This is a genomic window from Herbidospora solisilvae, assembly GCF_009901565.1.
Classification (GTDB): domain Bacteria; phylum Actinomycetota; class Actinomycetes; order Streptosporangiales; family Streptosporangiaceae; genus Herbidospora; species Herbidospora solisilvae.
Map to the genome: position 1 here is coordinate 167,106 of NZ_WXEW01000005.1, position 110,682 is coordinate 277,787.

Annotated in this window: 113 protein-coding genes, 2 tRNA genes and 2 pseudogenes (2 of these 117 running past the window's edge); 62 read left to right on the plus strand and 55 right to left on the minus strand. The window is 71.1% G+C overall.

Features of this window, described 5'->3' with window-relative positions; translation table 11 throughout:
- Window positions 1-650 carry the 5' portion of a hypothetical protein gene (locus GT755_RS17600; RefSeq protein ID WP_161480791.1) on the minus strand. Its footprint begins 694 nt before the window's first position, so the window shows 650 of its 1,344 coding nt (coding positions 1-650); its start codon is at window positions 648-650; its stop codon lies off the left edge, out of view.
- Window positions 651-859: 209 nt separating this feature from the next.
- Between GT755_RS17600 and GT755_RS17605 the strand changes: the two genes are divergently transcribed.
- From GT755_RS17605 to GT755_RS17625, 5 genes are all read left to right on the plus strand, one after another.
- Window positions 860-1,732 carry an ABC transporter substrate-binding protein gene (locus GT755_RS17605; protein ID WP_161480792.1) on the plus strand — a complete coding sequence of 291 codons (873 nt, stop codon included), beginning with the start codon at window positions 860-862 and terminating at the stop codon, window positions 1,730-1,732.
- Window positions 1,729-2,577, plus strand: coding sequence for an amino acid ABC transporter permease (locus GT755_RS17610; RefSeq protein WP_161480793.1), 849 nt, complete (start codon window positions 1,729-1,731; stop codon window positions 2,575-2,577). The genes GT755_RS17605 and GT755_RS17610 overlap by 4 nt, the downstream gene beginning before the upstream one ends.
- Window positions 2,574-3,299, plus strand: a complete 726-nt coding sequence (locus GT755_RS17615) for an amino acid ABC transporter ATP-binding protein (protein WP_161480794.1) — start codon at window positions 2,574-2,576, stop codon at window positions 3,297-3,299. The genes GT755_RS17610 and GT755_RS17615 overlap by 4 nt, the downstream gene beginning before the upstream one ends.
- A gap of 70 nt (window positions 3,300-3,369) precedes the next feature.
- A complete protein-coding gene (locus tag GT755_RS17620; RefSeq protein ID WP_161480795.1) occupies window positions 3,370-3,897 on the plus strand; it encodes a cysteine hydrolase family protein in 528 nt (175 codons plus the stop codon).
- Window positions 3,894-4,778: a GlxA family transcriptional regulator gene (locus GT755_RS17625; protein WP_161480796.1), complete on the plus strand. Its 885-nt coding sequence runs from the start codon at window positions 3,894-3,896 to the stop codon at window positions 4,776-4,778. Before GT755_RS17620 ends, GT755_RS17625 begins: the two co-directional genes overlap by 4 nt.
- On the opposite strand, the gene GT755_RS17630 is transcribed toward GT755_RS17625, so the two are convergent.
- On the minus strand, window positions 4,753-5,397 hold the full coding sequence (locus GT755_RS17630; protein ID WP_030452753.1) for a response regulator: 645 nt from the start codon (window positions 5,395-5,397) through the stop codon (window positions 4,753-4,755). The genes GT755_RS17625 and GT755_RS17630 overlap by 26 nt on opposite strands.
- Window positions 5,394-6,323, minus strand: a complete 930-nt coding sequence (locus GT755_RS17635) for a sensor histidine kinase (RefSeq protein ID WP_161480797.1) — start codon at window positions 6,321-6,323, stop codon at window positions 5,394-5,396. The genes GT755_RS17630 and GT755_RS17635 overlap by 4 nt, the downstream gene beginning before the upstream one ends.
- Window positions 6,324-6,506: 183 nt before the next feature.
- On the opposite strand from GT755_RS17635, the gene GT755_RS17640 reads away from it, so the two are divergent.
- Together GT755_RS17640 and GT755_RS17645 are read left to right on the plus strand one after the other, a co-directional pair.
- Entirely contained in the window at window positions 6,507-6,950 is a 444-nt protein-coding gene (locus tag GT755_RS17640; protein ID WP_161480798.1) for a CBS domain-containing protein, read from the plus strand.
- 125 nt (window positions 6,951-7,075) lie between these two features.
- Entirely contained in the window at window positions 7,076-8,359 is a 1,284-nt protein-coding gene (locus GT755_RS17645) for an ArsB/NhaD family transporter (protein WP_161480799.1), read from the plus strand.
- Here the strand turns inward: GT755_RS17645 and GT755_RS17650 are convergent.
- From GT755_RS17650 to GT755_RS17660, 3 genes are all read right to left on the minus strand, one after another.
- Window positions 8,350-9,510 carry an esterase-like activity of phytase family protein gene (locus GT755_RS17650; protein WP_328794394.1) on the minus strand — a complete coding sequence of 387 codons (1,161 nt, stop codon included), beginning with the start codon at window positions 9,508-9,510 and terminating at the stop codon, window positions 8,350-8,352. The two genes, GT755_RS17645 and GT755_RS17650, sit on opposite strands and share 10 nt — an antisense overlap.
- Before the next feature lie 144 nt (window positions 9,511-9,654).
- Complete coding sequence (locus GT755_RS17655) at window positions 9,655-10,314, minus strand: potassium channel family protein (RefSeq protein ID WP_202610178.1); 660 nt, start codon at window positions 10,312-10,314, stop codon at window positions 9,655-9,657.
- Window positions 10,307-11,608 (minus strand): TrkH family potassium uptake protein, encoded by a 1,302-nt coding sequence (locus tag GT755_RS17660; RefSeq protein WP_328794395.1) that lies wholly within the window; start codon window positions 11,606-11,608, stop codon window positions 10,307-10,309. Before GT755_RS17660 ends, GT755_RS17655 begins: the two co-directional genes overlap by 8 nt.
- A 137-nt stretch (window positions 11,609-11,745) precedes the next feature.
- On the opposite strand from GT755_RS17660, the gene GT755_RS17665 reads away from it, so the two are divergent.
- Window positions 11,746-12,204 carry a MarR family winged helix-turn-helix transcriptional regulator gene (locus tag GT755_RS17665; protein WP_161480801.1) on the plus strand — a complete coding sequence of 153 codons (459 nt, stop codon included), beginning with the start codon at window positions 11,746-11,748 and terminating at the stop codon, window positions 12,202-12,204.
- Window position 12,205: 1 nt separating this feature from the next.
- Here GT755_RS17665 and GT755_RS17670 read toward each other — a convergent pair whose 3' ends face one another.
- Complete coding sequence (locus tag GT755_RS17670) at window positions 12,206-12,430, minus strand: hypothetical protein (RefSeq protein WP_030452761.1); 225 nt, start codon at window positions 12,428-12,430, stop codon at window positions 12,206-12,208.
- Between the two features lie 169 nt (window positions 12,431-12,599).
- Here GT755_RS17670 and GT755_RS17675 point away from each other — a divergent pair, with 169 nt between their 5' ends.
- The 11 genes from GT755_RS17675 (at window position 12,600) to GT755_RS17725 (ending at window position 18,066) form a co-directional block, all read left to right on the plus strand.
- The gene (locus tag GT755_RS17675; protein ID WP_161480802.1) at window positions 12,600-13,550 is read left to right on the plus strand and encodes an AraC-like ligand-binding domain-containing protein; all 951 of its coding nucleotides are present in this window, start codon (window positions 12,600-12,602) and stop codon (window positions 13,548-13,550) included.
- Window positions 13,551-13,569: 19 nt separating this feature from the next.
- On the plus strand, window positions 13,570-14,487 hold the full coding sequence (locus tag GT755_RS41155; protein WP_161480803.1) for a BtrH N-terminal domain-containing protein: 918 nt from the start codon (window positions 13,570-13,572) through the stop codon (window positions 14,485-14,487).
- A gap of 100 nt (window positions 14,488-14,587) precedes the next feature.
- Window positions 14,588-14,776, plus strand: a complete 189-nt coding sequence (locus GT755_RS17685; RefSeq protein WP_161480804.1) for a hypothetical protein — start codon at window positions 14,588-14,590, stop codon at window positions 14,774-14,776.
- 3 nt (window positions 14,777-14,779) lie between these two features.
- Window positions 14,780-15,205, plus strand: coding sequence for a gas vesicle protein GvpJ (gene gvpJ, locus GT755_RS41730; RefSeq protein ID WP_161480805.1), 426 nt, complete (start codon window positions 14,780-14,782; stop codon window positions 15,203-15,205).
- 1 nt (window position 15,206) lies between these two features.
- Window positions 15,207-15,965 carry a GvpL/GvpF family gas vesicle protein gene (locus GT755_RS17695; RefSeq protein ID WP_235966837.1) on the plus strand — a complete coding sequence of 253 codons (759 nt, stop codon included), beginning with the start codon at window positions 15,207-15,209 and terminating at the stop codon, window positions 15,963-15,965.
- The gene (locus GT755_RS17700) at window positions 15,965-16,198 is read left to right on the plus strand and encodes a gas vesicle protein GvpG (RefSeq protein ID WP_161480807.1); all 234 of its coding nucleotides are present in this window, start codon (window positions 15,965-15,967) and stop codon (window positions 16,196-16,198) included. Before GT755_RS17695 ends, GT755_RS17700 begins: the two co-directional genes overlap by 1 nt.
- 3 nt (window positions 16,199-16,201) lie before the next feature.
- Window positions 16,202-16,459 (plus strand): gas vesicle protein GvpO, encoded by a 258-nt coding sequence (gvpO, locus tag GT755_RS17705; protein ID WP_030452768.1) that lies wholly within the window; start codon window positions 16,202-16,204, stop codon window positions 16,457-16,459.
- Window positions 16,460-16,463: 4 nt separating this feature from the next.
- Window positions 16,464-16,811, plus strand: coding sequence for a gas vesicle protein (locus GT755_RS17710; protein ID WP_161480808.1), 348 nt, complete (start codon window positions 16,464-16,466; stop codon window positions 16,809-16,811).
- Window positions 16,804-17,571, plus strand: coding sequence for a GvpL/GvpF family gas vesicle protein (locus GT755_RS17715; RefSeq protein WP_161480809.1), 768 nt, complete (start codon window positions 16,804-16,806; stop codon window positions 17,569-17,571). Before GT755_RS17710 ends, GT755_RS17715 begins: the two co-directional genes overlap by 8 nt.
- Window positions 17,561-17,773, plus strand: a complete 213-nt coding sequence (locus tag GT755_RS17720; protein ID WP_137247953.1) for a gas vesicle protein — start codon at window positions 17,561-17,563, stop codon at window positions 17,771-17,773. The genes GT755_RS17715 and GT755_RS17720 overlap by 11 nt, the downstream gene beginning before the upstream one ends.
- Window positions 17,770-18,066, plus strand: a complete 297-nt coding sequence (locus GT755_RS17725; RefSeq protein WP_137247954.1) for a gas vesicle protein K — start codon at window positions 17,770-17,772, stop codon at window positions 18,064-18,066. The genes GT755_RS17720 and GT755_RS17725 overlap by 4 nt, the downstream gene beginning before the upstream one ends.
- A 155-nt stretch (window positions 18,067-18,221) precedes the next feature.
- Here the strand turns inward: GT755_RS17725 and GT755_RS17730 are convergent, their stop codons facing one another.
- Window positions 18,222-18,665 (minus strand): DUF2267 domain-containing protein, encoded by a 444-nt coding sequence (locus tag GT755_RS17730; RefSeq protein WP_161480810.1) that lies wholly within the window; start codon window positions 18,663-18,665, stop codon window positions 18,222-18,224.
- A 99-nt stretch (window positions 18,666-18,764) separates the two neighbouring features.
- Window positions 18,765-20,033 (minus strand): phosphoribosyltransferase, encoded by a 1,269-nt coding sequence (locus GT755_RS17735; protein ID WP_235966838.1) that lies wholly within the window; start codon window positions 20,031-20,033, stop codon window positions 18,765-18,767.
- Between the two features lie 340 nt (window positions 20,034-20,373).
- Between GT755_RS17735 and GT755_RS17740 the strand changes: the two genes are divergently transcribed.
- Window positions 20,374-20,784 (plus strand): EVE domain-containing protein, encoded by a 411-nt coding sequence (locus GT755_RS17740; RefSeq protein ID WP_161480811.1) that lies wholly within the window; start codon window positions 20,374-20,376, stop codon window positions 20,782-20,784.
- Window positions 20,785-21,050: 266 nt separating this feature from the next.
- Here the strand turns inward: GT755_RS17740 and GT755_RS17745 are convergent.
- A tRNA-Leu gene (locus GT755_RS17745) sits at window positions 21,051-21,136 on the minus strand.
- A 131-nt stretch (window positions 21,137-21,267) separates the two neighbouring features.
- On the opposite strand from GT755_RS17745, the gene GT755_RS17750 reads away from it, so the two are divergent.
- From GT755_RS17750 to GT755_RS17760, 3 genes are all read left to right on the plus strand, one after another.
- Window positions 21,268-22,566: a M20/M25/M40 family metallo-hydrolase gene (locus tag GT755_RS17750; RefSeq protein WP_161480812.1), complete on the plus strand. Its 1,299-nt coding sequence runs from the start codon at window positions 21,268-21,270 to the stop codon at window positions 22,564-22,566.
- Window positions 22,567-22,756: 190 nt separating this feature from the next.
- Window positions 22,757-23,200, plus strand: coding sequence for a hypothetical protein (locus GT755_RS17755; RefSeq protein WP_161480813.1), 444 nt, complete (start codon window positions 22,757-22,759; stop codon window positions 23,198-23,200).
- Window positions 23,201-23,388: 188 nt separating this feature from the next.
- Complete coding sequence (locus tag GT755_RS17760; RefSeq protein ID WP_161480814.1) at window positions 23,389-25,308, plus strand: chaplin family protein; 1,920 nt, start codon at window positions 23,389-23,391, stop codon at window positions 25,306-25,308.
- Between the two features lie 138 nt (window positions 25,309-25,446).
- On the opposite strand, the gene GT755_RS39665 is transcribed toward GT755_RS17760, so the two are convergent.
- On the minus strand, window positions 25,447-25,632 hold the full coding sequence (locus GT755_RS39665) for a DUF5703 family protein (RefSeq protein WP_081898449.1): 186 nt from the start codon (window positions 25,630-25,632) through the stop codon (window positions 25,447-25,449).
- A gap of 192 nt (window positions 25,633-25,824) precedes the next feature.
- Between GT755_RS39665 and topA the strand changes: the two genes are divergently transcribed.
- From topA to GT755_RS17805, 9 genes are all read left to right on the plus strand, one after another.
- Window positions 25,825-28,569: a type I DNA topoisomerase gene (topA, locus tag GT755_RS17765; protein ID WP_161480815.1), complete on the plus strand. Its 2,745-nt coding sequence runs from the start codon at window positions 25,825-25,827 to the stop codon at window positions 28,567-28,569.
- Between the two features lie 144 nt (window positions 28,570-28,713).
- The gene (locus tag GT755_RS17770; protein WP_161480816.1) at window positions 28,714-29,940 is read left to right on the plus strand and encodes a metallophosphoesterase; all 1,227 of its coding nucleotides are present in this window, start codon (window positions 28,714-28,716) and stop codon (window positions 29,938-29,940) included.
- 160 nt (window positions 29,941-30,100) lie between these two features.
- Window positions 30,101-32,131: a dTMP kinase gene (gene tmk, locus GT755_RS17775; protein WP_161480817.1), complete on the plus strand. Its 2,031-nt coding sequence runs from the start codon at window positions 30,101-30,103 to the stop codon at window positions 32,129-32,131.
- Between the two features lie 9 nt (window positions 32,132-32,140).
- Window positions 32,141-33,322 (plus strand): DNA polymerase III subunit delta', encoded by a 1,182-nt coding sequence (locus GT755_RS17780; protein WP_161480818.1) that lies wholly within the window; start codon window positions 32,141-32,143, stop codon window positions 33,320-33,322.
- 38 nt (window positions 33,323-33,360) lie between these two features.
- Window positions 33,361-33,888 (plus strand): SigE family RNA polymerase sigma factor, encoded by a 528-nt coding sequence (locus GT755_RS17785; protein ID WP_161480819.1) that lies wholly within the window; start codon window positions 33,361-33,363, stop codon window positions 33,886-33,888.
- Entirely contained in the window at window positions 33,885-35,477 is a 1,593-nt protein-coding gene (locus tag GT755_RS17790) for a hypothetical protein (RefSeq protein ID WP_161480820.1), read from the plus strand. Before GT755_RS17785 ends, GT755_RS17790 begins: the two co-directional genes overlap by 4 nt.
- Window positions 35,478-35,543: 66 nt before the next feature.
- Entirely contained in the window at window positions 35,544-36,359 is an 816-nt protein-coding gene (locus tag GT755_RS17795; RefSeq protein WP_235966901.1) for a PSP1 domain-containing protein, read from the plus strand.
- Window positions 36,356-37,795 (plus strand): alpha/beta hydrolase, encoded by a 1,440-nt coding sequence (locus tag GT755_RS17800; protein ID WP_328794396.1) that lies wholly within the window; start codon window positions 36,356-36,358, stop codon window positions 37,793-37,795. Before GT755_RS17795 ends, GT755_RS17800 begins: the two co-directional genes overlap by 4 nt.
- A 57-nt stretch (window positions 37,796-37,852) precedes the next feature.
- Window positions 37,853-37,926 (plus strand) — tRNA-Thr (locus tag GT755_RS17805).
- 345 nt (window positions 37,927-38,271) lie between these two features.
- On the opposite strand, the gene GT755_RS17810 is transcribed toward GT755_RS17805, so the two are convergent.
- Together GT755_RS17810 and GT755_RS17815 are read right to left on the minus strand one after the other, a co-directional pair.
- Complete coding sequence (locus GT755_RS17810; RefSeq protein ID WP_161480821.1) at window positions 38,272-42,861, minus strand: ThuA domain-containing protein; 4,590 nt, start codon at window positions 42,859-42,861, stop codon at window positions 38,272-38,274.
- A gap of 350 nt (window positions 42,862-43,211) precedes the next feature.
- Window positions 43,212-43,565 carry an STAS domain-containing protein gene (locus GT755_RS17815; RefSeq protein ID WP_161480822.1) on the minus strand — a complete coding sequence of 118 codons (354 nt, stop codon included), beginning with the start codon at window positions 43,563-43,565 and terminating at the stop codon, window positions 43,212-43,214.
- 81 nt (window positions 43,566-43,646) lie between these two features.
- On the opposite strand from GT755_RS17815, the gene GT755_RS17820 reads away from it, so the two are divergent.
- Window positions 43,647-46,916: a SpoIIE family protein phosphatase gene (locus GT755_RS17820; RefSeq protein WP_161480823.1), complete on the plus strand. Its 3,270-nt coding sequence runs from the start codon at window positions 43,647-43,649 to the stop codon at window positions 46,914-46,916.
- 11 nt (window positions 46,917-46,927) lie between these two features.
- Here the strand turns inward: GT755_RS17820 and GT755_RS17825 are convergent, their stop codons facing one another.
- The 3 genes from GT755_RS17825 to GT755_RS41165 form a co-directional block, all read right to left on the minus strand.
- Window positions 46,928-47,323, minus strand: a complete 396-nt coding sequence (locus GT755_RS17825) for an ATP-binding protein (RefSeq protein WP_161480824.1) — start codon at window positions 47,321-47,323, stop codon at window positions 46,928-46,930.
- 214 nt (window positions 47,324-47,537) lie between these two features.
- Window positions 47,538-48,254, minus strand: coding sequence for a MerR family transcriptional regulator (locus tag GT755_RS41160; RefSeq protein ID WP_161480825.1), 717 nt, complete (start codon window positions 48,252-48,254; stop codon window positions 47,538-47,540).
- Window positions 48,255-48,298: 44 nt separating this feature from the next.
- The gene (locus tag GT755_RS41165) at window positions 48,299-48,640 is read right to left on the minus strand and encodes a hypothetical protein (protein ID WP_202610179.1); all 342 of its coding nucleotides are present in this window, start codon (window positions 48,638-48,640) and stop codon (window positions 48,299-48,301) included.
- A gap of 6 nt (window positions 48,641-48,646) precedes the next feature.
- Between GT755_RS41165 and GT755_RS41170 the strand changes: the two genes are divergently transcribed.
- The 4 genes and pseudogenes from GT755_RS41170 to nhaA all read left to right on the plus strand — a co-directional run bounded on the left by GT755_RS41170 (window position 48,647) and on the right by nhaA (window position 51,636).
- Window positions 48,647-49,009: a cupin domain-containing protein gene (locus GT755_RS41170; RefSeq protein WP_202610180.1), complete on the plus strand. Its 363-nt coding sequence runs from the start codon at window positions 48,647-48,649 to the stop codon at window positions 49,007-49,009.
- A gap of 10 nt (window positions 49,010-49,019) precedes the next feature.
- Window positions 49,020-49,139 (plus strand): annotated as a pseudogene (locus tag GT755_RS41580) (cupin domain-containing protein); the annotation flags it as partial.
- Window positions 49,127-49,810: pseudogene (locus GT755_RS17850) on the plus strand (cupin domain-containing protein); the annotation flags it as partial. The pseudogenes GT755_RS41580 and GT755_RS17850, both read left to right, overlap by 13 nt.
- A gap of 23 nt (window positions 49,811-49,833) precedes the next feature.
- The gene (nhaA, locus tag GT755_RS17855) at window positions 49,834-51,636 is read left to right on the plus strand and encodes a Na+/H+ antiporter NhaA (protein ID WP_161480827.1); all 1,803 of its coding nucleotides are present in this window, start codon (window positions 49,834-49,836) and stop codon (window positions 51,634-51,636) included.
- 3 nt (window positions 51,637-51,639) lie between these two features.
- Here nhaA and GT755_RS17860 read toward each other — a convergent pair whose 3' ends face one another.
- Window positions 51,640-51,843: a DUF1918 domain-containing protein gene (locus GT755_RS17860; protein ID WP_161480828.1), complete on the minus strand. Its 204-nt coding sequence runs from the start codon at window positions 51,841-51,843 to the stop codon at window positions 51,640-51,642.
- Between the two features lie 175 nt (window positions 51,844-52,018).
- Between GT755_RS17860 and GT755_RS17865 the strand changes: the two genes are divergently transcribed.
- Window positions 52,019-52,867, plus strand: coding sequence for a universal stress protein (locus GT755_RS17865; RefSeq protein ID WP_161480829.1), 849 nt, complete (start codon window positions 52,019-52,021; stop codon window positions 52,865-52,867).
- Between the two features lie 6 nt (window positions 52,868-52,873).
- On the opposite strand, the gene GT755_RS17870 is transcribed toward GT755_RS17865, so the two are convergent.
- Window positions 52,874-54,349 (minus strand): endonuclease/exonuclease/phosphatase family protein, encoded by a 1,476-nt coding sequence (locus tag GT755_RS17870; RefSeq protein ID WP_161480830.1) that lies wholly within the window; start codon window positions 54,347-54,349, stop codon window positions 52,874-52,876.
- 151 nt (window positions 54,350-54,500) lie between these two features.
- On the opposite strand from GT755_RS17870, the gene GT755_RS17875 reads away from it, so the two are divergent.
- From GT755_RS17875 to GT755_RS39670, 5 genes are all read left to right on the plus strand, one after another.
- Window positions 54,501-54,827 carry a PadR family transcriptional regulator gene (locus GT755_RS17875; protein WP_161480831.1) on the plus strand — a complete coding sequence of 109 codons (327 nt, stop codon included), beginning with the start codon at window positions 54,501-54,503 and terminating at the stop codon, window positions 54,825-54,827.
- On the plus strand, window positions 54,824-55,180 hold the full coding sequence (locus GT755_RS17880; RefSeq protein WP_161480832.1) for a DUF1048 domain-containing protein: 357 nt from the start codon (window positions 54,824-54,826) through the stop codon (window positions 55,178-55,180). The genes GT755_RS17875 and GT755_RS17880 overlap by 4 nt, the downstream gene beginning before the upstream one ends.
- 1 nt (window position 55,181) lies before the next feature.
- Window positions 55,182-55,493, plus strand: coding sequence for a DUF1048 domain-containing protein (locus tag GT755_RS17885; protein WP_161480833.1), 312 nt, complete (start codon window positions 55,182-55,184; stop codon window positions 55,491-55,493).
- Window positions 55,490-56,308, plus strand: coding sequence for a molybdenum cofactor guanylyltransferase (gene mobA / locus GT755_RS17890; RefSeq protein ID WP_202610181.1), 819 nt, complete (start codon window positions 55,490-55,492; stop codon window positions 56,306-56,308). The genes GT755_RS17885 and mobA overlap by 4 nt, the downstream gene beginning before the upstream one ends.
- Window positions 56,309-56,716: 408 nt before the next feature.
- Window positions 56,717-57,493: a nickel/cobalt transporter gene (locus GT755_RS39670; protein WP_161480834.1), complete on the plus strand. Its 777-nt coding sequence runs from the start codon at window positions 56,717-56,719 to the stop codon at window positions 57,491-57,493.
- Window positions 57,494-57,495: 2 nt separating this feature from the next.
- Here the strand turns inward: GT755_RS39670 and GT755_RS39675 are convergent, their stop codons facing one another.
- Window positions 57,496-58,395 (minus strand): tyrosine-type recombinase/integrase, encoded by a 900-nt coding sequence (locus GT755_RS39675; protein ID WP_161480835.1) that lies wholly within the window; start codon window positions 58,393-58,395, stop codon window positions 57,496-57,498.
- A 175-nt stretch (window positions 58,396-58,570) separates the two neighbouring features.
- On the opposite strand from GT755_RS39675, the gene GT755_RS17905 reads away from it, so the two are divergent.
- Window positions 58,571-58,876 (plus strand): STAS domain-containing protein, encoded by a 306-nt coding sequence (locus GT755_RS17905; protein WP_161480836.1) that lies wholly within the window; start codon window positions 58,571-58,573, stop codon window positions 58,874-58,876.
- Window positions 58,877-58,915: 39 nt separating this feature from the next.
- Here GT755_RS17905 and GT755_RS17910 read toward each other — a convergent pair whose 3' ends face one another.
- The 3 genes from GT755_RS17910 to GT755_RS17920 all read right to left on the minus strand — a co-directional run bounded on the left by GT755_RS17910 (window position 58,916) and on the right by GT755_RS17920 (window position 65,308).
- Window positions 58,916-59,710: an alpha/beta hydrolase gene (locus GT755_RS17910; protein ID WP_161480837.1), complete on the minus strand. Its 795-nt coding sequence runs from the start codon at window positions 59,708-59,710 to the stop codon at window positions 58,916-58,918.
- A gap of 31 nt (window positions 59,711-59,741) precedes the next feature.
- Window positions 59,742-62,522, minus strand: coding sequence for a helix-turn-helix transcriptional regulator (locus tag GT755_RS17915; protein ID WP_161480838.1), 2,781 nt, complete (start codon window positions 62,520-62,522; stop codon window positions 59,742-59,744).
- A gap of 74 nt (window positions 62,523-62,596) precedes the next feature.
- Complete coding sequence (locus GT755_RS17920) at window positions 62,597-65,308, minus strand: ATP-binding protein (RefSeq protein ID WP_202610182.1); 2,712 nt, start codon at window positions 65,306-65,308, stop codon at window positions 62,597-62,599.
- A gap of 94 nt (window positions 65,309-65,402) precedes the next feature.
- Here GT755_RS17920 and GT755_RS17925 point away from each other — a divergent pair, with 94 nt between their 5' ends.
- Window positions 65,403-66,320, plus strand: a complete 918-nt coding sequence (locus tag GT755_RS17925; RefSeq protein ID WP_161480840.1) for an alpha/beta hydrolase — start codon at window positions 65,403-65,405, stop codon at window positions 66,318-66,320.
- Window positions 66,321-66,322: 2 nt separating this feature from the next.
- Window positions 66,323-67,636 carry an MFS transporter gene (locus GT755_RS17930; protein ID WP_161480841.1) on the plus strand — a complete coding sequence of 438 codons (1,314 nt, stop codon included), beginning with the start codon at window positions 66,323-66,325 and terminating at the stop codon, window positions 67,634-67,636.
- Here GT755_RS17930 and GT755_RS17935 read toward each other — a convergent pair.
- The 3 genes from GT755_RS17935 to GT755_RS17945 form a co-directional block, all read right to left on the minus strand.
- Window positions 67,627-68,142, minus strand: a complete 516-nt coding sequence (locus tag GT755_RS17935) for an RICIN domain-containing protein (RefSeq protein ID WP_161480842.1) — start codon at window positions 68,140-68,142, stop codon at window positions 67,627-67,629. The genes GT755_RS17930 and GT755_RS17935 overlap by 10 nt on opposite strands.
- An 88-nt stretch (window positions 68,143-68,230) precedes the next feature.
- A complete protein-coding gene (locus GT755_RS17940) occupies window positions 68,231-69,127 on the minus strand; it encodes a TIGR03564 family F420-dependent LLM class oxidoreductase (protein WP_161480843.1) in 897 nt (298 codons plus the stop codon).
- A gap of 65 nt (window positions 69,128-69,192) precedes the next feature.
- The gene (locus GT755_RS17945) at window positions 69,193-69,750 is read right to left on the minus strand and encodes a TetR/AcrR family transcriptional regulator (RefSeq protein ID WP_328794397.1); all 558 of its coding nucleotides are present in this window, start codon (window positions 69,748-69,750) and stop codon (window positions 69,193-69,195) included.
- Between the two features lie 81 nt (window positions 69,751-69,831).
- Between GT755_RS17945 and GT755_RS17950 the strand changes: the two genes are divergently transcribed.
- Window positions 69,832-70,761: an SDR family NAD(P)-dependent oxidoreductase gene (locus GT755_RS17950; RefSeq protein WP_161480844.1), complete on the plus strand. Its 930-nt coding sequence runs from the start codon at window positions 69,832-69,834 to the stop codon at window positions 70,759-70,761.
- On the opposite strand, the gene GT755_RS17955 is transcribed toward GT755_RS17950, so the two are convergent.
- The gene (locus tag GT755_RS17955) at window positions 70,726-71,721 is read right to left on the minus strand and encodes a helix-turn-helix transcriptional regulator (RefSeq protein WP_161480845.1); all 996 of its coding nucleotides are present in this window, start codon (window positions 71,719-71,721) and stop codon (window positions 70,726-70,728) included. The two genes, GT755_RS17950 and GT755_RS17955, sit on opposite strands and share 36 nt — an antisense overlap.
- Window positions 71,722-71,810: 89 nt before the next feature.
- Here GT755_RS17955 and GT755_RS17960 point away from each other — a divergent pair, with 89 nt between their 5' ends.
- Window positions 71,811-72,392: a TIGR03086 family metal-binding protein gene (locus GT755_RS17960; RefSeq protein WP_161480846.1), complete on the plus strand. Its 582-nt coding sequence runs from the start codon at window positions 71,811-71,813 to the stop codon at window positions 72,390-72,392.
- 4 nt (window positions 72,393-72,396) lie between these two features.
- On the opposite strand, the gene GT755_RS17965 is transcribed toward GT755_RS17960, so the two are convergent.
- Window positions 72,397-73,002: a flavodoxin family protein gene (locus tag GT755_RS17965; RefSeq protein ID WP_161480847.1), complete on the minus strand. Its 606-nt coding sequence runs from the start codon at window positions 73,000-73,002 to the stop codon at window positions 72,397-72,399.
- Window positions 73,003-73,088: 86 nt separating this feature from the next.
- Between GT755_RS17965 and GT755_RS17970 the strand changes: the two genes are divergently transcribed.
- Both GT755_RS17970 and GT755_RS17975 read left to right on the plus strand, forming a co-directional pair.
- A complete protein-coding gene (locus GT755_RS17970; protein WP_161480848.1) occupies window positions 73,089-73,478 on the plus strand; it encodes a hypothetical protein in 390 nt (129 codons plus the stop codon).
- Window positions 73,475-74,407, plus strand: coding sequence for a YihY/virulence factor BrkB family protein (locus tag GT755_RS17975; protein WP_161480849.1), 933 nt, complete (start codon window positions 73,475-73,477; stop codon window positions 74,405-74,407). Before GT755_RS17970 ends, GT755_RS17975 begins: the two co-directional genes overlap by 4 nt.
- Here GT755_RS17975 and GT755_RS17980 read toward each other — a convergent pair.
- The 12 genes from GT755_RS17980 to GT755_RS18035 are packed head-to-tail and all read right to left on the minus strand — an operon-like array spanning window position 74,404 to window position 85,596.
- Complete coding sequence (locus GT755_RS17980) at window positions 74,404-75,030, minus strand: GAF and ANTAR domain-containing protein (protein ID WP_161480850.1); 627 nt, start codon at window positions 75,028-75,030, stop codon at window positions 74,404-74,406. The genes GT755_RS17975 and GT755_RS17980 overlap by 4 nt on opposite strands.
- A gap of 10 nt (window positions 75,031-75,040) precedes the next feature.
- Entirely contained in the window at window positions 75,041-75,580 is a 540-nt protein-coding gene (locus GT755_RS17985) for an isochorismatase family cysteine hydrolase (protein WP_161480851.1), read from the minus strand.
- Window positions 75,577-76,776 carry a glycosyltransferase gene (locus GT755_RS17990; RefSeq protein ID WP_161480852.1) on the minus strand — a complete coding sequence of 400 codons (1,200 nt, stop codon included), beginning with the start codon at window positions 76,774-76,776 and terminating at the stop codon, window positions 75,577-75,579. The genes GT755_RS17985 and GT755_RS17990 overlap by 4 nt, the downstream gene beginning before the upstream one ends.
- Window positions 76,773-77,678: a glycosyltransferase gene (locus GT755_RS17995; protein WP_161480853.1), complete on the minus strand. Its 906-nt coding sequence runs from the start codon at window positions 77,676-77,678 to the stop codon at window positions 76,773-76,775. Before GT755_RS17995 ends, GT755_RS17990 begins: the two co-directional genes overlap by 4 nt.
- Window positions 77,675-78,658: a glycosyltransferase family 9 protein gene (locus GT755_RS18000; protein WP_161480854.1), complete on the minus strand. Its 984-nt coding sequence runs from the start codon at window positions 78,656-78,658 to the stop codon at window positions 77,675-77,677. The genes GT755_RS17995 and GT755_RS18000 overlap by 4 nt, the downstream gene beginning before the upstream one ends.
- Entirely contained in the window at window positions 78,655-79,599 is a 945-nt protein-coding gene (locus tag GT755_RS18005) for a UDP-glucuronic acid decarboxylase family protein (protein WP_161480855.1), read from the minus strand. Before GT755_RS18005 ends, GT755_RS18000 begins: the two co-directional genes overlap by 4 nt.
- Window positions 79,596-80,462: a glycosyltransferase family 9 protein gene (locus GT755_RS18010; protein ID WP_161480856.1), complete on the minus strand. Its 867-nt coding sequence runs from the start codon at window positions 80,460-80,462 to the stop codon at window positions 79,596-79,598. Before GT755_RS18010 ends, GT755_RS18005 begins: the two co-directional genes overlap by 4 nt.
- A complete protein-coding gene (locus GT755_RS18015) occupies window positions 80,453-81,130 on the minus strand; it encodes an SDR family oxidoreductase (RefSeq protein ID WP_161480857.1) in 678 nt (225 codons plus the stop codon). The genes GT755_RS18010 and GT755_RS18015 overlap by 10 nt, the downstream gene beginning before the upstream one ends.
- Complete coding sequence (locus GT755_RS18020; protein WP_161480858.1) at window positions 81,112-82,470, minus strand: PfkB family carbohydrate kinase; 1,359 nt, start codon at window positions 82,468-82,470, stop codon at window positions 81,112-81,114. Before GT755_RS18020 ends, GT755_RS18015 begins: the two co-directional genes overlap by 19 nt.
- On the minus strand, window positions 82,467-83,018 hold the full coding sequence (locus GT755_RS39680) for a D-sedoheptulose-7-phosphate isomerase (protein ID WP_161480859.1): 552 nt from the start codon (window positions 83,016-83,018) through the stop codon (window positions 82,467-82,469). Before GT755_RS39680 ends, GT755_RS18020 begins: the two co-directional genes overlap by 4 nt.
- Window positions 83,003-83,971, minus strand: coding sequence for a glycosyltransferase family 2 protein (locus GT755_RS18030; RefSeq protein ID WP_161480860.1), 969 nt, complete (start codon window positions 83,969-83,971; stop codon window positions 83,003-83,005). Before GT755_RS18030 ends, GT755_RS39680 begins: the two co-directional genes overlap by 16 nt.
- The gene (locus GT755_RS18035) at window positions 83,968-85,596 is read right to left on the minus strand and encodes a carbamoyltransferase family protein (RefSeq protein WP_161480861.1); all 1,629 of its coding nucleotides are present in this window, start codon (window positions 85,594-85,596) and stop codon (window positions 83,968-83,970) included. The genes GT755_RS18030 and GT755_RS18035 overlap by 4 nt, the downstream gene beginning before the upstream one ends.
- A 133-nt stretch (window positions 85,597-85,729) precedes the next feature.
- Between GT755_RS18035 and GT755_RS18040 the strand changes: the two genes are divergently transcribed.
- The 3 genes from GT755_RS18040 to GT755_RS18050 are packed head-to-tail and all read left to right on the plus strand — an operon-like array spanning window position 85,730 to window position 87,278.
- Complete coding sequence (locus GT755_RS18040) at window positions 85,730-86,248, plus strand: D-glycero-alpha-D-manno-heptose-1,7-bisphosphate 7-phosphatase (RefSeq protein ID WP_161480862.1); 519 nt, start codon at window positions 85,730-85,732, stop codon at window positions 86,246-86,248.
- A gap of 34 nt (window positions 86,249-86,282) precedes the next feature.
- Window positions 86,283-86,699 (plus strand): CBS domain-containing protein, encoded by a 417-nt coding sequence (locus GT755_RS18045; RefSeq protein ID WP_161480863.1) that lies wholly within the window; start codon window positions 86,283-86,285, stop codon window positions 86,697-86,699.
- Between the two features lie 24 nt (window positions 86,700-86,723).
- Entirely contained in the window at window positions 86,724-87,278 is a 555-nt protein-coding gene (locus tag GT755_RS18050; RefSeq protein ID WP_161481188.1) for a hemerythrin domain-containing protein, read from the plus strand.
- 1 nt (window position 87,279) lies between these two features.
- Here GT755_RS18050 and GT755_RS18055 read toward each other — a convergent pair whose 3' ends face one another.
- A complete protein-coding gene (locus GT755_RS18055; RefSeq protein ID WP_161480864.1) occupies window positions 87,280-87,912 on the minus strand; it encodes a class I SAM-dependent methyltransferase in 633 nt (210 codons plus the stop codon).
- 76 nt (window positions 87,913-87,988) lie between these two features.
- Between GT755_RS18055 and GT755_RS18060 the strand changes: the two genes are divergently transcribed.
- On the plus strand, window positions 87,989-88,681 hold the full coding sequence (locus GT755_RS18060; RefSeq protein ID WP_161480865.1) for a CAP domain-containing protein: 693 nt from the start codon (window positions 87,989-87,991) through the stop codon (window positions 88,679-88,681).
- On the opposite strand, the gene GT755_RS18065 is transcribed toward GT755_RS18060, so the two are convergent.
- Window positions 88,678-89,415, minus strand: coding sequence for a VOC family protein (locus GT755_RS18065; protein WP_161480866.1), 738 nt, complete (start codon window positions 89,413-89,415; stop codon window positions 88,678-88,680). The genes GT755_RS18060 and GT755_RS18065 overlap by 4 nt on opposite strands.
- A gap of 197 nt (window positions 89,416-89,612) precedes the next feature.
- Between GT755_RS18065 and GT755_RS18070 the strand changes: the two genes are divergently transcribed.
- Window positions 89,613-90,386, plus strand: coding sequence for a type I restriction enzyme HsdR N-terminal domain-containing protein (locus GT755_RS18070; RefSeq protein ID WP_328794398.1), 774 nt, complete (start codon window positions 89,613-89,615; stop codon window positions 90,384-90,386).
- A 15-nt stretch (window positions 90,387-90,401) separates the two neighbouring features.
- Here GT755_RS18070 and GT755_RS18075 read toward each other — a convergent pair whose 3' ends face one another.
- Window positions 90,402-91,313, minus strand: coding sequence for an NmrA family NAD(P)-binding protein (locus tag GT755_RS18075; RefSeq protein ID WP_202610184.1), 912 nt, complete (start codon window positions 91,311-91,313; stop codon window positions 90,402-90,404).
- A 119-nt stretch (window positions 91,314-91,432) separates the two neighbouring features.
- Here GT755_RS18075 and GT755_RS18080 point away from each other — a divergent pair, with 119 nt between their 5' ends.
- Window positions 91,433-92,056, plus strand: a complete 624-nt coding sequence (locus GT755_RS18080; protein ID WP_202610185.1) for a 2'-5' RNA ligase family protein — start codon at window positions 91,433-91,435, stop codon at window positions 92,054-92,056.
- A 70-nt stretch (window positions 92,057-92,126) separates the two neighbouring features.
- Entirely contained in the window at window positions 92,127-92,342 is a 216-nt protein-coding gene (locus GT755_RS18085; RefSeq protein ID WP_161480867.1) for a DUF3040 domain-containing protein, read from the plus strand.
- Here GT755_RS18085 and GT755_RS18090 read toward each other — a convergent pair.
- From GT755_RS18090 to GT755_RS18130, 9 genes are all read right to left on the minus strand, one after another.
- Entirely contained in the window at window positions 92,339-93,034 is a 696-nt protein-coding gene (locus tag GT755_RS18090; protein ID WP_161480868.1) for a siderophore-interacting protein, read from the minus strand. The genes GT755_RS18085 and GT755_RS18090 overlap by 4 nt on opposite strands.
- Before the next feature lie 17 nt (window positions 93,035-93,051).
- Entirely contained in the window at window positions 93,052-94,119 is a 1,068-nt protein-coding gene (locus tag GT755_RS18095) for a VWA domain-containing protein (RefSeq protein ID WP_161480869.1), read from the minus strand.
- On the minus strand, window positions 94,119-95,081 hold the full coding sequence (locus GT755_RS18100) for a VWA domain-containing protein (protein WP_161480870.1): 963 nt from the start codon (window positions 95,079-95,081) through the stop codon (window positions 94,119-94,121). Before GT755_RS18100 ends, GT755_RS18095 begins: the two co-directional genes overlap by 1 nt.
- The gene (locus GT755_RS18105) at window positions 95,078-95,938 is read right to left on the minus strand and encodes a DUF58 domain-containing protein (RefSeq protein ID WP_161480871.1); all 861 of its coding nucleotides are present in this window, start codon (window positions 95,936-95,938) and stop codon (window positions 95,078-95,080) included. Before GT755_RS18105 ends, GT755_RS18100 begins: the two co-directional genes overlap by 4 nt.
- Before the next feature lie 3 nt (window positions 95,939-95,941).
- Entirely contained in the window at window positions 95,942-96,934 is a 993-nt protein-coding gene (locus tag GT755_RS18110) for an AAA family ATPase (protein WP_161480872.1), read from the minus strand.
- A gap of 16 nt (window positions 96,935-96,950) precedes the next feature.
- Complete coding sequence (locus GT755_RS18115; protein ID WP_161480873.1) at window positions 96,951-97,697, minus strand: S1C family serine protease; 747 nt, start codon at window positions 97,695-97,697, stop codon at window positions 96,951-96,953.
- A 66-nt stretch (window positions 97,698-97,763) separates the two neighbouring features.
- Window positions 97,764-98,069: a winged helix-turn-helix domain-containing protein gene (locus tag GT755_RS18120; protein WP_161480874.1), complete on the minus strand. Its 306-nt coding sequence runs from the start codon at window positions 98,067-98,069 to the stop codon at window positions 97,764-97,766.
- A complete protein-coding gene (locus tag GT755_RS18125; RefSeq protein WP_161480875.1) occupies window positions 98,066-98,479 on the minus strand; it encodes a hypothetical protein in 414 nt (137 codons plus the stop codon). Before GT755_RS18125 ends, GT755_RS18120 begins: the two co-directional genes overlap by 4 nt.
- Before the next feature lie 46 nt (window positions 98,480-98,525).
- On the minus strand, window positions 98,526-99,125 hold the full coding sequence (locus tag GT755_RS18130) for an HNH endonuclease family protein (protein ID WP_161480876.1): 600 nt from the start codon (window positions 99,123-99,125) through the stop codon (window positions 98,526-98,528).
- 124 nt (window positions 99,126-99,249) lie between these two features.
- On the opposite strand from GT755_RS18130, the gene GT755_RS18135 reads away from it, so the two are divergent.
- Together GT755_RS18135 and GT755_RS18140 are read left to right on the plus strand one after the other, a co-directional pair.
- Window positions 99,250-99,942, plus strand: a complete 693-nt coding sequence (locus GT755_RS18135) for a DsbA family protein (protein ID WP_202610186.1) — start codon at window positions 99,250-99,252, stop codon at window positions 99,940-99,942.
- Window positions 99,923-100,453, plus strand: coding sequence for a vitamin K epoxide reductase family protein (locus GT755_RS18140; protein ID WP_161480877.1), 531 nt, complete (start codon window positions 99,923-99,925; stop codon window positions 100,451-100,453). Before GT755_RS18135 ends, GT755_RS18140 begins: the two co-directional genes overlap by 20 nt.
- Here the strand turns inward: GT755_RS18140 and GT755_RS18145 are convergent.
- The 3 genes from GT755_RS18145 to GT755_RS18155 are packed head-to-tail and all read right to left on the minus strand — an operon-like array spanning window position 100,425 to window position 102,361.
- Window positions 100,425-101,375: a M56 family metallopeptidase gene (locus GT755_RS18145; RefSeq protein ID WP_161480878.1), complete on the minus strand. Its 951-nt coding sequence runs from the start codon at window positions 101,373-101,375 to the stop codon at window positions 100,425-100,427. The genes GT755_RS18140 and GT755_RS18145 overlap by 29 nt on opposite strands.
- Window positions 101,372-101,725, minus strand: a complete 354-nt coding sequence (locus GT755_RS18150) for a BlaI/MecI/CopY family transcriptional regulator (protein ID WP_161480879.1) — start codon at window positions 101,723-101,725, stop codon at window positions 101,372-101,374. The genes GT755_RS18145 and GT755_RS18150 overlap by 4 nt, the downstream gene beginning before the upstream one ends.
- Before the next feature lie 27 nt (window positions 101,726-101,752).
- Window positions 101,753-102,361: a dihydrofolate reductase family protein gene (locus tag GT755_RS18155; protein ID WP_161480880.1), complete on the minus strand. Its 609-nt coding sequence runs from the start codon at window positions 102,359-102,361 to the stop codon at window positions 101,753-101,755.
- Window positions 102,362-102,516: 155 nt separating this feature from the next.
- On the opposite strand from GT755_RS18155, the gene asnB reads away from it, so the two are divergent.
- On the plus strand, window positions 102,517-104,355 hold the full coding sequence (gene asnB / locus GT755_RS18160; protein ID WP_161480881.1) for an asparagine synthase (glutamine-hydrolyzing): 1,839 nt from the start codon (window positions 102,517-102,519) through the stop codon (window positions 104,353-104,355).
- On the opposite strand, the gene GT755_RS18165 is transcribed toward asnB, so the two are convergent.
- Entirely contained in the window at window positions 104,339-104,863 is a 525-nt protein-coding gene (locus GT755_RS18165) for a hypothetical protein (RefSeq protein WP_161480882.1), read from the minus strand. The genes asnB and GT755_RS18165 overlap by 17 nt on opposite strands.
- A gap of 253 nt (window positions 104,864-105,116) precedes the next feature.
- Here GT755_RS18165 and GT755_RS18170 point away from each other — a divergent pair, with 253 nt between their 5' ends.
- Entirely contained in the window at window positions 105,117-105,977 is an 861-nt protein-coding gene (locus GT755_RS18170; RefSeq protein ID WP_161480883.1) for a COG1361 family protein, read from the plus strand.
- Window positions 105,970-110,682, plus strand: the 5' portion of a protein-coding gene (locus GT755_RS18175; protein WP_161480884.1) for a DUF7927 domain-containing protein. The gene runs 4,164 nt beyond the window's last position; 4,713 of the gene's 8,877 nt are visible here — the first part of the coding sequence; the start codon lies at window positions 105,970-105,972; its stop codon lies beyond the right edge, outside the window. The genes GT755_RS18170 and GT755_RS18175 overlap by 8 nt, the downstream gene beginning before the upstream one ends.

The window sequence follows — 110,682 nt, forward strand, 5'->3', positions numbered from 1 at the left end:
TCGACGCGCAGGTGGCCGCGCATGACCCGGAAACAGGCCGCGCCGTGGCAGTCCCGGGGCGTCCGTTCGGCCCACCCGTTCTGGATCCACTTGTCCCAGGCGATCCCGTCGCGGGTCCGGTAGGAGATCAGGTCGTCGCCCATGCCGTATCCGCCCTTGGTGTGGACGACGATCTCGTCCCCGGCCGCCTCGACGGCGTAGGCGCTGTACGGCCAGTCATACTCCGCGGCGCTCGTCGCGGCCACCGCCAGTACTGCGGGCGGGACGACGAGGAACACCACCGCCTTGTGCACGGAGACCGGATGCCGGTACGCCCACCAGGCCGCCCAGAGCGCCGGCAGCGCCAGCAGGTCGGTCGGGTCGGCGAGCACCTTGGACGGCCCCCATACCGCCGTCCACGCCTCGGAGGCCAGCCACGCGCCGGTCGCGGTCGTCTTGACCAGCGTGAACCCGACGCCGGTGACGGCGATGGAGACCTTCGCGCGCCCGACCACCAGATCGAGCAGCGCGGGGAAGAGGACCAGCCCGGCGACGTCGCTCAGCTTCCCGGTCACGAGCCCGGGCCAGGCGGCTTTCAGCACATGGTCGTTGACGACGAGAACGACCATGGCCAGCACGGTCAGGGGCTGGCCGATCCAGGTATGCCGCACCACTTAAGGGAACGCGCCAAACCCGGTGAAACCGATACCCGTGATCGTTTTGGGACCGGATCGTACGTACGCCGATGCCCGGCCCAGGTGCCCGAAAGGCTTTCGCCGACACTCTGTGACCACATCGGAACGGTCCCGGGTATTTGCCGAGGTGGGGCATTTCCGACATCATCTGGGGGTTAGTCACGTACGACCCCGGAGGCTCCCTCATGCACCGTTCCTCGCTACTCCTGGCGGCCGGTGTGCTCATCCTCGCGACCGCCTGCGCCCCCGAAGAGACGGCCACGCCCCCGGCGGCGGCCCCCAGCGGGACGGCTTCGGCCGCCGACGCGTGCGCGAAGGAGAGCCTCAAGCTCATCACGCCCGGCAAGCTGACCATCGGCACCGACAAGCCCGCGTACGAGCCCTGGTTCAAGGACGACGACCCCGCCAACGGGCAGGGCTTCGAGGGCGCGGTCGCCGCGGCCGTCGCCAAAGGGCTCGGGTTCACGCCGCAGGAGGTCGCCTGGGAGACCGTGCCGTTCGACTCCTCGTTCGCGCCCGGGCCGAAGAAGTTCGACTTCGACATCAACCAGATCTCCATCACGCCCGAGCGGGCCAAGGCGGTCGACTTCTCCGAGGGCTACTACACGGTCAAGCAGGCCGTCGTGACGCTCGGCGACTCGAAGTTCGCCGCCGCGGCGAACCTCGCGGCGCTGAAGGACGCCAAGATCGGCGTACAGGTCGGGACGACCGCGCTGAGCGCGGTGCGCGAGGTCATCCAGCCCGGCGTCGACCCGAGCGTCTTCAACCAGCAGATCGACGCCGTCAATGCGCTGAAGAACGAGCAGATCGACGCCATCGTGGTCGACCTGCCGACCGCGTTCTACGTCACCGCTGCCCAGGTCGAGGGGTCGAAGATCGTCGGGCAGTTCGCCTCGTCGAGCGGCGCCCCCGAGGAGTTCGGGCTGCTCTTCGAGAAGGGCAACACCCTCGTGAGCTGCGTCAACAAGGCGCTGGCCGAGCTCAAGTCGTCGGGTGAACTGGCCAAGATCGAGCAGCAGTGGCTGACCGCGGCCGCGGGCGCGCCCGAACTGTCGTGACGACCACCTGGGTCAAGAGCGACCGCCAGAAGGAGCGCGAGAAACTCCTGAGGGCCCAGGGACGGCGATCGTTGTCGGCGGCGACGATCTCGACGATCGCCGTGGTGGGCTTGGTCGTCGTCGGGCTGTACGCCTCGCCGGGCTGGCCCCGGGTCAGGGAGACGTTCTTCAGCTGGGACGCCATGGTCACGGCGCTGCCCGACATCCTCCAGGGCTTCCTGCTGAACGTGACGATCTTCCTGATCGCCGAGCCGGTCGTCTTGCTGCTCGGGCTCGGGGTGGCGCTGCTGCGCGGGCTGCGGTCGCCGGTGTTCTTCCCGCTCCGGGTGCTGGCCGCCCTCTACACCGACGTCTTCCGCGGCATCCCGGTCGTGTTGATGATCTTCCTGGTCGGGTTCGGCGTCCCAGCGCTCCGGCTCCAAGGGGTGCCGAACGATCCGGTGGTGCTCGGGACGATCGGGCTGATCCTGTCGTACACCTCCTACGTCGCCGAGGTGTTCCGATCGGGGATCGACTCCATCCACCCCAGTCAGCGGTCAGCCGCGCGGTCGCTCGGGCTGTCGCACGGGCAGACGATGCGGTACGTCGTCGTCCCGCAGGCCGTCCGCCGGGTGATTCCACCGCTGCTGAACGACTTCGCGTCGCTCCAGAAGGACACCGCCCTCGTCGCGTTGCTCGGCCCGCTGGAGGCGCTGCGGCAGGCGCAGATCCACGCGGGCGAGATGTTCAACTACACCCCCTACGTCGCCGCCGCGCTGCTGTTCGTGGCGCTCACGGTGCCGATGGCCCGCTTCACCGACCACCTGGCCGCCCGCGCGGCACGTCAGCGCGGAGGCGCGGCATGACCCTCCTCACGATCGACGGGGTCTGGAAGCGGTACGGGGACCACGACGTCCTCAAGGGCGTCGACCTGACCGTCGACTCCCACGAGGTCGTCTGCCTCATCGGCGCCTCCGGCTCCGGCAAGTCGACCCTGCTGCGCTGCGTGAACCTGCTGGAGACCGTCGACGACGGCGCGATCACCCTCGACGGTGTAGAGCTCACCGACGTCCGGGCCGACCCCGACGACGTGCGGAAGCGGATCGGGATCGTCTTCCAGGCCTACAACCTCTTCCCGCACATGACCGTGCTCGACAACATCACCCTCGCGCCCCGGAAGGTGCACGGCGTCGGCCGCGCCCAGGCCGAGGAGCAGGCGCGCGAGCTGCTGACCCGGTTCGGGCTGGAGTCGAAGGCCCGCGACTACCCCGACCGGCTGTCGGGCGGCCAGCAGCAGCGGGTGGCGATCATCCGGGCCATCGCGACGCAGCCCCGGCTGCTGCTGCTCGACGAGGTGACCTCGGCGCTCGACCCGACGCTGGTCAACGAGGTGCTCGGGGTGATCAGGGAGCTCAAGGCGTCGGGCATGACCATGATCCTGGCCACCCACGAGATGGGCTTCGCCCGCGACATCGCCGACACGGTCTGCTTCCTGGCCGACGGGGTGCTGCTGGAGCGGGGTCATCCCGACCAGATCTTCGGCGCGCCGAAGCACCCGCGCACCCGCGAGTTCCTGTCGCGCACGTGACCGGATCGGTCCGGGGCGGGACCCGATCCGGCCTGTTCTCCCGGTGTCCGGGCAGGTCAGACTGGTGGGCATGAGCCGAGCGCTGATCGTCATCGATGTCCAGGAATCCTTTCGCGCCCGCCCCGAGTGGGACCTGATCGGCAACCCCAAGATCGCCGAGCCGGTCAACCGGCTGGTCCGGGCGGCCCGCTCTAAGGGCGACCTCGTCGTCTGGGTGCTGCACGAGGAGGAGGGCAGCGGCGGGGTGTTCGACCCCGCGTCGGGGCACGTCACACTGCTGTCCGAGCTCGACCAGCCGGTGGCGGGGGAGCCGATCCTGCGCAAGTCGGCCCACAACGCGTTCACCACGACCAACCTCCAGCAGCGGCTCGTCGAGGCCGGGGTGCGGGAGCTGGTGGTGTGCGGGATCCGTACCGAGCAGTGTGTGGAGACCACCGCCCGCCTCGCCAGCGACCTGGGCTATCAGGTCGTCTTCGTGAGCGACGCGACCACCACCGAGGGCGTCGGCGGCTTCTCCCCTGACGAGATCGTCGCCCGCACCGAGGCGGTGCTCCGCGACCGCTTCGCCCGCATCGCGACGGTGTCCGAGCTGGTATGACCCTGGTCGTCTTCGCCCTGGTCGACGGCGTGCACCTGCTCGACCTGGCCGGTCCGGCCCAGGTGTTCGACACGGCCGGCTACCGCCTGGCCTACGTCGCCGACCACCCGCAGGTCATGACCGCCCAGGGCCTGCCCCTCGTGGCCGGGCAGGAGTGGCCCGCTCTGGGCGTGGACGATCTGGTCGTGGTGCCCGGCTGGCGTGGCGAGACCCGTCTCTCCGACCGCCTGCTCGCGGGTCTCAGGCGACACCACGAGTCGGGCGGCGTGGTGGCGAGCGTCTGCGCCGGGGCCCGCGCGCTCGGCGCGGCCGGCCTGCTCGACGGCCGCCGCTGCACCACCCACCACGACCTCCAGGACGACCTGGCCCGCCGCCACCCGAGGGCCACCGTCGTCCGCGACGTGCTGTTCACCGTGGACGACCGCGTCATCACCTCGGCCGGCATCGCCAGCGGCGTCGACCTGGCCCTCCACGTGGTCGCGACCCGCCACGGCCCGGCCAGGGCCGCCCAGGTGGCCCGCGAGATGGTCGTCTACGCCCGCCGCAACGGCACGGAACCGCAGGCCAGCGCCATGCTCCGGCACCGCAACCACCTCGACGACACCGTCCACGAGGTCCAGGACCTGATCGACACCCGCTTCACCGAACCCCTGCCGCTGTCCCGCCTGGCCGCCCACGCGGGCGTCAGCGAACGCACGCTGACCCGGCTGTTCACCCGCGCCACCGGCCTCACCCCCTTGCGTTACCAGCAGGCGCTCCGGATGGAACACGCCGAACATTTGATCGGCCACGGCACGACGGTCGAGGCGGCGGCGAGAGAGTCCGGCTTCGACGACGCCCGCATGCTCCGCCGCCTCAGGGCTCGATCAAGCCGGCCCTGATCGCGTAGCGGGTCAGGTCGAGCCGGTCGCTCATGCCCAGCTTGGCCAGGATGTTGGCGCGGTGGCGGTCGACCGTCTTCGGGCTGATGACCAGGGTCTCGGCGATGGCCTTCGCGCTGTTGCCCTCGGCGATCAGCTTGACGATCTCCTCCTCGCGCGGGGTGAGTATCTGGTCGGGCAGCGCCTCGCCCCGCCGGTGGCGGTGGAGGTAGTCGCGGATCAGCGCGGTGACCGCGCCCGGGTAGAGGAACGGCTCGCCGCGTACGGCGGCCCGGCAGGCCTCGATGAGGTCGCGGTCGGCGACCGACTTCAGCACGTAACCCGAGGCGCCGGCCTTGAGCGACTCGAAGAAGTACTGCTCGTTGTCGTACATCGACAGGATCAGGATGCGGATGCCCGGCCACCGCCGGGAGATCTCCCTGGCGGCCTGGAGGCCGGTCATCCGGGGCATCGCGATGTCGAGGACGGCCAGGTCGACGTCCTCGTCCCGGCAGGCGTCGACCGCCTCCGCCCCGTCGGCGGCCTCGGCGACGACCTCCAGGTCGGGTTCGGCGTCGAGGATCAGGCGCACCCCCCGGCGCACCAGCGCGTGGTCGTCGGCCAGCAGGATCCGCGTCATCCGATCACCCCGGGTATCGTCAGCGTGACCTCGGTGCCCTGCTCCGACGTCACGGTCAGGCGGGCGCCGATCAGCAGCGCCCGTTCCTGCATACCCCGCATCCCGGCCCCGTCGGCACGCGCGCCGCCGACTCCGTCGTCTGCGATCTTCAGGACCAGGTCGCGGCCGTCGGGACGGAGCGTGAGCCGGACCGACGAGGCCTTGGAGTGGCGTACCACGTTCGTGAGGCTCTCCTGGGCGATGCGGTAGATGACCAGTTCGACCTCGGGACTGAGCGGCGGCAGCGCCTCGATCCGGCGGGTGACGTCGACGGCGGGGGCCACGTCGGCCGTCAGGGCGGTCAGCGCGCTGTGCAGGCCGAGGTCCTCCAGCACCCCCGGGCGCAGCCGCCGGGCGACCTGCCTGACCTCGTCGAGGCTGCCCCGGACGGTGTCTCTGACCAGTTGCAGTTCCTCCGACAACTCGGCGGGGGCGCGGTCGGCGACCCGCTTCAGGCCGAGCAGCGCCACGGTCAGGCTCTGGCCGATCTCGTCGTGCAGCTCGCGGGCGATGCGCTGGCGTTCGTTCTCCTGGGCGGCCAGGGCGTGCGCGCTGGCCGACGACCGTTCGGTCTCCAGCCGTCCGAGCATCGTGTTGAAGGAGTCGATCAGGTAGGTCAGATCGCCGTTCCCCCGGTCGACCGCCCGGTCGTGGGTGTGCAGATCGACGCGGTGCATGAGGGCCGTGAGGGTGGTGAGCGGGGCCAGGCTGCGCCGCAGGAGCAGCGCGTTGGTGACCAGGATGATGGCCAGCCCCGCTCCCAGCACCAGGATCTCGCGGAGCAGGACCGGCGAGGACACCGTCGCGGGCGAGAACGCCAGCGCGAGCGTGCCGATCGTGAACACCGCGCCGTTGATCACGCACAGTCGCCAGAACAAGGGCCCCATGACTCCAGGTTGGCAAGGCTTGTCTGTTCTGTCCATGCAGGCTGCGCCGCCCCGAAGATGGGTGTCAGACCCCATAGTCGGACAAAAGGTTAGAGGGAAGACTGAAGGCGTTCCCAACTCCGGAGGTGACAGGCCGTGACCGAAATCTACGCGCCCTACCGTCCGGCGCGAGTGGATGGTGACATGCAAGCGCGCGACATCGCCGCGACCCTGCCGACCGTGACCTCGACCGACCCGGTCGTGCGCGCGGTTCGGATCATGGTCCTCAACCGGCTCCCCGGCCTCATCGTGGTCGACGGCCAGAGCCGGCCCTGGACGGTGCTGCCGGGTACGCAGGTACTGCGGCTGGCGATACCGCTGAGCATCCACGAGGACCCCGCCCTGGCGCGGACGCTGGATGAGACCCAGGCCGATGTGTTCTGGCAGGAGATCGGCAACCTGACCGTGGGCGACTGCCTGCCCAAACCCGTGGCCCGACCCGTGACCGTCCCGATGGGGGCGACGCTGCTGGAGATCGCCGCGCTGATGGCGCGGGCCCGCAGCCCGCTGGTGGCGGTGGTCCGCGACGACGGCACACTCCATGGCGCGATCACGCTCGAACGTCTGCTGATCAGCCTGTCCATCTGAGGCCTGACGTTTTCCGACTTGGGCGCCGGCGGCCGCGACTGTGCGGGCGGTCCCCGCCGGCGCCCAACCCCTCACCTGCCCGGAGGTCGTTTTCGCATGCCCACCGTTCCGCTGGCCAGGCCGGGATGAGCGCGATCCTCGCCGTCGCCGTCTTCGTGATCGCGTTCTACTTCATCGCCACGGAGAAGGCGAACAAGGTCAAGGTCGTTCTCATCGCCGCCGGGGTCATGACCGTCCTCGGATTCGCGCCCGGAGCGGAAGTGTTCTTCTCCGAGCACTCCGGCGTCGACTGGAACGTCATCTTCCTGCTGCTCGGCATGATGATCATCGTCGGGGTGGTCAAGCAGACCGGGTTGTTCGACTATCTGGCCATCTGGGCGGCGAAACGGTCACTCGGGCGGCCGTACCGGCTGATGGTCATGTTGATGGCCATCACGGCCGTCGCCTCGCCGTTCCTCGACAACGTCACCACGATCATGCTGGTCGCTCCGGTGACGGTGATGGTCTGCAACCGGCTGCGCATTCCGGCCCAGCCCTACCTGATCGCCGAGATCCTCGCCTCGAACATCGGCGGCGCCGCCACCCTGATCGGCGACCCGCCCAACATCATCATCGGCAGCCGCGCGGGCCTGACCTTCAACGACTTCCTGATCCACATGGCCCCGGCCGTCGTCGTGATCTTCGTGGCGTTCGTGCTGCTCACGTATCCGCTGTTCCGCAAGTCCTTCGAATACCACCCTGAGCACGTCGCGGCCGTCATGGCCCTCCAGGAGAGGCGCGCCATCACCGACACGCGGCTCCTGATCAAGTCGCTGGCGGTGCTGGGCGGCGTGGTGGTCGCGTTCGGGCTGCACTCGGTCGTCCACGTCCAGCCGTCGATCGTCGCCTTGGTGGGCGCCGGCGTCATGCTGCTGGTCACCAAGGTCGATCTGTCCGACGTGCTCAAAGAGGTCGAATGGCCCACGCTGGTCTTCTTCATGGGCCTGTTCGTGATGGTCGCCGGTCTCACCCACACCGGGGCGATCCGGGCGATCGGCGAGTGGACCGTGGACCTGTTCGGCCAGAACCACTTCGCCGCCGCCACGTCACTGCTGTTCGGCTCGGCCGTGCTGGGGGCGTTCTTCGACAACATCCCGTACGTCGCCACGATGGCCCCCGTGGTCGAGGGCATGGCCGCCGCCGCCCCCGACCCGCAGACCTCGCAGGCCCTGTGGTGGTCGTTCGCCTTCGGCGCCGACTTCGGGGGCAACGGCACGGCCGTCGCGGCCAGCGCCAACGTGGTCGCCATCGGCATCGCCGCCCGGACGGGCAACCCGATCTCCTTCTGGCAGTTCACCCGCTACGGGATCGTGGTGACCCTGCTCAGCACGACCATGGCGTGGGCGTACATCTGGCTTCGCTACTTCTGACGGTCCCTGCCGTGCGCCACGGGGCAGCCCTTGGCGGCGTACAGGAGGAACTGGGTCGACTCCTCGGCGGAGAAGTTGTCGTCGGAACCGATCACCAGGGTGCACTCACCGGTCTTCAGACGCGGCCCCCAGGCCAGGCTCTCCAGGTTCTGCGTGGGCTCGGGCCGGTTGATGTCGAGGACCAGCGTCTTGCGGACCGGCCGGTAGAGCATGCGGGTCATCAGGCTGTCGCGGTGCAGGATGTTGGTCGCGCCGCGCAGGTCGATCTCGTAGAGCCGCACCCGGTAGTTGACGCCCTCGATCCACGACCGCTCCAGCGCCAGGTAGCGGTGGTCGTCGATGGCCAGCAGCTCCGACACCCCGCTGTCGGTGGCGCCCGTCGCCGGGATCGGGGCGGCGGGCAGCTTCTCGATCGGGTAGGCGTACTGGGCGCGGACCCGTCCCTCGCGGTTCCACACGGTGATGCGGGCGGGGGCGCCGCCGTCGACGGCCGGCGGGGTGCCGTCCTCGAAGCGCGGCCCCTCGACGATCGCGGTGATCCGGCGCTTGGTCAGCGTCAGGCCCTCGATGCCGAAGTTGCGGCGCGGCCCCCGGTTCTCGTCGGTCAGCAGCAGGTTGTCGGGCAGCTGGAGGCCTCGCACGTGCTCGCCCTGCCGGTTGACCCAGCGGATGAACTGCTGCGACAGCGGGATGGCGGTGTTCTGCGGGTCGGGCCGGTCACCCTCGCTCGACCAGACGAGCTTGCGGGTCAGCGGGTCCCAGCGGATGCTCTCCGGGTCGGCCGAGTCGGGCTGCGCGTAGGCGGGGTAGGGCGAGCCGTCGGGCCGCTTCAGGGTGTAGACGCTCTTGAGCGAGACCCCGCGGAACTCACCGGTCCGCTTGTTGATGTCGAGTTTCCCGGTGTAGAACCGGGCCGGCTGGTAGCGCCAGCGGTCGTCGGAGATGAAATACCAGGTCCCGGTGGCCGGGTCGCGGTCGATCCCGGAGATCCCGCCGAACGTGGTGCCCTCGACCTGGGTCAGGTGCGGCAACCGCTGCTCACCGAGGAACCGGGTGATCCGGAAGTCCGGCCGGTCGGCCGCCAGGGCGGGCGGGGCCAGGCCGATCAGGGCCATGGCCATCAGGGCGATCCGGGCAAGATGGTGTCGCACGATTCTCCTCGTCCCCCGAACAATTCGATCGGGGTCATGAGATCGCGTACGACGGCACAAGTCACGCGTGGAGATCCGGGCGTGCTTCCGCAATTCTCCGCAATTCGCGCCTAGCGGGACGGTTCCTTGACCTTCCCCTGATACTCACGGGAGTTCGGCGAACCGCTCCACGTCGTCGGTGCGCCCGGAGATCAGGATCACGTCGCCGTAGGAGAGCTCGGTGTCGGCGGTGGCGTACGTGAAATTCTCGTTCGGACTCTTCACGGCCACCACCGTGACCCCGTATTTGCGCCGCAGGTTCGACTCCCCGAGGGGGCGTCCCACGTATTCGCGCGGCGGGCGCGTCTTGCAGAGCGCGAAGTCGTCGTCGACCTGCATGTAGTCGAGCATGCGCCCGCTCACCAGCCGCGCCACCCGCTCGCCCATGTCGTTGTCGGGGAACACCACGTGGTGGACGCCGATGCGGCGCAGGATCTGGCCGTGCTGCTTGGTGATGGCCTTGGCCCAGATGTCCTCGATCTCCATCTCGACCAGCAGGGCGGCGGTCAGGATGCTGGCCTCCAGGCCGGTGCCGATCGCGACCACGGCCCGGTAGAAGTCGGGCACCCCGAGCTGCCGCAGCGCCTCCAGGTCGGTCGCGTCGGCGGTCGCCACGTGGGTGATGCTCCCGGCCAGGTGCTGCACGGTCTTGGGGTTGTTGTCGATGGCCAGCACCTCGGTGCCCCGGCGGGTGAGTTCGAGAGCCAGCGAGCTCCCGAACCGCCCCAGGCCGATCACCACGACGGCGTCGCTCTTGTCAGCCAACGATCACACGCTCCTCGGGAAGTTCGTAACGGCGGGTGCGTTCCTTCAGCGCCAGCGCCGAGCCAAGGGTGAGGGGTCCGATGCGCCCGATGAACATCAGGATCAGCAGCAGCACCTGCCCCGCCTGCGGCAGATCAGCCGTGATGCCGGTCGACAGGCCCACCACGCCGGTGGCCGACACGACCTCGAAGAGCACCTCGCCCAGCGGGTGGGGGCTGATCACCAGCAGCACGTACGTCGACACGGCCACCAGCGCCGCGCTCATCGCCGTGATGACGATCGCCTGCCGCTGCACCGACGACGACAACCGCCGGTGCCCGACGTTGACGTGGTTCTCGCCGCGCATCTCGGCCCACACGACCAGGATGATGAGCCCGAAGGTGGTCACCTTGATCCCGCCGGCCGTGCCCGCGCTGCCGCCGCCGATGAACATCAGCAGCTCGGTGGCCAGCCAGCTCGACGGCTCCATCGAGGCGATGTCGATGCTGTTGAACCCGCCCGACCGCGGCATCACGGCGGTGAAGAACGCCGCCAGCAGCTTCCCGGGATCGTCGAGCGCGCCCAGCGTCTTCGGGTTGTGCCATTCGGCCGACAGGAAGACGAGCGTCCCGCCGGCCAGCAGGATGGTCGTGACGAACAGGGTGATCCGGGTCAGCACAGACCAGCGGCCGGGGTGCCGCCAGATCCGCACCAGCTCGAAGATGACGGGGAAGCCCAGGCCGCCGACGATGACCGCGACGGCGATGGTCAGGCAGATCCACGGATCGGTGGCGAACCTGATCAGGCCGTCGGGCCACAGGGCGAAACCGGCGTTGTTGAACGCCGAGATCGCATGGAAGAAGCCCAGGTAGGCGCCGCGCAGCACGGGCTCGTCGTAGGTGACGACGAACCGGACGGTCAGGATCGTGCCGGCGACCGTCTCGCAGAGCAGGCTGAACAACACGACGTTGCGGACCACCCGCCGCACGTCGCTCATGTTCATCGCGCGCGTCTCCACCTGCGCGATCATCTGGGTGCGCAGCTTCAGCCGCCGCGCGATCAGGACGGTGAACAGGGTGGCCAGAGTCATGATCCCGAGGCCGCCCATCTTGATGAGCGCGGCGATCACGATCTCGCCGAACACCGACCAGTGGGCCGCGGTGTCGACCATGACCAGGCCGGTCACGCAGGCCGCCGAGGTGGCGGTGAACAGGGCCGGCATCAGCCCGGGTGAGGTGCCCGACGTCGTGGCGACGGGCAGCGACAGCAGCAGGGTGCCGACCAGGATGGCGAGGCCGAACCCGCCGACGACCACCCGAGCGGGATGGTGAAAGATCGACGGTCGGCGGACGCGCCGCGCCGTTAACAACCCAGCCATTGGAGAAACGCCTCCGGGAGCACGGCGTGATCGGCCCCCACGCTAACAGCAACCGCCGGGTTAGGGTGGATCGCATGGCTCCCCGGCACGCATCCACCTTCGGCTGGTCCATGAGCGTGGTCCTGCGACGCTGGCAGCAGTTCGCCGACGAGACCTTCAAAGACCTCCCCCACGGTGCCCGCGGGTTCAACCTGTTGTCGGTGGTGGTGCACGAGGAGGTCCGCACCCAGGGCGCGCTCGCGACCAGGCTGGCCGTCGATCGGACCGTCCTGACCTATGTGATCGACGACCTGGAGAAGGCCGGGCTGATCGAGCGTCAGCCCGACCCGCGCGACCGGCGGGCCCGCCGGATCGTCGCGACCGAGCAGGGCCGCAAGGTCCAGGCCGAGGGCGAGGAGCGGATGGCCGACGCAGAGGAGCAGGTGCTCGGCGGCCTCACGGAAGACCAGCGGGAGGTCTTCCGCGAGTGCGCCGACCGCGCCGCGGAGGCGATCTACAACGCCTCTCCCGGCGCCGATCTGTGCGGGCCGTAGGTCAGGCGTACAGGAACCAGAACCACTGGTTGCCGCCCATGGTCTGGTAGACGCAGCGGTAGCTGGTCCACCAGCCCCACTGGATGCCCAGGTTGCCGCCGTTGTAGCAGTCGGCCTGGAGGTAGTAGGCGTACCGGATGCTGTCGGCCTGCGCGGGCGCGGCGGTGACGGAGACGGTGAGGAACACGCCGCTCACGAGAGCGGCCGAGGCGAGCAGTTTGCGCATGGTGGTCCTCCTGGGGAGTGGGGGCCGGCACCCGGAATATCGCACCGGCTCCGGCCGTCTCCCAGGTGTGCGCCCCGGTGACGGGCGGCGACCTCGCAGGATCGTGTCCCGCACGTGAAACCTTCAGCGGATCTTGTAGGTCTGACATATCGTCCAAACCGGAGGAATGATGCAGACCACTCTCATTCGGCTGGACCACTTACCGGCCGGCGAGCGGTTCGACTTCTGGTGGGAGGCCGTCGCCCAGTCCGTGGTGTCGGTGGACGCCGCCAGCGCCCAGGCCGCCGACTTCTGGGCCGAGATGACCGCCGTCGACCTCGGCCTGGTCCAGATCTCCCGGGTGCGCTCGGCGGAGTTCGAGGCCCGCCGGACCACCCGGCGCATCCGCCAGTCGGACCCGGAGTTCTACCAGCTCAACTACACCGTGAGCGGCAGGTCGGGCCTGGAGCAGCAGGGCCGCCAGTGCTCGCTGAGCACCGGCGACTTCACCCTGTACGACACCTCGCGGCCCTTCCACGCCTGGTCGGTGGCCACCCCGAGCCAGCCGCCCCACGGCATCGTGGTCCAGTTCCCGCACCGCGCCATCCCGCTGCCGACAACCACGGTCGAACGCCTGCTCTGCCGGCCGATCCCCGGCCGCACCGGCGTCAACGGCCGGCTCGCCGGCCTGCTCATGCGGCTCGCCGGCCCCCGGCCCGCCCCAGCCCCGCTGACCACGACCATCCTGGAACTGATCACCGTCCTGCTGGCCGACCACGCCGGCGTCGCCAAGCCCGGGGACATCCCGCTGATCCGGGTCCAGGCCTTCGTCGAGGACCACCTGCCCGACTCCGGCCTGTCTCCCGCCTCGATCGCCCACGCCCACCACATGTCGCTGCGCAACCTCCAGCGCCTCTTCGAGCGCCAGGGCCTCACCGCGGCGAACTGGATCCGCGACCGCCGCCTGGCCCGCGCCCGCCGCGACCTGGCCGACCCGCGCTGCGACAACCTGGCGGTCCGGTCGATCGGGGCCCGCTGGGGATTCCAGAACGACGCCCACTTCAACCGGACGTTCCGGGCGGCCTACGGGGTGTCGCCGGGGGCCTACCGGACGGGCCTGCGCTCGACTCTCACACGGTGAGAGGGTCCAGGCTGGTCCCGTGCGCCACTGCGAGACCACGACCCTGGGGGTGCTGCTCCGGCACGAAGGGCTCGATCTGTCCGAACCGATGATGTTCGGGCTCGGTTCGGGATTGTCCTTCGTCTATTGGGACAGCAAGGCGATGCCGGTCCCCTTCCTGGGCGGCCGGGTCAGGCCGTTCGACCTCACCAGGAACCTGACCACCCGGCTGGGCCTCACCCTGCGGGTCGAGGAGACCACCTCGCCCGCCAAGGCGTGGCGGAACGTGGCGACCTCCCTCGACGCCGGGCGCCCGGTCGGGCTGCAGCTCGACTGCTACCACCTGGAGTACTTCCGGTCGAAGATCCACTTCGGTGGCCACGTCGTCGCCGCCCACGGCTACGACGAGCACGACGTCCACCTGATCGACACCGACCAGCAGGGCGGGCGGGTCCGCACCAGCCGCGCCGGCCTGGCCCTGGCGCGGGCCGAACGCGGCCCGATGACCGCCAGGAACCGCTCGTTCACCATCGAGATGCCGGAGACCGCGGCGCCCTGGCGGGACCGGATCGTCCCGGCGATCAGAGACTGCGCCGAGGCCTTCCTCGCCGCGCCCATCACGAACCTCGGCCACCGCGGCATCGGAAAGGCCGCGAAGCTGGTGCCGAAATGGCGGCTGCCGGCCGAAGACCGGCGGCAGGTGGCCCTCCTCATGGAGCGGGCCGGAACCGGCGGCGCGCTGTTCCGCAACCTCTACCGCGACTTCCTCGGCGAGTGCCTGGAGACGGTCGACCGTCCGGAGATCCGCACCGCCCACGAGCTGTACGCCGAGGCCGCGGCCCGGTGGACCGAAGTGGCCGCGCTGATCGAGCAGGGGCGTCTCGACGGTGCGGGCGCCGTTCTCGGCGACCTCGCCCGCATGGAGGAGACCGCCATGCGGGCGCTGCGGCGGATGTAGCACCGGTCACGAACCCCTCAAGCTTGTTCCTCCTGTGGCGATATGTGGTTGTTTGTCCGGGTTGCTGGGGATGGGGGACCTGTTCGGGAAGGGATGAGCGATGGGCACGCCGAAGGAGCCGTTCGCGCGGCTGATCCGGGAACTGGCCGGCCTTCTCCTGGCCCTCGTCGAACGCGCCCCCGCCGGGGAGTCGCCGATCGTCGTCCGGGAACGGCCGAACGCGAACGTCGCCCGGCCGGTACGCCGCCTCACCCGCCCCGAGGGAGAAACGACCACCAGGGAGAGGTAACTCATGACGGTGCAGCCTGTGGGAAGCCGACCGGGAGGCGGCGTTCAGAAGGGCTCCTCCGGCAGCGGCCTGGCCGACGTCATCGACACGATCCTGGACAAGGGGCTCGTCATCGACGCCTATGTCAGCGTCTCGCTGATCGGCATCGAGATCCTGAGCATCGACGCCCGGATCGTCGTGGCGAGCGTGGACACCTACCTGCGTTTCGCCGAGGCGACGAACCGGCTCGACCTCACGAAGTCCCGGAAGCCGGGGCTGCCCGAGGTCGTCCAGACCGTCACGAGCGGCGGAGGCGGCCAGCAGGCCCCCCAGCCCGAGCAGCTCGAACAGCTCGAACAGACCAAGGAACGCAGCCCGCTGGAGGCCGCCGGCGACAAGCTGAGCGACTTCTCCGATGCGGTTCCCCGCCAGAGCAGGCAGGAGGGCTGACATGGACCAGTCGGCGACCTACATCTACGGCGTCGTCCCGCAGGACATCGAGGTCGACGCCGAGGCCACCGGGGTGGGCGACCCGCCCGCGCCCATCACGTCGATCCGGCACGGCAAGATCGCCGCTCTGGTGAGCGACGTCAGTCCCGGCCGTCCGCTGGGCACGCCCAAGGACCTGTACGCCCACGAGCAGCTCCTCAACGCCACCGCCGCCGAGGTGCCCGTGCTGCCGATCCGCTTCGGCGCCGTGCTGGCCAGCCGCGAGGCCGTCGTCGAGGAGTTCCTGGCCCCGTACCACGACGAGTTCGCCGCCGCCCTCACCGAACTGGAGGGCCGCTCCCAGTTCGTGATCAAGGGACGCTTCGTCGAGGAGACGGTGCTCGGCGAGATCCTGGCCGAGAACCCCGAGGCGGCCCAGCTCCGCGAGGAGATCAGCACGCTGCCCGAGGACGCCGCCCGCGACCACCGCATCCGCCTCGGCGAGATCATCAACCAGTCGATCGAGGCCAAACGCGACGCCGACACGGCCGCCATGTGGGACCAGGTCGAACCCGTCACCGTCATGCAGACCGTCCGCCCGCCGTCGCACGAGCTCGACGCCGTGCACATGGCCGTACTGGTCGAAAACACTCGGCAGGACGACCTGGACCGCGCCGTCGAGGACCTCGCACGCAAGTGGGCCGACCAGGTCACGCTGAGCCTGTTCGGCCCAATGGCGCCGTACGACTTCATCGTCTCGCAAGAGCAGGACGGCGAGTGATGGGCCTGTTCACCTCGATCCTGGAACTGCCGCTGGCCCCGGTCAAAGGCGTGATCAGGCTGGGCGAACTGCTCCGCGACGAGGCCGAGCGCAAGATGCGCGACCCGACGGTGGCCAGGCGCGAACTGGAGCAGATCGAGGCGGCCCAGGCCGCGGGCGAGCTCACCGAGGAGGAGGCGTCCGAGGCGATGAACGCGGTCCTGCAGCGCATGATGCCGCCGGAGGGAGAGTGACCGATGGGCACCCTGACGGCCGTGACCGCAGGGGAGGCCGGAGTCAAGCTGATCTCCGGCCTCACCTCGAAGGAGGCGGAGGGCGTCACCCTCGTCGAACCGGCGGAGTCAGGCTGGCTGGTCGTCGTCGAGGTCGTCGAGGACCGCCGCATCCCCTCCTCCGGCGACATCCTGGCGCTGTACGAGGCCGACCTCGACAAGGAGGGCAACCTGCTGTCGTACCGCAGAAAGGCCAGGTACCGCCGAGGCACGGGAGGTTGATGAGATGACCGACGGCTCCCGCTACGCGCCGTCCGTACGCCCCGGCTCCCAGCCCGCCGCGCGCCGGGAACCCGCCAACCTCGGCGACATCCTCGAACGCGTCCTCGACCGGGGCGTGGTCATCGCGGGCGACATCCGCGTGAACCTGCTCGACATCGAACTGCTCACGATCAAACTCCGCCTGGTGATCGCCTCGGTCGACACGGCCAAGGAGATGGGCATCGACTGGTGGGAACACGACCCGTGGCTGACCGGCGACAGCAAGGCCCTCCAGGACGAGAACCGCCGCCTCCGCGCGCGCCTGGACGCCCTGGAGAACCGGTCACTCGAATCGGGAGACCACCATGACTGACACCGGCACCTACCTGTACGCCGTGACCGAGGAGACCCCTTCTCCCGGCCTGGAAGGCCTGCACGGCGTCGCCGACACCGAGGTGCGGACCATCCCGTGCGAAGGCCTGGTCGCCTATGTGAGCACCGTCCCGCTCGACCAGTTCGGCGCCGAACCGCTGAGACGGTCGATGGAAGACCTCGACTGGCTCAGCGAGACGGCCGGAGCCCACCACCACGTGGTGGAGGAGGTCGCGGACCGAGCACCCGTGGCGCCCGTTCGCCTGGTGACCGTGTATCGCGGCGACGAACAGGTGAAAGACCTGCTTCGGGCGCGCCATGACGATTTCGTGGACGTCCTCTCCAGCGTCGCCGGGCGGCGGGAGTGGGGCGTGAAGGCGTATGTCGACCTCAGCGCCCCCGGACCTGCCCAGACGGCGCCTTCGCTCGGCGGCCCGGGGACGGCCTACCTGAAGCGGCGCCAGGCCGGCCTGCGCAGCCGCGAGGAGGCGTGGCGACAGGCCGCCTCGGAGGCGGAGCGGCTCCACGAGACGTTGTCGTCGATCGCGGTCGCCAGCCATCGGCATCGTGCCCAGGACCCCGAGCTGTCCGGGCGCAAGGAGGCGATGCTGCTCAACGGGGCCTACCTCGTCGAGAGGTCCCGCGACGACGAGTTCCTGAAGACGGTCGACGACCTGCGCGACCGCGGCGTGGAGATCGAGCTGACCGGGCCCTGGGCGCCCTACTCCTTCACCGACCTGGAGGTGCGCGGTGACGGTTGACGGCCCCCGCGGCGCCGCCCTGGCCGAACAGGGGCGGCTTCCCGCCGAGCGGGTGGCCCTTGTCGACCTGCTGGACCGGTTGCTGGCGGGGGGCGTGGTGGTCAGCGGGGACCTGGTGTTGTCCATCGCGGACATCGACCTGGTGCGGATCTCGCTGCGGGTTCTGATCATGTCGGTGCGCGAGAACCTGGGGGAGGCATGAGCGAGCCTGTGCGGACTGCGCGGATGCGGATTCAGGCCGATTCCGAGGCCATGGAGCGGGATCTGTCTCGGTTGGTGCTGACGTTGGTGGAGCTGGTGCGGCAGCTGGTGGAGCGTCAGGCCATTCGGCGGATGGAGCAGACGGATCTGACGGATGAGCAGATCGAGGTGCTGGGGTTGACGTTGATGCGGCTGGAGGAGGCCATGACGGAGGTGTGTGAACGGTTCGGGCTTTCACCCTCTGAGCTCAACTTGGATCTCGGGCCGCTGGGGACGTTGCTGCCGCAGGAATAAGGCGGCCGGCCGAGCACGCACACTCGGGTCGCTCCTCGGCCCAGGAGCTCTGTCCGTCCTCGGTCAGCAATCGCTCGCCATCTCCGCGGGGCCCCGCAGGCATCCCCGCTCACGGAGGCCGTCGTCGGCGGGGCCACAACACCGCGGCCAGCGGGTCAGCCGTTCCCGCTCTTCTCCGCAGGCCACAACACGGTGCGCACGTCGTGGGGCAACCGGGCGAGCAGATGCATGACCGGCGCTTCGGAGAGCTCCCCGCAGAGGAATTCCGTGACCGCGGGAGCGAGCTTCGGGACGTCGTGGAGGGCGATGCGGCCGGAACGGGCGAAGAATTCGATGAACTCCTCTCGGCTGCGGCGGATCGGCACCCGGTTGGGGTCCCAGCCGTTGTAGTACACCCCGCGCAGCAGATCGGGCAGTTGCGCGGCGAAATTGGCCCCGTTCTGGACGGTCAGCCCGTCCCTGACGGCGTGCAGCCAGGCCCTCAGCACTCGCTGGGAGAAGTCACGATCTTCGGTGCCGATCGCCTCGGAGAGGTGCGCCAGCCACCGATTGGTGGTCTGGACGGTGTGCTCGATGCTCTGTACTCGTGTGTGCGACATTGTCTCCCCCGGGATGTCGTGTCGCCCTCACCGGCTCGGATGATCTCAGGCGCGAAACGGCCAGGTGGTTTCCCCTGTTCATCCCCTCACCTTCGCTTCTTACCCAGCCGGAAGACGGTCGGTGAACCAGTCACGCGCCAGGCCGGCGACGATTTCCAGCGCCCCGGGCTCCACGAACAGGTGAGTGGCGTCAGGGACGATCTCCAGGCGGTTCTCGCAGCGCAACCGCTGCCGCGCCCACCGGTTGAGATCGAGCACCGATTCGTCCCTGCCGCCCACGATCAGCAACGTCGCCGCCCGCACCGCCGGCAGACACGGCCCCGCCAGATCGGGCCGTCCGCCCCGGGACACGACGGCGGCCACCTGGTTGCCCGGCTCCGCCGCCGCCCGCAACGCGGCCGCCGCCCCGGTGCTGGCCCCGAAGTAGCCGATCGGCAACCCCGCCACCCGAGGCTCGTCAGCCAGCCAGGTCGTCACCCGCCCGAGCCGCCCGGCCAGCACTTCGATGTCGAACACGTTGAGGCGATCATGCTCCTCGTCGACCGTGAGCAGGTCGAAAAGGAAGGTGGCCAAGCCCGCCTGATTGAGCACCGAGGCCACGTACCGGTTGCGCGGACTGTGCCGGCTGCTGCCGCTCCCGTGCACGAACGCCACCACACCCACGGCGTTCTCCGGGACGACGAGCCGCCCCGGCAGGCGGAGGGGGCCGACGTCCACCATCACGTCCAGCTGATCGGAAGCCCGCCGCAGCAGCTCGACCACCTGCTGGTCGGTGGTCTGCGTGAAATCCGAGTAGCAGACGCCGATGCCCCAAAGAGCCGAGGGCGTCTCCAGGCAGATCACCTCATCGGCGTCCTGACGCAGCCTCGCGAGCACGTCCGGAGTGCCGACCGGAACCGCCAGGACCACACGCGCGGCGCCGTGCGCCCGAGCCACCTGGCAGGCGGCCCGAGCCGTGCCTCCCGTGGCGACCCCGTCGTCCACGATGACGACCGTCCGGCCCGCCAGATCGAGCGGCCCCCGATCGGGCCGGAAGCGGCGCGCCCGAGCCTGCACCTCCTGCCGCTCACGCTCCTCCACGATCGCCATGTCCTTCTCCGTCACACCGGTCACTCGTACGACCGCCGGGTTGACCACGCGTACGCCGCCCTCACCGATCGCGCCGAACCCGAGCTCGGGTTGGACCGGCACCCCCAGCTTGCGGACCACGATCACATCCAGCGGCGCACCCAAACCCCGCGCCACCTCGAACGCCACGGGCACACCACCCCGAGGCAACCCGAGGACGACCGGCTTCTCCTCGACAAGCCCGGCCAGACGTTCCGCCAGCCGAACACCGGCATCATGACGATCGACGAACATCGCCATAACCGCCTCCTCAGCATTTCCCCGTGCGCCCCGCGTCGGTGACGAAGGCCCCCTCCTCCCACCATTAGGCCTCGGAGAGCACAGTGAGCAGGGTTCAAGGGCCCAGTTCGCGAGCGGCAGACGAACGCGTGCGATTTTCGATGTCCGTACGAACGGCGACCCGGCTACCGGCGACCTCGACGCTTGCCGGTAGCACCGGGGTGGTCAAGAAGTCATGCGCCCATGGGGACCCGAAAGGACTTTGGCTGGTCGAGGGTGCCGCCTTGGGCACTTTCTTGATCGGCGAGTGAACGTGGGCGAGGCTTCGGTAAGCGTTGAGGGCCCGTGTCCAAGGAGGACCATGCGTTACTGGCTGCTGACCTGGAATCCCAAGACCTTCGACCTGGCCGCCGCTCGTCGAGATGGCCAGCCGATCGGAGACTGGCGAGTGGGAAGGTTCCGTGACGAACTCCAGGCAGGTGATCGCTTCCTCTTCTGGCGCTCGGGCAGCGGTGGCATCGCGGCACTCGGACGGATCGGTGGCGCGCCGGTGTTCAAGCCGGTGCCATCCCCGGACTACTGGACCGAGGTACCTGAGCAGGCCTGGTTCGTGCCGATCGAGGTTGAGCAGTGGCTGGATGTCGACATCACCTTCGGGCAGCTTCGAGCCGACAAGCGGTTCGATGGAATGGGTTTCATCAGGATGCCTGGGGCGGCCAACCCTCACCCGGTCACCGAGGCGCAGTGGGAAGCCTTCATGTCTCGCCTCTGAGCGCCGAATTGGCCGGACCTGCTGGGCAGATGCAAAAGCCTGCCCAGGGGATCCCTGGACAGCTTTTCGTGCCCATCTGCGAGAGCGTGCCGGAATGCCTGACGCCGCACCCCTGTCCCGGGCGGACGTCCGCGCTCTCGCGGCGGCCACCTATCACCGTGCCCGGAGGCCAAGGCCAAGATCTACGCCTACCTCGGCCTGCTCGGGGCAACAAAAAGTCCTGGTCGGCTCTTCGGCTGACCAGGACTCCATGGGATTACGGTTTGTGTCCGAGGGGGGACTTGAACCCCCATGCCCATCACTGGGCACTAGCACCTCAAGCTAGCGCGTCTGCCTATTCCGCCACCCGGACCGGTGACCCACACACGGAACGTCTTCCCCGCGTCGGCTGTTAAAGGTTAGCACTCCCCGCCGCGTGGTTCATCCCGAGATCCAACCGGCAGGATGGGAAGCGCAAGCCGAACCACGCTCTGGAGGAACGCCATGACCGCCGTCACCGGCGAGAACGACGTCGTCACCCTGTGCCAGGAACTCATCCGCATCGACTCCACGAACGCGGGCGACAACCGCGGGCCGGGGGAACGTGAGGCGGCGGAGTACGTAGCGGCAAAGCTGGACGAAGTCGGGATCGAGGCCACGATCCTGGAAAGCGATCACAAGCGGGCGAATGTCATCGCCCGGATCGAGGGCACCAACCCCGGCCGTGAGGGTCTGATTCTCCACGGTCACCTCGACGTCGTCCCGTTCCGTGCCGAGGACTGGCGGCATCATCCTCTGTCGGGGGAGATCGCCGACGGGTGCGTCTGGGGGCGGGGGGCGGTGGACATGAAGGACATGGACGCCATGATCCTCGCGACCGTCCGCAAGCGGCTGCGGGAGGGGCGACGGCCAGAGCGGGACGTCCTCCTCATCTTCACCGCCGACGAGGAGGCCGGCGGCAGCTACGGCGCGCAGTGGCTCGTCGACAAGCATCCGCACCTCTTCGAGGGGGCCACCGAGGCCATCGGCGAGGTGGGCGGGTTCAGTGTCACGCTGGCCGATGACAAGCGGCTCTACCTCATCGAGGCCGCGGAGAAGGGCATCGCCTGGATGAAGCTGACCGCCACGGGGCGGGCCGGCCACGGGTCGATGCTCAACCACGAGAACGCCATCACCGAGCTCTCCGAGGCGCTCGCCCGGCTGGGGCGGTACGAGTGGCCGATCCGGATCACCCCTACGGTCAGCTCCTTCTTCAAGGAGGCCTTCGACATCGAGATCGAGGCCGAGAGCGCCGAGGCGGCCGTGGCCAAGCTCGGGCCGCTCGCCCGGATGATCGGCGCCACGCTGCGCAACACGACCAACCCGACGATGCTCGAGTCGGGATACAAGGCCAACGTCATCCCCCAGACCGCGACCGCCCGGGTCGACGGCCGCTTCCTGCCCGGCCAGGAGGAGGAGTTCTTCCAGACCGTGGACGAGCTCCTCGGGCCCAACGTCACGCGCGAGTTCGACTACCACGACATCGCGGTCGAGACCTCGTTCGACGGGCGGCTGGTCAAGGCCATGGCCGACGCGCTCGAACACGAGGACCCGGGGGCGAAGGCCGTGCCCTACATGCTCTCCGGCGGCACCGACCTCAAGGCGTTCAGCCGGCTGGGAATTCGCGGATTCGGGTTCGCTCCGCTCAAGCTGCCCGCTGACCTGGACTTCTCTGGGATGTTCCATGGCGTGGACGAGAGGGTGCCGGTCGATTCGCTCCAGTTTGGGGTGCGGGTGCTTGATCGGTTCCTTGACTTCTCCTGAGGAACGGCTTGCGATCACTTGGCGTGGCTGTAAAGTTACTCCGCGTTGAGGGGTTGATCCGCACTGGGCGGCTCGACGGCACCTGGGAGGTCGCGTGTTCCGCATGCCGAGTGTTCAGCGAGGGGCGTTCGCGTCCGTCGCTGACCGGCGTGAGGGCGCGGCCGTCCCGGCCGGGAGCCGGGAAGCTCGGATGGCGCGGTTCGCGGCCGGTTCCCGGCTGAGTCGCCTTATGGTCGTCGGCGGTCTGATCGTCGTCGGCTGGGTGCTCGGAGTGGTCTTCGGGTTCGCCGGTGAGGCACACGCCTCCACCGGCACCGTCCCCTCACCTGTCGTCGCCGGGTCGGTGCAGGTCACCGACGGGTTCCCCACGGCGGGCGACGCGCAGGCCATGGCCGGGCGCAACGTCGACGGGCTCACCAGCTCGTCCACGCCGGTCGCGCCTCCTCCTGCCTCCGCCGAACACTCTCAGGGCAACGGGCTCGTTCCCCCGAACGGCGGCGGTTCCATCCTTTTCGGGGATGTCGCTCGGTCCTTCTCCGGCCCGCGGCCCGCGGCCCTGCCTGTTCCCATGGCGGCCGTGCTTCCCCCGGTCGTCCGCACAGCGGCGGACGACCCTTCTTTCTCCCCTGACTGATCCCGCGATCCGGCGATCGGTCTCGCCTGAGCCCTGACTCTTCCCCGTCAGGCAGGCATCTCCTTCTCCGCGCGGAAGTCGCGGAATTCCCCAATCCTCGTGACGCTCCATGGCTCCGCTGTGCCTTCGGCCAGGAGTTCTTCTGTCACGAGTTGTCAGGTACCCCCAGAACAAATGGAGTTTTCATCATGCGAACGTGGGCGAAGGGCTCTGCCCCCGCGGCTCTCCTCGCGGCCGGCGTCATGGCCCTCGGCACGGGGACCGCTGTCGCCGACACCGACGGACAGAGCTCGATCGGTGGCGGCAACCAGGTCAACCTGCCGGTGTCCCTCCCGATCGACCTGAGCGGCAACGCCGTCGGGGTCGCGGGCGGCTCGACCGCCACGTCGAAGGGCGGCGCGTCCGTCGACAACAGCAACACCTCCGGCAAGGGCATCCAGGGCAACACCTCCGGCAAGAGCAGCGTCCTGGGCGGAAACCAGGTGAACGCGCCGGTCAGCGCGCCGATCAACGCCTGTGGCAACGCGATCGCGCTGTTCGGCAACTCCGACGCCGGGTGCAAGGGCGGCTCGGAGGTCAAGACGTCGGGCCACGGCGGCGCCGGCAAGAACACCACCAACGGCGACCACAGCCTGCTCGGCGGCAACCAGGTCACTGCGCCGATCAGCGCCCCGATCAACGCGTGCGGCAACGCGGTGGCCATCTTCGGCGACGCCGTCGCGGGCTGCAAGGGCGGTTCGACCGTCAAGAACACCGGCGCCGGGCCCGGCGGCAACTCCACGTCCGGCCGCTCGGCCGCGCTCGGCGGCAACCAGGTCATCGCGCCGGTCAGCGCGCCGATCAACGTCTGCGGTGTCACCGTCGCGGTCTTCGGCGACGCGTTCTCGGGCTGCAAGGGCGGCTCGACCTCGACCAACGGCGACCCCGGGCCGAAATACCAGCACGGTCCGGGCAAGCCCGGCTCGACCGGCAACGACACCGACGGCCGGTTCGGCGCCGGCAGCGGCAACCAGGTGATCGCCCCGGTCAACCTGCCCGTCAACGTCTGCGGCAACGCCATCGGGGGCGCGCTGGCCGGATGCAAGGGCGGTTCCGAGGCGGTCAACACCACGCCCGGCACCGGCGCGGGCGGCAACACCACCGACGGCCGGTCCGGGGTCGTGGCGGGCAACCAGATCGTGGCGCCGATCACCGCGCCGATCAACATCTGCGGCAACGCGGTCGCCCTGTTCGGCGAGGCCTTCGCCGGGTGCAAGGGCGGCGCCACGGCCAAGAACGGCGGCAAGGGCGCCGGGGGCAACACCACCTCGGGCCGGTCGGGCGTCGTCGCGGGCAACCAGGTCATCGCGCCGATCACCGCGCCGATCAACGCGTGCGGCAACGCCGTCGCGGCGGCGGGCGGGGCCGAGGCCCACTGCACCGGTGAGGTCTCCGCCGAAGGCGGGCCCGGCGGCGGTGGCAACAGGACCAACGGCAAGTCCGGCGTGCTCGCCGGGAACCAGATCATCGCGCCGATCACGGCGCCCATCAACGCGTGCGGCAACGCGGTCGCCGGGCTGGGCGACGCCGCCGCCGGGTGCCTCGGCGGCAGCCGGGTCGGCCGTTCGGTCCACCACACCAGCGGCGACGGCTACGACAACCTGACCCAGAGCTGGGGCAAGGTCGACGCGGCCGAGACCTCCGGCCCGCTGCCCGCCCTGCCGGCGATGAGCTCGGCCCGTCAGCTCACCAAGATGAGCGCCGCCGGTCTGCCGCTGGTCGGCGACCTGCCCGGCATGCTCGGCCTCCCGGCGCTGCCGGGTCTCCCCGGCGCTCCGGCCGTCCCGGCCGCGGCCGGTGGCAAGAAGGCTCCCGCCAAGAACGCGCAGGCCAGCCCGCTGGCCCCGGTCACCGGCGCGGCCCAGGGCCTGCCGGTCGCGGGTTCGCTCGGTTCGGCCGCCTCGGCCCTGCCCGTCAGCGGGCTCGGCCTGATGAGCGCCGCCCAGCCCGACTCGATCACCGGCATGAACGCGGGTTCGCTGGCCGCTCTGCTGCTGGGCGCCATGTTCGCCGCCTCGGCCACCCTGTTCGCCGGCGCCCGCCGCCTGCGCTTCGGTCGCCGCAAGTAACGCCGCAAGTAAGAACGTGCCGCCGCCGTCAGGCGGTGAGTCAACAAGGTGTCTCCCCCGGCCGGGCGGTTCCCGCTGGGGGAGGCGGGAAAGCTTTGCCCGTCTCGGGGGCGCGGCCCGGGGCGGGCAAAGCCATGTTTAAAGGGTGCTGACCGCGCGTATGATCTTCCGTCGCAGCCAGACCCTGCGGCTGCCGTCGGAATAGAGGCGCAGACGGTGGAGTTCCCAATGGCCGTATTCGGCATGTTCCGTCAGGAGTTGACGAGCCGCTTCACGCGAGGTTCCGCGTGGAAGGAAGAGCTCCATGTAGGAGTAGTCGAGCACAGCGATTAGTCTCCCGTTGGGGACGGTGGAGTCCGATGGGCTCTATTCTGCGTCCTCGTGGGATAACGGGTCCAGGTGGTTACAGACCGGGGCCCACCCGGGTAGCCCGAGGGGGAGGGCCGCTCGTGACGGGTTACCGTGAAAGGCCCACACCGACGGGGAAAAGCAGCGAACAGCGAGGTAGGTAGCAGCGTGCCAGCGAACAACGGCAACGCCGGCGGAACCCGCCTGGTGATCGTCGAGTCGCCCGCCAAGGCGAAGACGATCGCCGGGTACCTCGGGCGCGGTTACGTCGTCGAGTCCAGCATCGGCCACATCCGCGATCTTCCGGGGAAGGGCGACACGATCCCCGAGGAGTACGCGAGCCAGGCCTGGGCCAAGCTCGGCGTGAACGTCGACGACGACTTCGAGCCGCTCTACATCGTGAACAGCGACAAGAAGTCGCAGGTCTCGAAGCTGAAGCAGCTCCTCAAAGAGGCCGACGAGCTCTACCTCGCCACTGACGAAGACCGCGAGGGCGAGGCCATCGCGTGGCACCTGCGTGAGGTGCTGAAGCCGAAGGTGCCCGTCCACCGGATGGTGTTCCACGAGATCACCCCGCAGGCGATCCGCGACGCCGTGGCCAATCCGCGCGACCTCAACCTTCGCCTGGTCGACGCTCAGGAGACCCGGCGCATCCTCGACCGTCTCTACGGCTTCGAGGTCAGCCCGGTCCTGTGGAAGAAGGTCAAGCAGGGGCTCTCCGCGGGCCGCGTGCAGTCGGTCGCGACGCGGCTGGTGGTCGAGCGGGAGCGTGACCGCATCGCGTTCACCAGCGCCTCCTACTGGGACCTCTCCGCCGTTTTCGACACCGGGCTCGACAGTGACGATCCCAGCCGGTTCGGCGCCACTTTGCTGTCGGTCGCGGGCAAGCGGGTCGCCCAGGGCCGCGACTTCGGCTCCGACGGCCTGCTGACCAGGCAAGACGTGCTCCATCTCGACCAGGCCGCCGCCACCGCGCTGGCCGGTCGGCTGAACGGGGCCTCTTATTCGGTACGTTCGGTCGAGCGCAAGCCGTACACGAGAAAGCCCTATGCGCCGTTCCGGACGACCACCCTCCAGCAGGAGGCGAGCCGGAAGCTGGGGTTCTCGGCGAAGTTCACCATGCAGGTGGCCCAGAAGCTCTACGAGAACGGGTTCATCACCTACATGCGTACCGACAGCATCACGCTGTCGGAGACCGCCGTCGCGGCCGCGCGGGCGCAGGCGATCAAGCTCTACGGCTCGGCCTACGTCCCCGACAAGCCGAGGGTGTACGCCAGCAAGGTCAAGAACGCGCAGGAGGCCCACGAGGCGATCCGCCCGTCGGGTGAGGAGTTCCGCACCCCCGGCGAGACCGGGCTCTCCGGCGACATGTTCCGCCTCTACGAGCTCATCTGGCAGCGCACCGTCGCCTCCCAGATGAAAGACGCCGAGGGCGAGTCGGTCTCGGTCCGCGTCCTGGCCGACCGCGAGCAGGCCGAGTTCAGCGCGACCGGCCGCACCATCACGTTCTACGGATTCCTGAAGGCCTACGTCGAAGGCGCCGACGACCCGTCGACCGACCGCGACGACTCCGAGAAGCGGCTGCCGAACCTCACCGAGGGCCAGGCGGTCAACGTCCTGGAGCTCGCGCCGGCCGGCCACGCGACCAAGCCGCCCGCCCGCTACACCGAGGCGTCGCTGGTCAAGGAGCTGGAAGACCGCGAGATCGGCCGGCCGTCGACCTACGCGTCGATCATCGGGACGATCCTGGAACGCGGCTACGTGTTCAAGAAGGGCACCGCGCTGGTGCCGTCGTTCCTGGCCTTCGCCGTGGTCAACCTGCTGGAGCAACACTTCGGCAACCTGGTCGACTACGACTTCACGGCCGAGATGGAGAAGGTCCTCGACGACATCGCCAACGACCGCGCCGAGCGGGTGCCGGAACTGCGGCGCTTCTACTTCGGCGACGGCGGCGACGGTGACGAAGGTCTGAAAGACCTGGTCAGCGACCTGGGCAACATCGACGCCAAGGAGATCAGCTCGTTCCCGATCAAGGGAACCGACATCGTGATCCGGGTGGGCCGCTACGGCACCTACCTCGACCGCGAGGGCGCGAAGGTCAACGTGCCCAGCGACGTCACGCCCGACGAGCTGACCGCCGAGAAGGCCGAAGAACTGTTCGCCCAGCCCTCCAGCGCGCGCGAGCTGGGCACCGACCCGGTGACCGGCCACGCGATCTGGGTACGCAACGGGCCCTACGGCCACTACGTGACCGAGGTGCTCCCCGAGGACGCGCCGGCCGCCGACGCCCCGAAGAAGCGGGTGAAGAAGGCCGACCAGCCGAAGCCGCGCATCAGCTCGCTGTTCAAGTCGATGGATCCCGAGACGATCACCCTCGACGACGCGCTGCGGCTGCTGACGATCCCCCGCGTGATCGGGGAGATCGACGGCGAGGAGGTCGTCGCCCACAACGGCAAGTTCGGTCCCTACATCAAGAAGGGCACCGACTCCCGGTCGCTGACGGCCGAGGAGGAGCTGCTCACGATGACGATCGAGCAGGCCAAGGAGGTGTTCGCGCAGCCGAAGCAGCGGGGCCGCAGGGCCGCCGCCGCGCCGCTGCGCGAACTGGGCGAAGACCCGGCGTCGAAGAAGCCGGTCGTGGTGAAGGAAGGCCGTTTCGGGCCCTATGTGACCGACGGCGAGACCAACGCGTCGCTGCGCAAGGGCGACACGGTCGAGGACATCACGATCGAGCGGGCGGCCGAGCTGCTCGCCGACCGGCGTGAGAAGGCCCCGGTGAAGAAGGCGCCCGCCAAGAAGGCTCCGGCGAAGAAGGCGACCACGGCGAAGGCCACCGCCACGAAGGCCAAGACGGCGGCGGCGAAGTCGACCACCTCGAAGCCGACGGCCCGGGCGAACACCAAGGCGAAATAGCCGTTTCACAACGTGTCAGCCTGCGCGGTTCGCCGCGCAGGCGGCGGTTGTCCACAGGCGACAGGTTGTCCACAGGCGGCTCTCCCGGCTGCGCCGCGCGGGTTCTTTGCTCGTAGCATGAGCGCGGTCCGATAGGGGGTACGCGTGGGTTTTCTCGTCGTCGTGTTCGGCGTGGTCTTCGCCGTCCACTACTACCTCTACCGGCGGCTGATCCGGTCGACGACGCTGCCGGGGCGGGCCAGAAGGGCCCTGACCGGCGGGTTGATCGTGCTGCTCGGGCTGCTGCTGGTGGCCTTGGTGGGCAGCCGCGTGTCGTCGTCGTGGGTCGTCCACGTGCTGGCCTGGCCCGGGTTCATCTGGGTCGCGGTCATGTTCTACCTGACGCTGATCTGCCTCGTGCTGGAGATCCCCCGGCTGATCCTCAACCGCCGTTTCAAGGGCGACCCGGTCAAGGAGGCGCCGCCGCCCAAGGTCATCCCGGCCACGGTGGGGTCGACGTTCGGGCCGAAGAAGATCGAGATCGAGGTCGAAGACGTCGTCGAACCGCCCGAGCGGCCCGACCGGCGGCTGTTCATCAACCGCGCGGCCGCCGTCGCGGCCGGGGTCGGGGCCGGCACGATCGTCGGCTTCGGCCTGAAGTCGGGGCTGGGCGCCCCAGTCATCGAGAAGGTGCGGATCTCGCTGCCCGACTTCGCCGGCGGCATGCGGGTCGCCCTGGTCAGCGACATCCACCTCGGGCCGCTGACGGGCATCGGCCACACCGAGCGCATCGTCGAGCTGATCAACACGCTGAAGGCCGACTTCGTCGCCATCGTCGGCGACCTGGTCGACGGGCCGGTCAGCGAACTCGGCCCGCTGGCCGCCCCGCTCCAGCACATCCGGCCGCAGACCTACTTCGTGACCGGCAACCACGAGTACTACCTGGCCGACGGGCCCGAGCCGTGGATCGACCTCCTCGGCGGATACGGCATCAAGACCCTCGTCAACGAGCGGGTGACGATCCAGGGCGAACACGGCAACCTCACGCTGGCCGGGGTCAACGACGTCACGGGCGACACCGTGCGCCACGGCCCCGATCTGGAGCTCGCGCTCCACGGGCGGCCCGAGGGGGTGCCGACGATCCTGCTGGCCCACCAGCCCGTCATCGGCCTGGAGGCGGCGAAGGCCGGGGTCGACCTCCAACTGTCCGGCCACACCCACGGCGGGCAGATGGTGCCGTTCGACCGCATCGTGCCGCTCCAGCAGCCGGTCGTCAGGGGCCTGGGCAAGATCGGCGACATGCCCATCTACGTCACCCGGGGGGCCGGGTTCTGGGGGCCGCCGGTCCGTGTCGGGGCACCGCCGGAGATCACCCTGATCGAGCTGACGTGAAGCCCCGGCGCTTGGTTGGCGCTCCCGCCGAAGTGGTGGCCAAAGCGCATGACTACTGCGGCACCACGCGGTTCGTAATACCCTCAGGCGATGAGCAGCCGGGGCAAACCGGCCTGCTCCAGCCCCCCACCCGCAGCGAGCACCTGGATACGCTGACACCATGAGCACCCCCGGCCGGGCCCGCAAGCCCTCCCACGTGCTGGCCATCGCTCCGTTCCGCCGCCTGTGGACCGCGATGTCCGTCGGCGGGCTGGGTGACTGGCTGGCCCTGATCACGCTGACCGCCCTGGCCGGGACGCTCACGCAAGGAGACGGCTACCCGACGCAGAGCCTGGTGATCGGCGGGGTCTTCCTTGCCAAGCTGCTCCCGGCCGTCCTGCTGGGGCCGCTGGCCGGGTTGCTGGTCTCCAAGGTCGACTGGCGGCTGGCGATGGCCGCGGCCGACGCGGTGCGGTTCGTGGTGGTCCTGCTGGCGCTGCTGATCGGCGGCCACCAGTGGCTCATCCTGGCGATGTTCCTGATCGAGTGCGCGTCCCTGGTGTGGGGCGCGGGGCGCGACGCCGCGGTCTCCGGGCTGGTGCCGGCCGACCGGCGGGCCGACGCCGATCGGGTCGGCCTGCTCGCCTGGTATGCCATGGCGCCCGTCGCCGCCTTCCTGTTCGCCCTGGTGGCAGGCCTGGTCAACGTGATCACCGCGATCGTGCCCGGCTTCGGACTGGGCGCCGGGAAGATCATGATCGTGGTGGCCGGGATCTGCTACCTCGCCACCGCCGCGCTGGTGTTCACCCTCGATCTGCGCAACGCGGGCGGGGCCCCCAGGCCGTCGGTGCTGACCCAGCTCGCCGACGGATGGCGGCTCGCGACGGCGAACAGGGCCGTCAAGCGGCTCTACGTCGGCATGATCGGCGTGTTCGCCGCGGTCTCCATCGTGGTGGCCGTCGGGCGGGCCTACGTCGGGGTGCTCGGCGGCGGCGACGCCGGATACGCCACGGTGTTCTGCGCCGTCTTCGTGGGGGCGGCCGTGGGGTCCTTCTTCGGGCTGCGGTGGCTGACGGAGTTGTCGCGCAGGCGGTTCTTCGGGCTCTCGATCATCATGGCCGGGGTGACGGTCGCCGCCGTCGGGCTGATCCACAACCTGGTGCTCGTGGCCGTGCTGACCTTCGTCTCCGGGGTGTTCGCCGGCATCGCCTGGATCATCGGCTTCACCATGATCGAGGCCGAGTCCGAGGGGCGGCGGCCGGTCGACTTCCTCCACGCCGCCGCCCGGGTCGTGTTCCTGGGCGTGGTCGCCGTGGCGGCGCTCGTGGGCGGGTTCTTCGGCGAACACGAACTGGTGCTCAACGGGCTGGTCTACACGTTCGACGGGGCCAACCTGGTGCTGCTCGTCGGGGCCGTGGCGGCCGTGGTGATCGGCGTCCTGTCGCTGCGGCGGCTCGACGACCGGCCCGAGGTGCCGCTGCGGGTCGACCTGCTGGCCGCGCTGCGCGGCGAGCGGTTCGCGCCCGAGCCCCAGGAAGAGGCGCCGGGCACGTTCATCGCCTTCGAGGGCGGCGAGGGGTCGGGCAAGACCACTCAGTCGCGGCTGCTGGCCATCTGGCTGCGCGACCAGGGGTTCGACGTCGTCCAGACCCGGGAGCCGGGGTCGACCAAGGTCGGCATGCGGCTGCGGGCCATCCTGCTCGACTCCACCCACCAGGGCCTGTCGGCCCACGCCGAGACGCTTCTCTACGCCGCCGACCGGGCCGAACACGTCGAGAAGGTGATCAGGCCGGCGCTGGAGCGCGGGTCGATGGTGGTCTGCGACCGCTACGTCGACTCGTCACTGGCCTACCAGGGGGCCGGGCGGGTCCTCGGGACCGACGAGGTCGCCCAGGTCAACCAGTGGGCCACCGGCGGGCTGGTGCCCCATCTGACCGTGCTGGTCGACGTGCCCCCGTCGGTGGGGCTGCGGCGGCACGCCCACCCCGCCGACCGGATCGAGTCGGAGCCGCTCGACTTCCACGAGCGGGTGCGCTCGGAGTTCCGCGCCCTGGCCGCCCGCGAACCCGAGCGCTACTTCGTCGTCGACGGCACGCTCAGCCAGTCTGAGGTGTCCCGGTTGATCCAGGATCGGGTCCGCGAGGTGCTGCCCGACCCCGTGCCCCGGGAGACCGAGGCCAACACCGGAACGATGCCCGCGATCAGGGACTAGCCTTTCCGGGTGGACGTGTTCGATGACCTCGTCGGCCAGGAGCAGGCCGCGACGGTCCTGCGCCGGGCCGCCGCCGCTGCCGCCGAGGTGCTCGCCGGGGGCCGCGGCGCGGGCATGACCCACGCATGGCTCTTCACCGGCCCGCCCGGCTCCGGGCGCTTCGACGCCGCCAAGGCCTTCGCCGCCGCCCTGCTCTGCCCCGACCGGGGGTGCGGCCACTGCGACGCGTGCCACCAGGTGATGATCGGCTCCCACCCCGACCTGGAGTCCGTCCGGCCCCAGGGGCTCTCCTACGGCGTCAAGCAGACCCGCGAGCTGATCCTCCGGGCCGCCGGGCGGTCGACGATGGGCCGCTGGCGGGTGGTGCTGTTCGACGACGCCGACCGGGCGACCGAGCAGGCGGCCAACGCCCTCCTGAAGGCCATCGAGGAGCCGCCGCCGCGCACGGTCTGGCTGCTCTGCGCGCCGGCCCCCGACGACATGATCATCACCATCCGGTCGCGCTGCCGAGTGGTGACCCTGGTGACACCGTCGAGCCAGGCGGTGGCCCACGCCCTCGTGACCAGAGACAATGTGGCTCCCGGAGTGGCCGAGTCGGTGGCGCGGGCGGCTCAGGGCGACCTGGCCAGGGCCCGGCGGCTGGCGCTCGACGAGTCGGCGAGGGGGCGGCGCGAGGCCGTACTGTCGATCCCCAAGAGCCTGACCAACGTCGGCGAGTGCATCGCCGCTGCCGAGAAGCTCGTGAAGACCGCCGACGAAGACGCCGCGGCGGCCACGGCCGAGCTCAACGAGACCGAGATCGCCGAACTGCGGGCGATCTACGGCGAGGGCTCGACCGGGAAGGGCCTGAACAAGGGGCTGGTCAGGGGCGGCGCGGGGGCGCTGAAGGAGCTGGAGACGGCGCAGAAGTCCCGGGCGACCCGGATCAAGCGCGAGTCGCTCGACACGGCGCTGCTCGACCTGATGGCGTTCTACCGCGACGTGCTGGCCGTGCAGTTCGGGGCGCCGGTCGAGCTGGCCAACGGCGACCGGCGGGCCGAACTCGAAGCCGCGGCTCGGGCCTCGCGGCCCGAGGAGACGCTGAAGCGCACCCAGGCGATCATGCAGTGCCGCGAACGACTCGCGGCCAACGTCAACCCGCAGATCGCGGTCGAGGCGCTCACCCTGGCTCTGTGGAAACCGGTCGGCTGAGACGAGCAACCTCGGAAGGTTCTGTACGTCTCTGAAGCATGCAGGCCGAAACGGTGGACATCGCCCTCTCCTCCGGTGACCGAGATGAGGCGATCAGCCGCCTCTACGAGGAGCATGCGCTCGGGCTGACCAAGCTGGCCCTGATCATGGTCGGTGACCGGGAGAGCGCCGAGGACGCCGTCCAGGACGCCTTTCTGGGGCTGCACCGGCGGTGGCGGCTGCTTCGTGATCCGGCCGCGGCCGTGCCCTATCTGCGTAGTTCGGTGCTGAACAACGCGCGCAGCGTGCTGCGGCGAAGACGGTTGCCGTCGTGGTTCGCGGGGGCCTACGACCCACCCGTCTGGTCGGCGGAGTCGGCGGCCTTACTCGGGGCCGAACGCCGGGAGGTCCTGGAGGCCCTGCATCGGCTGCCGCAGCGGCAGCGGGAGGCGCTGGTGCTGCGGTATTACGCCGAACTGTCGGAGGAGGAGACCGCCCAGGCGATGGGGGTCAGCAGGGGGACCGTGAAGTCCACGACCTCCCGGGCGCTCGACGCGCTGGGTCGCATTCTTGGAGAGAACGCATGAACGACGTCATTTCCCGCCTGAAGGACGCGACGACCGCCGCCGGTGACACGATCTCCGAAGTTCCTCCGCTACGTCTGGAGCAGGCTCGTAAGGGCTTTCTGGTGCCCGTGGCGGCGGCGCTGGCGGTCGGGCTGGCGATCGCCGGGAGCGTGGTGATGACGCGGGGCGGGCTGAACCAGACGGCGGCGGGCACGGCGGCCCCTCGGTTCATCGTGGAGGCCAGGGAGCAGTCGGAGGTGATCGTCCGAGGGGTGACGGACGGAGCCGAGCTGGACCGGGTCGGCGCGATGACGGGGTGGCTCTACCGGAGCGTCCAGGCCGCGCCGGACAATCGCACCTTCTACGCCTTGCTGAACGGGCCCGCGTTCTGCTCCAGCAGGATCGTGCGATTCACCGTGGACGACGCCGGGCGGGCCGGTGAGCTGGCCGACGTGCCGGTACGCCCCGCGGCCCGCAGCAGGATCAGCGCGTTCGCGGTGAGCGGTGACGGGACGAAGGTGGTCTTCGGGACGGTGCCCTGTGTGCGCCGCGACGACGAGGGCCGCGGCTTCCTCGTGGTCGCCGACGCCCAGTCGGGGGAGGGGCGGCGGTTCCAGGTCAAGGCGGGGTCGGGGTTCACGTCGATCTCCACGAGCGACGACGGCTCACAGATCGCGTACACGACGATGCCGGCGGGCCGGACGATGACGGTCTCGGAACCGGCGGTGGTGGTGGGCTCACCATCGGCGCCGCCCCGGGTCGCGCCGTCGGGAGCGCCGACACCGGCTTCGAGCGTCGCGCCTCCGCCGACACCGGTCTCGGGCGCCGCGCCTGCGCCGACACCGGCTCCGAGCGCCGCATCTGCGCTGTCACCGGCTCCGAGCGTCGCGCCTCCGCCGACTCCGACGCCGGTTCCGGCTCCGAGCGGCGTGCCTACGGCGTTCATATCCGTGCCGCCGAGCGGGGTGGCCGCGCCTTCGGGTGGGGCGCCGGAGGATGTGGTGATCGTGCCGATGCCCACGCCCATGGCGTCTGGCAACGTGGTGATCGTGGTCCCCTCTCCCGGGCCGTCGCCGAGTGGCGGGATCGTCGTCTATTCCGCGCCCACGGCCGTGCCGCCCACCCTGGGCACGCTGGAAGGGGTCAGTTCGTGCCGTTTCTTCGCGCTTCGAGAAGACGTGCAGATCCCGGTCAACCAGTTGCGCGTGGTCGACTGCGCCGATTCGCCCGAGGTCTACGTGCTCGACGCCGACGAACCCGGGGATCCGCCCCGGCGCGTGGTGTTGTCAGGTGAGCTCGACGGGACGAGGGTCCATTTCTACGGGGTGCGCATGTCGCCCGACGGCACGCGGCTGATCGCCGGGGTGAGCACCGGGATGACCCGGCTGGACGACCCCCAGGCCGCGATCATGACGTTCGACCCGGCCGGTGAGGAACCGGCCGAGGTCCTCTACCGGGGCCGGGCCTGGTTGCGGGTCCTCGACCTGGCCGCCGGCGGGAGTCGTGTGCTCGTCCAGAGCGAACAGGAGATCGGGGAGGTCTCCGGGGACACGTACCGGAAGGTGATGGACATTCCCGGCCGTGTCATGGACGGAGTGGTTGCCTGGTAAAGAGGGCGCGTAGGGTGGCGGGAAGGCGCAACCACACGAGGAGGCCGGGCTCCCTTGGGCATGATGATGGCCGTGAGCTTCACCCGATACGGGCGGTTGTACTACCTCGACCCGGGTGGCCACTCTCCGAAGGTGGGCGATCGGGTGCTCGTGCCGACCGACGCCGGTTTCGAGGTCGCCGAGACGATTTGGGCCCCCCAATGGGTCTCGGAAGACGTCGACGGCCTGCCCGTCTGCGGCGGCCTCGCCGGTGAGGAGCACCTGACCCGCGACGAGGCCAACAAGCGCCGCCGCGCCGAGGCCCGGAGCGTGTCCAAGCGCCTGATCAAGCGCCACGACCTGCCGATGAAGGTGGTCGGCGTCGACTACATCGACGCCGACAACGTCTACACGGTCTACTTCTCGGCCCCCCACCGGGTCGACTTCCGCGCGCTGGTCCGCGACCTGGCCCGCAACCTGCGCGCCCGCGTCGAGCTCCGCCAGATCGGCCCCCGCGACGAGGCCCGGCTGCAGGGCGGCATCGGCCCGTGCGGGCGCGATCTGTGCTGCGCCACCTTCCTGAAGGACTTCGAACCCGTTTCGGTACGCATGGCGAAAGACCAGGACCTCCCGGTCAACCCGTTGCGGATCGCGGGGGCGTGCGGCCGCCTGATGTGCTGCCTGAAGTTCGAGCACCCGCTCTACCAGGAGTTTCGTGCCGGGGCGCCCCGGGTGGGCCTGACCGTCGACACGCCCGAGGGCGCCGGGGTCGTCGTGGGCCACAACGTGCCGTCCGACTCGGTGATCGTGCGGCTCAACGACGGCGGCCGGCGGTGCGCGTGCTCCAAGGCGAGTGTGTGCGGCCCGCGGAAGGCGTACGAAGAAACCTACGAATCGTCGTGAGGCGGCTGCTGCTGGCGCTGGCGCTGCTGGCGGCCGGGTGTTCGGCGCCGGAGGCGTCGTCGTCGCCGCCCGATCAGGCGCTGTCGTGGACGCCCTGCCATGAGGGCCTTCAGTGCGCGACTCTGGCCGTACCGCTCGACTATGACCGCCCCGACGGCGAGAAGATCGAGATCGCCGTCGCGAAGCTCCCGGCCACCGGCGACCGCATCGGGTCGTTGCTGATCAACCCGGGCGGCCCGGGAGGGTCGGGCATCGAATACGTACGTGACTCGCCCGTCTCCGACAAGCTCCGCCAGCGGTTCGACCTGGTCGGCTTCGACCCCCGGGGCGTGGGCGAGTCCACGCCGCTGCGCTGCCTGTCGGAGCCCGAGGTGGAGTCCTACCTGTCGCTCGACATGACCCCCGACACCCCTGAGGAGGAGGCGGCCATGGTCGCCGGGGCGAAGAAGTTCGCCGCCGGCTGCCAGAAGAACGCCGGCTCACTCCTGGCCCACGTGGGCACCGCCGACGCGGCCCGCGACATGGACGTGCTGCGCGAGGCCCTGGGCGACGAGAAGCTGACTTACCTGGGCAAGTCCTACGGAACCTACCTCGGCGCGGTCTACGCGCAACTGTTCCCCGACCGGGTGCGCGCGCTGGTGCTCGACGGGGCGATCGACCCCCGGATTTCGGCGCTCGAACTCAACGAGGTGCAGGCCAAGGGGTTCGAGGTGGCGATGCGGGCCTTCGTGGCAGACTGCTTCACCACCGACGACTGCCCCTTCTCCTCCCGCACGGTCGAGGGCGCTCTCGACGAGATCTCCCGGTTGTTGCAGCGCGCTGACCTGCTGCCTTTGCGGAACCAGACCGACTCCCGGGTGATCAACGACACGTGGGCGGCCTTCGGGGTGATCACGCCGCTTTACGATCGCGGGTCGTGGGAGATCCTGCGGGGGGCGCTCCGGGAGGCCTTCGCCGGAGACGGCACCCAGTTGTTGCGGATGGCCGACGTGCTGCTGGGGCGGCGGATCGACGGATCGTGGACGAACCAGACGGAGGCCAACAAGGCGGTCAACTGCGTCGATCACGCTTATCCGGCTGAGGTGGCCGATTACGAGTCGGCGGCCAAGGAGGCGGCCGAGGTGGCGCCGCGGTTCGGGCAGTTCGTGATGTGGGACAGTCTCGCCTGCGCGTACTGGCCTTCGCGGTCGGCGGAGGCCGACCTGAAGATCAACGCGGCTGGGGCGGCGCCCATTCTCGTCGTGGGGACCACGCGGGATCCGGCCACTCCGTATGAATGGGCCGAGGCGCTGGCTTCCGAGCTGGAATCGGGGGTTCTGCTGTCTTATGACGGGGACGGGCATACGGCCTATCAGACCGGGTCGACGTGCGTGGACGGGGCTGTGGACGGGTACCTGACCGATCTTGTGGTGCCCGAGGAGGGCACTCGGTGTTGATCGTGGGCGCGGAGTGGGGGGCGGAGGCTGTACAGTAGGACTGCTGCTTGTCAGCATGCCGCCTTAGCTCAGTCGGCCAGAGCGACGCACTCGTAATGCGTAGGTCTGGGGTTCGATTCCCCAAGGCGGCTCTCTCGGAACGGCCCGTGGTTGACGCCCCTTCGGGGCGGCTTTCACGGGCCGTTCCTCGTTTCTACGGGGGGCGACCCCCGAACCCCCGATACGAGAGGGCTGCGCCCCCTCGCGCTCCCCCTGGCCGCTTCGCGTCCTCGCATCGCTGGCGCTCTGGGTCGCTGCGCTCCTGGCGAAGGGCTTCGCCCCTCGCGCTCCCTGACATGGCCTCGCTTCGCTCGGGCTGCGCTCGCTTCGCTCGATTTCGATCTTGGGCAGGTCTCGTCGGTTCCACGTGGAGGTAGCCCCGATGGATGTGATGTCCGGAGGGGACGGGCATCGTCCCCTCCGGAGGTCCGCATCGTTTACGAGGCGTAGACCTCGAACTCCGAGACCTGGCCCGCGGGCCAGCCGGTGTTCGCGGTGATGGTCAGGCGCAGGTAGCGCCTGCTGGTGGCCGGGAAGGTGATGGTGGCCGTGTTCCCGGTGGCCGGGTTGAAGGTGTACGCCGCCGAGCCGATGACGTTGGTGAAGGTGGTTCCGTCTGTGCTGCCGAGGACGGTGAGCGTCTGGGTGCGGGTGGCCCAAGCGGTGGCCGGGGGCAGCTTGAGGACGATGCGGCCGACGCTGACCGAGGAGCCGAGGTCGACGGTGATCGACTGCGGGAAGGCGTTGTTGACCGACTCCCAGTAGGTGCCGGCGTTCCCGTCCACGGCGTTGCCGGACGCGTAGGTCTGCACGTGGCTGGTTTCGGTGGTCGGCCGGCCCTGCGCCAGGTTGCTGACCGGAACCGCGGCGCCGGTGCCGCTGAGGGCGACGGTCAGCGGGCCGTTCGGGTCGTTGCTGGCGACGCTCAGGGTGCCCGTGCGGGTGCCCGTCGTGGTCGGGGTGAAGGTGACGTTGACCGTGCAGGACGCGCCGGCGGCCAGCGAGGAACCGCAGGTCTTGGTCTGCGCGAAGTCACCGCTGGTGGCGACCGTGCCGAGCGTCGCCGTCCCGGTGCCGGTGTTGGTGACCGTGACGGCCTGCGCGGGGCTGGTGCTGCCGACGGTCCTTGAGGCGAACGACAGGCTGGCGGGAGAGGCCGTCAGGTTCACGGTCGGCGGCTGGTCGCCGCCGCCCGGGAAGATCTGGAACTCCGCGACCTGCGCCGCGGGCCAGCCGGTGTTGGCGGTGAAGTTCAGCCGGACGTACCGCGTGCTGGCGGTGGTCAGCGGGATCGTGACGGAGTTGCCCGTCGCGGGGTTGAAGGCGTAGGGGGCCGATGGCTTGAGCGTGGTCCACGTCGTGCCGTCGGTGCTGCCCTGGACCGACAGGGTCTGGGTCCTGGTCGCCCATGCCGCGGGCGGGGGCAGCTTCAGCGTGATCGAGCCGATGCTCTGCGTGGAGCGCAGGTCGGCCTGGAGCCACTGCGGGAAGGCGTTGTTCGCCGACTCCCAGTAGGTGGCGGTGTTGTCGTCGTTGGCGTTGGTCTGCGGGTAGCCGCCCGAGGAACTGCCGGCGGTCATCGCGGCGCCGAGGGCGAGGTTGGTGGTCGAGGTGACGGCGCTGCCGGACAGTGCCACCGACAGGGGGCCGTTCTCGTCGTTGCTCGCCACCCTGAGCGTGCCCGTGCGGGTGCCCGTCGCGGTCGGGGTGAAGGTGACGTTGACCGTGCAGGACGCGCCGGCGGCCAGGGTGGCGCCGCAGGTGTTGGTCTGCGCGTAGTCACCGGTGACGGTGACTACGCTCAGGGTCGCGGCGGCGCTGCCGGTGTTGGTGACGGTGACCGCCTGCGGCGGGCTGGTCGTGCCGGTGGTGCGGGTCCCGAAGGACAGGCCGGTGGGGTTGGCGCTCAGGGTGACGCCGTTGACGCTCCTGCTGACGAAGTCGGTCCAGTTGACGTTGATCAGCGCGCCGGTGTCGGTGCTGCCCGCCGACCTGCGGACGACGAAGTACAGCGGCCCGCTGGTCGTGGGCGGGTTGGTGAGCGTGACCGGGAAGTTCTGGTAGGTCTGCCAGCCGCCGGTGCCGGTCACCGTGGCCCTGCCGACCAGCGGACCGTTCACGGCGCCCGACCGGATCTCGATCGTGCCTCCGGCCGAGCCCGAGGCCGCGCGGAAGGTCAGGCGCTCGATCGCCGACAGGTTGACCGGGTCGTGGCTCCAGTAGTCGCCGTCCTCGATGGCGGTGAGGTTGTGGAAGCCGCCCTGCGTGTCGGAGGTCGTCTCCACCCGCGCACCGGGGTCGCCGGCGCCGGTGCCGTCGGGGGCGCGCCCCGTCGCCGTGTAGAACTCGGCCTGCTTGTGCTTGGGCTGCAGCAGCACCTGCGCCCTGGTGGTCAGCGGACCGGAGGATCCGGTGCCGCCCTGGTCGGTGTAACTGGCCTCCAGCACATAAAAGACGTTGTCGCCGTCGCTGTGCCCAGAGGACAGGGTGGTCTGGACGGTGCCCGAGCAGCCGGTGTACTGGTCGAGCGGGTGGCCGTGCGAGTCGTGCCCCAGGAAGGCCTGGAGCTTGACGTTCGCGCAGTTGACCGTGCCGTCTTCGGGGTCGGTGACCGTGACGGTGAAGTTCACCCGGTCGCCGAAGTTGAAGAAGCCGCCGTTGGGCGGCAGATTGAACCTCACCGTGGGCGCGGTGTTGCCGGCCACGATCGGCACGTTGGCGGTGGCGGTCGTGCCGCCCTGGTCCTTCACGGTCAGCACGGCGGTGAAGTTCCCCGCCGTGGTGTAGGTGTGCGTGGGGTTCGCCTGAGTGGAGTCGACGCTGCCGTTGCCGTCGAAGTCCCAGGCGTAGGTGAGCGGCGTCCCGTCGGGGTCGGCGGATCCGGCGCTGGAGAACTGCACGGTCAGCGGCACGGGCCCGGCGGTCTTGTCGGCCTTGGCCTGGGCGGTCGGCGCCCGGTCGCCCTTCGTGTAGTCGATCCGGTAGATGCCGGAGTCGGTGTTGTTGCCGCCGAAGCCCGAGCCCCACTCGATGACGTACAGCGCACCGTCGGGGCCGAACTTCATGTCCATCGGCTTCTTGAAGCTCATCGTGCCCAGCAGGGGGTTGATGTCGACCAGTTGCGACCCGTCGGCGCTGAGCTGGAAGGAGTACAGGCGGTTCTGGTTCCACTCGCCGAAGACGGCCTTGCCGTCCCAGTAGGCGGGCCACTTGCGGGCCGACACCAGCGCCGGGTCGTAGCGGTAGGCGGGCCCGGCATGGGGTGCGCCGCCGCCGCCGAGTTCGGGGAACGCGGGGTCGGCGGAGTAGTGGTAGTAGACCGTGGCGGCCTTGGCCGCGGGCAGGTCGGTGATGCCGGTGTTGTTGGGCGAGTCGTTCTTCGGCGCCGCGCAGTTGAACGGCTGCTTGGAGGTGTTCGTCGCGAAGTCGAAGTCGACGTAGGCCTTGTTGTTGCCGACGCAGTAGGGCCAGCCGTAGAACCCCGGACCGTTGAGGATGTCCCACTCGACCGTGTTCTCCGGGCCACGGGTGGCGCTGGGCTGGCCGGCGTCCGGGCCGTAATTGGCGACCAGCAGCTTGTGCGTCTTGGGGTCGATGCCGATCCGGAAGGGGTTGCGCAGACCCATCGCGTAGATCTCCGGGCGGGTCTTCGGCGTGCCCGGCGGGAACATGTTGCCTGCGGGGATGGTGTAGGTGCCGTCCGGCTCGGGGTGGATGCGCAGCACCTTGCCGCGCAGGTCGTTGGAGTTGGCCGAGGTGCCCTGGGCGTCCCAGCTCGACCGCCCGGCGCGCTCGTCGATGGGGGTGTAGCCGTCGGAGGCGAAGGGGTTGGTGTTGTCGCCGTTGGCGAGCCACAGGTCGCCGGTGGCCTTGTCGAACACCATGCCGCCCCCGTGGTGGCAGCACTCCGCCCGCTGGACCGGCACCTCCAGCACGACCTTCTCGCTGGCGAAGTCGAGCGTCAGGTCTGGCCTGACGGTGAAGCGCGACAGCCGGTCCACGGCGGTGGACTGGGGCGAGTAGTACAGGTACATCCAGCGGTTGGTGGCGAACGCCGGGTCGAGGACCATTCCCAGCAGGCCGCTCTCGTTGGCGTTGAAGACGTTCAGGTGACCGGAGGTGACCACACCGCCGCCCGGCTTGACCGCTTTGACGTCACCGCTCAGGTCGATGTAGAAGACGGTGCCGTCCGCGGCGACGTCCAGCATCATCGGGTTGGAGGTGTTGTCGTCAATGGTGACCTTGGCGAACGACGAGCCCAGGCTCGCCGAGCAGTCGGCCGGCGCCACGCCCGCGGCGGTCTGCAGGCCGCCCAGCAGCATCTTCAGGAAGTTGGGCTCGGCGAAGGACTCGTCGGTGTGGCCCAGCGCGGTGTACCAGGAGCGGCCGCCGTCGTAGTTCTGGCACCAGGTGGTGGGGTGGTCGGCGCCCATCGTGCCGCCGCTGTAGCTGGTCTCGTCCAGGGAGGTCAGGACGTGGACCGCGGCACGCGGGTTGGTGCGGAAGTCGTACCACTCGTCGGTGCGGGTCCAGCGGGCGGGCAGCCCGGCCGTGGAGGGGTGCGCGGGGTCCTCGACCTTGACGACGGCCTGCTGCGGCGCGGGGTGCTGCTTGAAGTAGGCGCCGACCAGATTGCCGTACCAGGACCAGTCGTACTCGGTGTCCGAGGCCGCGTGCACGCCGGCGTACCCGCCGCCGCCCTTGATGTACTGCTCGAAGGCGGTCTGCTGGGTGGCGTTCAGCACGTCACCCGTAGTGGAAAGAAAGACCACGACCTGGTATTTGGCCAGGTTGGCCGCGGTGAAGGCGGCGGAGTCCTCGGTGACGTCGACCGTGAAGCCCTGTTCCTGGCCGAGTTGCCTGATGGCGGCGATGCCCGCCGGGATGGAGGTGTGCCGGAAGCCGGCGGTCTTGGAGAAGACCAGCGCGGCGAACGGCGGTCCGGCGGCGGCCTGCGCCGGACTCACCTGGGAGGGGATGAGGAGGGTGGAGACGAGCAGCAGCAGGGCGGTGAGAATTCTTCTCATGCCGCACCTCGCGCGCTGCGCAGGTGAACGTCCATGTGCATGTGCATGTCGACCTGACCTCACAGCTCAGTCAGGCAAGGCGCGCGCCGCCACGCTGATTGCCCTGGGGGTGATTCGAGGGTCGGAGTGTGCCGACTCCGTCGTGCTGTCGAACGGTTGTAGGACGTGCCAGGAGCAGCACATTTACGCGGCGGACGCTAGCCAATGCGGTTTTAACACGTTCATGCCAGGCGTGTATAGACACGAGATGACCCGAGGCCGCGCTTGAGCGTTTCTCGAAAAACCCCGAAGTTACCGGTCGCGCCATTCGCGACAGCGGCCGAGGAAAGGACTTGTCCCGAAGGCCTGGGTCAACGTTCCCGAATGGCGGCGAGTGCCGTGGTCAGGTCGGGATGGACGGGGAGCCAGTCGGCCATGCCCGTCAGCCAGAGCACACGGGTGCGGCGGGGGTCCCCGCCGTAAACGGAGAGCATGCCGCCGTTCTCACGGGCGGCGCGATGCTGGTCGCTGATCGTGCCGAGACCGCCGGAGTCGAGGAACGTCACCCCCGACAGGTCAAGAATGAGTCGTGTGCCGGGGGCGGCCAACGCCTCGCTCAGCGCGGCGGCGAGAATCGATCTCGTCACTGCGTCGATCTCACCTTCGGGCGCCAGAACGCCGATCCCGCCCTCCCGCCGGGACGAAATGTGCAAGCGGGTCTTCATTGAACGCGCCTCTCCGAGGGGTCGCCGATGGCACTGTCCCCCCGAGCCCACTGTAGGACAGACTGCAACGAGGAGGTGCTAGTGGCAGAGCAGGCGGCGGCGCGCGCCATGAACGCCGTCCTCATGAGCGGTGGCGTGACCGGGGCCATGATCGCGGCGCAGGACTGGTCCGGCACCGCGCTCGGCCCCGTCGACACCTGGCCCGCCGGCCTGCGCGGCGTGTTGGAAGTGAGCCTGGGCAGCGAGATTCCCGTGTTCGTCTTCTGGGGGCCCGACCTCACCCACCTCTATAACGACGCGTTCATACCGATTCTTGGTGAGAAGCATCCGTCGGCGCTCGGCGCGCCCGCGGAGGAGACGTGGCGTGAGGTGTGGGACGTCCTGGGGCCCACGCTCAATGGAGTCGTGACGAGCGGGCGAGCCGCTCGCGTCGAAGACCTGTTGGTGATCACCAGCCGCCACGGATCTCCCGAGGAGACCTACTTCACCTTTACCTGCGGACCTGCCAGAGACGCCTCCGGCGCGGTTGCCGGCGTTTTCGGCGTCGTCAGGGAAACCACCGCCGAGGTGCTCGGCGACCGCCGTAGGGCGATCTTGCACCGGCTCGCCGAGCGCACCATGACCGCGGTCTCGGCGGCCGACGCGGCCGAGACCGCCGCCGAGGTGTTCAGCGGCCACCCGATCGACATTCCGTTCGCACTGATCTACCTGCTCGCGCCTGATCGCAGCATCGCGACCCTGGCCGGTGCCGCCGGGCTACGTCCCGGGGGCCGGTTGAGCCCACTCACCGTCGACCTCGCCGCGTCCGAGACGGCCTGGCCGCTCGCTGCCGCGCTCAACGGCGCGGTGGTGGCTCCTTGCCCGCCGAGCCCGGAGCTGCCGCCTGCCCGTGCGGGCTTCGACCCCGTCGGGCACGCCCTTGTCCTGCCTCTCGGCTCGTCCGGGATCCTTGTGGCCGGGCTCCACAGCGGACGCCCGCTCGACGACGACCACCGCACCTTCCTCGACATGGTCGGTGGTCTGGTCGCCGCTGCCCTCGGCAACGCCGCCGCGTTCGACCACGAGCGCCGGCGCGCGGAGGCCGGCTCGCGGTTCCTGGGGGACGTCAGTCACGAGCTGCGCACCCCGCTCACCCTCATGCTGAGCCCGCTGGCAGATGTTCTCGCCGATTCGACCGGGCCCCATCCGCGTGACCGCGACGGTGTCGAGCTGGCGTACCGGAACGCACTGCGACAGCTCAACCTGGTGAACGAACTGCTCGACTTCTCGCGCGCCGACGCCGGAGCCGTCGAGCCGAGGCCGCAGGCGGTCGATCTGGCCCGGCTCACCTCCCAGCTGGCGGACCTGTTCCGTCCGGCGATCAGCCACAGCGGTCTCACCTTCGACGTCGACTGCCCGCCACTCCCTCAGCCGGTGTCGGTCGACCGCGGCATGTGGGAGAAGATCGTCCTCAACCTGCTGTCGAACGCGTTCACGTTCACCTTCGAAGGCGGCGTGCGGGTTTCGCTCGGCCTCGACCATGAGGGATCGGTACGGCTCCAAGTCGCCGACACCGGGACCGGGATCCCACCCGAGGAAGTGGGCCGTCTGTTCGAGCGCTTCCACCAGGTGCCCGGAGGAAGGTCCCGCAGCGCTGAGGGCAGCGGAATCGGGTTGTCGCTGGTCCGGGAACTCGTCGAGCTGCTCAAGGGGAGCATCGACGTGACCAGTGAGCCGGGCGTGGGCAGCGTGTTCACGGTGACGATTCCCTTCGAGCCCGTCAAGGGGGCCGTGGAGCCGTATACGGCCACGCCGGAAACGGCGGCCTTCATCGAAGAGGCGACGAGCTGGACGGCGGGACAGCCGCCCGTCGAGCCTGGTCCGGTCGAGGTGCTCGTCGTCGACGACAGCGCCGACATGCGCGCCTATCTGACCCGGGTCCTGGCGCCCCACTGGCGCATCCACGCCGTCGCCGACGGCCGACGTGCGCTCGACTTCCTGGAGGCCGCGCAGTCGCCACCCGAGCTGGTCCTGACCGACGTGATGATGCCCGACCTCGACGGGTTCGCACTCCTCAAGGCCATCCGCGCCGCCGATCGCCTTCGCGGCATCCCCGTGATCATGGTGTCGGCACGCGCCGGTCAGGAAGCCGTGATCGAGGGGCTGGACGCCGACGCCGACGACTACCTGGTCAAACCGTTCACCAGCGCCGAACTGATCGCCCGCGTGCGCACCAACCTGACGACCGCGCGCAGCCGCCGCCATGCGGCAGACCGGATCAGGGCCCTCTCAGCGGTCGCCCAGAAGCTCAGCGGCAGTCTCCAACCCCGTCACGTCGCCGAGATCCTCGCCGAACACCTGGTTCCCGACTACTCCGACGGCTGCTCGGTGTGGTTGCCCACCGAGGACGATCCGGAGGCGCTTCGCCTCGCCCATCTCGCCACGGGGCCGAGGCTGTCTCCGGAGTCGCGCCACGCCCTGTCGGAACCCGGGGAGGCGACCGCCGGTACGCTCGACCTCCCGTTCGAATACGCGGACGCGACCGGACAGCGGACCGCGATGTTGCGGCTCGCCTCCTCCTCGTTGGGGTTCGACGAGCGGGTCTGGCTACGTGAACTGCTCGACGTGGCCGGGTCGGCGCTGACCAACGCCGCGAGCTACCGTCATGAGCACGGCATCGCCCTGCAACTCCAGCAGTCCCTGCTGCCCATGGCCCTGCCGGTGTCCAAACGGTACAAACTGGCTTCCCGCTACCGCGCCGGCGCCGCAGGACATCAGGTCGGCGGCGACTGGTACGACGCCTTCCACCTGCCCGACGGACGGCTCGGCCTGACGATCGGCGACGTGATCGGCAACGGCATCCAGGCCGCCGCCCTGATGGGCCGGGTACGCAGCGCCATGCGGGCCTACGTCCTGGAGGGCATGCCGCCCGCGAGGGCGATGGAGAAGGTCAACATCTTTCTCGAGAGCGTCGGACGGAACCAGTTCACCACCGCGTTCTCCGCCGTGTACGACCTGGAGACCCGCTGGCTCGAGTTCGCCAACGCCGGCCACCTTCCCCCCGTCCTCGTCGCCGGCGGAGAGGCCGAACTCCTCGACGTACGTCCCAACCTGTGCCTCGGTCTGCAGACGACGTTCACCTACACCGGCCAGCGGGTGCGGCTGGCGCCCGGGTCGACGCTCCTGCTCTACACCGACGGCCTCGTCGAGCGCCGTGACGAGTTCCTCGACGACCGGCTCGCGCGACTCCGCGACGCCTTCGCGGGCTTCTCCGGAAGCCACGACGAGATCTGCGATCACGCCCTCAGGGCGATGTCGGTCCCCACCCAGCACGCCGACGACGACATCGCGCTGCTGACCCTGTCCGTCTGAGGTCGCGGCCGTCAGGCCATCCCCATCCGGGTGCGCATGCGCACGGTCGACCGTCCGACGCGTCGGGATATGACCACTTCGTCGCAGATCTGGTGGATGAGCCACAGGCCGCGCCCGCCACCCTTCGACGGCGGCGGTGGCGGCCCGGCTCGCAGGTGCGCCGCCGTCAGCTCGCCCTTCTCGTCGCTGACCTCGATGACCAGGTCGGTGCCGTCACACCACATCGTCAGCTCGCCGCGGCCCCCACCGTGTTCGATGACGTTGACCACTGCTTCGTGGACGGCGAGTGCGAGATCTTCGAGCCGTTCACCGGAAAGGCCCGCCAGCCGCGCGCCGCGCTTCACGTGTTCTCGCAGTGTGCTGTAGTCGTCGCTGATGGCCCACCGCTCGAAATTCGCTCGTGGCATCGGCTCCGACCTCCCCGCGGCAGTGCCGCTCTGTGCTTCTATCCTCATTCGGCGCGTTGATACGCGCGGACGGGTCAAAGCACTGCCCGGCCGAACCTTCGGGACATGGACGCGATCCCCAGGTGAGTGACCACCTTGTCACCGCGTGATGGGTGCTGTCGAGACCGTAGCGTGACAGACCTGTTCGTACACGGTCACCGCGCCTGTGGCGTCGTCACCGCAAGGCTGACGCGATCGCGAAGGCGCGTTTGACGTACTCCCACACCTCCTCGTCGACCAGCCCTTTCGTGGCCTGCGCAGCTCCTTGGGCGTCGAGCTTGGCGTACATCGACGACAGCACCGAGAGATCACCGCCCGCTATGTCGCGGGCCACCGCGCTCCACCGTCCGGCGAGTTCCTGGACGCGGGGGTCGGCCGGATCGACCTCCTCGGCCACGCATGCGCGCAGCTCTTCGACCACGTCGGCCAGGGCGGACCGCCAGGTGGCGAGCTTGTCGGAATCGTGCCGCCGGCGTAGGCGGGCGAGTTGCTCGGGACTGAACCCGCTGGACTGGGTCATGGTCTTCATCACCTCGATCAGTTGTCCCGCCGATGGCAGGGGAGCCAGGCGCAGCAGGCCGGCCAGGAGCCGGCGCAGCCGCTGTGCGTCGGCGATGCGGGTTTCCACGCGGGCGAGCTGTTCTCGCACCATGGGGGCGAGGTCGGGCTCCTCGTCGAGCGCGCGGGCGATCTCCGGAAGGGGGATGCCGAGTTCACGCATCGCGACGATGCGATAGAGGCGGCGCACGTCCTCCTCGCCGTAGCGGCGATGGCCGGAGGCGGAACGCTCGATGGGCGGCAGCAGCCCGATGTCCTCGAAGTGCCGCAGCGCCCGTGCCGTCAGGCCGGTGACGGCGGTGAGTTCGCCGATCCTCCAGTGCCGTATCTCCACGGTGGCGACGTTAGAACTTCACGTCGCGTCAGGTGCAAGCCTTGTCAGGCGGTGGCGTAGTCGGACAGGGCGGGCTCCAGCAGGTCGAAGGCCCGGGTGGCTTCGGCGGCGACGGTCTGGGCGATCTCGTCGTTGGAGCGACCGGCGATGGTGAGCGTCTGGATGCGGTTGAACAACACGCGGTGGACGGTGCCGAGCAGGCCGGCGGCGGTCTGGACGGTGATGTCGTCGGGCCGGCCGCCGGTGGTCTCGGCCAGGGCCCGTGCCAGGTGGTGTTCCCGCTGGTCGTGCAGGCCGCGCAGGCAGGCGCTCAGGGTCGGGCTGTCGGCGATCATGCGGGCGAACTGCGGGCCGGAGAACCCGGCTACCGGGTCCTCGGCGGCCACGACGTCGTGCTCGCCCGTGGCATCGAGGTGCTGCCGCCCGAGCAGCGGGACCAGCGGGCCGGCGGCGTGATCCTGGCCTTCACCCTCGACGGCGGCCTGCGGGAACAGGAACAGCGGCTGCGCGACGCCGTCGTCGAGCCGCCGTGGGGAATGCGGTTGAGCGGTTCGATCCAGCTCGGGGTGCACGCGGTCGTGCGGGGCCGGGGATGGCTCTGGACGGACACTCCCGGCAGCGCGGTGGAGCTCTCGCCCGGGACCGTGGTGCTGGTGCGCGGCGGGCCCGACCACTACGTCGGAGACCAGCCGGGCGCCCACTGCGTGGGACCGGAGGAGTTCGGGGCCCGGCATCCGCTGACGGAGGCCGGGTGAGAGCCCCCGGGCCACGGTCTTCCTGTGCGGCGCCTACCGGTTCTCCGGCGAGGTCGGCAGCGCGCTGCTCGACGCACTGCCCCAGGTCATGACCTTGACCCCGGCGCTCGACGACCCCTCCGGGACGTGATCACCCTGCTGTCCCGCGAGCTCGGCAGGACCCAGCCCGCCCAGCAGATCGTGCTCGACCGGCTGCTCGACCTGCTTCTCGTGCTCGCCATCCGCGGTGACTTCGAGCAGAACACGACCGCGCCGCGTTGGTACCGGGCGTCGGCCGATCCTCGGCTGGGCGCCGTGTTGCGGGCCATGCACGAGAACGCGGCACACCCGTGGACGGTGCCGGAACCGGCCGCGATCAGCGGGTTGTCGCGAGCCGCCTTCGCGCGGGCCTTCCAGGAGAAACCCGATCAGGCGCCGATGCGCTACCTGACCGAGTGGCGCATGACCCTCGCCCGCGACCACCTGCGTGACGGCGACCTGAGCCTGCGCGCGTCGCCGAGGCCGTCGGCTACGCCTCACCGTTCGCCTTCACCGCCGCCTTCCGCCGCCACCACGCCAGCCCGCCGGAGTCTGGCGGAAGGCGGAGCAGACGGCCGCCGCGGTTCACCGGCCGGCCCGGCTCCACTCGGCGAGCCCGCGCAGCCCCTCCTCCGATGGCAAGCCCGTGGCCGCCGGCTGGCCTTCTTCCGCGACCCGTGGGGGGAACATGATCGGACTCTCGGAGGCCCTGCCCGGTGCGGGCGCCTGACGTCCGATCGTTTGCCTGGACATTACGGGTCCGTGCCCAGGTCTGCGTGGTAATGCGCCCTATCATCGAGGTTTCTATGTTGCGGGCGTTCTTCAGGACCGAGGCGGGCAGCACGAGTGTGCTGCTCGGGGCTACCCTTGCGGCGCTGCTGTGGGCCAACTCCCCGTGGGGCGACACCTACGAGGCGTTCTGGCACCTTCAGGCCGGGTTGTCCTTCGGCGACGCCGTCTTCTCGCTCGATCTGCGTCACTGGGTCAACGACGGGCTCATGACGCTGTTCTTCTTCCTCATCGGTCTGGAGATCTCCTACGAGGTGCGTCTCGGCCAGCTCACCGACCGGCGGCTGCTGGCCGTCCCGGCGGTCGCCGCGTTCGGGGGGCTCGTCGTGCCGGCGGTGGTCTACCTGGCGTTGAACGCGGGCGGGCCGGGGGTGGGCGGCTGGGGGGTGCCGATCGCCACCGACACGGCGTTCGTGCTGGGGGTGCTGGCCGTCGTGGGGGCACGCTGTCCCGAGCCGTTGCGGGCGTTCCTGCTGACGCTCGCGATCGTGGACGACGTGCTGGCCATCATCGTCATCGCCGTCTTCTACACCGAGGACCTGTCGATGGCGTCGCTGTTCACCGCGGCGGCGCTGCTGGCCGCGATCGTGATGCTGCGCTGGTTGAGGATCTGGCGGGCGCCGGCGTACATCGTGCTGGGGTTCGCGTTGTGGGTGGCGACGCTGGAGAGCGGGGTGCATCCCACGTTGATCGGCATCGCGCTCGGGGTGCTGGTCTTCGTGTACGCGCCCAGCGACTACAAGCTGCTGACGGCGGGAGAGGCCGTCCACGAGTTCACCGCCGACCCCAGCGCCCGGGGGGCCCGCAGGGCGGCGCGGAAGGTGCAGGCGGCGGTCTCGGTGAACGAGCGGCTGCAGCTCAGGATCAGCCCGTGGAGCAGCTACCTGATCGTGCCGGTGTTCGCGCTGGCCAACGCGGGGGTGGTGCTCGACGCCGAGTCGCTGCGGCGGGCGGTCACCTCGCCGATCACCATCGGCGTCGTGCTCGGGCTGCTGCTGGGCAAGTTCGCCGGCATCGCGTTCGGCACGTGGTTGCCGCTGCGGCTGAAGTGGGGGGTGCTGCCGGGCAACCTGGTGTGGGGACAGCTGCTCGGCGGCGCGGCCGTCTCGGGCATCGGGTTCACGGTGTCGTTGTTCATCGTCGGGCTGGCGTTCGACGATCCGGCCGTGCAGAGCCAGGCCAAGATCGGCATCCTGGCAGGCTCGTCGTTGTCCGCGCTGACCGGGTGGTTGATCTTCAGGATGGCCTGGGACAGGGGCGGCGTGTGCGCGCCGCCGGAGGCGGACCTCGAACCGGTCGAGGAGGTGCCGGTCGTGCTCTCCGAGCCGGTCGGCCCCGGCGACCACGTGCGCGGCCCGGCCGTCCACAAGGTCACGATCGTGGAGTACGGCGACTTCGAGTGCCCCTACTGCGGACGCCTCCACCCGATTTTGGAGGAACTGCTCGCCAGGCACCGGACGACCCGGCTGGTGTTCCGCCACTTCCCGCTGCGCACCATCCACCCCAGGGCGGTGCCGGCCGCGCTGGCGGCCGAGGGAGCGGCGGCCGACGGGAAGTTCTGGGAGATGCACGACATCCTGTTCGCCAACCAGCGTTTCCTGACCGACGGCGACCTGGCCCGCTACGCCGCCGACATCGGGGTCGAGCCCTGGCCGGACGTGCCGGCCCGGCTCGCCAGGATCGGGCACGACGAGGAGACCGGCCGGGCCAGCGGAGTGCGCGGCACCCCGACCTTGTTCATCAACGGCCTGCGCTACCAGGGCGGCATGGACCTGGAGTCGATCAGCCGGGCGATCAGGGAGGCCGAGCGGCAACCCTGACCGTCAGGCTTGTTCACCCTCCGGTCTGCTCACCACGTGGGCGTCGGGTCCGGGGAACACCAGGGACTCGTGGTCGTCGCCCGTCCAGCGCACCAGGTAGGGAGGAGAGCCGTCCGGGTGGCGCACCTCGGTGATGACGCCGATCTTCCGGGGCTCGTGGTCGCTGCTGCCCTCGACGATCAGCCGGTCTCCCATAGCGGCCTTCATCGTGTTCTCCTTTCTCGACGCGCCTTCTCATCCATCGTCCGTCCGGGCGCGCCCACGGCCTATGCGGTGGACGCCAAGAGACCGGAAAATGCCGTCGGCAGAAGGACAAAGCCCTTTGTGGCGGCCGCGACCGGCGGACGAAAGTGGAAGGAAGACCCGAAGAAGGACACGAGACATGGTTCCGATCATCGTCGTGGGCGTGGACGGATCAAGTCCTTCGCTCGCGGCCGTGCAGTACGCGGCCGAGGACGCCGCACGCAGGCACGCCGCTCTGCGGATCATCCACGCGCGGTCGGCGGCCGTCCGGGACGCCGAGCTCAACGCCGTACAGGAGAGACACCACCAGGAGGTGCTCGCCGAAGCGCAGCGGCGGGCCTGGGAGTGCGCCCCGGACATCCGGATCAGCGCCCAGCTCGTCGTGGGACCACCCGCCGAACGCCTGAGAGAGGCGGCGCACGACGCCGACGAGGTCGTGATCGGCAGCCGCGGCAAGGGCGGCTTCGCGGGCTTGATCCTCGGCTCGGTCAGCCTGTCGATGGTGGGTCACATCCCCGGACCGGTCGTCGTCGTCCGCAAGCCCGCCCAGCGGATCTACGGAAAACTCGTCGTCGGGTACGACGGAGGCGACGAGTCGGAGACGGCGCTGGAGTTCGCCTTCGCCGAGGCCGACCGGCGCGGCGCCCGCCTCAAGCTCGTGTACGCGTGGGAGCCGCCGTCGTTCGCGGCCTCCGCCGTCGTCTACGGAGCGCTGCTCCAGCAACTGTTCGACGAGCGCATCACCTCCGTCTGGCAGCAACTCGCGCCGTGGACGCTGAAGTACCCCCACATCCCGGTCGAACGCCTGGCCACCTGCGGTCACCCCGTCTTCCTGCTGTCGGAGGAGTCCCGCACGGCGGATCTGGTGATCGTCGGCTCACGCGGGCGGGGCACGTTCGCCTCGACCGCCCTCGGCTCGGTCGGCCACGGCCTGCTGCACCGCGCGCACTGCCCGGTCGCCGTCGTCGCGGAGGAGGGCCGGCGATAGGTCAGCTCAGTTCAGCCGGAAGACGGTGAGCACCGCCGCGTGGTCGGAGGTCCAGGAGGCGCCCTCCCCGACGGCTTCGCTGGACAGGACGGTGAGGGGACCCCTGTAGTGGATGAAGTCGATGCGGTCCTGGGGCTCCGGTTCGCCGGTGTGGGAGTCGTAGCCGTAGCCGCCGGTGAAGGTTTTGAAGACGGGCGACCAGGTGGTGCCGGGGTGGGTCGACGGGTTGGGATTGGCCTGGCGGTAGGAGTCGACGAGCCCCGCGCCGGCCGGGGCCGTGGACGTCGGCCACGGGACGGAGCCGTAGCCGCAGCGGGACGTCGCGGGCGTCCAGTCGAGGTGGCTGGGCGCGTTGAAGTCGCCGGTCAGCAGCACCGGGGTGGTCGCCGAGGCCGAGAGGTCGGCGGACATGGCCGTGAGGATGGTGTTGATCTGGCCGGTGCGGCCCGAAGAGGCCTCTCGGTTGAGGAGCTGCTTGACGGTCATCCTGCCGAAGCAGGCGTCGTACGGGCCGTAGGGGGTGTAGCCGAGGTGGGCGCTCCAGAGGCGCAGGGAGCGGGCACCGAGGTCGATCCTGGCGGCGACGGCGCTGCCCGCGACGGTCGGCGTGGTGCCGGTGATCGGATAGCGGCTGAGGACCGCGGTGTCGGAGTTCTGGAAGTACGACCAGCCGAGGGCCGACGCGAGGGCCTGGGCGGCGGAGCCCTCGTTCTCCTGGATACCGACGACGTCGACGTCGCGTTCGAGCAGGAACCTGAGCTGCTTCTCGAAGCCGTCCGCCACCCGGGTGCCGCCGTGCCAAAGGTTCCAGCTCAGCGCCCTGAACTGCGGCACCAGCACGCCCGACTGGACGCGGACCGTCACGGTCGCGTCGGCCGTGCCGGAGGCGGTGGTGGCCCTGATCCCCACGACGGCGTCGCCCGCGGTGGTCGGCGTCCCGGTGACGGCGCCCGAGGACGACACCGAAACCCAGGCGGGACCGGAGGTCTTGGCGAAGGTCAGGCCGGTGACGTCGCCCTGCACGAGCCCGCCGACGGTCGCCGAATAGGCGGCGCCCGCCTTGGCGTTGCGCAGCGTGAACCGTGAGGCCGGGAAACGCGGCGGGGTGTCTGAGGTGATCCGCAGCGAGACGGGCTGGGCGAGCCAGGTGTACCCGTCGTCGAACAGGTAGAAGATCTTGTAGTTCCCGGCGGCGAGTCCCGTGGTCGGCAGGGTGCCGGTGCCGGTGGCGGACGGGGCGTACACCCACTTGAGGGAGGGGCCGACGTAGGTCTCGCCGACGGGCCCGTTGCCGGGGTCGCGGTAGAGGCCGACCCAGTTCTTGGTGTTGGGCCGGGAGGTGGCGTAGCCGAACCGGATGTCGGCGCCGACCGTGACTGACGGCGACGCGACCGTCAGCGTCCCGTCAGCGGCGGCGTCGGCGGGCTGGACGGGCAGGGTGAGGGCCGCGACGGCCAGCACCAGGGCGAGCAGTCTTCGCATGCCGTGATCGTCCGCAGGCGGCGTGCCCACCGGGTGACATCGCGGTCGCGCCGAACCGAACCACGGCCCAACACTGGGCGGCCCCACTACTACGTGGTACTGTTTACCAGTACTCGGTGCTACTAAGTACCGACGGAGGTGAGGATCCTCGATGGACGACCTGACGGAGATGTTGAAGGGCACGCTGGAGGGCTGCGTGCTGGAGATCATCGGCAGCGAGGAGACCTACGGCTACGCCATCACACGCCGGCTGAACGACCTCGGCTTCACCGACGTCGTCGAAGGGACGGTCTACACCATCCTGCTGCGGCTGGAGAAGAAGGGGCTCGTGCAGGTCACGAAACGGCCGTCCGGGGTGGGACCGCCCCGCAAGTTCTACACGCTCAACGCGGCCGGACGCGGCGAGCTCGCGACGTTCTGGGCGAAGTGGGAGTACGTCACCTCGCGGATCGAGAAGCTCAGGGAAGGCGGGAGATGAACCTCTGGGACACCGTGACGGGCAACGACCTCACCAGGGAGTGGAAGACGTTCGCGGCCCGCGCCGGGAAACTGCCCGCCGACTGTCAGGCGGCGTGGGAGCAGATCCAAGGCCATCTCTTCCTCTACGGAGACTTCACGGGCCGGAACCTGATGCCGATCCTCGACGGCGCTCTGGGGCTGCTCGAAGAGACGGCGGCCGACGGGCGGACCGTCCACGAGGTGCTGGGCGACGACATCCCCGGCTTCTGCGCGGCGCTCGCCGGCGGAGAGGGGGCCCGCACGTTCCGCGACCGGTGGCGGGCGCAGCTGAACAGGAACGTGGCGAGGAAACTGGGGCGGCTAGGAGGCTGACGTGGGCATTCAGGACATTATCGAGGGCAAGCGGCAGTGGCGGGCGCATGTGGCGCGGGTCAAGGCGCTGCCGCCCGACTACCAGATCGTCTACAAGGAGATGCAGCGTTACTTCTTCAAGGTCGGCCCGGTCGAGTTGCACGACGGGACCCTGCTCTCGGGGATCCTCGACTTCTTCGAGGAGGGGGTCACCGAGGGCAAGGGGGTCCTGGAGCTCACCGGTGACGACGTCGCGGCCTTCTGTGACGACCTGATCAAGGACTCGCGCACCTACGCGGAGATCTACCAGGAGTCCATCGGCGGAACCGCGTGACACTGCGTTCGGAACGGCCGGCGGCCGCGGGCGTCGTGCTCGCGGGCGGGCGGTCCAGCCGGATGGGACGCCCCAAGGCCTGGCTGGAGTGGCACGGCTCGACCCTGCTCCACCGGGCCGCCGCGGTCCTCGCCCGGTCGGTCGCCGGTCCGGTCGTCGTGGTGGCCGCCCCCGGGCAGGAGCTGCCGCCGCTGCCCCCCGACGTCTCGGTGGTCGAGGACCCCGTCGAGGGGCTGGGGCCCATGCAGGGGCTGGCGGCAGGGCTCGCGGCGGTGGCCGACCGGGCCGGGGCGGCGTTCGTGTGCTCCACCGACATGCCGTTCCTCCACCCGGCCTTCGTCCGCCGCGTGCTGCGCGCCCTGCCCGCCGGGGCGGACGTCGTGCTCCCGGTGGCCCGGGGTTTCCGGCAACCGCTGGCCGCCGCCTACCGGACCTCCCTGGCCCGGCTGATCGACGACCTCCTGGCCGAGGGCGACCTCCGGCCCGGCATGCTCTTCAAGCACTGCGAGGTCGTCCAGCTCGACGACGGGCAGTTGCTGGCCGACGCCGAACTGGCCCGGCTCGACCCGGCGCTGGAGAGCGTGGTGAACGTCAACTCCCCCGACGACTACGCGATGGCGCGTGCGCGGCCGCAGCCCGAGATCGTGGTGGAGCACGACCGCCGGCCGCACCGGGTCCGGTCCGCCACCCTCGGGGCCGCCGCGACCGCCGTCGGGCTCGGCCTGCACCGCGACGTGGTGGTCACCCTCAACGGCGATCGGGTGACCCCCGACGAGTGGCTGCCTCTGGTGACAGGGGACACCGTCACTTTCTGAGCGCTGGTCGCGCTGATCTTCCAGCAGCCCCGGCTGGCCGTCGACCCCCGGCCCACCCTGCGCGAGATCGCCGAAGAGCCCCTCCACGCCACCGGCCGGCGCCGGCGTCCTCGCCGTCACCCACGACGAGGAGCTGACCCACCGCCCGGAGGCCTCACCGTGCGCATGTCGTAAGTCTTCATTCACTGGTCACCGGCTGGTCGCACACCCGCTGACCGCGCCTGGCTGAATGTGACCGCTCGCTCTTCCGGGGCCGCGACACTCCACCTGAAGATCACGAGTCGGAAATGGTTGGCTTCGTGCAGGAGATCGCGTGAACTTCCCCACCCGTGCGCGGGCGGGCCTCGCCGGGCCCGCCTCCGCGCACCCCTTCGGCGTGCTGCGGGCGCGGCGCCGGAGGAGGCCGGCATGACGGGCCTGAACGGCATCGACAGCCGGTTCGTCGCGTTCTTCGACGGCGGCGGGGCCTTCTGGCTGGCCCTGGCCATCGCCCTGGGCGTCGGCGCGATGCACGCCGTCGCGCCCGGCCACGGCAAGAGCGTCACCGCCGCCTATCTGGTCGGCACCCACGGCCGTTACCGCGACGCGGTCCGGCTCGGCGTCATCGTGGCGGTCATGCACACGTTCTCCGTGCTGGTGCTGGCCCTGCTCTGGGTCGGCGTCTCCGGGGTCGCCGGAGTGGGCACGGAGTCGATCACCGCCTGGATGCAGGTGGTGGCCGCCGTCGTCGTGATCGGGGTCGGTATCCACCTCGCCGTCCGCCACCTCCGCCGGCGGGTGCACGTCCACAACCACGGGCACGGACATGGCCACGGACATGGCCACGGACATGGGCACGGGCACGAGGCCACCGACCCTTGGTCGCGCAAGGGGCTCATCGCGCTGGCCCTGTCCGGAGGGCTGCTGCCGTCGCCGTCGGCCTTCATCGTGCTGGTCAGCGGGCTGCTCACCGGGCGGGCGCTCGACGCGGTCGTGCTGGTCCTGGTGTTCGGGTTCGGCATGGCCTGCACGCTGACCGCGGTGGGCGTCGCCACGATCCGGGGCCACGGCCTGCTCACGCGCGGGATTCGAGGCCGTTCGGCGGCAGCCGCCGTGTCGGCGTGGACGCCGGTGGTGGCGGGCGTCGCCGTCACGATCGCCGGCTGTCTCTACCTGGCGGGCGCGGTCTCCGTCCTGGCCGCCTAGCGTCAGACGTCGGTGATCAGGGAGTTCAGCACGGCCTCCCCGTCGACCTTGGTGGTCAGGCCGTAGCGGCGGGTGCTGTCGAGGGAGCCGAGGCCGAGCAGTTCGGCGACCAGAACCGGGTCCCGGCCGTCGCGGACCAGCTGGGCGGCGAAGGTGTGGCGGAGGATCAGCGGGTTGACCGGCTCGTCGGGGTCGGCGAAACCGGCGATGACGTCGCGGGCCGCGCGGTCGCTCAGGCGCCGGCCCCGGTGGTTGAGGAACAGTGCCGGTTCGGCGTCGGCGCCCTTCCACCCGGCGCGGGCCTCCAGCCAGGCGGTCAGCACCTGGCGCAGATCGGGGTGGAGGGGCATCCGGCGGGACCGGCCACCGGCCCGGACGGTCAGGCCGTCGGGAGCGACGTCGCCCGCGTCGAGGCCGACGACCTCGGAGATCCGCAGCCCGGCGAGGTAGGGCAGCAGGGCGATGGCCCGGTCGCGGGGGTTCGCGGTGAGCCTGACCCGGCCGAGGTAGCGGCGGATGCGCGGGCCGTCGAGGGTGCGGGGGACCGGATGGCGGACCGAGCGTTCGCGGCGGATCTCCGGCCGGCCGACGCCGCGGCGGGCGTAGAAGTCGTCGAGGGCCGACAGGTAGGTGTCGATCGTGGTGGGGGCCCGATCGGCGCTCTTGAGGTGGCCGCAGAAGGCGCTCACTGCTCCGGCCGCCGTCGCCGGGTCGGTCAGCGGGTCGCCGTCGAAGGTCCGCCCGGTCAGCCACGACAGGTATGCGCGCAGGCGGGAGAGGTATTTGGCCTTGGTGGAGCCGGCCAGGGAGGCGGGTTCCAGCGCGGCCGCGTAACCGGCCAGCGCGGTCGCCAGCTCGGCCGACAGCAGGACCGTTCGAGACCGGGTCTTTCCGCTTGCCACGCCTTAAGTCTACTTCCGGAAACACGACATACCGGAAGTCCTGGGATATGGTGAAGAGACCGAGGACTTTTCGAGCGTTGGCACTCAGGTCGGCGTCGCCCCCGGCGAACCATGACCGAGTCACCCCGGGTACGGGGCCTTCGGCCGTCTATACGACTCACGAGGAAGTTCCGTCATGACCGTGCTGGGAACCACGGCGCCCACGATCCTCCACCTGTCCGGGGACATCGACGTCTGCACCACACCCGACATCCGCCGGCGGATTCTCGGCGCCCTCGACCAGACCGTCGAGGTGCTCATCCTGGACCTGTCCGAGGTGACCTTCTGCGGCGCCGGGGGGCTCGGCCTGCTGCTGCACGCCCAGGGCAGGGCCCGATCGCGGGGCGTGACCCTGGCGTTGACCCGCCTCACCCCGCAGATGACCAGACTGCTGGAGATCACCGAGCTGAGCGACCGCTTCCCGATCCTGGCCGAGAAGTAGCCCGGCCAGGACCGTGAAGGCCCGGGTCCTCCCGTCGTGTCACTTCGCGTGGTCGAGGGCCCAGTCGAGGACTTCGTCGGCGATGGCCTCCCAGCCGGGGGCGGCGGGGAGCAGGTGCGGGTAGCCCTCGTAGTGCTTGAGCTCGGTGATCGTCTTGGACTTGTAGTGCTTGGCGTTGGATGCCTGGACGGCCGGAGGCATGATGTGGTCCTCACTGGCCGACACGAACAGCAGCGGGGCGCGGTCGTCGTTGTGGTAGTCGACGGCGACGGCCTGCTTGCCGGGCTGGAAGTTGGCCAGGACGCTGTCCCACAGGATGCGGCCCGAGACGGGGATGGAGTAGCGCTCGTAGAGGGCGCGCGACTCGTCTTCGGGGAAGGTGTTGGTGAAGGCGTACCTCCACTGGTCGTACTCGATCGGCACGGCCTTGTGGTGGTTGGCCGGGCTCTTGAGGACCGGGAAGGTCGACTTGACCTGGCTGAGCGGGACCACCCGCACGCCCTCGGTCGGGGCCGAGCACAGTGCGACCCCGGCCGCGCCGTAACCGTGGTCGAGCAGGATCTGGGTGAACGCGCCGCCGGCCGAGTGGCCGATGATGATCGGCTTGCTGTCCAGGCCGTCGAGGATCTTCTCGAACTTCTCGATGATCTGCGGGACGCGCAGGTCGACGATCGGCGTCGGGTCGGCGCGCAGGGCCTCGACCTCGACCTCGAAGCCGGGATAGCCGGGGGCCAGCACACGGAAGCCCTTGGCCTCGTAGCGTTTGACCCAGTGTTCCCAGCTCCGGGGTGTTACCCAGAAGCCGTGGACGAGGACGATCGTGTCGGGTCTCATGTCGGTCGGTCTCCATTCGGTGTGGGCGTTCTCAGCCCGTGTCTTCGAGGACTTCTTTGAGCTGGCGGCGGGAGCTCACGCCGAGCTTGCGGAAGATCTTGCGCAGGTGGTAGTCGACCGTGCTGACCGACAGGAAGAGCTGCGCGGCGATCTCGGGGTTGGTGGCGCCGCCCCTGGCCAGGACGGCGATGGTCAGCTCGTGGGGGGTGAGGTCGGAGCCGGGGCCGCCCGAGCGGGCGCGGGGTTGCTCGCCGGTGGCGGCGAGTTCCGTCCGGGCGCGGGCGGCGAAGCCCACCAGGCCGTTGCGCTCGAAGATCGTGAGCGCGGCGCGCAGCTGGTGGCGGGCGTCGCGGCGCCGTCTGCGGCGGCGCAGCCATTCGCCGTACAGCAGGTGCGCGCGGCCCAGGTCACCTGGCGCGCGCAGGCCGCCGAGGAGGTCCAGCGCCCGCCGGTACAGCGGTTCGGCGTGGTCGCCGTCGGCCAGGAGGGCCTCGGAGTAGGCCAGCACGCCCAGCGCGCGGGGCGCGCCGCTGGCGGTGGCGCGGTGGGTCAGGGTCTCCAGCGTCTCCTCGGCCAGGATCCGGTCGCCCGAGCGGAGCGCCGCCTCGACCAGGTCGGGCAGCAGGCGGGAGTGCACGGCCATGTCGTCGCCGTCGACCAGCGTGCGCAGGAGGGCGCCCGCCTGGGCGTACTCGCCCCGGCTCAGTGCGATCAGCGCCCGGCCGACGCGGCCCTGCGCCTCCACCGCGCCCGCCCCGAGCGCGGCCGAGGCCTCCATCGTGCGGGCGAGCCGGGTCTCCAGGTCGCCGACCTCGCGCCGGGCCAGCAGTTCGGGATGGCGGTAGACCTCCCACAGGTCCTCGCTGGCGCCCATCGCCGAACGGATCTGGTGGCACTGGACGATCAGCGCGTCGGCCCGGTCGAGGTCGCCCAGGACGGTCTCCTGCATCGACCAGGCGTACAGCGACGCGTCGAGGCTGAACAGGGAGCCCGTCCGGCGGGCCACCTCGCCGGCCCGCCGGATGACGGCTCGCTGGGTGTCGTCGTCCCACAGGACCATGACCAGCGTGGTCGTCAGGATGGACTTGAGCAGGACCTCGTCGTCGGAGGTCGCCGGGTCGAGCACCCGTTCGGCCGCGCGCCGCAGGTGGGGGACGGCCGCCTCGTAGCCGTCCAGGACCAGGACGGCGAAGGACGTGAGCACCGGGTCGGTGGTGTCCAGCGCCCGCGCCGCCTCGGCGATCTCGGTGAGGCTGGTGCCGGTCGTCAGGTGTCCGGAGGTCACCGCCCGTTCGGCGGCCCGCAGCACCGCGTCGCTCGCCAGGTCGGGGGCGGCTCCGGCGAACGCGCGGGCGGCCTCCATGAACACCGCGGGGGCGGTGCCGAAGGCGCCCGGCAGGCCCAGCGAGTGGGACGCGCCGCCCCGCACGATCAGGGCGCGGCCCCGCGTGACGTCGTCGAGGGCGTCGTGGTCGAGGGTGTCGAGCAAGGTAAGGGCCTGCACGGGCGCGCCGCCGATGAAGGCGGCCTCGGCGGCGGCGACCCGCCGCCGGTCGCGGCGCGGGCCCCGGGGGGTGAGTTCGGCGGCCCTGGCCAGGTAGGCGGCCCGTGCGGCGAAGCCGCCGCGCGCGCCCGCCCGGTCGGCGGAGCGTTCGAGCTCGGCCGCCACCCGCTCGTCGGGGAGCAGGCACGCGGCGGCCAGGTGCCAGGCCCGCCGGTCGACGTCGGCCGGGCGTGTGGTCGCCTCGGCCAGCGCGCGGTGGGCCTGCCGGCGCGCCACGCTGGTCGCGCCGCCGTAGACGGCCGAGCGGATCAGGGGATGGCGGAACGCCGCGGTGACGCCCACGCAGAGCAGCCGGGCCGACTCGGCCGGGCCGGTCGCCGCCTGCCGCAGTCCCAAGGTGTCGGCCGCGGCGGTGATGTAGCCCAGGTCGCCGCCCGGTTCCGCGGCGGCCAGCAGCAACCAGGCCTGCGTGTCCGGCGGCAGGTCGCGCACCTGCCGGAGGTAGAGCTCCTCCAGCCTGCTGCCGATCGGCAGCGGGTCAGGCAGCGAACGGCCGCCGCTGAGCTGCTCCGGCGACAACTCCCGGCCCAGGTCGCTGAGGGCGAGCGGGTTGCCCGCCGTGGCGGCGACGATCCGGACGGCCACCCGTTCGTCGAGGGTGCCCCCGACGGTCGCGCGCAGCAGCTCCAGCGCCTCCGGCTCGGGCAGCCCGGTCACCTCGGTCACCGGCAGCCCGGCCAGGCCCGGCAGTTCGGCCCGCATGGCGAAGACCAGCCCGATGCCCTCGGCGTAGGCCCGGCGGGCCACGAAGGCCAGCACCGTCAGCGACTCGCCGTCGAGCCACTCCGCGTCGTCGACGCAGACGAGGATCGGCCGGTCGGCGGTCACGTCGGCCAGCATGCTCAGCGTGGCCAGGCCGACCAGGAACCGGTCCGGAGGCGGCCCCTCGGCCAGCCCGAACGCCACCCGCAGGGCACCGGCCTGCGTGGGCATCAGCCGGTCGTGCCGGTCGAGGAACGGGATCAGCAGGCGGTGCAGCGCGGCGTACGCGAACGCCGCCTCCTCCCGCACCCCCGCCACGCGGACGACCCTGGCCGAGTGCGACGCCTTCTCCGCGGCGTAGTCGAGCAGCACGGTCTTGCCGATGCCGGCGTCACCACGCAGCAGGAGCACGCCGCTGAAGCCGTCGCCGAGGGTGGCGACCAGACCGTCGAGCGCCGCGCGCTCCTCGGCGCGTCCGACGATCACACTGTCGATCACACCGTCGATCACACTGCCGATCACACTGGGCGTGCCGCCCGGCACCATGCTCAGCACCCTTCCCGAAGCGCCGACTCCCGGCGTCAGCGACGCTATGCGCCGTCGCCGCCGGGCGGCATCCGTCAGCCGACGTACGCTGACGGACCCAGGGCGTCGCGCAGTTGCCCGCGCGCGGTGATGCCGAGCTTGCGGAACAGCCGGTAGAGGTGGGTGCTGACGGTGCGGTGCGACAGGTAGAGCTGCTGGCCGATCTCCCGGTTCGACAACCCGCCCGCCGCCAGCCGGGCGATGTGCAGCTCCTGGGGCGTCAGCCGGTCGATCCCGCTGGAGACGCGCAGGTCGCTGACCTCGCCCGCGGCCCGCAGCTCCTGCCGGGCCTTCTCGCCCCACGCGAGCAGGCCGAGCGCGTCGAAGGCGTCGCGCGCGGTGCGCAGCGGCACCCGCGCCTCCTGGATCCGGCGGCGGCGCCGCAACCAGACCCCGTAGGCGAAGGTCAGCCGGGCCCGGCCGATGGGCAGGGCCGACTGGTCGGCGTTGAGAGCCTCCCGGTACAGACCTTCGGCGTCGGCGTCGTCGGCCAGCAGCGCCCGCGCGTGGCGCAGGCCATGGTGCAGAAGAGGGACGGGGGTGCGCCGGCCGAGCTCCTCCGCCTCGGCGACCAACGACGTGACCTCCTCCCGGTGGGCGGGCAGCGCCGCCTCGACCAGGTCGGTGAGGGCCCACAACCGGGTCACCGGATGGAAGGCGACGTCGGTGGGGTCGAACAGCCGCCGCAAGTGGGCGTAGGCGTCCTCGTGCCGGCCGGCGCAGAGCGCGATCACGCCCCGGGCGTGCTCGATGAGCGCCACATTGGAGCTGTTGGCGCGGGCTCCGAGCGCACGCTCGCCCTCCGCCGCCAGGGCGAGGCCGTGCGTCTCCTCGCCCCGGAACGCCGCGATCATCGCCTGCCCGACGTAGGCGGAGGTCTGCCAGCGGGCCTGGCCGGTCTCCCGGGCCAGCCGCTCGGCCTCCTCGGCGGCCAGCAGCGCGCCGGGCAGGTCGCCGCCGTAGATCAGACTCCACATGAGCGAGACCAGGGCCTGGGCCAGCAGCCCCAGCCGTCCTTGTGCCCGCAGATCGGCGACGGCCGCGTTGAGGAACGGCATCGCCAGGTCGTAGGCGCCCACCGCGCCCCCCGCCACGCCGAGGATGCGCGCGACGGGGGCCTCGAAGCGTGTGTCGCGCAGGCTCTCCAGGCGTTCGATCACCAGGCCGCCGCTCTCGATGGGGCTGACGGTGGCGAGGATCTGCAGCAGCTCCGGGTCGTGGGGGCCGGTGGCCAGGCGTTCGGCCAGGGTGACGACGCGTTGCCGCAGCTCCCAGCCGGAGTCGGTCCACCAGCAGCGCAGCGCGGCGGCGCGCAGGAAGTTGAGCGCGAGCGTGCGGTCGGCGACGTTCTCGGCGGCGGCGATGAGCCGCAGGATGCGGGGTGGTCCCTCGTTGCGGTTCTCCTCCAGCACCTCCTTCAGCCAGGCCAGCCGCGCCTGCTGGCGTTCGCCCTCCAGCTCGGGTTCGGCCAGCGCGATCAGCTCGGCGATCTGGCCGGTCCGGCCCAGCTCGAAGGAGAGTTCGGCGGCGCGCAGCAGCCGTTCGACCCGGTCGCCGGGGTCCTCGCTCACCTCGGCGGCGCGGCGCAGCGCCGACACCGCCACGGTGATCGCGCCGCGCCGCCGGGCCCGGTCGGCGACCTGGTCCAGCTCGGCGGCGACCGAGTCGTCCTGGTGGGCGATGGCGGCGGCGCGGTGCCAGGTTCTGCGGTCGGGGTTGCCGGCGTGCACCTCGGCCAGCGCGGCGTGCACGGCCAGGCGGTCGGCGGGCCCGGCCTTCTGGTAGATGGCCGAGCGCACCAGCGGGTGGTGGAAGTGGACGCCGTCGGAGTCGGACCTGACCAGCCCGGCCTCCACGGCGGGGATCAGCGCGTGGGCGGTCGTCCCGGCGCCCGAGACGATGGCGGCGGCCTTCAGCGCGGCGGTCAGGTCAGGCTCGTCGTTGGCGGCGGCCAGCAGCAGCAGCCGGGTGCCGGGCGGCAGCAGCGCCAGGCGGGCGGCGAAGGCGCGCTCCAGACGTGCGGTCAGCGGCAGGAACTCCACGTTGCCGGTGCTCGCCGCCGCCAGCGCCCGGGGCAGTTCGACCAGCGCCAGCGGGTTGCCCGCCGCCTCGGCCAGCACCCGCCAGCGCATGCCCACCGGGAGCGCGGGGGCCCGCGAGTCGAGCAGCGCCCCGGCGTCGTGCGGCCCCAGCCCGGAGAGCCGCAACTCGGCCAGGTCGCTGTCGTCGAGGCTGGTGGGGTGGCCGTCGCGCACGGCCAGCAGCAGCACGATCGGTTCCGACCGCACCCGTCTGGCCACGAAGCCGAGCACTTCGGTGGTGGGCCGGTCGAGCCACTGCACGTCGTCCACGATCATCAGGAGCGGCCGCTGGGCGGCCGCCTCGCCGAGCAGGTTGAGCACGGCGAGCGCGATGAGGAACGGTTCGGGGGAGCTCACGTCCACCATGCCGAAGGCGCCCAGCAGGGCGTCGCGCTGCCGGACGGGCAGGTCGTCGGCGGATCCGAGCAGCGGATGCACGAGCTGGTAGAGCCCCGCGAACGGCAGGTGCGTCTCGCTCTGGACGCCGGAGGTGCTCGACACCGTCACCTCGCCCGCCCGCGCGCGGGCCGCCGCGACCGCCAGCAGCGCCGACTTGCCGATCCCGGGCGCGCCGCGCACGACCAGCGCGTCACCCTGCGCCCGGATGCCGTCGACGAGCGCTTCGAGGCGCGCGGTCTCGGCGCCGCGCCCGATCAAGGAGTTCACTGGCCGGCTCCTCCCAAGATCGCCATGCAATTGTCTCAGACATACGTCACGTGACGAATGTCCGAAGCGCTGACTCCTCTTAAGGTCAACCGTCATGCGCAGACCCGTGCTGGAGCCCGCCGCGAGAGCGCTGGCCGACGCCACCGCCCAGCCGCCCTTCCTGTACGGCATGCCGCCCGAAGAGGCCCGCACCGCCATCCGCGACCTCCAGCGCCCCGAGATGCTGGTGCCGGGCGTCACCCGGGAACACCTCGACGACGCCAATCTGACGATCTTCCGCCCGGAGGGCGCCCCCGGCCCGCTCGCCGTCGTGGTCTACCTGCACGGCGGCTGGGTCTTCGGCGGAGAGCACAGCCACGGCCGGCTGGCCCGCGAACTGGCACTGGGCTCCGGCGCGGCCGTGGCGTTCGTCCACTACAGCCGCTCGCCCGAGGCCCGCCACCCCGTGGCCCTCCACGAGACCCGCGCCGCCCTCGACTGGCTGCGCGTGCACGGCCGCGCCCACGACCTGGACGCCACCCGCATCGCCGTCGCCGGGGACGCCGAAGGCGGCGCGCTGGCCGCCGCGCTGGCCCTGCTCGACCGGAAGGGCCTGGCCGGGCAACTGCTGCTGTGTCCCGCCACCGACGCCTCGTTCGACACCGGCTCCTACCGGGAGTTCGCCGAGGGCTACTTCCTGCGCGCCGCCGACATGCGCCAGGCCTGGGACCAGTACCTCGCCGACCCGGCGCACCGTACGGAGACGACCGCCAGCCCCCTGCGGGCCCCGGCCCAGGAACTGGCCCGGCTCCCGGCCGCCCTGGTCATCACGGCCGAGGCCGACGTGCTGCGGGACGAGGGCGAGGCCTACGCGGCCCGGATGCGCGCGGCCGGCGCCACGGCCACCTCCGTACGCTACGACGGGGTGATCCACGGGTTCGTCGTGCTCAACGCGCTGCGTGGCACCCACGCCGCCGCGATGGCCATCGACCAGGCCGGGCGCTTCCTGGCCCACATCCTGCAGAGGAAGTGATCATGACCGCGAAACGGGTCGTCAGCGCCGCCGTGGTGGGCAGCGTGGTGGAGTGGTACGACTTCGCCCTCTTCGGGCTGGCCGCCGCACTCGTCTTCAACGACCAGTTCTTCCCGGCCGGCAGCCCGGTCGCGGGCACACTCGGCGCCATGGCCGCCTTCGCCGTGGGTTTCGTCGCCCGGCCGATCGGCGGCGCGGTGTTCAGCCACTTCGGCGACCGGGTGGGCCGCAAGCCGATGCTCGCCGCCACGTTGCTGCTGATGGGCGTGGCCACGGCGGGCATCGGGCTGCTGCCCACCTACGAGACGGCCGGCGTCCTGGCCCCGATCCTGCTCGTGGTGCTGCGGCTGGCGCAGGGGTTCGGCGCGGGCGCGGAGTACGCCGGCGCGCTGGTCGTGGCGGCCGAGGCCGGCGAGCCGCGGCGGCGCGGGCTCTGGGCCTCGCTGCCCGGGATGGGGGTGGCCATCGGCATGCTGCTGGCCACGCTCGTGTTCACGGCGGTGTCGGCGCTGCCGGACTTCCACGCGTGGGCCTGGCGCATCCCGTTCCTGCTCAGCCTCGCCGGGGTGGTCGTCGGCCTCTACGTCAGGTCGCGGCTGCCGGAGTCGGAGGTGTTCGAGCGGGAGCGCCGGCGCGGGGTGAGCCGCTTCCCCATGCTGGAGGTGCTGCGGCGGCAGCCGCGCAGCGTGCTCATCGCCTTCTTCGCCACCGCGCCGTACAGCGCGATGGGCTACCTCATCCAGGTGTTCGTGTTGTCGTACGTCAGCGGGACGCTCGGCGTCTCCCCGACGGTGGGCCTGATCGCGAACGTCGCGTCGTCGGGCCTGTCGATCGTGACCGGCCCGCTGTTCGGCCTGCTCAGCGATCGGGTGGGGCGGCGTCCGGTCTTCCTCGGCGGGGCGCTGCTGCTCCTGCTGTTCTCGTTCCCGATGTTCTGGCTCGTGGACACCCGACATCCGGTGCTCATCGTGCTCTCGGTGGCGTTCGCGTACGGGATCGGCATCTCCGCCATGTTCGCCGCGCAGGCCGCGCTGTTCGCCGAGTTGTTCGACACCCGCTACCGGTACAGCGGCATCGCCGTCGTGCGTGAATGGGCGGCGGCGCTGGTCAGCGGCCCGGCTCCGCTGGTGGCCACGGCCCTGGCCGGGGCGGCGGGCGGCGCGTCGTGGCCGATCTCGATCCTGATGGCGGGCTGCGCGCTGGTCTGCGTCACCGCGGTCGTGTTCGCCCCGGAGACCCGTGAGCGTGACCTGAACGAGCCCATGAGCCGGATGGGACCGGTCCGGTCCCATCCGGCGTCGGCGGGTCACAGGTAGACGTACCAGGCGCGCGAGGGGTGGCTGTCGCAGGTGAACTGCACGAGCGGCACGTTCGGGGCGGTGGAGACGCCGCCCGAGACGGTCAGGCACTTGCCCGTCTGCACGTTCTGGAGTTTGTAGAGGCCCGGCGTCCCGGTGTAGTTCAGGTACCAGGAGCGCGAGTTGTGGTTGTCGCAGTCGAACTGGACGATCGGCAGGTTGTTGTCGGTGGAGACGCCGCCGGCGGGGGTGAGGCACTTGCCGGTGTAGACGTTCTGGATCTTGACGCCGCCGCCGACGCCGGGGGCGAGGGTCCAGCGGCGTGAGCCGTGGCCGTCGCAGTAGTACTGGACCGCCGGCACGTTGTTGGCCGTGGAGACGCCGCCCGAGATGGTGGCGCACAACGCGGTCTGCTGGTTCTGGACGTAGTAGCCGACGGACGCCTGGGCGGCCGGGACCGTCGCCAGGGCGACGCCGGCCACGGCCGCGAACGCCACACCGGCGCGAGCGAGGTTGCGGAGCATGGGTCTCTCCCGTTCTGGATGGGACTGGGTGAGACCAGGTTGCGAGCTTTTGGCACGGTCCACATGAGTAGGCCCATACGCAACCGCCCTACCTCCGGGCGAGGCCGCCGAACAGGGCGATCGTGCGGTCGTGGTCGTCGGGGCGGCCGACCGGGAAGACGATCAGCTCGGTGGCCCCGGCGTCGGCGAAGCGGCCGACCGCCTTCTCGACGGCGGTCTCGTCACCGGCGACGAGGGTGTCGCCGGGGCCCGACGAGCCCTGCCGGTCGAGCAGCCCGCGGAAGGTGGGGAGGGCCGCGGCGTGGCGGAAGTCCGCGTCCACGCGCTCCCGGGCGCCCTCGACGTCGGAGGTCACCGTCGCGAGCAGCCCGACGGCGATGCGGGGCGCGGGGCGGCCCGCCGCGGCGGCGGTGACGATGGGGACCGCGACCTCGTCGAGGAACCGGGGCGTCGTCCACATGGTGAGCGCGCCGTCGGCCCGTTCGCCGGCCAGAGCGAGCATGCGGGGGCCGTTCGCGGCGAGCAGCAGGCCGGGCGGGGCCGTCGCGGGGGCGCTGACGCCGCCGACCGCCGTGACCGACGGGCCGTGAACGTCGACCTGCTCGCCCCGCAGGACCGGGCCGAGGATCTCCAGGATCTCCCGCGAGTGGCGTACGGGCGGCTGCCAGGTGAGGCCGTAGCGGCTCTCGACGACCGGCTGATGGCTCGGGCCGACGCCGAGCGTCAGCCGCCCGCCGGTCGCGGCCTGGGTGGTGAGCGCCTGGGCGGCCAGGGCGAGGGGGTGGCGCGGGTGGGTGCCCACGACGGATGTGGCCAGGTCGATGCCGGGGGCGCGGTCGCCCAGCGCGGCGAACACCGTCAGGGGGTCCCATCCGCCGTGTTCGCCCAGCCAGAAGCGGGAGAAGCCGTGCGCCGCCGCGCGCTCGATCTCGGCCAGGAGTTCGGGGACGGGCCCGGCGCCATAGCTCGACAGTCCGATTTCCATGCGGTCCCTCCGAGTTATTCGGGGCGGTCGTTCCGTTTGGCACTATAGCGGAACGTTCGCCCCGCTTATCTGGGGGTGAGGCCGGCCCTGATCAGCGGGTAGAGGCGCTCGGCCTGCTCGCCGCGGAAGCGCCGCATCGCCTGGAGGCCGACGATCAGGGTCTTGACGTCGTCGACGTCGACGTCGGGGCGCACGGTGCCCGCCCGCTGGCCCCGGGCGAGCATGTCGGCCATCAGGGTGGTGAACTCCCGCTCGGCCTCGGGCAGCGAGGTGGCCAGGTCGAAGCCGCTGCCCGCGAAGGCCTCGGTGAGCCCCAGGTCGGTCGCGCCCTGTTCGGCCAGATGGAAGAGGAAGGCGTAGAGGCCCTCCCCGGGGTCGGTCGCCGCCTGGTCGCGGGCCCGTTCGACGACCTGCCGCAGCCGGTCGGCCACGATCGCCTGGAACAGCGCCTCCTTGGTGGGGAAGTGGCGGTAGATCGTGCCCGCGCCCACCCCGGCGCGGCGGGCGATCTCGTCGATCGGCACGCCCGCGCCCTCTTCGGCGAAGGTCTCGTAGGCGACCCGCAACACGCGGGCGCGGTTGCGGGCGGCGTCCGCGCGCAGCGGCCGGTCGTTCTCGGTCACAGGGTCCTCCTCGACAAACGGGGCGAGCGTTCCGGTATGGTGCTAACCGGAACGAGCGTCCCGATTGTATCTGGAGGACCCATGCCCCCACGGCGCTGGACCGCCGCCGACGTGCCCGACCAACGGGGGCGGGTGGCCGTGATCACCGGCGGCAACACCGGTATCGGCTTCGAGACCGCCAAAGTGCTCGCCGCGCGGGGGGCATCCGTCGTCCTCGCCGTGCGCGACGCGGACAAGGGCAAGCAGGCGGCGGCGGAGATCACCGCGGCCCATCCCGAGGCGGACGTCACAGTGCAACGCCTCGACCTGGCCTCGCTGGCGTCGGTGCGCGCCGCCGCCGGCGAGCTGCGGGCCGCCCACGACCGCGTCGACCTGCTGGTCAACAACGCGGGCATCATGTACACCCCGCGCAGGACCACGGCCGACGGCTTCGAGCTGCAGTTCGGCACCAACCATCTGGGCCACTTCGCCCTCACCGGGCTGCTGCTCGACCTGATGCTGCCGGTCCGCGGCTCCCGCGTGGTCACCGTCAGCAGCGCGGGCCACCGGCAGGGCGGCCCGATCGACTTCGCCGACCTCGACTGGACCAAGCGCGACTACAGCCGGGTCGCCGCGTACGGCAACTCCAAACTGGCGAACCTGATGTTCACCTACGAACTCCAGCGGCGGCTCGCCGGCACCGGGACCGTCGCCGTCGCGGCCCATCCCGGCGGCGCGGACACCGGAGGGTCCCGCACCTCGGTGTCGCTCCAGCCCTTCTACTTCCGGGCCTTCTTCATGCTGGTCCGGCCGTTCCTGATCCAGTCGGCCGAGATGGGGGCGCTGCCCTCGCTGCGCGCCGCGACCGACCCGGACGTCCAGGGAGGCCAGTACTTCGGCCCGGAGGGGTTCCAGGAGAGCAGGGGACACCCGAAGGTGGTGCGATCGAGCCCGCAGTCGTACGACGTCGCGGCCCAGCGCCGGTTGTGGTCGTCGTCAGAGGAGCTGACCGGGGTGCGGTTCCCCGTGTGATCCTTCGAGGGCCTCGGTGTAGCGGCGGGCGATGGTGCGGACGTGCGCGACCAGTTCGGGCGGGCCGTCGACGCGGAAGTCCATCATCAGCATGCTGAGGTAGATGGCGATGGTCTCCAGGGCGTCCGCGCCGGTCACCAGCACGCTGGTGCGGGAGTCGACGGCCTCGACGAAGCCGACGGCCGGGTTGATGCGGGCGATGACGGTCTCGGCCGGGGCCAGGACGGTCACGCGGGCCTGGACCTTCCAGCCGGTCTGCGCGACCTCGCGCAGGACGAAGGCGACGAGGTCGTCGTCGGGCAGGGTGCGGGCGGCGAACCGGCGCGACCCCGGCCGCACGAGCGACAGACCGGCCACCGGCAGCGCCCGCCAGGTGTGCGAGAAGAGGTCGTAGGCGACCAGGAACCAGCGCCGCCGCCAGCTGATCAGACGGTAGGGCTCCACCTCGATCTCGGCGCCGGCGTGCGCCGCCAGCAGGGTCGCGCCGTCGCGGATCGCGCTCGCCACGACGGTGAGAGTGGCGGCCGGCACGGGGGCGTCGGGTTCCCGGGAGCCGACCGTGGCGGGCCCCACCGCGGTGGCCGACCGCAACGCCGACACCTTTCGCTGGAGGTGCCTGGGCAGGATGCGCTGGAGCTTGGCGAGCGCCCGGGTGAGGCTGGCGTCGATGTCGGCGATGCCGCTGGAGCCGTCTTCGGCCAGGCCGACGGCGACCGCCACGGCCACCGCCTCGTCGTCGTCGAGCAGCAGCGGGGGCATCGTCGCGCCCTGACCCAGCCGGTATCCGCCCACCGCGCCACGCGTGGCGTGCACCGGATAGCCGAGTTCGCGCAGGCGCTGGATGTCCTGCCGAAGGGTGCGTTCGGTTACGCCGAGGCGTTCGGCCAGCTCACGGCCGGTCTGCGACCGATCTTGCAGCAGGGAGAGGAGGCGGAGCACGCGGGTCGTCGTCGGAGCCATCTCGTCCTCGGAACTATTAGGAAGGAATCTAGCCTAATGGGCCCATAGCCTTTTCTCATCAGCACGAACGAGATCGAAAGGCGTACACGATGAACGCTCGTGAGGTTCTGGCCACCTCCTTCCTGGCTCTCGAGAACACCGTCGCCGGTGTGCGCGACGACCAGTGGGACGCCGCCACCCCGTGCTCCGAGTGGACGGTCGCCCAGGTCGTCCAGCACGCCGCGGCCGACCAGCTCGTGTGGGCGGGGGCGCTCGGCGTCGGCCCCGGCCCGGCCTACGACCCCTTCTCGCCCTCCGGCACGATCGACGGCACCGCGGCGGAGCTGGTGAAGAACGCCGTCGAGGTGGGGCGGGCGGCATGGGCCACGGTGCCCGACGACGCCGCGACCGTGCCGACGCCGCTGCCCCACGGCGAGCTGCCGACCTCGGTCGCCATGGTGATGTGCGCCCTCGACGCCGCCGTGCACGCCTGGGACGTCGCGGTCGCCACGGGCCAGTCGTCGCCGCTCGGGGAGGAGTTGGCCGGCCACCTGCTCGCCGCCGCGCGGCAGATCGTCGAACCGCTGCGCCAGTGGGGCGCCTACGCCCCCGTCGTCGAGGCCGCCGGCGACCCGTCGGGCACCCCGGTCGCCGACGAGCTGCTCCGCTACCTCGGCCGCACCCCCGCGTAACCGTTCACTCCGGCGGGGCGTCCATCGGCTCGGCGGCCAGGGCCGCCGCGACCGACACCAGGTTGGCGGCCATGGTGCGGCCGGTCTTGGCGGACCAGTCGTGGCCGCGCTGGTCGTCGAGGTAGTCGGGGCCCGCGCCGGGGCCCAGGTGCCAGTACGTCCAGGCCTGGCCGGGGATCGTGAAGCCGATGTCGATCAGGGCCCCGCAGATCTCGCTGATGACGTGGTGGGCGCCGTCCTCGTTGCCGGTGTTCACCACCCCCGCCACCCGGTTGTACGCCACCGGCCGCCCCTCGTCGTCGGTCTCGGAGATCATGGCGTCCATCCGCTCGATCACCCGCTGGGCGACCGACGACGGGTGGCCGACCCAGGTGGGGCTGGCGATGACGAGGATCTCCGATTCGAGCACCTTGGCGTGGACGGCGGGCCAGTCGTCCCCCGGCCGCAGGTCGGTCGCGACACCCGGCAGCAGGTTCAGGTCGACCGCGCGTACCGTCTCGACCTCCACGCCTCTGCGGCCGAGCTCGGCGATGACGACGTCGGCGAGGGCCTGGGTGTTGGACGGCGCGGGTGACGGCTTGAGCGTGCAGTTGATGACCAGTGCTTTCATCGTGACCCCATCTGTTCGTAGCGTGATCGTCGGTAGTCAGCTGCCCACTGATGGGTTCCTGACCCACATTGGGGCATGACAGCCGTATGGCGAACGAAGTCTTCGAATTCGAGTTCGACGACCGTTACCGGCGGCTCCTGGGGCTCCTCGGGCTCCGCCCCGACACGTGCCGGGTGGTGGTGGGCGACGACGACGTCCGGGTGACGTTCGGGCCCTGGAAGGCGGCGACCGACCTCGGCAACCTGGCCGGCGTCGAGCTGAGCGGGCCCTACTCGGCGATCAAGGCCATCGGGCCCCGGGTCTCACTCGCCGACCGGGGGCTGACCTTCGGCACCGCCACACGGCAGGGCGTCTGCCTCAGATTCCGCCGCCCGATCGGGCCGCTGCGTCATCCCGGGCTCACGGTCACGGTGGCCGACCCGAAGGGGCTGATGGAACGACTGCTCGCGCGGGCTCCGGGTAGCGGAGGTCCATGACCCAGCCTCCCGTGCCCGACCGCCCCACCCAAGTGCTCAGACGTTCCTGGTGGCAGGTGCTGCGGCGGACGGTCGCGGAGTTCCAGGACGACAAGATCACCGACTGGGCCGCGGCGCTGACCTACTACGCGATCCTGTCGATCTTCCCGGCCCTGCTGGCCGTGGTGTCGCTGCTGGGACTGTTCGGACAGTCGGCCACGGGGACGATCTCCGAGAACCTCGGCGCCGTCGCGCCGGAACCGGTCCGCGAGATCATCGACACCGTGCTCGGGGCGCTGCAGGACAACCGGGGCGCGGCCGGGATCGCCACCGTCATCGGCCTCGCCGTCGCGCTCTGGTCGGCGTCGGGCTACGTCGGGGCGTTCATGCGGGCCGCCAACATCATGTACGAGATGCCGGAGGGCCGCCCCATCTGGAAGACCCTGCCGCTCCGGCTGGGCATCACGGCGGTGCTGGTCGTCATGATGGCCGCGGGCGCGGTGGCCGTGGTGTTCACCGGCGGCCTGGCCGAGCAGGCCGGGCGGGTGCTGGGCGTCGGCGAGACCGGGCTGGCGATCTGGAACATCGCGAAGTGGCCGGTCCTGGCGGTCGTCGTCATCTTCGTGCTGGCGCTGCTCTACTGGTTCGCGCCCAACGTCGAGCATCCGGGCTTCCGGTGGATCACGCCCGGCAGCACCGTGGCGGTCATCGGCTGGATCGTCGCCTCGGGCCTGTTCGGCTTCTACGTGGCGAACTTCGGGTCGTACAGCAAGACGTACGCGACGCTGGCCGGGGTCGTGGTGTTCCTCATCTGGTTGTGGATCACCAACATCGCGGTGCTGCTCGGGGTGGAGTTCGACGCGGAGATCGCCAGGGGGCGGGCCATCGCGGCCGGGCAGCCCGCCGACCAGGAGCCCTACGTCGAGCCGCGAGACACCCGCAAGCTCTAGATCTCCCGGGCGATGAGGCGTTCGGCCACCTCCCTGAGCTTCATGTGGGCGTTCTGGGAGGTGCGGCGCAGCTCGGCGAAGGCCTGCTCGGCGTCCACCCCGAGCGCCTGCATGATCATGCCTTTGGCCTGCTCGATCGTCTCCCTGCCCTCCATGGTCTGGCGGAGCTGGCGGACCTCCCGCTCGTGCTGCTCGCCGGTCTCGGCGAAGGTCGACAACCACGCCGCCTGCCGGGCCAGCGAGGCGACGAACGGGGCGACCGGCTCGCCGGGCTCGCCCGGACGCAGGCCGTAGACGGTGATCACGGCGGTCGCCCCGGGGCCGCGCCCGGCCGCCGCCACGCAGGCGCGCAGCCCCCGGGCCAGCGCCTCGCGCCCCAGCCGCGTCCAGCGCGGCTCGTGGACGAGGTCGGACACCCGCACCGGGTGCTCCGAGCGCAGGGCGTGCAGGCCCGGTCCGTCGTCGAGGAAGTGTTCCAGCTCGACCAGTTCCCCCAGTTCCGGGTGGGAGGCCACCAGCACCGTCTCCACGCCGGCCCGGGGCCAGAGCGCCATCGTCGCCCCGCATCCGCCCGTCACGGCCGCCGCCTCGTCGGCCAGCGCGGTGAGCACGTCCACTCGCATCAGGTCTCCATCACAGGCAGTCGCCGGCCGGGAGCAGTTCGGCCCGCATGTTCCGCTCCATCATGCGCAGGGCCGCTTCGCCGAGGTCGTCGTGGATGGCCGCCACCGCGTCGACCGCCACCCTGACCGAGAACTCCCGCACGTAGGCGTCGAGCGCGCTGTAGAGCACGCACTGCTCGGTCACCTGACCGGCCAGGACGACCGTCTCGATGCCCTCGCGGTTCAGCGCGTACTCCAGCGGGGTGCCGTAGAAGACGCTGTGGCGCACCTTCGGCAGGAACGCGAAGTTGCCCGGCGGCACCAGCGGCTGCACCAGGTCGGGACGTTTCCCCGCCAGGGCCCGCCGGACCAGATCGTCGCGGCTGGCGCTGAAGTCGCCGTGGTTGTCGTTCACGAAGATCAACTCCACGTCGGCGCGCCTGGCCTTGTCGATCAGCCGGACGATCGGGTCGATCGTCGTCTCCACGTTGGCGGCCAGCGCCTCGGCGTCCTCATGGTCGTAGGTGTTGAGCACGTCCATCACGACCACCGCCGTCGTGGTGCCGCTCATGAGGCCGTCCGTTCCACGCGGCGCATCGCCTGGGCGTAGGCGTGCACGGTGTCTCGCGCCACCCGGTCCCAGCCGTAGCGGGTGCTCGCGCGGTCGGCTCCGGCGATCCCGAACGAGTCGCGCTGCAGGGGGTCGTCCAGCAGCCGCCGGACCGCGCCGGCGACGGCGGTCGGCCGGCGCGGCGGCACCAGCAGGCCCGTCACCTCGTTGACGACGGTGTCCTTCTGGCCGCCGACCGCCGACGCGATCACCGGCACCCCACAGGCCATCGCCTCCAGCACGACCATGCCGAAGGGCTCGTACCAGGGCACGCACACCACGGCGGCGGCCGAGCGCATCAGATCGGGCACGTCCTCTCTGGCTACCTGGCCGATGAAGGTCACCCGGTCGGCCACGTCCACCCGTTCGGCCTCGGCCCGCAACCGGGTCGCCTCCTCGTCGCGGTCGAGGTCGCCGACCGGCCGGCCCCCGCCGACGACCAGATCGGCCTCCGGCACGTACGGCAGCGCCTGGATGACCGTGTCGACGCCCTTGCGCGGCACCAGCCGCCCGATCGACAACAACCGGGGGCGCTCCGGGCGCTCGCCGGGCACGCCGGGACGGAACAGGCCGAGGTCGACCCCGCACGGCACCACGCGGGCCCGATGGCGGGGCACCCCCATCCGGGCCAGCTCGTCGACCTCGTCGGGACAGGTGGAGATGATCACGTCGGCGGCGCGGCCGATGGCCGTCTCGGCGGCGATGCGCTCGGCCGGGCTGGTGTCGGCCGCGCCCTGGTGGCGGCGCTTGACCGTGCCGAGCGCGTGGAAGGTGTGCGCGACCGGCACGCCCAGCCGTCCGGCGGCGCCGAGGGTGGCCAGGCCGCTCATCCAGAAGTGGCTGTGCGCGACGTCGGGGCGTTCGAAGGCCCACTGCTCCCGCAACCAGGAGGCGAAGTCGGGCACCCACGGCAGGATGTCGTCCTTCGGGATCGGCTCCGGCGGCCCGGCCGGCACGTGGGCGACCGTGACGCCGGACCCGAACGGCACCCGTTCGGGCAACCCGGGATCGTCTCTGCGGGTGTAGACGGTGACCTCGTGGCCGAGCGCCGCGATCGCGGTCGCCAGCGCCGCGACGTGGACGTTCTGGCCGCCCGCGTCCGGGGTGCCCAGCCCGGCCAGCGGGCTGGCGTGCTCGGAAACCATCGCGATCCTCATCGCACCACCTCCTTGAGCAGCCGGTCCCAGTCGGCGAGGAACCGGTCGAGTCCGTAGCGGTCGAGGGCCGCCGCGCGGGCCGCCTCACCCGCGTGGCGGGCGAGGACGGGGTCGGCGGCGAACTGCCGCGCCGCCTCGGCGAGCCGGTCGGGATCGGTGGACAACACGCCCGCCTCAGGCGGCACCGCCTCCCCGGCCTCGGTCGAGGCGACCGCGACGACGGGCATGCCGAGGGCCATGGCCTCCAGCAGCGACAGGCCGAGCGAGGTCCATCGGTAGGGGTGGACGTAGACCCGCCGCCGCGCCAGCTCGGTGAGCATGCGGTCGTGGGGCAGGTCGCCCTGGCCGTTCTCCAGGGTCTCGGTGCCGATGCCGAAGACGTCCACGGGGGCGAAGAGCGGCAGCAGGTCGGTGCCGGCCACCCGGGTCCGGCGGATCGGCTCGTTGATCACGGCGGCGGCCCGGGGGAGCTCGCCGGTGTAGCGCATCCCGGGGTCGGGGATGCCGTGCTCGATCACCGTGGTGGCGGCGTCGCCGTTGTCCCAGAACAGGCGGTTGAAGTGGGTGACGTGCACGAGCGGCCCGCCCTCGCCGGCCATGGGATGGCGGGTCTTCACGTCGGGCGGGGTGTTGTGCTCGACGTACACCCACGGTACGTCGCGGCCCAGCCAGCGGCGGGCCAGCTCCAACTCGTCGGGGCGTTGCAGGACGACGACGTCCACGTGTTCGTCGCGCAGTCGCTCGGGGGCGACCTCGCGGGCGCCGGCGGGCCAGTCGTAGGTGCGGGCGCGGCCCCGGCCGTAGGGGCCGCGGTCGGGGGTGACCGGGACCAGGTAGTCGTGCGGGCCGTGCACGAACGCCGTCATCCACGAGCCGTGCACGTGCCAGGCCAGGATCCTCATCGCATGACCTCCTTCATCGCCTCGTACACCTCGGCCGGGCCGACCGAGCTCAGGCACGGGTGCCCGGCGACCGGGCAGACCGTGGCCCGGGTCCCGGCGCAGGCCGCCCCCTGGTCGCCGAGCAGCCGGTGCGGCACGCCGTAGGGCGCCCAGCGCACGGCGGGCACCGTCGGCGCGAACAGCGACACCACCGGCGTCCCGACGGCGGCGGCGAGGTGGGCGGGGCCGGTGTTCCCGGCCACCACCACCCGCGCGCCGGCCAGCACCCCGGCCAGCTCGGCCAGGGTCGTGCCGCCGCCCAGGTCGACGCCGTGCCGCCCGGCCACCCGGGCCGTCAGCTCACGTTCGCCCGGGGAGCCGGTCACCACCACCGGATGGCCGTGCCGGGCGAGCAGGCCGACCAGCTCGGCGCAGTGGCCGGGCGGCCAGGCGCGCGCGGGCACCGAGGTACCCGGGTGCACCACGAGATAACCGGGAGGCAGGCCGGGATCGGGCAGCGGCCGCCGGACCGCCAGCCCGGTGCCGCGGGCCGGATAGCCCGCCGCCGTGGTCAGGCTGAGGGCACGTTCGGTCTCGGGGATGTCGTCGGGCACCCGGTGCCGCAAGTCGAGCAGCGAGCCGGGGTAGTCGTCGCTGATCGCGCCGATCCACGGCACCCCGGCCATCCGCAGCAGCAGCGCCAGCGGCAGCGGCGACTGGTGGAACGAGGTGAAGATCAGCGCCCGGTCGACGTCGTCGACCGTCTTGACCAGCAGCCGCAGGTGCTCCGGGTCGACCGGATCGGGTTCCGGCTCGATCCAGGGCGCCGGCCACTCCAGCACCCGGTCGACGCCCGGCAGCAGGTCGGCGGCCGAGCGCCCGCGCGGGCCCGCCAGCAGGGTCACCCGGGCCGCCCCCGCCGCCACTGCGCGGACCGCCGGGCCCATGAGCAGCACGTCCCCGACGCTGTCGAGGCGGGCCAGCAGGACGTGTGCGCTCATCCCTTCGACAACTCCCGTTCCTCCGCGAACCAGCGGATCGTGCGGCGCAGCCCCACCGTGGCCGGGACCGCCGGCCGCCAGCCGAGCCGGGCGGCGGCCAGCGAGGTGTCCGGGCAGCGCCGGTGCGGGTCGTCGACCGGGCGGCCGACGTAGGTGATCGGGGAGGAGGACCCGGCCAGGTCGCGGATCTCGCGGGCCAGCTCCGTCATGGTCGTCTCGGCCGGGTTGCCGATGTTCACGGGGCCGGCGAAGTCGCTGTCGGCCAGAGCGAGGATGCCGGTGACCGTGTCGTCGACGTAGCAGATCGACCGGGTCTGCTCGCCGGTGCCGGTGACCGTGATCGGCTCCCCGGCCAGGGCCTGGCGGATGAACGTCGGGATGGCGCGGCCGTCGTGGGGGCGCATGCGCGGGCCGTAGGTGTTGAAGATGCGGACGATCGCGGTGTCCATGTCGTGGGCGTGGCCGTAGGCGGTGGTGAGCGACTCGCCGAACCGTTTGGCCTCGTCGTACACGCTGCGCGGGCCGACCGGGTTGACGTTGCCCCAGTAGTCCTCCCGCTGCGGGTGCTCCAGCGGGTCGCCGTAGACCTCGCTGGTGGACGCCAGCACGAACCGCGCGCCCTTCTCCCGGGCCAGGCCGAGCGTGTGGAGGGTGCCGGTGCTGCCGACCTTGAGGGTCTCGACGGGATAGGCGAGGTAGTCGGCCGGGGAGGCGGCCGACGCGAAATGGAGCACCAGGTCGACCGGCCCGGAGACGTGCAGGAAGTCGGTGACGTCGCAGTCGACCATCCGGAAGCCCGGCCGCTCCATCAGATGGGCGAGGTTCTCGGGGTCGCCGGTGAGCAGGTTGTCGAGGCAGACCACCTCGTCGCCCCGGTCGAGCAGCCGCTCGCACAGGTAGGAGCCGAGGAACCCGGCCCCGCCGGTCACGACGGTCCTCATGCGACACTCACCTCCAGTCGGTCCCGGGCCGCGCCCAGCACCTCGGTCACCGTGATCTCCAGAAGTCCCGGGTCGGGGGCCCGGCCGTGCGGATCGCCCGCGCGGCCGTGCCAGATGACCCGGTGCGGCCCCGGCGGCGGCCCCCAGAGCGACGGGGGCGTGGGACCGAACAGCACCACCGAGGGGGTGCCGTAGGCCGCGGCGAGATGGGCCACGCCGGTGTCGCCGCAGATCACCAGCCGGGCCCGGCGCACCAGGCCGGCCAGCTCGGTCAGCGTCGGCGTCAGCACCGGCAGGCCGCCGGCGACCTGCCGGGCCAGGTCCGTCTCGCCCGGTCCGGCGGTCACCACCACGGGCCGTCCTTCCGCGTTCAGCGCGGCGGCCACGTCGGCGAACCGCTCCGGCGGCCAGCGGCGGGCGGGGAAGGCCGCGCCGGGGTGGACGACGATCGGCCCGCCGCCCTCGTGCGCGCCGAGCCGGAGGTCGGCCGGGTCGGCGGGGATGCCGTACCGGCCGAGCAGGTCGCACCATCGGGCGACCTCGTGCGCGGCCGGATTCCACGGCGGCCCCGTGGTGTGGCTGATCAGCAGGCGCGGCCCGGCCGCGCGCAGCGCCGCGACGCTCTCGGGGCCCCGGCCGTGCAGGTTGACCGCGACGTCGCAGCCGGTCACCGGCACCGGGCCGGGCCCGCGCACGTCGAGCCACGCGTCGGCCTCCCCGCCCAGCAGCTCCCGGTACGCCTCCGGCGCCGCCAGCACCAGACGGTGCCCGGGAAAGGCCCGCCGCAGGGCACGCAGCGCGGGCAGCCCGGTGAGCAGGTCGCCGAGCCCCAGGCCGCGCAGCACCAGCAGGTCTAGGGCCACGAGGTCTCCATCGAGTGGCACACGACCAGTTCCCGCACCTCACACCCAGGCGGCTGGGACAACGCGAACACGACCGCCTCGGCGACGTCCTCGGGCCGGTTGAGCTGGGCGTCCGGGCCTGGTTTGTACTGCTCGGGGCGGCCGTCGAAGAAGCTGGTGCTCATGCCGCCGGGGATCAGCAGCGTCACGCCCACCGTCCCGGCCAGCTCGGCCGCCAGCGCGCGGGTGAACCCGACGACGCCGAACTTGCTCGCGCAGTAGGCCGTGGCGTCGCCGACGGCCTTGATCCCGAGCGTGGAGGCGCAGGTCACCACCCGTCCCCGGCTCTCGACCAGGTAGGGCAGCGCGGCCCGCACCACGGCGGCCGTGCCGAACAGGTTGACCTTCACGACGTGTTCCCACTTTCCGCCCGGCACGTCGGCGAGCGCGCCGCAGGCGTCGGTCCCGGCGGCGGTGAAGACGCCGTCGAGCCCGCCCGCCCGCGCGGCCAGCGACCGGACCGCGGCCTCGGTCGCGTGGCTGTCGGCCAGGTCGGCGCGGACGTGCTCGAACTCGTCGGGCACCGCGCGGTCGATGACCAGAGGACGCCCGCCCGCCTTGGCGACGGCCCGCGCGGTGGCCAGCCCGAGGCCGGACGCGCCCCCGGTGATCAGGATGTTTCCCAGCATCGATGTTCCTTCCAGAGATCGGGCCGTCGGGCGGCGGCGGTGATGAGCCGGGTGGTCGAGCGTTCGGGCACCGTGTCGAGCAGCACCAGTTCGGCGCCGACGTCGGCCAGCACCGCCGACTCGGGCAGCGCCCGGCCCGCGTAGTCGGAGCCCTTGACCCACACGTGGGGCCGCAGGGCGCGGATGACCTCGGCCGGGGTGTCCTCGTCGAACACGACGACGCCGTCGACGTCCTCCAGGGCGTTCAGCACGGCCGTCCGGTCGTCCTGCCGGGAGACCGGGCGGCCCTTGCCCTTGAGGCGGCGGACCGACAGGTCGGAGTTGAGGCAGACGACCAGCAGGTCGCCCAGCTCGCGGGCCCGGCGCAGGAGGCTGACGTGACCGGCGTGCAGCAGGTCGAAGCAGCCGCCCGTGGCGACCACCCGGCCGCCCGCCCGGCGCACCCGGTCGGCCCGGCGCAGCACGTCGGCGTCGCCCTCGGGCGCGGAGGCCGGGATCGTCGCGACGCCCCCGTCCGAGACGAAGGCGGTGGCCGCGGCGGTCGCCGCGACGGCGGCCTCCGCGCAGGTCGCGCCGCCGAGCAGGGCGGCCGCCGCGGCGGTGGCGAACCGGTCGCCCGCGCCGCAGGTGTCGCCGCTCGTGACACGCCCCGGTGCGGGCACGTGGAAGCCCCCGTCGCCGGAGTGGAAACGCGCGCCCCGCGCGCCCAGGGTGACCGCCACCGCCTCCCCGCCGAGCATGGCCAGCAGGCGGCGGGCCGCCTCGGCGGGCGGGCAGGCCCCGGTCAGGGCGACGGTCTCGGCCAGGTTCGGGGTGACCATGGTGCACTCGGGCGGCAGCGGGCCGCGCGGATGCGGGTCCCAGACCACGGGTTTGTCCGTCAGTCCCGGCAGCAGCTTCGCCACCAGGTCGGCGGCGCCGCGGCCGTAGTCGGAGACGAGGATCGCCCCCGCCCGCCGCAGCACCGGCAGCGCCCGGTCGGTCAGGTCCCCGGCCACGCCGTCTCCCGAGTCGAGCCGGGCCACGGTCGCGCCGCCCACCCTGATCCGGGTCTTGCGCACGGTCGTGCCGCGCATGGGCAGCGGGACCACCATCAGGTGGCGGGCCAGCAGGCGGTGCAGCAGGCGGCCGTCCGGGTCGTCGCCGAGCGGCGTGACCAGCACGACCTGCGCGCCGTCGGCCGCCGCCAGCAGCGCGGCCAGCCCGGCCCCGCCCGGCCGGACCCGTTCCGACACGTCCTCGACGACGGGCGCTCCCGAGTCGGGCGCGACCCGGTCGCTGCGCCCGTCGAGATCGCAGTCGAGCAGGGTGTCGCCGATGACGACCAGAGGACCGGTCACGACAGCGCCTCCTCGATCGCCTCGCAGAGCAGGTGCACCAGCACCAGATGGACCTCCTGGACGACGCACGGGCTGGACGAGAACACCGAGATGGCGTCGTCGCAGAGGTCGGCCAGGTCGTTCGGCGGCGGCCCGGTCAGCGCCCAGGCCATCAGCCCGCCGTCGCGGGCCGTCCTGGCGGCGGCCAGCACGTTGGCGCTGGCCCCGCTCGTGGACAGGGCGATCAGCACGTCGCCCGGCCGGCCGTGCGCCCGCACCTGGCGGGCGAAGACCTCCTCCGGGCCGTAGTCGTTGACGATCGCCGTGGTCGACGAGGTGTCGGCGTGCAGGGCGATGGCCGCGTAGGGCCTGCGGTCGGCCCGGAACCGGCCGACGAGTTCGGCGGTCAGGTGTTGCGCCTCGGCCGCCGACCCGCCGTTGCCGCAGGCCAGCAGGCGGCCCCCGTCGTCGAGGACCCCGGCCAGCTTGCGACCCCATATGCGGACGCGGGCCGTCTCGTGTTCCAGCCGGTTCAGCGTGGCGGTCAGATCGTTCAGGTGCGGATGCACGCGCCTCCCCCTTTCACTCGGACCCGCAGTTCGCCGCCCAGCCGGTGGAGGCAGGCGGCGGGTGGTATCAGCACGCTGGTCGCGGCCATGCGCAGCACCTCGGACGGGGTTCTCGGCCCCGGCGCGATCCGGCTCCACGCGAACCGGGCGGTCAGCGCCGCCCAGCCCGCGAACGCCGCCTTGGCGGCGGGTCTCCCGCGCCAGGCCAGCACGGCGGCGGTCAGCCCGAGCGCCGTGGTCAGCAGGTGAGCGCGCAACCGGCCGGGCCCGCCGACGCGGGAGCGCCAGCCGGGGCCGTGGACGCGGCGCATCAGCGCGTCGTCGGCGTTGCCGCGCTGCCGTCGCACGCTGGCCCAGAAACCTTCGTCCCGCACAGGGTGGACGGTGGTCCGCACGCCGGTGACCAGCCGGTACCCGGCGGCGGTCAGCCGCAGGGCGAGGTCGGCGTCTTCCCGGTAGGCACGCGGGAACCGTTCGTCGAAGCCGCCCACGGCGGCCAGGGCGCTGCGCCGGAACGCCATGTCGGCGGTGATCCACCGGGCGGTGGCCAGGCCCGCGGTGTTGCGTTCGGCGTCGGTGGGCGGCCGGGTCCCGTCGAGCGGCACCACGATCCGGCCCTGCGAACCCGCCACCTCAGGCGGCAGACCGCGCAGGTCGGCGCCGATCTTCTCGGCCCAGTCAGGCCCCGGCAGCACGTCGTCGTCGAGGAAGACGACCCACTCCGAGGAGGCCGCGCGCCACCCCTGGTTACGCGCCGCCGCCGGGCCCCGGCCGCCCGAGGGCAGGATCACGAGCGTCGCCGACGGCTCCCCGACGGGCAGCGGACCGGCGCCCGGCCTCGCCCGGTCGTCGACGACGACGAGTTGAAAACGTTCCGGCACCGCCTCGGCGACCGCGCGCAGGGTCGCCCGGCCGACGGTCGGGATCACAACGGTGATCTCGGGGTCGCTCATACCGACCTCCGCACCAGGAACGGCCCGATGGCCAGCACGTCGACCGGCGCGGAGCCGAAGCACTCCAGGGCGTCGCGCGGATCGTCGACCATGGGCCGCCCGGCCGTGTTCAGCGACGTGTTGACGATGACCGGCAGCCCGGTCAGCGACTCGAAGGCGTTGAGCACGGAGGCCATGAGCGGGTCGCGCCCCGCCGACACCGTCTGGATGCGGGCCGTCCCGTCGACGTGCACCACGGCCGGGATCCGGTCGCGCCACACGGGGGCGACGTCGTGCACGAACAGCATGTACGGGCTGGGCACCGGCCCCCGCGAGAAGATCTCGGCGGCCCGGTTCTCCAGCACCATGGGCGCGACCGGCCGGAACTGCTCCCGGCCCTTCACGTCGTTGAGCCGTTCGGTGTTGCGCAGGTTGCCCGGGTGGGCCAGCAGCGAGCGGCGGCCCAGCGCGCGGGGGCCGTATTCGCTGCGCCCCTGGAACCAGGCCACGATCCGGTCCTGGGCCAAAGCGTCGGCCACCGCGACCGCGATGTCGGGAGGTCGTGAATAGGGGATCTGGGCCACGTCGAGCCAGGCCGCCAGTTCGGCGTCGGTGAACCCCCGGCCCAGGTCGGCGCCCGGCATCGGGGCGACCGGGTCGCCGTAGGTCTTGGCCAGGTGGAGCGCGCCGCCCAGGGCGGTGCCCGAGTCGCCGGCCGCCGGCTGCACCCACACCTCGCGGAACGGGCTGCGGTCGAACAGGCGGGTGTTGGCCACGCAGTTCAGCGCCACGCCCCCGGCCAGAGCGAGCCGGTCGAGGCCGGTGCGGTCGTGCAGCCAGGCGGCCAGGTCGAGCAGCACCTCCTCCAGCCGGGCCTGGACGCTGGCCGCCAGGTCGGCGTGCTCGCCGTTCCAGGCGCCGCCGCGCTGGACCTGCTTGGCGAAGACGTTCCAGTCGATGGGGCCGATGTGGAAGCCGCCGTCGCCGGTCGCGCCGATCAGCTCGCGGAGCGCGGGGAGGTGTTTCGGCGTGCCGTAGGAGGCCATCGCCATGACCTTGTACTCGTCGCTGGAGCGCAGGAAGCCGAGGTGCTCGGTGACGTCTTCGTACATGAGCCCGAGGGAGTGCGGCAGCGTCTGGCTCGCCAGGATGGTCAGCTCGCCGTCGCGGTAGGCGCCCGCCAGGTGGGAGACCGCCTCGCCGCGGCCGTCGCAGACCAGCACCGCGCAGTCGCCGAACGGCGCGGCCAGCCCGGCCGAGGCGGCGTGGGCGATGTGGTGGGGGACGAACTTCACCTGCGCCGGGTCGAGTCCCGGCAACGCGGTCGCCAAGAAGGCGGGGGCCCGCACGGCGTAGGCGGTGCGCAGCATCTCCCAGGCGCCGTCCTGGCCGGGCCCGTTCTCCACCACCAGGGCGGGATCGTAGGAGTAGGCCACCCCGTCGAGGTCCTCGGGCCGCAGCCCGGCCTTCTCCAGGCACCAGGTGGCCGCCATCTCGGGCAGCTCCCAGGCCGAGAACGCCAAGGGCCGTTTGCCGTGTTTCCTCCTGCTGAAACGCTCCTCTTCTGCGGCGGCGACGGTACGCCCGTCGACCACCAGCGCGGCGGAAGGGTCATGGAAGATCGCGTTGATTCCCAGAAATCTCATGGGACCCGCTTTCGCGTGGAGAACACCACTCGAGAAGCGCTCCTCCGAGTAGCGCTTCACCAGCGTCTGAAACGACCGCACCTGGTTTGGCGGCGTTGACATTTCCGGCCTGGGTCACGGGTAGCGCGAGATCATGCGCGCGATTCTGTTCGACCGGGATGGCACCCTGATTGTCGACCTCCCCTACAACAACGACGCCAAACGTGTGATCCCGATGCCCGGCGCGCGGGCCGCCCTCGATCGCCTGCGAGCGGCGGGGGTACCGATCGGGGTGATCACCAACCAGTCGGGGGTGGCCAGGGGCCTCATCACTCTCGGTGAACTTTCCGAAGTCAACGATCGAGTGGAGGAACTTCTCGGCCCGTTCGACGTGTGGGAGGTCTGCGTCCACGACGAGACCGACGGATGCCCCTGCCGGAAACCCGAGCCCGGCATGGTCCTGTCGGCCGCGCGGCGGCTGGGCGTGCCGCCGGCCGAGTGTGTGGTCATCGGCGACATCGGCCGCGACATGGAGGCCGCTCGGGCCGCCGGGGCGCGGGGCATCCTCGTGCCGACGGCCGTCACCAAGATCGGCGAGATCAGGGCGGCCGAACACGTCGCGCCCGATCTCCCGGCCGCGGTCGAGGCGGCGCTCGCTTTTCAACCGCCGTGACAGGGGCAGCGGGGCTGTGACGGAAGGAGTGGCCATGACCACCGCACGCGAGATCATGACCCCGAACGCGGAGTGCGTGAACTCCGATCAGACCATCGCCGAGGCAGCGGAGAAGATGCTCAGCCTCGACGTGGGATCCCTGCCGATCTGCGGCGAGGACAACCGGCTCCAGGGCATGCTGACCGACCGCGACATCGTGGTGAAGGTCATCGCCCAGGGCCGCGACCCGAAGTCGTGCCTGGCCGGTGAGCTGGGCGGGAACGAGGTCGTGACCATCGGCGCCGACGACGACGCCCGCGAGGTCCTGCGGACCATGGGCTCCCACAAGGTCCGCCGGCTGCCCGTGATCGACGGGCACACCCTGGTGGGCATGGTCGCCCTGGCCGACGTCGCCCGGGCCGTGCCCGACGCGACGGTCGGCGACCTGATGGACGCCCTCACCACCGACTGACCCTCTTCGAACTCTGGAGACGAGATGAGCCAGACCGTCATCGACCTGATCATGGCCGACCACCGCGACGTCGAGCAGCTCTTCGAGCGGCTCAAGCAGGAGCGGGAGAACCGCCCCGCCCTGGTGGCCGAACTGGCCGCCAAGTTCGTCGCGCACGCCCGCGCCGAGGAGAGCCACGTCTACTCCGCGCTGGCCCAGGCCGCGCCGAGCGAACGCGGCGAGGTCCACCACGGCACCGAGGAACATCACGAGGCCGAGGAACTGCTGGCCGCGCTGATGGCGGCCGATCCCGACAAGGCGGAGTTCACATCGGTTCTGGAGCAGATGGAGAAGGCCGTCAAGCACCACGTCGAGGAGGAGGAGAGCGACATCCTCCCCGTCCTGGCCAAGGCCGTGCCCGGCGACAAGCTGGTCCGGCTGGGCCGGGTGTTCAGCGAGGCCAAGGCGGCGGAACTGGCCAGGCCGCCGAAGCCGCGTGGTCGTACCAAGGAGGAATTGCTCGAACAGGCCAAGGAGAAGAACATCGAGGGCTACAGCTCGATGACGAAGGACCAACTCTTGGCCGCGCTGGGCGAATGACTCAGCCGGCGGGCTTCTCCCAGGTCAGGAGGTAACGCCAGAAGACGAGCCGCCGCACCCGCACGCCGGGGAGCAGTTCGGCGGCTTCGCGGGCGACCTCCCGGGTGGTGAGCGGCGGGTTCAGGACCATGGGCATGGCCGCGTGGGCGGCGTCCTTGGCGAACCCGCCGCCGCCGTTCAGCAGCCGTCTCGCCAGGAACACCGCACCGAGCGCCCGGTGCCCGGTCGCCGCGGCGAGTTCGGCGGGCAGTTCCCTGAGCAGGTCGCGCCGGGGCAACGCGATCGCGGCCAGCACCCCGCCGGGCCGCAGCGCCGCCGCCAGGATCGGCAGCACCTCCTCCAGCGGCATGTGGTGCAGCGCGCAGATCGAGAAGATCGCGTCGTAGTCCTTGCCCGGCAGCGGATCGGTCAGGACGTCGCCGAGCACCCAGGTGACGTTGCCGAGGTCACGCCCGGCGGCCTCCTCGATCATCTCCGGCGAGCGGTCGAGGCCGTCGACCCGGGCGGCACGCGAGGCCAGCTCGGCCGCGAAGGCCCCGGAGCCGCAGCCGACGTCGAGCACCTTCCGGGGGTCCGGCGGGAGGTGGCGGAGCAGGAGCCGGTGGTAATAGGCGTTGTGATCCCAGTCGAGCACAGCCAGAGGCTAGCCCAGCACTTTGAGTAAAGGCGTACTCAAGCCCACGGCAAGGCCCCCGGCGCATCATGACCGCATGAAAAGCCTCGTCCTCCTCGGCGCGCCCGCTCTGGTGGTCGCCGCACTCGCCCTGCCCGCCGCCCCCGCGTCGGCGACCACATCGGCGGCCTGCGCCGACGCCGACCTCGTCTACCGCGAGAAGTCCGAATTCCCCGACACTCCCCGGGGCCGCCTTGACCACATGATGCAGGACAGCAAGATCGAGCAGGCGGTCCTGTGCCTGGTCAACACCGAGCGCACCGTCAGGGGGCTGCAGCCCGTGAAGCGGTACATCGGCCTGCGCGGCAGGCCGGTGGCGCTGCGCAGCGCCACCACGAAGCAGGTCCTGGCCGCCGTGCGGATCCGCTGGTGGGGGACGGTCGCCCAGGTCGGCGACTGCACGCCGCTCAAGTCGGACCCCTCGCGCTGCGACGTCCACATCAACCCGGAGACCGGCACCGACCCCGCCGCCCGCGCGAAGGCGGCCGGCTACTGCCGGACGGGCACCTCGTGGGCCGTCGGCGAGAACGCCTACCTCGGCTGGGGCCGCGCCTTCGTCACCCCGCGCGCGGCCGTGACCTGGTGGATGGGCAGCCCGCCGCACCGCGCGACCATCCTCACGCCCGGCTACACCGAGATGTACACCCGGGCCGCCTACGGCAGCGCCGATCCCTCGGTGTCGGCTACTCCCGCGATGACCTACGTCCAGATGTTCGGCCGCTGTAGCTAGGGGTTCAGGACGCAGAACTCGTGACCCTCCGGGTCGGTCAGACACGACCACTCGACCTCGCCCTGACCGAGGTCGAGATCGGCGGCCCCCAGCCCCCGCAGCCGGGCCACCTCCGCCGCCCGGTCGGCACCGGGGAGCGGCAGCAGGTCGAGGTGGACGCGGTCGGGCGCGGTCTTCGGCTCCGGCGTACGGAGGAAGTCGAGAAAGGGCCCGGCGCCCGTGGCGGAGCGCAGCACGGCGTGGTCGTCGGTGACCCGATGGAGGGTCCAGCCGAGCGCCTCCCCCCAGAACCGCGCCATGGCGCGTGGGTCGGCGCAGTCGACCACGATGGCGGCGATCGGCCCGGTGTCACGGTAGACCTCACGGGGCTCCAGGACGCAGAACTCGTTGCCCTCGGGGTCGGCGAGCACCGTCCACGGCGCCTCGCCCTGGCCGATGTCGGCGGGCGTCGCGCCCAGCGCCTTGAGACGCGCGACCAGCTCGGCCTGGTGGGCGGCGGAGGTGGTGGCGAGATCGAGGTGCACCCGGTTCTTCGCCGCCGTCTTGCCTTCCGGCACGGGCACGACGTCGACGCCGACGAACACGGGGTCGGGCCAGACGAGGCCGCCGGGCGGTCCGACGTAGGTGGTCACGCCGGGGTGGTAGGCGGTCCACCCGAGCGCTTCGGCCCAGAACCGGCCGACCGCCGCGGCGTCGAGGGCCTTGATGTTCACCTGCGCGGGTCGCAACGCCATGGCGCGATCTTATGTACCGTCCACCGGAGCCCGAAATATTTAGATTCACGCCTTTCGATGCATTGGTCACCAGTGCCGGTTAAATAATATTTTGAGGTCTTTCTCGGAAGTCATTTCTGTATCGATTGCGATTCTCGCCACACCGTTGCGCTCTTTCTGCCTAATGTGCCTTGTCCTACTACGAAGGGTGGAAGACCGTGAGCGAGCAGGTGGCGCCGTTGATCGGCGGTCCGGCCATTGACCCTCGTGATCTCCCTGCGGCATCGACGAAAAAGGCTCCGGCCGTACGGGCGACGCCCAAATGGGAGAGCGAAGCACGCGATCGCGTCCGAACAGCCGTGCGACGCTTTTCCAAGCCGCTCGGGGATCTCGTGGCGAGAGACGCGAACGAGGGAGACACCCGTCTCCTGATCACGGACTTCCTGTGCGAGGGCCTCGGCTACGACAAGTACGAAGATCTGACCACGGAATACCAGGTCAAGGGCGAGTTCGCCGACTACGGCATCCGCATCGACAAGCAGCTCATCGCCTTCATCGAAGTGAAGCGCTGCAGCCAGAAGCTCAACATCAAGCACTTGCGTCAAGTGCAGATGTACGCGGTCAACGAAGGGGTCGAATGGATGATCCTTTCGAACGGGCAGGTCTGGCAGGTCTATCACATGACCGCCGGCCTGCCCGTGATCATTGATTTGGCCCTGGAAGTGGATCTCCTGGGAGACGCCGGCCTCGCGGCGAAAACCGATTCCCTTTTCTATCTCACCAAAGAAGCCTTCAAGCGGCGGCTTATCGACGACCTTTGGAAGGCCAGGGCGGCGACTTCACCCCGCGTTCTGGCCCAGGTCATCTCCTCCGACGTGGTCGTCGACGCCGTGCGTAAGGAACTTCGCCGCCAGACGGGCTACAACGCGGATTCGTCCGAGATCCATCGAGTGCTGCGTGAGGAGGTCCTCCGGCCGGACACCCTGTCGTGATCGAGGGCGGCGCGATCAGTCGTGCTCCGGTCCCGCGCCGAAGAACAGGTCGCGGTTGGTTCTGACGTACTGTTCGACGGTTTGCGGGCGCTTTCCGGTGATCTTCTCGATGACGTCGTCGGTGCCGGCCAGCAGGCCGTTGCGGTAGTCGATCGCCACCGACTCCAGATGCTGGATGAGGTGCTCCGGGCTGCCCGCTTTCCGCAGCGTGTCGGCGTAGGCCTCGGTGGTGATGGGCTCGTAGCGGACCGGGATGCCCAGCGTCTCCGACATGATCTCCGCGATCTCGTGGTGGTTGAGCTCGACCGGGCCGAACAGCGAGTACGACCGGCCGATGTGGTCGGCCGGGTCGGTCAGGATGGTGGAGATCACGCGGGCCTGGTCGGCGGCGGCGATGGGGGCGTGGCGGCCGTCGCCGAAGGGCAGGCGCAGGACGCCGCTGCCGTCGATGAACTGCCAGTTGATCGGCAGCCATTCGGCGAAGAACGTCGGCCGCAGGTGCACGGCGCCCACCGGGGCCCAGTCGAATACCCGCTCGCCGAGCCAGTGCTGGCGGGCGGCCTTGCTGGCGGCTTCCCGGCGGGCGGGGGTCTGCGACATGTTGACCACGACCTCGAGGCCGCTTTCGGCGCCGGTCTGGGCGAAGATCGTGGTCGCCTCGACGAGGCCGGGGAGGATCGGGTAGACGAAATAGGCCCGGCGGACGTCGTCGAGGGCGTGGGCGACGGCGTCGAGGTCGAGCAGGTCACCGGTGACGATCTCGGCGCCCTGTTTCGACAACCAGGCCGACCGGTCGTCTTCGCGGTGGACCATGGCGCGGACGCGCAGGCCCCTGTCGAGCAGGTCGCCGACCACCTGGGCGCCCGTCTTGCCGGTCGCGCCGGTGACCAGGATCGGGTTGTCGCTCATCGATGCCTCCCACGTCACGACGATGGGGCTCCTTCTCACCCTAAGCGCCATGCGGGACGACGGCCCTGACGCCGTCTTGACGTCCACGGGCGCGGACCATGCCGTTTGCTGAGACGCCGTGCCGCACACTGAACGGCGTGACCGACGAAGAAGAGACGGGCGGCCGGCGGATGGCCGACCACTGGTGGTGGCGGCCCGGCTGGCGGGTGGGGCGGCGCGGCTACGCCTGGCATCTCACCTTCCGGAACAGCCCCGACGTGCACCGCCTCGCCGCCGTCTACCGGCAGGGGCTGGCCGGGGTGCGGGAGCTCGACCCGGTGCCCGACGCGTCGCTGCATCTGACCATGCAGCAGGTCGGGTTCGTCGACGAGGTCACCGGCGACCAGGTGAAGGCGATGGTCGAGGCCGCCGCCCGGCGGCTCGCGCTGCTGCCCGCCTTCGACATCGAGCTGGGCCGGCCGGTGATCACCCGCGAGGCGGTCCGCTGGGACCCGGTTCCGGCCGCGCCCGTGGTGGCGGTGCGGCTGGCGATCAGGCAGGCGATGGCCGAGGTGTGGCCGCAGGTGCCGGGCCGCGAGGAGGGCTTCGTCCCGCACATCTCGATCGCCTACAGCAACGCGCCGGTGCCCTACGCGACCGTCGCCGCCGCCCTCGCGGCGATCGACGCGCCCCCGGCGCGCGCCCGCGTCGAAAAGGCCGACCTGATCGTCATCCACCGGGACCAGCGCATGTACGAGTGGACCGAACACGCTGCCGTGTGAACCGGTTCTCCGCCACGTTTTCCGGGTAGCCGGACATCCGGTTCCCCACGAGAAGGATCAGGCCATGGGCATGTCGGCGGCTGAACAGCGCATCCTGACGGAGATCGAACACTCCCTGCGCACGAACGACCGGGCCTTCGCGACCCGGATCGACCGCATGAACGCCGCGCAGGCGACCGGCCGCAGTCCCAAGTGGACCGCCACGGCCGGGACGGTGCTGGTGGTGGCGGGGATCATGACGGGGCTCATGGTGGCCGTGGTCGTGCTGGCCGCCTTCCACATCTAGTCGAGGCCGGTTCGGCCCTCGGCCCAGTACGCCTTGCCGAAGACCTTCCCCGGGGCGGGCGTCCAGCCGCCGGCCGCGCGCCTGACCGGGCCCACGGTCGCGGCGTCGCCGGTGACGACCAGGTCGTAGGCGCCCGTTCCGGCGGCGGCGAGCAGGTCACGGCGGTCGGCGGTCTTCGGCACGACCGTCGCGGTCACCCCGAGCCCGGCCAGGACCTTCGTGTACTCGGCGGGGTCGGTCGCCTCCAGCAGGTAGGTGACGCCGTCCGGCCGGGTCTGCCCGAGCGCGGCGGCCAGGCCGACGCTGGTCTCGTCGCCGACGAACACCACCTGGGACGCGACCCCGGTCAGGTCGATCGAGCGGCGGGGGCCGAACAGCTCGCAGGCGTCGCCGGGCGTCACCCGGTCGAACCAGCGCGCGGCCGGTCCGGCGCCGTGGACGTAGGCGACCAGCGAGACCGTGCCCTCGGCGGTGTCCCACCCGAACGGGGTGTAGGTGCGCCTGGTCATCGTGCCGCGGTCGGTGCGGAGCTGGACCTTGCAGCCCGGCGTCCACGGCGCGGTCCGGAAGCGGTCGGACCGGAGTTCGACTCTCACGAAGTGCTCCGACAGCGCCGTCTTCGCGGTGACGACCGCCTGGGTGAAGAAGGCCCCGCTGGCGAGGTCGGCGAGCCGTTCGGTGATCCGTGCCATGGCGCCCGACTCTAGCGTCACCGCGCCGCCGGTTGGCGCCCCCGGTTCCACCACAGGGACAGGCCCGCTCCGGCGAACGTCAGCAGCGTGCCGAGCAGCACGAACCAGACCGTCGTCTCCCGCTCGGCCCGGTGCAGGCCGATCTCGCTGGGCAGGTCGGTCAGGACGTCGGTGAGCTGCCCGGCGTCCTCGGCGCGGAAGTACTTGCCGCCGGTCGTGTCGGCGACCGCGGTGAGGGTCTCCTCGTCGATCTGCATGACCCGGCGCAGTCCGCTGTCGTCGCCCCAGCGGCCGAAGCCTCCGCCGCCGCCCCGCCAGTTGTCTCCGCTGACCTGGTCGGCGGTGCACACCATGGCGGCCGGTTCGGTGGTGCCGAAGCCGATCGTGAAGACCCGCAGGCGGCGGGCGGCGGCCTGTTCGGCGGCGGTGATCGGGTCGACGCCGGTGGTGTTGGAGCCGTCGGTGAGCACCACGATCGTGTCGGGCTGGAAGTCGCCCGGCGCGGCCGGGGCGTTCAGGTCGACGCCGGTCTCGGTGACGTCGGTGTTGTACTCGGCGATCGTGTCGATCGAGGTGAGGATCGCCTGGCCGATCGCGGTGCCGCGGGAGGTGCGCAGGCCGTCGACGGCGTCGAGGAGCTGATCCTTGTCGGTGGTCGGGGGGACGAGCAGGCCCGCGATGCCGGCGAAGGCGACCAGGCCGATGCGGGTGCCGTCGTCGCTCTGCTCGATGAACGCGCGGGCGGCCTCGCTGGCCGCCGTCAGGCGGTTGGGCTCGACGTCGGTCGAGCACATGGAGCCCGACGCGTCCATGGCCAGGATGATCGAGGTGTTGTCGGCCGGCACCGTGACCATGGCCTGCGGGCGGGTGAGGCTGAAGCCGATCAGCAGCAGTCCGACGAGGAACAGCGCGACCGGGACCCGGCGCCGCCACGCGCTGCGGCCGGGGATCGCCGCGCGGATCAGCCCGACGCTGGAGACGACGATCGCGGAGCGTTTGCGGCGGCGGTTGAACCACCAGCGCGCCAGCAGGAGCAGCGGCACGACCAGTAGCGCGAGCAGGGCCAGGGGCCAGCTGAGCGACATCAGACGATCCTCCCGTGCCAGCGGGTGCCGAGCAGGCCGCCCAGGGTGAGCAGCAGCAGCCCGGCTCCGGCGAACGGAGCGGTCAGTTCTAGGGGCTCTTTCTTCATGGTCAGCCGCAGGTCGATGGCGTCGGCCGAGGCGGCCAGCGCCTGCGCGTCGGCGGCCTCGTGGTACTTGCCGCCGGTGACCTGGGCGACCGAGGAGAGTAGCTCCGCGTCGAGCGCGGTGGCCAGCCGGAAGCCGTCGACCTCGACGGTCGAGCCCCGGGCGGTGCCGACGCCGACGGTCTGGACGCGCACTCCCGACGCCGCCGCGAGCTCGGCCGCCGCCGCGACGTCGGGGCCGCCCGTCTCCTGGCCGTCGGAGAAGACGACGATCGTCGCCTCGGGGAAGTAGCCGAGGCTCTGCGGCTGCTGCCCCTCTTCCGGCAGCGCGACCGGCTTGCCGGTGATCGTGCCGAGCCCGACGAGGATGGCCCGGCCGAGCGAGGTGCCGCCGCTCGCCCCCGCCCGGCCGATCGCGGCCAGGACCGCGCCGTGGTCGTCGGTCGGGGCCTGGGTGAGCAGCGCCTGGTCGCCGAAGAGGATGACCCCGATGTCCACCGAGGACGGCTGCCTGTCGACGAAGCCCTTGGCGGCGGCCTGCGCGGCGGCCAGCCGGGAGGGCCGCACGTCGTCGGCCTTCATGCTGTTGGAGACGTCGAAGGCGAGCAGCACGGTGCCCGAGATGCGCGGCACGCTGACCTCGGCCTGCGGGCGGGCCAGCCCGGTCAGCAGGATCGGCAGGGCCGCGAGGAGGAGGGCGTACGGGAGGTGCCGGCGTAAGCCGCCGCCGGCCAGGCCGGCGAAACCGGCCGCCGCCAGGGTGGCGTTGCGCCGCTTCTGCACGGCGACGTAGGCCGCCACCGCGCCGATCGTGAGCAGCAGGGCCAGTACGAGCACGAGGGGCTGGTCGAAGGTCACCGGGCCCTCCGTCCACGCACGAGGCCGAGCAGGGTGGCCACCAGGTCATGGTCCGTCGTGACGCGGTGGGCGTCGACCCCCGCCCTGCGCATGGCGTCGGCGAGCTCGGCCTCCCGTGCCGAGACCTGTTCCGCCAGCCGTCCGCGCAGCAGCGGGTCGCTGGAGTCGACGAGCAGCTGTTCGCCGGTCTCGGCGTCCTCGACCACGATGAGGCCGAGGTCGGGCAGGTCGAGCTCCGACGGGTCGACGACGCGGACGACCACGACCTCGTGCCGGTGGGCGAGCATGCCCAGCGGCCTCTCCCAGCCGGGGTCGCCGATGAAGTCGGACATGACGACGACGAGGCTGCGCTGCCGGATCGTCGCGGCGGCCAGCCGCAACATCCCGGCCAGGTCGGTGGTCGCCTTCGCGAACGCCGACTCCCGCATCAGGTCCCTGGCCAGGCGGAGGACCTGGTCCCGCCCGGTGCGCGGGGGGATCAGGCGGTGCTCGGTGTTGTCGTACAGGATCGCGCCGACCTTGTTGCCGCCGCGGGAGACGATGCGGGCGATGCTGACCGCCAGGTCGGTGGCGGCCTGGGTCTTCCCTGCCCGCATCGAGGCCGAGCGGTCGACGACCAGCCAGGCGGTCATCTCCCGGTCTTCGGTGTAGAGGCGCACGAAGGGCTCGTCGAGCCGCGCGGTGACGTTCCAGTCGATGTGCCGGACGTCGTCTTCGGGCAGGTAGCCGCGCAGGTCGGTGAAGTCGATGCCGGCGCCGCGCCACACCGTGCGGTAGGCGCCCTGGAGCCGGCCGTCGAGCCGTCTGCTCAGCCGCCACTCCAGGCGGCGCAGCAGCCGGTCGGGCGGGGTGGCCATCGGTCAGCGTCCCCGGCCGGCCGGCCTCGGCACCGGCAGGTTCGCCAGGATCTTCGACAGGATCAGGTCGGCCGTCACGTCGTCGGACAGGGCCTCGTAGGACAGGACCAGCCGGTGCCGGAACACGTCGAGGGCGAGGTCGAGGAGGTCCTCCGGTACGACGTACTCCCGCCCCCGGAGGTAGGCGAGCGCGCGGCCCGCGAGCACCAGGTTGATCGACGCGCGCGGGCTGGCGCCGTAGGTGACGTATCTGGCCAGGTCGTGCTGGCCGACGCGGGAGGGGTCGCGGCTGGCGTGGGCGAGCTGGACGGAGTATTCGATCAGCGACGGGTCGACGTAGACCTGGTCGGCCTCCTGCTGGAGGTCCCTCAGGTTCTCGGGTTCGATGATCTTCTGGATGGCGGCCGTGCGGGTGAGGGCCCGTTCGACGACCACGAACTCCTCGGTCGTGCTCGGGTAGCCGACCAGGACCTTCATCATGAACCGGTCGACCTGCGCCTCCGGCAGCGGATAGACGCCCTCGTTCTCGATCGGGTTCTGGGTGGCCATGACCAGGAACGGGTTCGGCACCCGGTGGGTGTCGCGGCCGATGGTGACCTGGCGTTCCTGCATGACCTCCAGCAGGGCGCTCTGCACCTTCGCCGGGGCCCGGTTGATCTCGTCGGCCAGCAGCAGGTTGGTGAACACCGGCCCGAGCTGGACCTGGAACTCGCCGCTCGGCTGGTGGTAGACGCGGGTGCCGACGATGTCGGCGGGCACCAGGTCGGGGGTGAACTGCACCCGGCGGAAGTCGCCGCCCATCGCCTCGGCCAGCGACTTCACGGCCAGCGTCTTGGCGAGGCCGGGCACGCCCTCGACGAGGATGTGCCCCCGCGCCAGCAGCGCGACGAGCATGCGCTCCAGGAGGGCGTCCTGGCCGACGATGGTCTTCTTGACCTCGTACAGGAGCTTCTCGATCGGGCCGGACGGCACGGTCTCGGGGTCGTTCCAACTCACGGGGGAGGGTCCTTCCTCACAGGGGCGGGGCCGGGCCGTCGCCGATCGCGGTGCCGATGGGCATGGCGAAGCCGATCCCGATGAACGTGCCGGCGTCGGTGGGGTTCGCGAGGGAGACGACGATGCCGATCACCTGGCCTCGGTCGTTGACGAGCGGGCCGCCGGAGCTGCCCGGGTTGACCGTCGCGTCGAACTGGATGTGCCCCTCGGTGCCCGCGACCTCGCGGTTCAGGCCCGAGACCACGCCGGTGCTGGTGCTGAGGGTGAGCCCGAGCGGGTTGCCGATCGCGACGACGTCGTCGCCGACCTGGGCTCCGCCGCCGAGCGTGGCGGGCACGAGCGTGCCGGGGAGTCTCTCCGGCAGGAGGGTCGCGATGTCCTTCTTCGCATCGCTGGCCGCGACCTTGGCCGGCGTCCGGCTGCCGTCGGTGTAGGCGACCTCGATGGACGAGGCCCCGGCCACCACGTGGGCGGCGGTGAGGATGGTGCCGTCGGCGTTGGCGATGACGCCGGTGCCGATGGCCGAGGTGGTCATGCTGGCGTGATCGGACTCGTCACGCTTGGTCTCGATGCGGACGATGGACGGCAGGAGCGTCTGGTAGACCTCGACGGCGGATAACGGGGTGTCGGAGGGGGACGGTGACGGGCTCGGGGCGGCGGTTTCCGGTACGTCGCCTCCGCGGAAGAGGACCATCGCGGTGATCACCACGGCCCAGACCACGGCGGCCGCGACGAGCAACCATGACTTCGGCCCTTTGGTCATGAACCGACGGTACGTGCGAGTCCTGAAAACTTCCTTAAAGGGCGCCCTTGGGGTGTCTGATCGTTTTCACGGCATCCCGGCGCCGTCGGCGATCGCCTTCAGCGCGGCCAGGTGACGCGCGAACGCCGCGTGCCCCTCGGGGGTGAGCTTGAGCCAGGTGCGCGGGCGTTTGCCCAGGTAGCCCTTGACCACCTCGACGTATCCGGCCTTCTCCAGCGTGGTGACGTGCTTCGACAGGGTGGGGTCGGTGACCTCGACGGCGTCGCGCACGAACGCGAACTCGACCTCGCCGGCCGCCGACAGGACGGCGACGACGGACATCCGGACCGGCGAGTGGATGATCTCGTCGAGATCGTGGCGGGGATGGCTCACGCGGCCCGGCTCTCCACGTGGGCGCCGACGAAGAAGGGGGCCGCCACGGCCGCCGCGCCGACGAGCGCGACCAGGGGTTCGCCGTGCCAGCCGGCCAGCACGAGGACGAGCACGTAACCGACGTGCAGCAGCATCCCGGCCACCAGCGAGACGGAGTAGCGGCGGAGGTAGCCGCGCGGCCTGACGCTCTGCCGGCTCGCGTACCAGCCCACCCACGCCGCGCAGATCGCGGCCCAGGCGGCGGGGAGGAACGTCCAGGCGCCGGACGTGAACGCCGTCGTGAACTCGGTCGCGAACAACACGCCGCCCAGCGCGAGCAGGACGGTCACGGGCCACCTGCCCGCGGCGCGCACCGTCTCCCGATGCGCCTCGGCCGCCCGCAGGACGGCGGCCGCCTCATCTCGATCCATGGTTGGATGATGGCAACTACTTTCCATGTTGGCAAGTAGTTTCCGGTCAGCAGGTGCCGAGCATGTCGCGGAGGGCCGACTTCTCCCTCGGGGTGACCGACAGGCGGTAGTGGTGTTTCACGGTGATCCAGTCGCGGGCGTACACGCACCAGTACGCCCGCACCGGAGGCCGCCAGTTGGCCGGGCTGTGGCCGCCCTTGGCCAGGTTGACCGCCTCGCTCACCGCGACCAGTTCGGGCCGGGTCAGGTCGTGGGCGAAGGCGTGCCGCCGGGCGGGGCTCCAGCGCCACGCCCCCGAGATCCACGCGTTGGCGAGCGGCACCACGTGGTCGACGTCGAGGTGCGCGGTGTCGGTCAGGGTCCGGTCGTCGTAGGGGCTGTACCAGCGCCCTTCGGTGCCGCCGCACTCCTCCCCGGTGCCGGGCGAGAGGTCGCTGCGCAGCAGGACCCGCTGGCGGGTGTCGCAACCCGCGACTCCGTCGCGCCGCCAGCCGGTCATGAACTTCGAGCGCTCGTAGCGGGCGAGGACCAGGGCGCTGGCGGGCTTCACCTGGAGCCGCTCCAGCGCCGTGCGGGCGGGGAGCGTGCCGGCCTGGGCCGGCAGGGTGGCGGAGACGAGCAGGGCGGTCATGAGAACGGCGGTCATGACCGAGGCGATACCCCGTGATTACTCAGAGTAGTCGGCTGGCCGTCCGGATCGGGCCGCGCTTTACGGTGCCCTCACAAGCTATCTTCTACATTGAGTAAAAGTTCAGTGGAGGGAGCGGGCCATGGGGAATGTCCGTACCAAGGTCGCGGCGATGCGGGAGAAGGACCGGCGGGCCGCCGCCCAGCGCCGGGCGCGGCTGGTCTCGGTGGGTGTGGTCGGGCTGTTCGTCGTGGTCATCGCCGGGCTCCTGGTGTTCGACCGGGTCCAGACCGCCTCGGCCGACGGGAGTCACGTCCGGGAGGACAGCCACGTGTTGTCGAAGGCGGCCGACGGGAAGGTGACGCTGGTCGAGTTCCTCGACTTCGAGTGTGAGGCGTGCCGGGCCTACTTCCCGGTCGTGGAGGAACTGCGGAAGAAGTACGAGGGACGGGTCACGTTCGTGGCGCGCTACTTCCCGATCCCCAGCCACTTCAACGCCGAACGCGCCGCCCGCGCGGTCGAGGCCGCCGCCCAGCAGGGGCGGTTCGAGGACATGTACAAGCGCATGTTCGAGACCCAGCAGCAGTGGGGCGAGAAGCGGGTGCCGGCCGACCCGCTGTTCCGGACCTTCGCCGAGGAGCTCAAGCTCGACCTGGCCGCCTGGGACAAGGCCTACGCCGACCCCGCCACGCTGGCGCGCATCCGCAAGGACCAGTCCGACGGCGAGGCCTTGGGCGTGAGCGGCACGCCGACCTTCTTCCTCAACGAGCAGAAGATCCAGCCGGAGTCGGCTGAGGCGTTCGAGGCGGCGCTCGATGCGGCCCTGGCCGGTTGACCGGGCCACCGCGAGGTGGTTGCTGGGCGGCGGCCTGATCGGGCTGGTCGCCGCGTTCGTCCTGACGGTCGAGAAGATCGCGCTGCTGAAGGACCCGTCGTACGTCCCGACGTGCAGCATCAACCCGCTGCTGTCGTGTGGCTCGATCATGAAGACGGCACAGGCCGAGGTGTTCGGCTTCCCGAACCCGCTGCTCGGGATCGCCGGGTTCGCCGTCGTGGCGTGCGTCGGGACGGTGCTGCTGACCGGCGCGGAACTGCCGTCGTGGTTCGGCTGGTCGGTGCGCGGCGGGTTGCTGCTCGGGCTGCTGTTCGTGCACTGGCTCATCTACCAGAGCCTGTACGTCATCGGCGCGCTCTGCCCCTACTGCATGGTCGTCTGGGCGGTCATGATCCCGATGTTCGTCTACGGCTGGTCGCGCAGCCCCTACCGGATCCTGATGGTGACGGCGTGGTACCTGCTGATCATCGCCCTGATCCTGCTCAGGTTCTGGAGTCTGGTACGCATGTGAGCAGGTCGGCCGACGGGTGGCAGTCCCACACCAGCCACGGCGCGACCAGCACCGCCACCGGCCCGCTGAGCACGAGCAGCGCCGACGAGTAGACCAGCACCGACACCCACCACACCGCCTGACGGCCCCGGGCCAGCAGGCGGCGGACCCGCTCGACCACCCCGGCGTCGGCGACGCCCAGCCCGCCGGCGGGGGCCGGGGCCGTCATCGCGACCAGGGCGCGGGCCAGCGGGATCGGGTCGCGGGCGTGGTCGTCGGCGATCATCTCCAGCAGCACCGCCACGGCCTGCCGGGCGGTGCGGGCGAACGGCAACCAGGCGAACGCCTTGGCCAGCGCCACGAACGGCAGCAGCACCAGATCGTGGCGGCCCTTCGCGTGGGCGCGTTCGTGTCTCAGCACGGCCTGGAGCTCGGCCGTCGACAACGAGTCGATGGCCCCCTGGCTGAGCACCACCCGGCCGCCCGCTCCCGGCACGCAGTAGGCGAGGCGGCGGGCGCTCGGGAGGACGTACACGTCGGAATCGGGGAGGTGCTCCGCCGCCACGTCGACCAGCAGCCGCTGGCGGCGGCGTTCGGCCAGTGCGACCACGGCCGCCCTCGCCGTGTGGGCCGTCAGCCAGACCAGCACCCCGGCCGACCAGGCCAGCGCGGCGAACTCGGCCCAGCCCAGGCCGTGGAAGCCGTGCCCCCACGCCAGCTGGCGGACGAAGGTGTGCATGCCGTGCGGGAAGACGGCGTCGAGCGGGGCGACCGCCGCCACCAGCCCGGCGGTGATCACGCCGAGCCCGGCCGACAGGGCGACGGCCTGCCAGAGCGCCAGCGCCGCACGGGGGTGCCGCCACGTCCATTCGGCCTTCGCCAGCCGCGACGCGAAGCTCATCGGCAGCAGCGCGACCAGGGCCGACAGTAACCACGGGGTCATCGGGAGTCCCTCGCGTCGAGGGCCTCGCGTAGCGCCGCGGCGACCTCGGGGGAGACCGTGCCGACGAACCGCTGCACGGCCCCTTCGAGGTCGCCCGCCTCGTCGAGGGCGGCCCGCATCGCCTCGGCGACGACGGCGTCCTTGTCGACGGCGGCCCGGTAGAGGTGGGCGCGGCCGACCCGCTCACGGGACACCAGGCCCTTGCGGGTCAGCCGCACCAGCACGGTCAGGACCGTGGTGGTCGCCGGTTGCGACGGCAATTCCGCCGCCAGGTCGTGGGCGAAGACCCCGTCGGGGTGTTCCCACAGGGCGTCCATGATCGAGCTCTCGAGAGTGCCCAGCCGTGCCATGCCCTACAGAGTACGCAAACCGGGTCTCTAGGCGGGGGCGCCGTCACCGGATCGGCGCACGCGGTAGCGCAGGTGCGTGACGCCGGTGCCCTCGACCACCCTGACCGGTCCCTCGAACTGGACCGGCGCGATGCCGAGGTCGGCGAACAGCGGGGTGCCGCCGCCGAGCAGCACCGGCACGAGCTCCACGCCGACCTCGTCCAGCAGCCCCGCCTCCAGCGCCTGGCGGGCCATCTGGCCGCCGTTGACCACGACGTCCTTGCCGCCCGCGAGCTCCTTCGCCTTCGCCACGGCCGCCTCGATGCCCTCGTCGACGAACACGAAGTTCGGCCGCTCCTCCGGGACGCGGTGCGTCAGCACGACCACCGGGACGCCCATCGGGTGCATGCCGCCCCACGCGTCGGTCATGTCGTAGAGGTGACGGCCGACGACCAGGGCGCCGATGCCGCCGTGCTCCTCGGCCATCAGGTCGGCGCTGGCGCGCGACAGGCGCAGCGGCGGAACGTTCGGGCTGGCGCCGACGACCTCGACGTCGCCGTTGCCGTACCACTGGAACAGCAGGTCGAAGCCGCTGTCGCCCGGGCCGGCGATGAAGCCGTCGAGGGACATCGTGCCGCCGGTGATGACCTTGCCCATTTTTGGTGTCTCCTTCGGATTCTTGGTCTTCCGTCAACGCGTCGTCCGGGTTGCCGTGGTTTCGACATCGGGTCTCCAAAAATTTTTTATCCGGGCATACCGGCCACCCGATCGGAGGTTGGCCCAGGTGTGCGAGCGATGGGGGGATCGGGAGCATGTGTGGAATCACCGGCTGGGTGGACTACGAGCGCGATCTGACGGGAGCACGGGAGATCGCGCAGGCCATGACCGACACGATGAGCTGCCGGGGGCCCGACGACGAGGGGCTCTGGCTCTCTCCGCACGCCGCGATCGGGCACCGGCGCCTCGCCATCATCGACCTCGCCGGAGGACGGCAGCCGATGATCGCCGAGGCCGACGGGCGCGACCTGGCGGTGCTCACCTACAGCGGTGAGGTCTACAACTTCCAGGAGCTCCGCGACGAGCTGGTCTCGCGGGGGCACTCGTTCCGGACGTACAGCGACACCGAAGTCGTGCTCCACGCCTACCTGGAGTGGGGCGAGGACCTCGCCGAACACCTGAACGGCATGTTCGCGTTCGCCGTCTGGGACACCCGGAAGGAGGAGCTGATCCTGGTCCGCGACCGGATGGGGATCAAGCCGCTCTACTACTACCCGACCCACGACGGGGTGCTGTTCGGATCGGAGCCGAAGGCGATCCTGGCCAACCCGATGGCCGAGCGGGTCGTCGACGCCGACGGGCTGCGCGAGATGCTCGCGTTCGTGAAGACGCCCGAGGTGGCGATCTTCAAGGGCATGTACGAGGTCCGCCCCGGCCAGATCGTCAAGATCCGCCGGGAGGGCGTCACCAAGCGCCGGTACTGGCGGCTCACGTCGTACGAGCACACCGACGACATCCCGGCCACGGTGCTGAACGTGCGCGGGCTGCTCGACGACATCATCGCCCGCCAGCTCATCAGCGACGTGCCGCTGTGCACGCTGCTGTCGGGCGGGCTCGACTCCAGCGCGGTGACCGCGCTGGCCGCGCACGACCTGAAGGCGCAGGGGCTCGGCAGGGTCCGGTCGTTCTCGGTCGACTTCACCGGCTACACCGAGAACTTCAAGCCCGACGCCGCCCGCTCGACACCCGACGGGCCCTACGCCCACGACCTGGTGCGGCACGTCGGGTCGGACCACACCGACATCGTGCTCGACTCGGCCGACCTGATCGACCCGGCCGTCCGGGCGGCGGTGCTGCGCGCACGTGACCTGCCGGTCGGCATGGGCGACATGGACACCTCGCTCTACCTGCTGTTCCGCGCGATCCGCAGCCACTCCACGGTGGCCCTGTCGGGTGAGTCGGCCGACGAGGTGTTCGGCGGCTACCAGTGGTTCCACGACCCGAAGGCCGTCAACGCCGACACCTTCCCGTGGCTGGCCGTCGGCGACGTCGTGGGCCAGCTGAACCTGGACCTGGTCGACCAGGACCTGCTGCGGATGCTCGACATCCCCGGCTACCAGGCCGACAGCTACCACGACGCGATGGCCGAGGTGCCGCGCGTTCCCGGCGAGACCGGGCTGCAGGCGCGGATGCGGGAGATCAGCTACTTCAACCTGACCCGGTTCGTGCAGATGCTGCTCGACCGCAAGGACCGCATGAGCATGGCCGTCGGGCTGGAGGTCCGCGTGCCCTTCTGCGACCACCGCCTCGTCACCTACGTCTTCAACGCGCCCTGGGCGATGAAGACGTTCGACGGCCGGGAGAAGAGCCTGCTCCGCGCGGCCTGCGCCGACATCCTGCCCGACTCGATCCTGCGCCGGGTCAAGTCGCCCTACCCCTCGACGCAGGACCCGACCTACGGGGTCGCGCTCCGCGACGCCGCGCGCGAGCTGCTGCGCGGCGACTACCTGCCGAGCCAGGAGATCATGGACCTCGTCGACGCCCGCAGGCTGGTGAGCCGGTCCGACGGCCGGCCCCTGCCGAGGCCGCCGCTGGAGCGGCTGCTCCAGCTCGACGCCTGGCTGAAGGACTACGAGGTCAAGGTGAGCGTCTGAACCGGCGACGGGTCAGCACGATCAGCGCGGCGCCCTCCAGCGACGCGACCGCGCCCGCGAGGGCGAGGACCAGGAGGGCGTCGCCGTTCATCCCGGTGAAGGGCAACTCCTCGGGCTTGGCCCCGGTGACGGCGGAATCGCGGTCGGCCTGCGAATCACCGTGGACACCGGAATCACGCTCGGCCCGCGAATCCCCGTGAACGCCGGAATCGCGCTGTGCGCCGGAATCGCCGTTCACCCCGTAATTGCGGTTGATGTCCGAGTTGTCTGATCCGGTCTCGAAGTTCAGGCCGTCCACATTGCCCTGAATGCCGTCGACGTGATGGTTCACCGGCTTTCCCCGGTGCCCGTCCGGCTCGGCCGGGGGGTCCACGGGATCCGTGGTTCCGTCGGGGGGCAGCACCCTGATCGAGACCCCTGTCGAGCCCGGACCCTCCGTCGCCAGCGCGGCTGCCGGCGTGACGGCCGCGAACATCAGTCCCGCCAGCGCGGCGATGCTTTTTCTCATTTCTCCCCCGTATATCACTGCCCTCCGGCCCATATACCCAATTGGGGGAAGTAAGGCGCATCGGGGGAAGCTTTACGGAATACCACCCCGCCGAAAACCATGAATGGAGAGTAGGAATCCACGGACGATCTAGAGCAGTGCTCTTGGCGGTCGATTGACTACCTTCTCGAATTGATCGCTATGGGGGGCATTGCGGATGGTCAATTCGGTTCGGGGCGGCACGGCGGGATTCCTCGTCGTGTTGTGTCTTTTCTTGACCCAAGGCACACCGGTTCGGGCGGCCGAACCCGAGCCCGCCTTCTCGATGCAGGTCACGCCGACCCGGCTGGTCGTCCCGGCGGCGGGGACCTCCGAGCACCGGTTCGACGTGACCAACAAGGGCCGGGAGACGTTCCAGGTCACCGTCGAGAAATCCGACTTCGTCGCCGGTGAGTCGGGAGCGATGCGATTCCAGCCGGGCGCGCCCCACGCGGCGGCGGCCTGGGCCGAGGTGGAGCCGGCCCAGGTGACGGTGCCGCCGGGGGAGACCCGGCCGGTGACGCTGCGGGTGGTCGTGCCGGAGAGCCCGGAGCCCGGCGACCACCAGTTCGCGGTCATCTTCAAGGTTCCGGCGGCGAAGACCACGGCGAACATCCGGATCAACCGGGGCATCGCCGCGCCGGTGTTCGTCACCGTGCCCGGGGCGATCGACAGGTCGGCCGAGGTCGCCGACCTCCAGGCGCCGGGGTTCGTGCTCGGCGGGCCGGTGCCGATCACCGCGCGGATCCGCAGCACCGGCACGGCGCACCGGGACTTCCGGGGGCTGGAGCGTCTCAAAATCCAGGCCGGCGGATCGGAGCTGCCGTTCCCCGACTTCACGGTCGTGCGGGGTGCCACCCGCGAGGTGGCGGCCACCTGGGACCCGCCGCTCGTCTGCTTCTGCGACGTGACCGTGGCGGTCCCCGGGGGGAACACCCGGACGGTCCAGGTGGTCGTCTTCCCGCTGCACCTGGTCGTCGCTCTCGTCGCCGTCGTGATGGGCGGCGTGCTGATCTGGGTCGTCGTCCGGCACCGGTACCGGCGCCGGGTCGAGTCGGCCGCGCGTGAGCTGGCGGGGAGTCGCAGCCGTGTTTAAGCGGGTGCTCGCCGTCGTCCTTGTCGCGACGGCCGTCCACATCCCCACGTCGGTGTCGCACGCCGCCGGGTCGATCCTGTTCGTGCAGCCGTTCCAGAACAACACGATCGACCCGGCCTATCCGGTGTCGATCCCGGCGCTGCCGGCGGGTTCCAGCGGTACGAACGCCGCGTGCCTGTCGGCGGCCGGGAACACCACCGGGACCGGGCTGCGGAGTTGCACCACCTCGACCGACACCAACGGTTCAGGTGTGCTGCGGCTGACGAGCGCGGTCACCAACCAGCAGGGCGGGCTCTTCGGCGCCACGTCGGTGCCCACCTCGCAGGGCCTCCACGTGACGTTCAACATGCACCAGTACGGCGGCGGCGGAGCCGACGGCCTGGCGTTCGTCGCCGCGGCGGTCGATCCGGCCAACCCGCTGCCACCGGCCAACATCGGCCGGTCGGGCGGCGCGCTGGGCTACACGTCGTTCTCGTCGGGGGTGGGTCTGGCCAACGCCTATCTCGGCATCGGGTTCGACGTGTACGGCAACTTCAGCAACTCCGCCTACCAGGGCAGCGGTTGCACGAACCCGGCCTACATCTCGACCACCGGCACCGTCCCGGGTCAGGTCGTGGTGCGCGGGCCCGGCACCGGCACCGTCGGCTACTGCGCTCTGAACAGCACGGCCACCTCGACCAGTTCTGCGGCGCTGAGGCTGCGTGGCCCCACGCGGCCGTCCTCCACGGTGCCGGTCGAGATCGCGATCAACCCGACGTCGACAGCGCTGACCACCAACTCCGGCCTGACGGTCGCGGCGGACAGCTACCTGGTGTCCTTCGCTCCGGTCGGCGGCACCGTACGCACCCTGACGGGCACGCTTCCCACGGTCCCGCCCACCCTCTATCCGTCGTCCACGTGGACGACCCCGGCCGGCATTCCCCGGCAGTTGGCGTTCGGCTGGGTCGCCTCCACCGGCAGCATCACCGACTTCCACGAGATCGACAACGTCGTGGTGAACAGCCTCAATCCGGTGCCCGACCTGAACGTGACGCAGACCAGCTACAACGGGACGGCGCCCAAACCCGGCGATCCGGTGACCTACACGGTCTCGCCCTCGGTGTCGGCGACGGGCGCGGCGGAGACGCTGCCGGTCTCGGTGACCGAGACGCTCCCGGCCGGCGTGGTTCCGGTCGGCGCGTTCGGCAACGGCTGGGTCTGCGGGGCGCCGTCCGGCCAGAAGATCACTTGTACCAACTCCGGCACTCCGTTCGCCAGCGGCACGACCCTGCCGCCGATCACCGTCGTCGGCATCGTCACCGGAAACTCGGTGACGCCGTCGACCGTCCAGAACGGTTCGACGGTGACGGTCTCCTCCAACGACGGCAACCCGGGCATCGCGACCACCACCACGGCGGGCACGATCCCGGCGGCGCCGTCGGGCATCAGCCTGTCGACCACCAGCGGCACCATCGCGGGCGGCGGGACCGTGACCGTGAGCGGGTCGAACCTGGGCGGCGCGACCGCCATCGAGATCGGCACCACCGCCGAGCAACAGGCCGGCACGCCGGTCGTGCTGCTGCCGTGCTCCAGCGTGATCACCACGAACTGCTTCGTCGCGAACGCCAACGGCACGCTGACGATCCCGTCGATGCCGTCGCGTTCCTCCGCGGCGGCCGTGACCGTGACGGTGGTGACCCAGGGCGTGGCCGGGGCCGCCGCCTACACCTACACCTCCGCGCCCGGCACGCCGGCCGCGCCCACCGCGACGGCGGGCGCGACCAGCGCGACCGTGACGTGGACGGCGCCCTCTCCGAACGGCAGCCCGATCACGGGCTACGTCGTCACGCCCTATCTGAACGGCGTCGCGCAGACGCCGATCTCCTATCCGTCCACCGCGACGACGCAGACGCTCACCGGCCTGACGGCCGGCGCCTCCTACACCTTCACCGTCGCGGCCGTGAACGCCATCGGGACCGGAACGGCCAGCCCGCAGTCGAACACGGTGGTGCCCTACACCGTTCCGGGGCGGCCGACGATCACCTCCGCGACGGCGGGAGACCTGTCGGCCACGCTGACCTGGTCTCCTCCCGCGTCCAACGGCGGCAGCGCTATCACCGGCTACGTCGTCACGCCCTATCTCAACGGGGTGGCGCAGACGCCGGTCTCCTATCCGTCCACCGCGACCACGCAGACCGTGACCGGGCTGACGGCGGGGGCGTCGTACACCTTCACGGTCGCGGCGGTGAACGCGGCGGGCACGGGGTTGCCGTCGACGGTGTCCACGACCGTGACGCCGAACGCCAACCCGCAGCTCACCTTCGGGCCGCCGCCGGGCGGGCAGGTGAACGTCGCCTACAGCGTGCCGCTGACGATGACAGGCGGCACCGCGCCGATCACCTGGTCGGTAAGCGCCGGATCGTTGCCGCCGGGGGTGACGCTCAACCCGTCGACCGGCCTGCTGTCGGGCACGCCGACGTCGGCGGGCACCTACAGCTTCACCGTCAGGATCGTCGACGCGAGCGGGCAGAGCGACACCCGGGCGGCGACGGTGACGATCGTGCCGCCTCCCGTCCTGACCATCCCGTCGCCACCGGCCGCGCAGGTGGCCGTGGCCTACAACCTCCCGCTGTCGGTGTCGGGCGGCACCGGCCCCTACACCTACTCGCTCGTCTCGGGCACGCTGCCGCCGGGGCTGACGCTGAACACCACGACGGGCCTGATCTCGGGCACCCCGACGTCGCAGGGGACCTTCGCCTTCACGGTGAGGGTCACCGACGCGAACGGGCAGAGCGACACCAGGTCGGGGTCGATCACGGTGGGAGCCGGGCCGCTGGTCATCACCAAGTCGGCCAACCAGTCGGCCGCGGTGCCGGGGTCCACCGTCTCGTACACGATCACCGTGGCGAACACCGGCCCGTCGGCCTTCACGGGGGTCACCCTGAGCGACCCGCTGGCCGACGTGCTCGACGACGCCGCCTACAACGGCGACCTCGCCGCCACGCTCGGGACCGCGTCGTTCGCCGGGCAGAACGTCACCTGGACCGGCGACCTGGCCGCCGGGGGGACCGCGACGATCACCTACTCGGTGACCGTCGGGACGGGCGGGAACGGCATCCTGACCGACACGGTCTCCTCGCCCACCTCGGGCACCAACTGCGCGGTGTCGAGCGGTGACAGCCGCTGCCGGTCGACGGTCACGCTGCAGGCGCTCGTGATCAGCAAGACCGCCGACACGGCGAATCCCACGCCGGGGGCGACCGTGAACTACACGGTCACGGTCACCAACACGGGGAAGACGGCGTACTCCCCGGCCACGTTCTCCGACGCGCTCGCCGGAGTGCTCGACGACGCGACGTACAACAACGACGCGGCGGCGACCTCGGGCACCGTGACCTACGGTGCACCGACGTTGTCGTGGTCGGGCAACCTGCCCGCGGGCGCGTCGGCCACCATCACCTACTCGGTGACGGTCCGCGACCCCGACTCCGGTGACCGCTCGCTGACCAACACGGTGACCTCGGCCAGCCCGGGGAACAACTGCCCGTGCACGAGCAGCGTCACGACGCTGGTGCCGCGGCTCACCGTCACCACCGCCACCGACGTGTCGAGCACGACGCCCACCGGCGTGGTGCGCTACACGGTGACCGCCACCAACACCGGGCAGACGACCTATCCGGCGGCGAACTTCACGCTCGCGCTGGCAGGAGACGCGACCTACGCCAACGACGCCACCGCCACCTCGGGCAACCTGACGCTGAACCCGAACGGGACGATCACCTGGACCGGCCCGCTCGCGCCCGGCCAGTCGGTGACCGCCACCGCGTCGGTCACCGTGAACAACCCCGCCACGGGCACGCTGACCAGCAACGTCACCTCCACGACGGCCGGCCTGAACTGCGTGTCGTGTACGACCTCCGTGCCGATCCTGCAACCGCAGCTCACCCTGACGAAGACCGCGAGCTCCCCGACCGTCACACCCGGCGACACGGTCACCTACACGATCACCGCCGCCAACACCGGCCAGACGCCCTACCAGGGCGCGACCTTCACCGAGTCGCTGGCGGGCGTGCTCAGCGATGCCGTCTACAACGGCGACGCCGCGGCCACCGCCGGCACGGTCTCCTACAACGCCCCGGCGCTGTCGTGGACGGGCGACCTCGCGGTGGGGGCCACGGCGACGGTCACCTACACGGTGACCGTGAAGAACCCCGACCCCGGTGACCGCCTCATGATCAACACAGTGGTGTCGCCGACGCTGGGCAGCACCTGCCCGCAGGGGTCGTCGAACCCGAACTGCACCGCCGTGGTGAATGTGCTCGTGCCCGGCCTGTCGATCACCCGGCAGGCCGACCGGACCACCGCCGTCCAGGGCGACGTGATCCGCTACACGATCACGGCCGAGAACACCGGCCAGACGCCCTACACCGGGGCGAGCCTGACCGACCAGCTGGCCCAGCTCCTCGACGACGCCGTCTTCAACGGAGACGCCGCCGCCACGTCGGGAACGGTGTCGTACACCGCGCCGAACCTGACCTGGACGGGCGACCTCGCGGTCGGCGCGACCACGACGATCACCTATTCGGTGACGGTCCGCGACCCCGACCCCGGCGACGGGCTGATCACCGGCACAGTCGTCTCGACCGATCCCGGGTCGACCTGCCCGACCGGCTGCTCGTCGACGGTACGCCTGTCCCGGCTCGCGCTGAGCCAGGCCTACACCGAG

Bases quoted from the DNA above. Each gene is read 5' to 3' on its own strand.
- GT755_RS17605 (WP_161480792.1), top strand. From the start codon at position 860: ATGCACCGTTCCTCGCTACTCCTGGCGGCCGGTGTGCTCATCCTCGCG.
- GT755_RS17615 (WP_161480794.1), top strand. From the start codon at position 2,574: ATGACCCTCCTCACGATCGACGGGGTCTGGAAGCGGTACGGGGACCAC.
- GT755_RS17620 (WP_161480795.1), top strand. From the start codon at position 3,370: ATGAGCCGAGCGCTGATCGTCATCGATGTCCAGGAATCCTTTCGCGCC.
- GT755_RS17625 (WP_161480796.1), top strand. From the start codon at position 3,894: ATGACCCTGGTCGTCTTCGCCCTGGTCGACGGCGTGCACCTGCTCGAC.
- GT755_RS17630 (WP_030452753.1), bottom strand. From the start codon at position 5,397: ATGACGCGGATCCTGCTGGCCGACGACCACGCGCTGGTGCGCCGGGGG.
- GT755_RS17635 (WP_161480797.1), bottom strand. From the start codon at position 6,323: ATGGGGCCCTTGTTCTGGCGACTGTGCGTGATCAACGGCGCGGTGTTC.
- GT755_RS17640 (WP_161480798.1), top strand. From the start codon at position 6,507: ATGCAAGCGCGCGACATCGCCGCGACCCTGCCGACCGTGACCTCGACC.
- GT755_RS17645 (WP_161480799.1), top strand. From the start codon at position 7,076: ATGAGCGCGATCCTCGCCGTCGCCGTCTTCGTGATCGCGTTCTACTTC.
- GT755_RS17665 (WP_161480801.1), top strand. From the start codon at position 11,746: ATGGCTCCCCGGCACGCATCCACCTTCGGCTGGTCCATGAGCGTGGTC.
- GT755_RS17670 (WP_030452761.1), bottom strand. From the start codon at position 12,430: ATGCGCAAACTGCTCGCCTCGGCCGCTCTCGTGAGCGGCGTGTTCCTC.
- GT755_RS17675 (WP_161480802.1), top strand. From the start codon at position 12,600: ATGCAGACCACTCTCATTCGGCTGGACCACTTACCGGCCGGCGAGCGG.
- GT755_RS17685 (WP_161480804.1), top strand. From the start codon at position 14,588: ATGGGCACGCCGAAGGAGCCGTTCGCGCGGCTGATCCGGGAACTGGCC.
- gvpJ (WP_161480805.1), top strand. From the start codon at position 14,780: ATGACGGTGCAGCCTGTGGGAAGCCGACCGGGAGGCGGCGTTCAGAAG.
- GT755_RS17695 (WP_235966837.1), top strand. From the start codon at position 15,207: ATGGACCAGTCGGCGACCTACATCTACGGCGTCGTCCCGCAGGACATC.
- GT755_RS17700 (WP_161480807.1), top strand. From the start codon at position 15,965: ATGGGCCTGTTCACCTCGATCCTGGAACTGCCGCTGGCCCCGGTCAAA.
- gvpO (WP_030452768.1), top strand. From the start codon at position 16,202: ATGGGCACCCTGACGGCCGTGACCGCAGGGGAGGCCGGAGTCAAGCTG.
- GT755_RS17710 (WP_161480808.1), top strand. From the start codon at position 16,464: ATGACCGACGGCTCCCGCTACGCGCCGTCCGTACGCCCCGGCTCCCAG.
- GT755_RS17715 (WP_161480809.1), top strand. From the start codon at position 16,804: ATGACTGACACCGGCACCTACCTGTACGCCGTGACCGAGGAGACCCCT.
- GT755_RS17725 (WP_137247954.1), top strand. From the start codon at position 17,770: ATGAGCGAGCCTGTGCGGACTGCGCGGATGCGGATTCAGGCCGATTCC.
- GT755_RS17730 (WP_161480810.1), bottom strand. From the start codon at position 18,665: ATGTCGCACACACGAGTACAGAGCATCGAGCACACCGTCCAGACCACC.
- GT755_RS17735 (WP_235966838.1), bottom strand. From the start codon at position 20,033: ATGGCGATGTTCGTCGATCGTCATGATGCCGGTGTTCGGCTGGCGGAA.
- GT755_RS17740 (WP_161480811.1), top strand. From the start codon at position 20,374: ATGCGTTACTGGCTGCTGACCTGGAATCCCAAGACCTTCGACCTGGCC.
- GT755_RS17750 (WP_161480812.1), top strand. From the start codon at position 21,268: ATGACCGCCGTCACCGGCGAGAACGACGTCGTCACCCTGTGCCAGGAA.
- GT755_RS17755 (WP_161480813.1), top strand. From the start codon at position 22,757: ATGGCGCGGTTCGCGGCCGGTTCCCGGCTGAGTCGCCTTATGGTCGTC.
- GT755_RS17760 (WP_161480814.1), top strand. From the start codon at position 23,389: ATGCGAACGTGGGCGAAGGGCTCTGCCCCCGCGGCTCTCCTCGCGGCC.
- tmk (WP_161480817.1), top strand. From the start codon at position 30,101: ATGAGCACCCCCGGCCGGGCCCGCAAGCCCTCCCACGTGCTGGCCATC.
- GT755_RS17785 (WP_161480819.1), top strand. From the start codon at position 33,361: ATGCAGGCCGAAACGGTGGACATCGCCCTCTCCTCCGGTGACCGAGAT.
- GT755_RS17790 (WP_161480820.1), top strand. From the start codon at position 33,885: ATGAACGACGTCATTTCCCGCCTGAAGGACGCGACGACCGCCGCCGGT.
- GT755_RS17795 (WP_235966901.1), top strand. From the start codon at position 35,544: ATGGCCGTGAGCTTCACCCGATACGGGCGGTTGTACTACCTCGACCCG.
- GT755_RS17810 (WP_161480821.1), bottom strand. From the start codon at position 42,861: ATGAGAAGAATTCTCACCGCCCTGCTGCTGCTCGTCTCCACCCTCCTC.
- GT755_RS17815 (WP_161480822.1), bottom strand. From the start codon at position 43,565: ATGAAGACCCGCTTGCACATTTCGTCCCGGCGGGAGGGCGGGATCGGC.
- GT755_RS17825 (WP_161480824.1), bottom strand. From the start codon at position 47,323: ATGCCACGAGCGAATTTCGAGCGGTGGGCCATCAGCGACGACTACAGC.
- nhaA (WP_161480827.1), top strand. From the start codon at position 49,834: ATGTTGCGGGCGTTCTTCAGGACCGAGGCGGGCAGCACGAGTGTGCTG.
- GT755_RS17860 (WP_161480828.1), bottom strand. From the start codon at position 51,843: ATGAAGGCCGCTATGGGAGACCGGCTGATCGTCGAGGGCAGCAGCGAC.
- GT755_RS17865 (WP_161480829.1), top strand. From the start codon at position 52,019: ATGGTTCCGATCATCGTCGTGGGCGTGGACGGATCAAGTCCTTCGCTC.
- GT755_RS17870 (WP_161480830.1), bottom strand. From the start codon at position 54,349: ATGCGAAGACTGCTCGCCCTGGTGCTGGCCGTCGCGGCCCTCACCCTG.
- GT755_RS17875 (WP_161480831.1), top strand. From the start codon at position 54,501: ATGGACGACCTGACGGAGATGTTGAAGGGCACGCTGGAGGGCTGCGTG.
- GT755_RS17880 (WP_161480832.1), top strand. From the start codon at position 54,824: ATGAACCTCTGGGACACCGTGACGGGCAACGACCTCACCAGGGAGTGG.
- GT755_RS39670 (WP_161480834.1), top strand. From the start codon at position 56,717: ATGACGGGCCTGAACGGCATCGACAGCCGGTTCGTCGCGTTCTTCGAC.
- GT755_RS17905 (WP_161480836.1), top strand. From the start codon at position 58,571: ATGACCGTGCTGGGAACCACGGCGCCCACGATCCTCCACCTGTCCGGG.
- GT755_RS17910 (WP_161480837.1), bottom strand. From the start codon at position 59,710: ATGAGACCCGACACGATCGTCCTCGTCCACGGCTTCTGGGTAACACCC.
- GT755_RS17915 (WP_161480838.1), bottom strand. From the start codon at position 62,522: ATGGTGCCGGGCGGCACGCCCAGTGTGATCGGCAGTGTGATCGACGGT.
- GT755_RS17925 (WP_161480840.1), top strand. From the start codon at position 65,403: ATGCGCAGACCCGTGCTGGAGCCCGCCGCGAGAGCGCTGGCCGACGCC.
- GT755_RS17930 (WP_161480841.1), top strand. From the start codon at position 66,323: ATGACCGCGAAACGGGTCGTCAGCGCCGCCGTGGTGGGCAGCGTGGTG.
- GT755_RS17935 (WP_161480842.1), bottom strand. From the start codon at position 68,142: ATGCTCCGCAACCTCGCTCGCGCCGGTGTGGCGTTCGCGGCCGTGGCC.
- GT755_RS17940 (WP_161480843.1), bottom strand. From the start codon at position 69,127: ATGGAAATCGGACTGTCGAGCTATGGCGCCGGGCCCGTCCCCGAACTC.
- GT755_RS17950 (WP_161480844.1), top strand. From the start codon at position 69,832: ATGCCCCCACGGCGCTGGACCGCCGCCGACGTGCCCGACCAACGGGGG.
- GT755_RS17955 (WP_161480845.1), bottom strand. From the start codon at position 71,721: ATGGCTCCGACGACGACCCGCGTGCTCCGCCTCCTCTCCCTGCTGCAA.
- GT755_RS17960 (WP_161480846.1), top strand. From the start codon at position 71,811: ATGAACGCTCGTGAGGTTCTGGCCACCTCCTTCCTGGCTCTCGAGAAC.
- GT755_RS17965 (WP_161480847.1), bottom strand. From the start codon at position 73,002: ATGAAAGCACTGGTCATCAACTGCACGCTCAAGCCGTCACCCGCGCCG.
- GT755_RS17970 (WP_161480848.1), top strand. From the start codon at position 73,089: ATGGCGAACGAAGTCTTCGAATTCGAGTTCGACGACCGTTACCGGCGG.
- GT755_RS17975 (WP_161480849.1), top strand. From the start codon at position 73,475: ATGACCCAGCCTCCCGTGCCCGACCGCCCCACCCAAGTGCTCAGACGT.
- GT755_RS17980 (WP_161480850.1), bottom strand. From the start codon at position 75,030: ATGCGAGTGGACGTGCTCACCGCGCTGGCCGACGAGGCGGCGGCCGTG.
- GT755_RS17985 (WP_161480851.1), bottom strand. From the start codon at position 75,580: ATGAGCGGCACCACGACGGCGGTGGTCGTGATGGACGTGCTCAACACC.
- GT755_RS17990 (WP_161480852.1), bottom strand. From the start codon at position 76,776: ATGAGGATCGCGATGGTTTCCGAGCACGCCAGCCCGCTGGCCGGGCTG.
- GT755_RS17995 (WP_161480853.1), bottom strand. From the start codon at position 77,678: ATGAGGATCCTGGCCTGGCACGTGCACGGCTCGTGGATGACGGCGTTC.
- GT755_RS18000 (WP_161480854.1), bottom strand. From the start codon at position 78,658: ATGAGCGCACACGTCCTGCTGGCCCGCCTCGACAGCGTCGGGGACGTG.
- GT755_RS18005 (WP_161480855.1), bottom strand. From the start codon at position 79,599: ATGAGGACCGTCGTGACCGGCGGGGCCGGGTTCCTCGGCTCCTACCTG.
- GT755_RS18015 (WP_161480857.1), bottom strand. From the start codon at position 81,130: ATGCTGGGAAACATCCTGATCACCGGGGGCGCGTCCGGCCTCGGGCTG.
- GT755_RS18030 (WP_161480860.1), bottom strand. From the start codon at position 83,971: ATGAGCGACCCCGAGATCACCGTTGTGATCCCGACCGTCGGCCGGGCG.
- GT755_RS18035 (WP_161480861.1), bottom strand. From the start codon at position 85,596: ATGAGATTTCTGGGAATCAACGCGATCTTCCATGACCCTTCCGCCGCG.
- GT755_RS18040 (WP_161480862.1), top strand. From the start codon at position 85,730: ATGCGCGCGATTCTGTTCGACCGGGATGGCACCCTGATTGTCGACCTC.
- GT755_RS18045 (WP_161480863.1), top strand. From the start codon at position 86,283: ATGACCACCGCACGCGAGATCATGACCCCGAACGCGGAGTGCGTGAAC.
- GT755_RS18050 (WP_161481188.1), top strand. From the start codon at position 86,724: ATGAGCCAGACCGTCATCGACCTGATCATGGCCGACCACCGCGACGTC.
- GT755_RS18060 (WP_161480865.1), top strand. From the start codon at position 87,989: ATGAAAAGCCTCGTCCTCCTCGGCGCGCCCGCTCTGGTGGTCGCCGCA.
- GT755_RS18065 (WP_161480866.1), bottom strand. From the start codon at position 89,415: ATGGCGTTGCGACCCGCGCAGGTGAACATCAAGGCCCTCGACGCCGCG.
- GT755_RS18085 (WP_161480867.1), top strand. From the start codon at position 92,127: ATGTCGGCGGCTGAACAGCGCATCCTGACGGAGATCGAACACTCCCTG.
- GT755_RS18090 (WP_161480868.1), bottom strand. From the start codon at position 93,034: ATGGCACGGATCACCGAACGGCTCGCCGACCTCGCCAGCGGGGCCTTC.
- GT755_RS18095 (WP_161480869.1), bottom strand. From the start codon at position 94,119: ATGTCGCTCAGCTGGCCCCTGGCCCTGCTCGCGCTACTGGTCGTGCCG.
- GT755_RS18105 (WP_161480871.1), bottom strand. From the start codon at position 95,938: ATGGCCACCCCGCCCGACCGGCTGCTGCGCCGCCTGGAGTGGCGGCTG.
- GT755_RS18115 (WP_161480873.1), bottom strand. From the start codon at position 97,697: ATGACCAAAGGGCCGAAGTCATGGTTGCTCGTCGCGGCCGCCGTGGTC.
- GT755_RS18125 (WP_161480875.1), bottom strand. From the start codon at position 98,479: ATGGATCGAGATGAGGCGGCCGCCGTCCTGCGGGCGGCCGAGGCGCAT.
- GT755_RS18130 (WP_161480876.1), bottom strand. From the start codon at position 99,125: ATGACCGCCGTTCTCATGACCGCCCTGCTCGTCTCCGCCACCCTGCCG.
- GT755_RS18135 (WP_202610186.1), top strand. From the start codon at position 99,250: ATGGGGAATGTCCGTACCAAGGTCGCGGCGATGCGGGAGAAGGACCGG.
- GT755_RS18140 (WP_161480877.1), top strand. From the start codon at position 99,923: ATGCGGCCCTGGCCGGTTGACCGGGCCACCGCGAGGTGGTTGCTGGGC.
- GT755_RS18145 (WP_161480878.1), bottom strand. From the start codon at position 101,375: ATGACCCCGTGGTTACTGTCGGCCCTGGTCGCGCTGCTGCCGATGAGC.
- GT755_RS18150 (WP_161480879.1), bottom strand. From the start codon at position 101,725: ATGGCACGGCTGGGCACTCTCGAGAGCTCGATCATGGACGCCCTGTGG.
- GT755_RS18155 (WP_161480880.1), bottom strand. From the start codon at position 102,361: ATGGGCAAGGTCATCACCGGCGGCACGATGTCCCTCGACGGCTTCATC.
- asnB (WP_161480881.1), top strand. From the start codon at position 102,517: ATGTGTGGAATCACCGGCTGGGTGGACTACGAGCGCGATCTGACGGGA.
- GT755_RS18165 (WP_161480882.1), bottom strand. From the start codon at position 104,863: ATGAGAAAAAGCATCGCCGCGCTGGCGGGACTGATGTTCGCGGCCGTC.